The organism is Flavobacterium ardleyense (assembly GCF_033547075.1).
Classification (GTDB): Bacteria; Bacteroidota; Bacteroidia; order Flavobacteriales; family Flavobacteriaceae; genus Flavobacterium; species Flavobacterium ardleyense_A.
Genome location: NZ_CP137891.1, coordinates 2,652,887 through 2,768,229 on the forward strand (window position 1 = coordinate 2,652,887; position 115,343 = coordinate 2,768,229).

Consider the following 115,343-nt stretch of genomic DNA (forward strand, 5'->3'; position numbering starts at 1 on the left):
ATTGCAAGGTATAATCACACTCTAAATGCTGGTTATTTGATGGTAACAAATGGATTGAATCATTACTTTTGCCAAATGGATTTTGAATTAGAAAAATACCACTTTCTGGAAGACATCCCTAATTATCAAGCTCAAGTATGAAAAGAATCGCAGTAGTTATTCTAAATTGGAATGGTAAAGATTTGTTGGAAAAATTTCTTCCCTCACTAATAAAATTTTCAGACCCAGCAAATCTGTATATTATTGACAACGCCTCTTTTGATGGATCACAGAAATTTATTAAAGAAAACTTTCCTACGATTAATATTATTCAGAATGAGGGCAATTACGGCTTCGCAAAAGGATATAATCTAGGATTAAATAACATTCAGGAAGAGTATTTAGCATTGGTAAATTCTGATATTGAAGTTACAGAAAATTGGCTGCAGCCGATAATTGATTTGTTTGATAATTCAAAATCTGTCTGTATTATTCAACCTAAAATTCTTGACTACAAACAAAAAACGCATTTTGAGTATGCTGGAGCTGCTGGTGGATTTATTGACAAATACGGTTATCCTTATTGTAGGGGACGTATTTTTGAAAGCATCGAACAAGATACCGGACAATATGATGATGAGGTAGAGATATTTTGGGCTTCGGGCGCTTGCTTTTTCATTCGTAATGATACTTATAAAACTTTAAAAGGATTTGATGAAGATTTTTTTGCGCATCAAGAAGAAATTGATCTTTGCTGGCGTGCCTTTAATGCAGATTACAAAATAATGTATACTCACAAATCGGTAGTTTATCACGTAGGTGGAGCAACTCTCGGAGCAAATAATCCACACAAAACTTATCTAAATTTCCGAAATTCCCTGGCAATGCTTTTAAAAAATTTGCCCGGTACTAAAGTTGTACCAATTATAGTCTCGAGAATGCTCCTAGATGGCGTTGCATTTTTTAAATTTGTATTCGAAGGTAAATTTTTGCACGGATTCGCCATTTTAAAAGCTCATTTCTCATTTTACCTCTCAATTAAGGCTAACTATCAAAAACGTAGTAAGACCCTGAAATTCAACTATTACAATACGGATAGTATCGTATATAAATATTTTTTTAAGAAAATTTATACTTATAAAAATTTGCTTTAACAAAGGTTTATGCACAATTTGTTTTCTTTCATGGAAAGAAATGTTAAATTTGTCTTTGTAATAAAAAAACTAACCTATGAAAAAAGTACTTGTAACATTATCCTTGGTAGCATTTCTTGCTACATCTTGTGGTACGAAGAAGAAGATTACCGAGCTGGAAGGTAAAAACAAAGAGATTCAGGATCTTCTTAACACAGCAACTGTAAAGTTGAATACGTGCCTAAGTGAAAAAGAAACCCTAACTGGTCAAATTGATTTCTTAAAAAGAAATAATACCGATTTGATTAACAATATGGGTAATATGACGACACTTTCTACAAAAGGTGCTCAAAATATTGAGAAAGCTCTGGAAAGTATGAAAGAGAAAGATTTAAAAATCTCTAGAATGCAAGACGCACTTACTAAAAAAGATAGTGTAACTTTAGCTTTAGTTTCAAGTCTTAAAAGCTCTGTGGGAATAAATGATCCAGATATTCAAATCAATGTTGAAAAAGGAGTTGTATTTATTTCTATCTCAGACAAATTGTTATTTAAAAGCGGAAGTTCTGTTGTAACTGATAGAGCAAAAGAAATTTTAGGTAAAGTTGCAAAAGTAGTTAAAGACAAACCAACATTTGAATGTATGGTTGAAGGACACACAGATAATGTGCCTTTTATCAGCAATGGTGTTTTACTTGACAACTGGGATTTAAGTGTAAAACGTGCTACATCTATCGTTAGAGTACTTACTAATGATCATAATGTAAATCCAAAGCAATTAATTGCTGCAGGTCGTGGAGAATTTATTCCTTTAGTTGAGAATAATTCTGCTGAAAACAGAGCAGTGAACAGAAGAACAAGAATTGTTGTGATGCCAAAAATTGATGAATTTTACAATATGATTGAACAAGAAATGAAAAAGTTAACGAAGTAATATTCCTAATTTTATATATCAAAATGCAGCAATTTTATAATTGCTGCATTTTTTTTAGAGTTAACTTTCAGATTCAGTGCAGTTATTAACTACTTGCAATTTGTCGCATAATGAAACAGTCAACAACAATAACAATTTATACCATTGGACACTCAACCCGAGACATTAGTGAGTTTCTGGAAATGCTTTGTAATAATGAAATCCAATGTTTGGTAGATGTGCGTCGTTTTCCTTCTTCAAAGAAGTTTCCTGATTATAATCAAGATTCATTGAAAGAAACATTATCTGAAAATGAAATACTGTACATGCACATCGAGGCGCTAGGAGGCAGAAGAAAAGCTTTAAAAGATTCGCCAAATTTTGTTTGGCAGCATCCTTCTTTTCGAGGCTATGCAGATTATATGGAAACATCCGAATTTCAACTAGCTGTAAAAGAATTAGAATTAATTGCGACACAAAAAGTTACGGCAATAATGTGCTCAGAAGCTGTATTTTGGAGATGCCACCGATCAATGATTTCTGATTATCTAAAATCTGAAAATTATACTGTTTTGCATATTATGAGCACTACAAAGTTGACCGAACATCCTTATACTGCGCCCGCACAGGTGGTTGATGGAAAACTTACATACCATCAGCAACCCATATAAGCCTAAATTTTCTGCAATGCCTCTATAAGCAAATCTACTTCCTCCTTTGTGTTTTCGAAAGAAAATGAAATTCTTAAACTAGGTTTTTTTAATTCAGCTTCATCTAAGATTTCAGCCAAAACGTGAGAAGGCTTAATACTTCCAGACTGACAAGCACTTCCCCTCGATACTGCAATCCCTTTCATGTCCAGCGAAAATAGTAACATTGACGCTTTGTCTGCTGGAAATGGCAAACGAACATTTAGAATGGTAGGAAATGTTTCGAAAATTGCATTTACCGGATTGCTTTCTCCATTAATTTGCGTTCCAGGAAATTTTGCTACTAATTTTTCAAACGCATAAGTTTTTAATTCAGAAATATGTTTCATTTCTTCGGTCAAATTGTCAAAATTCATTTCTAGGGCTTTGGCCATTCCTATAATATTGTGCACAGATTCGGTGCCCGCGCGTAAGCCTTTCTCTTGAGCGCCACCATATATCATAGGATTAATTACTGTTCCTTTTCTAACAAATAAAAATCCTACCCCTTTTGGTCCGTGGAATTTGTGGGCACTTGCAGCAAAAAAGTCGATGTCAATTTCAGAAAAATTTAAATCCATTTTCCCTATAGACTGAACAGTATCCGAATGAAAATAGGCATTATACTGTTTGCAAATCTTTCCCACTAGAGCAATATCAATCATGGATCCTGTCTCGTTATTTACGTGCATCAAACTAACAAGCGTTTTCTTTGCATCTGAAAGTAATTCAGAAAGATGAGAAATATCTACTGATCCATTTTTCCTGAGTTTTACATACTCGACTTCAACACCAAATTCTTTTTCCAAATGATCTAATGTATGCAAAACAGCGTGATGTTCAGTGCGAGCGCTAATTATTCTTTTTACATTTAAAGTTTTTACCGCTTCAGTCAGGGCCCAATTATCTGCTTCTGTTCCACCTGAGCAAAAAATAATTTCTTGCGAACTTACATGCAACTTTTTTGCAATTGATTTTCGCGCAAGCTCTAACGAACTTTTTGCCTGTCTGCCAACACCATAAACAGATGAGGGGTTGCCGTAATTTGTAAGTAGAGATTCTGCGATAGCCGCAATAACTTCGGGTCTTACTGCAGTAGTTGCAGCATTATCAAGATATACTGTATTCATGTTGCAAAGGTACAATTCTTAGATAATATTCCCGACATTCATATTCTTTAGCTTGTTGCCAGAAAAATATCTTATTTTTGTTTTAAATTAAATCTTACAATGAAAAAGTTTCTGATTTTAGCGCTTATTACAATATTTGCCACAGGCTGTGACGACGGAATTATAAAGGTCGAAAATCTCGATTTTGCTGACTCAGTTACACAAAGTTGTGGGAATTTGGTTTTTAAATTAAATGATAACGAGGCGTTGCTTATTTCGCTTCCTGAAGCTGCCTACAACACTGCTTTTACTAATAAACCGACTGCAGTAGGTGTTCCGATTCTAATTCCAATTAATTCTGATAACAGAGTTTTATATCGATTTTATGATGGAACTGTAAGTTCAGAAACAGTATGCAACGTCATTCCTCCCATAAATCCGAAGGCCCAAGATGAGTGGATTGGTATTTCTGGAAACATACAAATTACCACTACGGCGATTATCGAACCAAATACCGACTTAGAAGGTGGTCAGAAAATTAGTGGATACAAGCATCAGATAACCTTCAAAAACATTACTTTCCAAAAGGAAGGTGGAAACCAATTTTATGACACGTTTGTTTTTGGAGTATTTCAGCAATCTGTACAGCCCATTTCATTTGTATTTGATGAAAATTTAGAGAAATGTACAAATAGTAATTTGATTTTTAATATTGCGGGATCATCGGCATTTACCTTAAATATCGATCCAAATTTAATTTTAAGTCAAGTTACAACTATTGACCAACCGCGCGTTGGCTACATCGAAGCAGACAAAAATATTTTAAAATACACCAAATTTGCTGCAGTTGTAACTTCTAATTACTATTGTGGAACAACTGTGCCAACGGTTCCAGCGATTCTAGAAACATACACTGGAGTGATTGGCGTTACAAATGTAAGTGGCATTATCGAAGTGACCACAACTACAAATGGTACAGGGTTTTTGCACGAAATTCACCTTAAAAAGGTCATGCTGACCAGCGATTTGGGCGTCTCGTTCCTTTTGGCTGATGATTATTTTTATGGGCAATTGATCACAAATTAGAATTTAAGTGGACTGTATAAAAAAGCGCAATAGTTTATCGACTATTGCGCTTTTTTATACAGTCAATGTCCCGTCCTGAAATAGCGATACACAAAATGTATCATTATGAAAGAAGATCAGGGAAACCGCTACATCAAGCGCACACAGAAAGACTACACTATGTCTTTTAAATTACAAATTGTTCAAGAAATAGAGAAAGGATCTCGGTCTATTTCTGAAGTAACCAAAGAATATGGGATACAAAGTCATAGTACGGTTCTTAATTGGTTGCGAAAATTCGGTAACTTTGATTGGGAGAATCAAATACCAACTACTATGACAAAGTCACCAGAACAGAAGGTAATGGAGCTTGAAGCCAAAGTAAAACTACTGGAGAAGCAGAAGTCGCTTTTGGAACACCAAGCTTTTGTTGCAGATAAAAAAGCAATCATTTTCGATATGATGATTGATCTCGCTGAGAAAGAATATAAAATTGATATACGAAAAAACTCCTCACCCGAACAATCGACAATTTTAAAGAGCAAGAACACCAAACAGTAGTGTTCGCCTGTAATTTGTTCGGGGTAGACAGACAGGTTTATTATCGAAATATTAAAAGAAAGTCCGTAAAAGAGTCTAAAGCAATTGAAGTTGTATCGATGGTTCTATATATTAGGAAATCTATGCCCAGACTTGGTACAAAGAAATCGTACCATCTTTTAAAGGATCAATTGAAACCATTAAAAATAGGCAGGGATAAATTATTTAATATATTAAGGGCTAATCACTTACTAATCCAGCCTAGACGCAGCTATCACATCACAACTAACTCACATCATCACTTTAGAAAACATAAAAATCAAGTCCTTGGTTTAGAAATAAACAGACCTGATCAAGTATGGGTCTCTGATATAACATACATAGGCAGAAGAGAAAATCCTTGTTATTTAAGCATCATTACCGATGCATATTCTAAGAAGATTATGGGACACTACGTTGCCGATAATATGAATACTGAAAGCAGCGCATTAGCATTGAGGATGGCAATTAAACAAAGGAAAAGCAAGCAAGTTCCACTAATTCATCACTCGGATAAAGGCCTACAATATTGCGCAAAGGATTATCAAAAGATCTTAAGAAAAAATGGAATAGTAGCTAGTATGACACAGAACTCAGATCCGTACGAAAACGCCGTGGCCGAAAGAATCAATGGGATATTAAAACAGGAATTTATGATTGACAAATACAATCTAAAATTGAATCTAATCAAGAGCCTGGTTAAGGAATCAATTGACACTTACAATGAACTACGACCACATTATTCTAATTATATGCTAACTCCTAACCAAATGCATTTGCAGAACATAATTAAAATGAGAACCTATAAAACAAAAAAAAACACTTGCGAAAATGATTTTGCAAGTGTTTAATTAAATATTTTTGTCTAATAATCTGTATCGCTTATTTAGGACTAGACACAAATCTTTATTTTGCATTCTTCAATTTCCATTTGGGCGAGACTCTCGCCATAATCTTTTCAGTAAAATTGACTATTTTCTTGTGGTTCAGCTCAGGCTTTCCCTTCTCAATCTTGTTGCAACGTTTGCTCCGCAAAGCCACAATAAAGGATTTTCTTCGCCAGCTCGCATAAGCTTAGGTCCACTGCGATCGCTCTCGCAAAACATCAATGGTCAGTATATTTATAGTAATCTCAGAGTGTAGTCTTATTTCGAGCTTTTCAAATTAGAGTAATGACTGATTTAGTTAATTTTAAAAGTTATTTAAAGAGCCAAAGGCAATTCGGCGAAAGCCAAAAAATACTATTTCGACTGCTTAATTATAACTTCTGTCGCACCAACACCATATTTCTGATAATTAGCATCTTTAAAATCGATATTATCATATCTGCCAAGCATAAAATCCAATTCAGATTTCAAAATACCTTCACCAACTCCGTGGATAAATATAATTTTTGGTATTCTATTTCGAATAGCAAACTCAACGTGACGCTTAGCAGTTTCAGACTGCATCGTGAGAATTTCGTAATTAGAAAGACCTCTCCAGTTTTTAACTAATTTCTCAATATGAAGATCAAATTCTGGTGGCGGAATTTCTCCCTTAGTCTTCTTCTCCTTTACAAAACTTCGAGCTTTGGGAATTTCCTTTTGCTGTAGAATTGAATCAGTATTAAACCTTCCCATTTCTTTTTGAAAATCGCTATTATCCGAAATTTTGATCAGCTCTCTTTCACTAAATGTAATGGTAAATCCATCAATAGTTTCGACCGTTATTCCATTACTATTAAAACCGGTAACTACACCATTCATATCTTCATCTAAAGCCGCAACTTTATCACCAATACTAAAGTTCTTCATCTTCTTCACTTTGATTTTTACTTGGAGTTTTTGAACTTAATCGCATCATTCCAAACATGAAAACTACAAACGCAACTATCATGATATACGGATTAGAATCTTCTTGTGACTGCTCGTAAAAAGCAATGATAATAGCCGCAATCATCAATAATGGAATTAGAAACTTCATAGATTTGGATTTGATTTGCCAAAAATAGCAAACTTTCCCGTGCCTTGTCCTATCTCGCTTAGATTAAAAAACATTTATTTTAATATTCTTTAAACCAATAATCTTTACAAATTTCGAACATAATCAAACCTTTTTTGTAATCTTGCATTAATGAAAATTGAAGCAGAAGATATTATGTTACCCTGTATGAACAAGCAGCTTTTCGGCATTGATTGTCCGGGGTGTGGCACCCAGCGAGCGGTTTCATTACTTTTGCAAGGAGATTTTTCGGCAGCGTTTTCAATGTTTCCAGCAATTTATACTACAATTGCGCTATTTCTACTGTTAGGATTACATATTGTAGACAAACGACGTTCATATCAAAAAATCCTAATTGCCGTTGCAATAATTAATGCAGTAATTATGATAATTTCATATATTTACAAAATGACTAACCTCTAAATAATAATTAAATCTACTTATGGAAAAAAGAAATTTACCCAATGCCACCGCGGTATTAGTGCTGGGAATCATGTCAATATTAACCTGCTGCTGCTACGGAATTGTGGGGCTAATATTTGGAGCTGTAGCTTTGTTCTTAGCGCAGAAAGATTTAAAACTTTACAATGCTGAACCGGAATTGTATCTAAACTACTCAAATCTTAAAATTGGTAGAACACTTGCAATTATTGGTATTAGTTTAAGTGCAATCTATCTTATCATTACAATTTATATGTACCTAGTAATTGGAGAAGCCGGAATGCTTGAAATGATGGAAAATTTGCAGTTGAAAATGGAGCAACAGCAGATGAATAATTAATATAAAAAAAAGGGATTTCAAATTTGAAATCCCTTTTTTATTATAAATGCACTCGTGTATGTAAGTAGCTTAATCTAGTTTCGTTACTGTACCCTTTTGTTTTGCGGCAGATCCTACGATATTAAATTCAAAAATATAAGAATCTTTTGTAGTAGACAGTATCTTCATCGCCACCGCTTTTTGCTCTTCCATATTCTTTGGATTAATTTTCTTCAAAATATATTCACAGTCATTTGTCCATCTTACAGAAGATGTATCCGTTTTACCGTTGTAGGTTTCGATTTCAAAATCCTCAGTGCGTTCAAACATCGTGGTTTCTACTTTACCATTAACTGTATGTTCAAATTTAAATTTACCAGTTTTGAAGTCGGCACAATTGCGGTCCCTTTCGTAGCAAGAAAAAAATAGTGGTACTAAGAATACTAAAAAAAACTTTTTCATTATTAATTTATAATTTAATAGTTAAAAAACAGCGATAACTAGACGATTTTGATGTCATACTTTTCCAAAAGTCCCGACAATCCTTCTTTTGAAAATTTTGCTTTCTTGAGCATATTTGATTCTGGATCGATACTATAATTTTGAGCCGAATATAAGTTTGCTTCTTTAAGTATGGTATTCTGAAAAATTGCACCTTGCAAATTGCTATCGTCAAAAATAGCCTTTGTAAGATCAGCCGACGTAAAATTAACTTCTCTTACAGAAGAATTTATAAACTTACTCTTCTGCATCTTCTTATTATTAAAAGAGGCGTAATCTACATTACAACTATTAAAGTCTACGGCAAACAGAAAATCATCGCACTCTTGAAACTGAATTCCCAATAATTTGCAATTTTCAAAATGAACTTGTTTTAAGCTTGTTCCTCTCAAATTTAAATTTGAAAGATTGCAATCGTAAAATTCACAATCCAAAAAAGTATTCGACGAAAAGTCTGAATTACTAAAATCGCAATTCCTAAAAATACACCCGTCAAACTCACGATTATTAACTCGTTGATCTGTAAAAATTACTTTTTCATATGTCTGATGGACATTAATAAAATCTTTCATACCTAATCTGTCATGCTATTTACGATTGTACTAATGCCTTTAAACATTAAAACCACCGCCGAAAAACAAAAGATAATTCCAACTGCCAAAACCAAATAATGCCAGTTTGTATGCGAATTCATAAACGCATTGTAAATGATAACGGGACCAGTAAAAATAAGCGGAAGTGCAAATAGCAAGTATTTAATTCCTTTGTTTAGAATATCTTTATCTGTTGGCATATTATTTTTTATTTTAATTATTATTTTGAAAATATTCTACTGCTTTCCGAACACTTCCTTGCGATTGAAGCAATTGTAAAGCTACTTCGGCAGAAACATTTATCTCGCTGATGATCATATTTACACCTCGATTTACGAGCTTTTCATTGCTAAGCTGCATATCGACCATTTTATTTCCTTTCACGCGACCAAGCTGAATCATGGCTGTGGTCGAAATCATATTTAGCACTAACTTCTGAGCCGTTCCCGCTTTCATTCTAGAACTTCCGGTTACAAATTCTGGTCCTACCACGACCACAACCGGAAATTTAGCTTCCAGCGCAATCGGACTTCCTTCGTTGCAAACGATACAACCTGTATTGATCTGCCGCATATTACTTTGGCGTAAGCCTCCCAATACATAGGGAGTTGTACCCGAAGCTGCGATTCCAATCACGAAATCGTTTTCATTGATAGTATAATTTTCTAAATCTTTCCAAGCTTGATTTTCATCATCTTCGGCATTTTCTACCGCTTGTCTGATTGCAGCATCGCCACCCGCAATTAATCCGTTAACCAGATCGGCAGGAACACCAAAAGTTGGAGGACACTCAGAAGCATCAACAACTCCCAATCTACCAGAAGTTCCCGCGCCGATATAAAACAGTCGACCACCTTTTTTCAGACATTCCACCGCTTTAGTCACAAGCTTTTCGATTGCTGGAATTTGCTTTTGTACAGAAAGTGCAACCGTTTGATCTTCTTTATTAATATTAGAAAGCAACTCGGCAATACTAGAATTTTCTAGTGAGTCAAAATTACTGCATGATTCTGTGGTTTTAATGAAGGTCATAAGGTGAATATTTTAACTGTAAAATTATTTATGTTGAATGTTTAAACTAGAACAACAAACCGCGCTTTTCTAAATTTCTAAAAAGTTATTTCGAATAAATTTCTTTAAGAAACTTCGGTAGATTTTAAACTATTTCTTCAATTGATTTGTTCAATAAATCTCCATCGTAATCCACATCTTCATTTTTAAATTGTTCTTCTGTAAACGCTTTTAACTTCTTCTCAGCCTTCAAATACTTCCCAAAAAACTTGATATCGATCAGCCCAATAAAATCTATTTTACTGCTGACAATCGTAAAATCTGTATTGGGAAACTTGCGAGAATATTGCAAGTCATCAAAATGTTGTCCCTGCAAATACAAAGTCTCGTTTTCTGAGATTTTAATATAAAAACCAGAACCTAAATCAAATGTTTCTCTTCTTTTATAAACTTTCTCGGTTTGTATTTTTAGCACTTGTGCTTTACCATTTTTTATTTCGTCCTCAACTTTGCTATTCCAGCCAATTCGTCCCTCTTTCTTCATCCAATAAAACACAATTCCTATTGAGAATAGTAATAAAGGAATTAAAATCAGCAGCTGTGTTTCAGAAGAAACTTTATCAATGAACTTGTCATATAGTAATAATGGAAACAAACATAAAAAAGCAACCCAAATAAACTTCAATATAAAGTTTTCAATTTGTTCCCAAAATGAAAACTTTTTACTTCTCAATACTTTAATTTCATCTTCGCTATATGGGCGTTCACTCTTTTCCATTTATGATTGGTTTCTAATGCGAATGCGCATCTCCAAATCCTAAAAAGTACGCTAGAATAATTCCCAAAATAATCATCGAAAGTTTGGCAAAATTAAATTTATGCCCTTCTGATGCTTCAAAGATAATTGTAGATGAGATATGGAACAGAATTCCAATTACCACTGCCGTTATCTGCGTATAGTAATCATGCAATATCGGAAGAAATTTCGAGACCATCGTCCCAAGTGGCGTCATCATCGCGAAGAACATCATAAATAGGAAAATAATATGCTTTTTAAGTTGGGCGTTGACAAAAAATAAGGTCAAAATGATTGCAATTGGCAAATGATGAATCGCTATTCCCAAAGCCAAATGCTCGTGATGACTCACCGGAAAGCCTTCTAGAAATGCGTGAATACACAAACTTATAAAAAGCAACCAAGGCATTTTGGACATGGAATGATTTCCATGAACATGTCCGTGCTCTGCTCCTTTCGAGAAGAATTCTAATATGATTTGGAACAAAATTCCCATCATAATAAAAATTCCCACACTGTCATCATGTTTTGAATAGACCTCGGGCAGCAAATGCATTACGGTAAGCGATAGCAAAAAAGATCCACTAAAAGCTAATAGTAATTTGATGTTTGTCTTATTCTGTGGTTTTAAAAATAAAGCAATGCCATATCCTAATAAGACAGAAAGTAATGGTAATAGGTAATTCATCTATTTAAAGATCATAATTAAACGTTCAGATTCTTTTTTGCTGAATTTATGAAGTTTGTAATCTCCAAAAATGTCAATTAAATCGATATCTAGTTCTTGCATCATCGTTTCAAATTTCTGCAAAGTCAGCGCTTGCACGCGTTCTGTAAAATGAAACTTCTCCCCTTTATCTTCAAAATCAATCGCCTTCTGAATAAATTCGCCATCATACCATCGTTTAATTTCAAAAGTAATTCCGTCAACGATTTTAATTTCTTCAGCAACTAGATTTTCGATCACATAATCAGCGTTCATAAAATCGATAACACCAAAACCATATTCGGTCAAACCGTCTCGAATAGATTCTAAAGTCTTCAAATTGTCAGAATCGCATTCAAAATAGCCAAAACTGGTAAAAAGATTAAAAATGGCATCAAACTTTTTATCAAATGGCTTTCGCATATCGTGCACTTTGAAATGAAGTTTATCATTTTCAAATTCTGAAGCTTCGGCAATACTTTTCTCAGACAAGTCGTAGCCAACAACGTCATACCCTATTTCGTTAAGATAAATGGCGTGACGGCCTTTGCCACAAGCAAGGTCAAGGATTGTTGAATCTTCGGGAAGGTTTAGATACTGCGTTATGGTATCCATAAAAAATTGAGCTTCGGTATCGTCGCGATCTTTGTAAAGTATGTGATAATAGGGAGTATCAAACCACGATTCGAACCAATTAGAGTGTATTTCCGAATGTTTTTCTAGGTCGTTATTAAAGGAATCTTGCATTATTCTATTAGGATGAATTCTTAACCTACAAATTTAATGTATTTTTGCACCCAATAGCTTACTTTACTATGGAAAATAATTTTAAAATGATTGCCAAAACCTTTTTTGGTTTTGAAGAAATATTAGCAAAAGAACTTATAATGCTGGGCGCACAGGATGTAGAGCCTGGTGTTCGGATGGTAAGTTTTAAGGGCGACAAAGGATTTATGTACAAAGCAAATGTCTCTTTGCGAACTGCGTTAAAAATTTTAAAACCTATCTACCACTTTCGCGCAAGCACCGAAGAGCATTTATACAAAGGAATTTCTGGAATTCATTGGTCAAAATATTTACACGCCGATCAGACATTTGTAATCGATACAACGGTTCACTCAGATCACTTCAAGCACTCACAATACGTTTCTCAAAAATCCAAAGATGCCATTGTAGATCAGTTTCGCTCGCGTTTTGGACAGCGTCCAAGCGTAGAGAAAGACCATCCAGATTTGCGCATCAATATTCACATTGACAAAGACCAAGTGTCTGTGGCGCTCGATACTTCAGGTCGTTCACTGCACCAACGTGGGTATCGAACTGCGACCAATATTGCGCCGATCAATGAGGTTTTAGGTGCTGGAATGCTCCTACTTTCTGGTTGGGACGGTCAAGGCGATTTCCTAGATCCTATGTGCGGTTCTGGAACTTTGCTGATAGAAGCTGCGATGATTGCCTGCAATATTCCTGCAAATATCAACCGACGTGAGTTTGGATTCGAAAAATGGAATGATTGGGACAACGAACTTTTTGATACCATTACCGACTCTCTGCTGAAAAAAGTTCGTGAGTTTCATTATACGATTACTGGTTATGACAAAGCGCCGTCTGCTGTGCAAAAAGCAAAAGACAACGTGATTAATGCCAATCTTCAAGAGTATATCAAAATCAGCGAGAAGAACTTTTTCGATACTCAAAAAGAGACAAAAGGCCCGCTACATATCGCGTTTAACCCACCTTATGGCGAGCGTCTTGACATTCAGATGGAGCGTTTTTACCGAGAAATTGGCGATACCCTCAAAAAAGAATATCCTGGCACAAATGCTTGGATGATTACCGCAAACCTTGAAGCATTGAAGTTTGTAGGTCTGAGACCATCGCGTAAAATCAAGCTTTTCAACGGAAGTCTTGAGGCGCGTCTAGTGAAGTACGAAATGTACGAAGGTAGCAAGCGAACAAAATTCCAAATGGATCGTGAAGATGAAGAAGCTCCAGAAGTTGAGCAAATTCAGGATACAAATGAAGAGCAAGAAAATCAAAATTAAAATATAGATTTATGTCCAAACAAATCAAAGCATTCGTATTTCAATTAGGCTGTTTCGCCATTTTATTTGTGATCGCACGTTACTTAGTTGCCGAATATACTGGCCTCACAGGCTATTGGATTCCACTTACCGCATTTGTAATTGGAACATTATTGGCACCAAAATTCCACGCCGTAAAAACACAAGAAGGCGAAAAATTGTACTGGAAATGGCTTTTTGTAAAAGGAGTTAGAGAAATAAAATAAGAATTAAGATTTGGGCGTTCCCTTCGGGCAGGCTGTCCACTATATCTTTTTCCTGTCCAAAAAAGGCCAGAAAAAAGGATGCCGCTCCCATCCTTAACGCAAACAACCTCGACCATGATTCATTTGAATTGTGGTCGAGGTTTTTTTTTGAAAATGGGGAATATTGGTAGGAAATTATGTCGGGATATTGGAAGTTGCATTTTTTTTAACAGTAATAATCTATTAAAAATTTCTTAAATGCTTAATATAATTTTCTATATTGCTGTGGAAAATAAGACTGACGTTTGTCAGACATATATACTAATATTGAGGTTAGTATAGCTGACGCTGTTAGGCATATTAATAAGTTTGGTGAAAATAAAAAAAACATTGAGAGAGGAATTTAAATACGAATTGATGGATAATCCTGTCTCATTCATTTGCTCTAAATGGATGTTGGATAGAACACCTTTCATTTTCGGAGAGGACAGAATAAAATATATTGAATGGAAAGAACAACTTGCTGAAAAACTTCAAGTGGATAGTAAATCTATGGTCTTTACTGGAAGTTCAAGTTGCGGTTTTAGCTTAAATCCAAATAAAAATTATCGTGAATTTAACGAGGGTTCGGATATTGATATTGCCATAATTTCCAGTTATCATTTTGATATAGCTTGGAAGACTTTAAGAAATTTAGGAACAAAACGTTTCGACCTAAATAGCGTTCAACAGAATTGCCTAAAAGAACACGTTAACCGTTTAATTTATTGGGGAACTATTGCAACAGACAAAATATTAGAGATACTTCCATTCGGTAAAGAATGGACATTACATTTACTTAATATGGAAAAAGTTGACCCAATAAATGATAGAACGATAAATATTAGAATTTATAAGGATTATGAGTCTCTACGAGCATATCATATAAACAACTTAACAAATTTAAGAACTCAACTCTTCGAGAATGAATAAAATGACAAATTTTTTAAATACAACAAATAGAAATGTGGCTTGGTTCAAAGGAGCTTTTGACCGTGGAGAATTGGATATGAAACCCCCTTTTCAACGAAACCCAGTTTGGGTAACGAAACAAAAAAGTTATTTGATAGATACTATATTAAATCAGTATCCAATTCCAGAAATTTATATGCAGGAAACTGTGGATGAAAAAGGCAAGGCAAAATATATTATTGTGGATGGGCAACAAAGAACACGAGCAATGTTAGAATTTCTTGAAGGTAAATATTGCATTAATGGCAAGGAAAGCCCAGATTTTGCAGATATGTATTTTGAAGATTTAACCGCAGAGCAAAAAAAGACATTTTTTCAATACAATTTTGTGATTCGAGTTTTACCTGACATTCCAGACCCTCAATTGAGAGAAATATTTCAAAGATTGAATAAAAATGTCGTTTCACTTAATAAGCAAGAATTGCGACAAGCCACATATTGGGGACCTTTTATAAAAACAATGAATACTTTATCCGATAAAGATTATTGGAGTAAAATTGATGTATTTACAGCTAACGATATTAGAAGAATGTTGGACGTGGAATATATTAGCGAATTGGCAATTTTTTATATGCACGGCTTCCAAAATAAAAAGGACAATTTGGATAAATATTATGCATTGTACGAAGAAGAGTTTGAAAACAGTAAAGAGGTAATTGAGACTTTTGACACAGTAAACGGAGAAATTCTTAAGATTCTACCAGAAATAAATAATACAAGGTGGAGTAAAAAAGCTGATTATTATACATTATTTGGCCTCTTTGCAAAACAAAAAGATGAACTTCCACTATCTAAAGATAAAAGAGAAATGGCGAGAAGTAAACTTTTGGAATTTGCAGAAGAGATTAACTATTTTGTAAAAACAGACAAAGGCGATGAAGAAGTAAGTTACAATCCAGAAACTAAAGAATACGGAAGAGGAATTAGAGCAACGACAGATTCAGGAAGTCGAAAAGTTAGAGAAAACGCACTAAATATGAAACTCGAAGGGCTTTGGGAATAATAACTAGTACTAACACCGTATATAAGTTATGGCTTGGTCTATGCCTACTTGGAAAATCCTGCGGATATACCATAGCCAGCTTTTATTTGGAGGGGTTTGCACTAAAACACGCCACGCTCATATACATCAACGTTATGCACAATAATGAAGAACCTCAAACAGAACAACAGAAAAGAAGAATATGGACAAATTTATAAGTGATGGTGGAGATTGGTTCACATTCCTTGGTTTTGTATTTTCAATACTTACATTTCTCGGAATACTATTCAACAAAAGTATTCTCAAAAAAATTAACAAAAAGAGTTTTTCTATCAATAGAATGCCGGAAAATTTAATTGATTTGAAGACTATTAGTAGAAATATTTCTATATTTAATTCTGAATTTGATAGTAAAAAACCTGAAATATTAATAGAAATAAATAAGCTTTCACCAATATTAAAATCTTTGAAAAAATCCTTAAATAAAGCAGATTTAGAACATTTTAATTCGCTCAGTGCAGAAATCAAAAAAGTAAGTAAAATTTATTATGAAGAAAGTAAAGTAAACAGAATGAGAAAATTCATTGGTAATTACATTATTTTAAATGAAGACTTTGTAGACAAAATATATCGATTTTTAACGGTTTTAATAACTGACATTGAAAACATATCAAATGATAATCAACAAAATTTAATATAATTATGAATAAAGAAAATGAATTTATTTTAAAGTTGACCAAAGAAACTTTGCGAAATAATATTAAATGGACTGATAAACAAAATAAAGGTCTTATTCTTCCGCACGAAGAAAGAGTAACAAGTAAATTATACATAACTACCATTGATGATAAAAAAATTAGAATCTACGAGTATCAGTATAAACATTATACAGATGAAGATGAGTGGCTTTGGAACCAAAGAGTACGGCTTGAAATGATAGATATTAATGAAGAAAAAATTTATGAATTTGGCTATAATTATGCTTTAAATGATCTATTTAATGCTGTTACGAAGTCAAATGCTGGTGTTGATGAATTCCTCGATAAATTTCTAAAATAACTGCGCATAACGGCAAATACTTCGTGGGGCTTGAAAAGCCAACAACCGAACTTTTGTGAACTTGCGAAGCAATGAAGCCTTGACTGAATAGCTTTTCCCAATTTTTATCGGGAGCAATGTTAAGATTCCATACCTATGAAGTAAATTTATCGAGAGTTTTTGAGTGTTTCCCTTCTTTTGGAGCAGAGCTACTCTTAGTCGTGCAACTCGGGCAGTTTTTATAGCTTTTACTAGCTTCTAAAATTTAAAACAAATGCTTATCGGTTTTTTAAAACAGGGATTTATTATTCGTTAAATAGGCTATATTTACTTCAAGAATTAATGTTGAATAGGAACATAGAAGGTTTTTATACGAAATGACGTTAAAAGTAATTATACATATGAAACTAAAAATCAGTCTCTTAATCATATTTTATCTGTCGTTTGTTGGTTGTAAAGCACAATCAAAACCTTGTCTTTTACAATATATAAATCACGTAAACACATTAGAAATTCTAACTGTTGACGATCAGTGCGGAGAATGGGGAGGAAATGAAAAATCAATAATAATTTATAGAGATAGTTTTAAAGGAGAACTTCTTGCTGATTATGTTGAGAAAACAAAAAATTGCAAAAGTGAAAAAAAATCTGAAATAACAAAATCGAAAAAAAGAATTAAACTAACGGAAACAGAAACTGAATTAATTCTTGAAAGTGTAAATGAACTTTGCGAAAAAAAATTGAACCGTGAAGACTTTCCAAGTCATAGTGGAATATTTAATCGAATTATGCTTAAAGACTCTTCAATGATAGTAAGTGATTTTCCATCAGTTAAATTGAAAAGTTTAAGTAAATTAATAACCGAACTGGAAACAAAATAACCACCGCTAACACCTAAGGCTCCATTGTCCTTAAATGGCCAGCACCCAAACTTAAGTGAACTGGTGAAGCAATGAAGCCTTGGTTGAACAGCCTGTCCCGATTTTATCGGGAGAACCGGTTGAGATTCCATCCCTATGGAGTAAATTGATCGAGAGTTTTTGAGTATTTTCTATCACTTGGAGCAGAACCACTCTTAGTAGAATAACTCCGCAGTTTTTAGAGGTTTCTACCAGCTCCTTAAATTTAAGAAAATCCTTATCGTTTTTTTACAGCATCAATCTATTATTCGGTAAATAGGCTATATTTACTATAATGTTTGAATAGGAATTCGGAAGGGTTTTTAGACGAACTGACGTTACCTGCAAGCATAAAAAAACAGAAATTATGAACACAATATATTTACAAGACGGAGCAACCCATTTATTAGGAGAAACCTGCCAACTTTTGAACGAACAGAAAATCGAATATTTAATTGTTGGAGGATGGTCACCTTACCTACTTAATCAAGCAAAATATCCTCATCCAGGAACAAAAGATGTTGACGTATTATTTAAATCTGGGACAGAAAAAGGACAACTAAAAGAAGTAATTCAATCATTTATTAATGAAGGTTTTATACAAAGCGCAAAACATCCTTTTCAACTATTAAAAACGTATAAACTAAATGGACATAATTTTATGTTCAATGTTGATTTACTTCATCCTGACAATCAAGCAGAGAAACCTGAGAAATATGTGGACCATATTGATTTTCCAGTAAAGGAATCAAAATATATGAGGATTGATTATAGTGGAAAAACTATAATCCTACCTCAATCTGATTTATTCTTTGATGAGTTTTCATTTTTACATACACAAAATATTCAATTTTTAGACGGTTCAAAAAATGATGTTTCTTTTAATTTGCTTGATGAGGCTGGATTAATTCTTTCTAAAACCAAAAGTGTTTATAATGCAAAAAGAACAAGAGATGCATATGATATATTTCTTGCTTTTTATCAAGGTAGAAATCCTGAAAAGACAATTCAACAATTAAAATCAGTTTCAGAAAAATATCCTGACGTTAAAACATCGCTTCAAAAAATGTACACTGAAAAGAATTTAGAATTGTTTAATACAAATTGCTATGAATGGTTTAGCAACTTGAACGTTAGCGAAGGTGAACGTGAAATAGTAGTTAATGAGTATGAAAAATTCTTTAAGAGTATAGATCTCCAAATTCTAACAGAAAAAGATAATTAGAATGCCAGCAAGTAACAGCAAAGGATTCGTTGCGCTTGAAAAGCCAACACCCGAGCGATAGCGAACTTGCAAAGCAATGAAGCCTTTGTTGAACAGCCTGTCCCGATTATTATCGGGGGAACCAGTTTGAGATTCCATTCCTATAGAGTTAGCGTAAAAGAATTAGGAAGATATAAAGAGGATTAGTAATCCTCTTTTTTAATGGTGTCAAATGTTCGAAGGTTTTGGACTGTTTTCCTTCAATTGCCGCAGACTTATCCTACTAGTACAAATCCGCAGTTATTAAAGCTCCTAAAATTAGAAGGAGATTCTTATCGGATTTTTGAAACAGCAATTTATTATTCGGTAAATAGGTTATATTTACTGTAAAAATAAGTTTAAATAGGAACTTGGAAAGGTTTTTAGACGAATTGACATTAGGGGAAATTTCTGAAAATATGAACATAGAAGAAACTATAGAATTTGCAAATAATAAAAAACCGTATGTTTTTAGGTATAGACAAAACTGTGAAAATACTCTTTCCGAAATAGCCGAAAGTTATATATATTTCCCGACAAATGAGAAATTGAATGATCCATTTGACGCGAATCATAAGTTGATAAATATTCCAAATAATAGTATGGCCATTTCAAATTGGGCAAATTCACTTTCGAATAATTTTGATAATCAAGTTGCTAAAAAGTACTTCGAAACATTCTACATAAACAATCCGAAGGAGCTTTATAATTTTATAAATCAGAATATTAAAGCCTTTTTTTCACAATTTGGAATAGCATGCTTCACAATCTCACCAGTAAATTTGCTTTTGTGGGCGAGCTATGCGAATAATCACCAAGGAATTTGTATACAATATAATACAGACTTAGATAAGAACTTTTTTGATGATATTCGCTTAATGGAATATGTCAAGGAATTTCAGAAAATTGAATATTTACCTGAAACTGAGCATGAATCTTTACTAAACTTATTTTATAAAAAACTTGAGGTTTGGCGTTATGAATATGAATTACGTATAATAAAACAACAGTACGGTAAACACAATGTTAATCCTATGTCTATACGAAGTATTGCGTTTGGACTTAGATCTACGACTGATTTTAAAGATAAAATTATTGATATTGTAAAATCAAAGCATACACATATCAAATTATATGAATCAGAGGTTTTAGAAAATACTTATGGCCTAAGTTTTACTCAAATGGAAATAAGATGAAACAGCTCCTAACAGAAAAGGATTCTTTGGGCTTGAAAAACGCAAACCTGTGCTTTTGCAAACTGGCGAATCAATGAAGTTTTTGTAAAACAGCCTGTCCCCGACTTCTATTTGGAGAGCTGGTTGTGATGCCAACCTTAAGAAGTTATCGTTGACGACATTTTAGAATATCAAGTGGATTAGTAGTCCTAATTTTGATAGGGTATATTTACTTGAAAATTAAGTTTGAATAGGAATTTGCAAAGGTTTCTAGACGAACTATCTTCCAAAAAACAAACGTGCAGAAAATGAAGCAATCTAAATTTCTTATTTTAATCATAATAATATGCATTCAACTGTTCGTAGGATGTAAAAATATTCAGAAAGAAACGATAACGGGAAAAGATTCGTCAAAAAATAATTTGATGTACAAGAATGATATTGTTAGTTATCAATTTATTTTTCCTGACACTGCGTATGTTGGTAAATCATACGACGGTAAAATAAAATATCAAGGGATTTTAGATTCAATAACAACTAAGTTTGAATTTGATGAAAATAAAACAAGTCGATACGTCAATTTTCTTTCAACTATTACTGAAAAAGATGTGAAAAATATGGAGCAGTTAACAATGCAAAAGATTGACACTATTGGCGCACTTGATAATAACACAATTTTATTATCAGACATAAAATTTAAAAAAACTGGAACATTCTATATTGACGGAATTATTAGTGATGTCGTGTATATTCCAACTAATAAAAAAGACAAAGACGATGACAGCTTATTCAGAAAAATTGCAAATGACTCCCGAGCAACCCACAAGGTAGTTGTTATTGAAAAGCCTAATTGACAATATGGCCTACTGCCAACAATAATGGCTACGTTGGATTTGAAGAACCAACACCCGGGCAGTAGCGAACTAGCTAATCAATATAGCCTTTGTTTTATAGGCTTTCCCGACTTTTATTGGGAGAACTGGTTATGATTCCACCCTATGGAGTTAACATGTACAAGTTGTGACGATTTCAATGCGATTAGTAATGTTCTTTCTTGACAGGCTACATTTACTTCAAGATTCAATTTGAATAGGAACTTAGTAGGTATTTTAGACGAACTGAATTTGCTGGTAAAGCGAGGAAAATCGTTTTACAATTAATCATTTAAGTAAAAAATTGTATTTTTGAATAAATATTCGAATTATGGATTTATCAACTAGAAAGCTAAATTTAATAACATACTTGGCTCAAATTAAGGATGAAATTTTTTTTGACAAATTGGAGAATTATATCCTAAAAAGAGAAGCTGAACTTAACCCAGAATTAAAGCCATTTACGGTTGAAGAACTAATCAATAGAATTGAAATGTCCGAACTGGATTTTGAAAACGGGAAATTTAAAAGCCAAGAAGATCTAGAGAAAATATCTGCAAATTGGTAGGAATGAAAATAGTATGGACTGATTTCGAAATCAGAAATTTAAAGGACGTTTTTGACTATTATTCTACTCTAGCTGATAAAAAAGTTGCTCTTTAAATTCCAACCAAATGCTTATCGGTTTTATAAAACAGCGATTTATTATTCAGTAATTAAGCTATATTTACTTCAAAATACAGTTTGAACAGGAACTTGGAAGGTCTTTTAGACTAGCTGAATTTGCCAACTCTATCTGCCTTGGAAACAGAAATATCTACTTATGGAAAATTTTAATAATTTGCAATTTAATACTAAATCTTTTGTTGTTCTTCTTGCAATCATAACATTATATATTTTATACTATTTAATTAAGAATTACACAAAACTCAACGTTCAGTTAAAATTAATACTGATTATTATTGTAATAGGTCTTCCTTTTAAAATTTACGACACAATTGGAGCTGACAATCAAATACAAGCTTTAGTAGAAAATTTTGATGTAACTAATGGGAAGGTTATAAACTACGTTATAGGAAAAGGAAAAGCAACTAGTTATATTGAGTTTAAATATTATGTGAATAATATTGAATTAATTAAAAAATATGACAATACTTCTTACAGTAGTTTCCCTGTTGAAAAGCCAAATCTTAATTCTGAATATTTAGTAATTTATGAAAATGGAAATCCAAATAATAGTTTAATTTTATTTAATTATGAGTTGAAGAGTAAAGACGATTTGGAGAAATACAAAATCGAATTCCAAAAAGAAATCCCGGAAAACGCATTCAATCATTGAATCAAAAAATTTGAAAAGAAAATTTGTGCTACAACGACTATTCTGCGATAAATCTTCAACTGAAAATGTCACTAAAAATTACGCGTCCAGCATAAATTCGGCGAAAGCCACAGTTTAATCGAAAAGAAAATCGTTGATACAACGACTATTCTGCGATAAAACTTCAGCCGAAGATGTCATTAAAATTTACGCGTCCAGCATAAATTCGGCGAAAGCCAAAGAAAAATTGAAAAGATAATAGTTGATACAACTTCTATTCTGCGATAAACCTTCAACTGAAAATGTTACTAAAAATTACGCGTCCAGCATAAATTCGGCGAAAGCCTAAATAAGATTAAGAATCGCATAAAGAGAGCCAACAGAAATGGCAATCCAAAGCACAACGCCCTGCACCAAAGGCTTCACACCAACTGACATCAAGACTTTTTTGGACAAACCAGCACCAATTAAGAACAAAGTAAGCGTAAGACCCGCTTTGGCAATCGCGACTATAGTTGGACTTACCAGCGACACCACAGGAAGATACGAATTGGCGATCATTGCAAGCACGAAAAGTCCAATGAAATAAGGAATTTTGACCTTTCCACCGTTGTTTTTAAAGAGCATTGTCGATACAAAAGCAAGAGGAATAATCCAGAGCGCACGAGCCAATTTGATGGTCGTCGCCACCTGCAAAGCCTCGGGACCATAGACATCTGCCGCGCCCACAACCGAACTTGTATCGTGAATGGCAATCGCGCACCACATTCCGAATTGATGCTGCGACATATCGAGATAATGCCCTACAAATGGGAATACGAAAAGTGCAATGGAATTTAGAATAAAAACTGTTCCTAAAGCGACCGAAATTTGCTTTTCGTCAGCCTTGATAACTGGCGCAACTGCAGCTATAGCACTACCTCCGCAGATCGCAGTACCGCTGGAAATAAGATAAGAAGTCTTTTTTTCGATTTTTAAAAATTTCCCTAAAAGATACCCTAAAATCAAGGTTGTGAAGATGGAAACGATGGTAAATATTAGTCCGTCCTTACCTGCTTTTAAGGCCGAATCAACGTTCATCCCGAAGCCTAAACCAACCACCGAAATTTTGAGCAGCCAGTTAATCGACTTCGAATTCCATTCAATATATGGATGACCGATGAGCTGCGCAAGAATTAATCCAAGCAATAAAGCTAGTGGTGTGGACATTATCGGCGTCAAACACAGAATAGCGGCGACGATAAAAATGATTTTTCGAGCAAGAATGTTGTTCGGAAATAAATAGATATCCGACTTTTCTTTTTTGACTTCTGTATGGTTAGATTCTGACATTGTCTAGTACTTTAGAGTGCAAACTTCCGACTTTCTCAGCGGTAAAGGAAATTCAAAATAGTGATGAACCATTACTTCAGGTTATACTTGTAAGCAAAGTCATTAAAAAGTTTAATTAAATCTGTATTATTTCCGTGTTGTTCTACAAAAAGAAAATAGCGATTTATAGAAAGTCCGTGTACATCGATGATGCTAAGTTGCTTATCTCTAAGCTCTTTCATAACCGAATAAACGCTTAGGAAAGCCATACAACTAGAGTTGCTCAGGTAGTTTTTTATTCCTTCGGTACTTCCTAACTGCATTTCGATTTTTAGATCTTCTACTTTATATCCAGCATCTTTTAAAGCTTTTCCAATTACTTGAAGTGTTCCTGAGCCACTTTCGCGCATCAACAACGGAATCTTCTTTAACTGATTGCTGTCAATTTTATCGAGTTTTGCCAAAGGATGATTTGCATTTGCGGTCAAGACAATTTCATCTTCGAGAAACTCCGAATATTTTAGATTCCGATTTCTCGTACTTCCTTCGACAATTGCACAATCAAGCTGATTTTCTTCCAGTGCATTTTCGATTTTTTCCGTATTTTCAACCATCAGCGAAATACCCACATCAGGGTATTTAGTCTTGAAAGCGGCAATAATCGCAGGTAAAACATAATTTGCAATTGTAGTACTAGCGCCAATTCTCAGATTTCCTTCTGCACGTTCGTTGAGCGTACTGAATTTAAAAGAAAGTTGTCGGTAGGTTTCAAAAATCTGCTCGGCATATTCGACCATTATGATTCCCGCAGGAGTCAGTCGGATTTTCGAACCTGCACGATCAAAAAGTTTGATTTTATAGTAGCGTTCAATTTCTTGTATATGCTTGCTCACCGCAGGTTGCGTGATGCCCAACTCCTCTGCTGCCTTTGTAAAATTAAGTCTTTTGGCAACCGATAAAAATACCTTTAATCGAAAATCAAACATAGAAATTGCAATTATTTAACGTACAGAGTAAAGTAGAAATTCTACTTCTTATATAAAGGTATAAAATACGAAATACTATAATTGAAACCAACTCCAAAATTACCGTCATACGTACGATTAAATCCTGGAATATAAAGATTGCTGAAGTTTTCTGGCTTCTTGTCGTTAATCAGATAATTGAGTCGCAGACTAAAACCTGCGTATAAATTCTTGACAACTTCAACTTTGACACCTGCAACCACTTCGATCCAACTTGCCGTGAGTCCATCAAACTTTTCGCCCGAAATAATCTCCGCCTCTTCGCCAAAATAAGGATTGGCGTTGTAGATTGTAAAGCTTTCTAATTGCTGCGTAAAAGTACTTGCGCCATATCTTCCTCCTATATATATAAGGTTGCTCATTCCAAGCCAATTTTCATAAGCATTGTAATCTGCACCAACTTTGATATAGGTGCCTTCTGTAACAAAAGTGAGTCGATCTTCGAGAACTTTCTTGCTTTCACTTCCAAGTTCGGCAGCCAAATATATTTTTTTGGTCAAGCGGTAATCGCCAACAAGCTCCAGCCCTTTATAATCGTCTTCGTAAAATGAACGAGCTAATTTGGATATATCTGCTCCTACTCTTATACCGTATCGCTGAACTTTTTTGGGTACAACTTTAGCCGCAACAGTATCTTGAACTTTCTCTTGAGAAAAAGAATTAGAAACCAACAGCAAGAAGGAAATACTAGAAATATACTTTAATATGTGTTTCATTTTCACTCAGTATTGTACGATTTGTTACTAGTATTGATTTCATCCAAATACCATCTTCGGGAGTAGTGTCGGTTCTTTCGATAGCTCCCACGGGATTTAGATTAAAGACTGATTTGTAACCACAAGCGCGAGAAACAAAAACATTGTCAAGCGTATAATTTACGGTCAGAAAATCTGTATTTACGGCATTTGCGATGGTGCTATTAAGGACAAATTTGTACGTAGTGCTAGTTTGAGTTGTCTGCAATGGAAGTTTAATAACATTGGTGCCATTATAATACCCAATCGAATCAGTCCTTCCTTCCGCGAAAACGGTCAAATTTGTGAGGTTTTTTGGAATCGTTGGATCTGTTTCATAAAAAAATTCTATCACCAGCCTAGAAGTTGTAGGAGTTGCTGCATCGCATAAATCATCCTTTTCGCAATTTGCAAATGTGAATGTCAGGCAAATTAAGACAAATAAGAGAAGAAACCTTTTCATATAAACTTTTTTAGTTTACTCTTTTTTCTAACAAAACTACATTTTCTACGTGGTGCGTCTGTGGAAACATATCTACTGGACGAACTCTTGTAACTTGGTACATCTCATCCATCAATGCTAAATCTCTGGCTTGAGTAGCAGAATTACAACTAACGTACACAATTTTTTCTGGAGCAATGCTCAAAATTTGTTCGATGACATCTTTGTGCATTCCGTCGCGAGGTGGATCAGTAATAATCACATCAGGTTTTCCGTGAGTGTTGATGAAATCTTGATTAAAGACAACTTTCATGTCACCAACGTAGAATTCGCAATTTGTAATTGAATTGCGCTCTGCATTTGCTTTTGCATCAACAATTGCCTCTGGAACAGATTCTACTCCAATTACTTTCCTCGCACCTTTTGATACGAATTGCGCAATTGTTCCAGTTCCTGTATATAAATCATACACTAGCTCGTTTCCTGTAAGTCCAGCAAAGTCTCTAGTAATTTTATACAATTCATAAGCTTGTTCTGAATTGGTTTGGTAGAAAGATTTAGCGTTTATACTAAATTTCAAGCCTTCCATTTCTTCAAGGATAAAATCTCTTCCTTTATACAGTTCAATTTTTTGATCGTATAAAGTATCGTTGGCTTTTTCATTTACAACATATTGTAAAGAAGTAATTTCAGGGAAAGTATTGGCAAGAAATTCCATCAAAAGATTTCTTTTCTCCATATCATTTTCGAAAAACTGAACCAATACCATTAGTTCGCCAGTTGAAGCAGTACGAATCATTAGAGTACGTAAAAGTCCAGTGTGATTTCTCGCATTAAAGAAAGTAAGTCCATTTTCTATAGCAAAATTCTTAACTGAATTTCTGATTGCATTTGAGGGATCTTCTTGCAAATGGCATTTTCTAATATCCAGAATTTTGTCCCACATTTTTGGAATGTGAAAACCTAAAGCATTTCTCTCAGTTAGAGTTTCGGCAGATTCTATTTCATCTTCGGTCAACCAACGTGAGTCAGAGAACGAGAATTCCATTTTATTGCGGTAGAAGAATTGTTTCTCTGAACCTAAAATCGGCTCAAAGTCAGGAAGTTCTACTTTTCCAATGCGTTTTAAGTTATTAAAAACTTCATTGTTTTTGTAGAAAAGCTGTTGCGAATAAGCCATATTTTGCCATTTGCAACCACCGCAAACACCAAAGTGCTCACAAACTGGCTCCACACGATGCTCAGAAAATTCGTGAAAACGAACCGCCTTGCCTTCGTAGTATGCTTTACGCTTTTTAAAAGTCTGAACGTCGACCACATCTCCTGGTACAACATTGCTAACAAAAATAACTTTGCCATCTGCTGCTTTTGCAACAGAAACACCTTTTGCTCCAGCGTCTAATATTTTGATATGACTAAAAACTGCTTTTTCTGTATTTTTCCTTCCCATTCGGCAAAAATAAGGATTATGTAAATGGGAATCTTAAAAATGTCAAATAATTTATAGTCAGAAGTTGATTAAAATTAAGCAACTATTTTTCAAGTTTAATTTACTAAATATCTAGGAATTACTAGAGTAAATTATTCCGAGTTGTATAGAGTCTATTTGGAAGTTAGAAATAAAATATAAATTATATCAAGCGATAAAAAAAATGAAATACTCTACTGGAACTATGTAAAGTTCCCAATTCTTTTGAGCATAACATTTTGCAATTATATTCATCGATTATTTGAGGTCAAGCTATTTCCTACACGCTTCATAATCAACTGTTAATTTCTGCGCGAGCCTGCGCCATTATTTATCATTTTATGTAACTTAGGGATTGAAAAAAAATATACTATGAAAAGATATGCAACAGCCGCCTGGCAAGGCACAGTTAAAGAAGGAAAAGGAAATATTACCACTCAGAGCAAAGTTTTAGATTCTACCCAATATTCATTTGGATCTAGATTTGAGGAAGGCATCGGAACAAATCCAGAAGAGTTAATTGCAGCGGCTCACGCCGGTTGCTTTACAATGCAGCTTTCAGCATATCTCTCTGAGGCAGGTTTTGATGTGGAATCGTTAGAAACTAAATGCGATGTTGACTTTCAAGATAAGTCAGTTGTGGGATCTCACCTTACTGTAAAAGGAAAAGTAAATGGTATTGACGAGGCAAAGTTTCAAGAATTCGTTAAGAAAGCAGAAACGACTTGTCCAATTTCCCGCCTTTTGGATACAAAAATAAGTAGCTCCGCTACATTACTTTAGATTTGGTTTTTTAGTTTTTTTGGTTGTTAATTATGCCCCAGACAGAAATGTTTGGGGCATTTTTACTATAAAAGAGTAATAATTTCTTTAAATTTGCACTTCGGTCAAAAGTGGCCATCTAATACTAAATATTTTACAATGATAACTTTAAGCAACGTCAGTTCTGCAGAAATTATAGAGAAAGAAAACAAATATGGTGCGCATAATTATCATCCATTACCAGTTGTTTTAGCAAAAGGTAAAGGCGTTTATGTTTGGGATGTAGAAGGTAAAAAATACTTTGACTTCCTATCTGCATATTCTGCAGTAAATCAAGGGCACTGCCATCCGCGAATTGTTGATGCAATGATGGAGCAAGCGCAGACTTTGGCCCTGACATCCAGAGCATTCTATAACGATAAGCTAGCACCTTACGAAGAATATATTACAAAATACTTTAACTACGACAAAGTACTTCCAATGAATACGGGTGCTGAAGCGGTTGAAACAGCTATCAAAATCTGTCGTAAATGGGCGTATGAGGTAAAGAAAGTTCCAACAAACACTGCCGAGATCATCGTATGTAACGGAAATTTCCACGGTAGAACAACCACTATCATATCATTTTCTGATGACGCTAATGCAAAAGACAATTTTGGACCTTACACTGATGGTTTTATTACTATTGACTATGACAATTTAGATGCGTTAGAAAGAGCATTAGAAAACAATCCAACAACAGCAGGATTCTTAGTAGAACCAATACAAGGTGAAGCTGGAGTTTTTGTTCCTTCTGAAGGATATCTTTCAAAAGCAAAAGCACTTTGCGAAAAACACAATGTTTTATTTATAGCCGATGAAGTTCAGACGGGAATTGCACGTACTGGAAAATTACTTGCGGTACACCACGAAAATGTTCATCCAGATATTCTTATCTTAGGAAAAGCACTTTCTGGAGGAAATTATCCTGTGTCGGCTGTGTTGGCAGACAATCATATTATGAATGTAATAGGACCTGGACAACACGGATCTACATTTGGTGGAAACCCAATTGCTGCAGCAGTTGCTATCGCTTCACTTGAAGTTGTAAAAGATGAAAAACTTGCGGAGAATGCTGCCGAAATGGGAGACCTTTTCAGAGCAAAAATGAATGAGTATATTCAGACTTCAAATATCTGTACTTTAGTGCGTGGTAAAGGATTGCTGAATGCAATTGTTATCAATGATACAGAGGATAGCTCTACAGCTTGGGACATTTGTTTGAAGTTAAGAGACAACGGATTATTGGCAAAACCAACTCACGGAAACATTATACGTTTTGCACCACCTTTGGTAATGAACGAAGAACAATTATTAGAGTGTGTTTCAATAATTACGAAAACACTTAAGGAATTTGAAAAATAGTAAATCAATAAAAAACGCTCCAATCGGAGCGTTTTTTTATTTAGTCAAGTGACAACGTTATCTGTCCATCATCTTCTAGATTTATATCATCATCAGAAACAGAAGTACTTCCCTCCACTTCTAATTCTTCGGGAATTACCTCTTCAGGAACTTCATATTCTAAAGGTTCCAGCATATTTATTTGTCGAACTTTGTCCGAAGTCAATTGATTTCCTTGGGCTTTCAAACCTTTTACAGCGATAAAAGCTTCAATATCGACAGTAAGCGGGTCTTTCTGAACTCCTTTAACTTTAGAGAATATAACTTCGGCAACAGGACGATAATCTGTAGAAACAATTTCTAAATTAGATCCGGAATGCTCTGAAATAAATGTCTCTTCTCTATTTTCAACTTCAATTATAAAACGTTTTACATAGTAACGCTCTTTCTCTCCATCAAAATAAATTGCCGAAATAGGCTTTTTAGGAATCCATTTTTCCAAGACAATCATATCATCTTCAAAATGTGAATTTAGTTCAGGAATAATAGTTCGTAGTTTCCCTGATTGATTTATAATAAGAAGTTTGTCGTTAGGTCTAAATTCTCCCAACAGCTCTCCTCTTCCATCAACATTTAGTTTCTTGACAATATCATCAAACCAGATTTTACGTGGAAGTAATGTTGAAATTCCTTTCTCCTTGAGTTCGATCTTCTTAATTGGATATTTGCTGACAATATTTCCTTTGGATCCTCTACCTTTTATAGCAAGCGACGCAAAATCTACATCAAATTTCAGTTTTTTGATACTTCCAACCTGACGCAGAATTATTGTAATAACCTCAGCTTCTCCATTTGGATTGCAAGAAAAGTACAAGATTTGAGAAGCGGCAGTTCCGTTGGTCAAATCATACGCTTTGTCTCTAGTTACTCCAGAAACATTAAACCTTTTGATATACGCTGGCCCTGATTTTCCATCTCTATAAATTAAGTTGTAGATAGTGCGCTTGTCGTTTCTATCGAAAATTGCAAGATGAATAATATCTTTACCAACAAATGTTTTTGCATCTACTTTGGTAATCATCATAGTTCCATCTCTCAAAAAGACGATAACGTCGTCAATTTCTGAACAATCGCATAAATATTCGTCCTTTTTTAAACTTGTACCTATAAATCCTTCTTCACGATTTACGTAAAGCTTGGTATTTCGAAGAATAACTTTAGTCGCTTCGATATCATCAAAAATTCGCAGTTCGGTTTGACGCTCACGACCTTTGCCATATTTTTCTTTTAGCTTCGCAAAGAACGCTATTGCAAAATCGATAATATGTTCAAGATCGTGCTTTACTTGTTCCATTTCGGCTTCAAGTTTGGCTATCGCATCATCCGCTTTATCCGAGTCGAAACGGGTAATACGAATCATCGGAATTTGCGTAAGCTTCTGCAAATCTTCATCGTTGATGTCTCGAACAAGCAAATGTCGATATTCTTCAAAGCGATGGTACATATAAGTATATAAAGACTCTTTATCTGAATAGAGTTTAAAGTCGATATACATTTCTTCTCTAATAAATATTTTTTCTAAAGTAGAAAAATGCCATTTATTCTGAAGTTCTTCTAATTGAATTTCGAGTTCACTTTTCAAAAGATCAACTGTTCTATGAGTCGAAATTTTCAGCATTTCGCTCACTCCGATAAATAGCGGCTTATTATTTTCGATAACACAACCTAATGGAGCAATTGAAGTTTCGCAAGCTGTAAATGCGAACAATGCATCAATAGTTTTATCTGGAGAAACTCCTGGAAACAGGTGAATTAAAATTTCCACCTCAGCAGCAGTATTGTCCTCAATTTTCTTGATTTTGATTTTGCCTTTTTCATTGGCTTTCAAAATACTTTCAATCAAAGTCACCGTATTTGTAGAAAACGGAATTTGAGTAATCACCAAAGTCTGCTTGTCGAGCTGCGCAATTTTTGCACGTACTCGAACTCGACCACCTCGTAAACCGTCGTTGTAATTGGTAACATCTGCAATACCGGCAGTAATAAAATCAGGGTATAATGTAAAAGGTTTTCCTTTTAATATTTTGATTGACGAATCAATTAATTCATTAAAGTTATGCGGAAGAATTTTAGTCGAAAGACCAACGGCAATACCTTCGGCACCTTGAGCTAGAAGCAGCGGAAATTTTACCGGAAGGTTGATCGGCTCGGCTCTACGACCGTCATAGGACATTCCCCAATCGGTAATTTTCGGAGAATATAAGATGTCGTGTCCAAGTTTAGAAATACGCGCTTCGATATAACGAGAAGCTGCAGCACTATCTCCAGTGAGGATATTTCCCCAGTTTCCCTGCATATCAATAATTAGATCCTTTTGACCAATTTGCACCATAGCATCACCAATACTCGCATCTCCGTGTGGGTGATACTGCATTGTATGTCCTACAATATTCGCAACTTTGTTGTAACGTCCGTCATCAAGCTCCTTCATCGAGTGCATAATACGACGCTGAACTGGCTTAAAACCATCTTCAATTGCAGGTACAGCACGCTCTAGAATTACGTAGGAAGCGTAATCCAAAAACCAATCCTTGTACATTCCTGTAACCTTGGTAATGGTACTCTCAGGATTCTCATTATTCTCATAGAAATTATGTCCTGATGTTTGTATATCATCAAAACCTTGAGATTCTTGATTTGAATCTAAAGGTTGGTTATTATCGTCAGTAGGTAATTTATTTTCGTCGTCTTCGTTCATTTAATTTAGTCCGAAATTAATTTTATTAAATCTTCTTTGCTTGGTAAGACAGTTTTATATTTACTAGCAAAAATCTGCTCATTTGCTTCTGGCAATGTGTATTCTACAACCAAATCGCTTTTATTTTGACACAATACAATTCCGATGGTTTTATTTTCATCTTCTAATCGCATTTTCCTGTCATAATAGTTTACGTACATCTGCATTTGACCAAGGTCTTGATGCTTTAGTTCACCTATTTTTAAATCGATAAGCACAAAACTTTTCAGAATTCTGTTGTAGAAAACCAAATCTATTCTGAAATGTTTATCATCAAATGTTATCCTTTTTTGTCTTGCTATAAAGGCAAAACCTTGACCCAACTATAATAAGAAATTTTCAAGTTTATTAATAATTTCTCCTTCCAATTCACTTTCAGAATATTGATATAATTCTGGTAATCCTAAAAATTCCAAGATATAAGGATCTTTGATGATATCCTTGGGCTTTTCGATTATTTGCCCTACTTCCGAAAGTTTTAGCACACCTTCCTTATCTCGGCTTAATGATAATCTTGTATATAATGCCGAATTAAATTGGCGCTTTAATTCTCGTACGCTCCAATTATTCTTGATAGACTCGATTTCGTAGAATTTTCTTTCGTACTTGTCATCGACTCTTATTAGAGTAATGTAATGTGACCAAGATAATTTAAAATTTGTTGGAGAATCTTCCAAGTGCTTAGTGAGAGATTTCAGATTCTCGCTAGTGGATGCATCATCAACAGAAATACTAGACAGCGTCTCGTAATTTGAATACAAATAATAGAATTTTCGCATATTCTGTAAATTGTCTACCGAAAAACCTTTACCGAATTCCGCAATCAATCGTTCCGAAAGTCCCTTAAGCAACTGCTTCCCATAATCTGCACGTTCATTGCCACTTTGTTCTTCTTCGACTATTATTCTACCAATTTCAAAATAAGTTAACACCATAGTCGAATTTACTGTCCGCAAAACTTGCTGTTTTGCCTGCTGTAATAGATCAACTACTCGCTGGAGTATTACCTTATTTTGAAAATCTTTAGCCATTATTGTCTTACAGTGTTACATCAAAATCATTGTATTAAATATATAAAATGTGGTTTTCCAATTCCCCAGTCATTGACTGCGATTTTTCTTCGACCGAATCGGAGATATCTAAAAATCTATTTAACAATGATGAGTTAGAATAAATAATATAGAATTTCCGCATACTTTCTAAGTTAACGACAGAAAATCCCTTTCCAAATTCAGAATTTAATTGTTCCGAAAGACCTTTAAGCAAATGCTTTCCATATTCTGCACGCTCTTTACCTTCTTGCTCTTCTTCTACAATGATTCTACCAATTTCAAAATAAGTCAACACCATAGTCGAATTTACGGTCCGCAAAACTTGCTGTCTTGCCTGCTGTAATAAATCAACAACTTGCTGGAGAATTACGTTATTTTGAAAATCTTTACTCATTTAAATTATTAGCTATCTAAATCAATTAATCAACAAGCATAAAATGTAACTGTGTTGATCTTTCTTTACTCCTTCTCTATAACATCTAGTTCAACTTTCAAATTATTGATAATAAACTTCTGTCTGTCTGGTGTATTTTTTCCCATATAAAATTCCAAAAGCTGCTCAATCGAAGTCGCTTTGTCCAACATTACAGGATCCAATCGAATGTCTGCGCCAATAAAATGTTTAAACTCATCAGGAGAAATCTCTCCTAAACCTTTAAATCGGGTTATCTCTGGCTTAGGCTTTAGCTTTTCGATTGCATCAATCCGTTCTTGCTCTGTATAACAATAAATTGTTTCTTTTTTATTTCGAACTCTAAACAACGGCGTTTGCAAAATATAAAGATGTCCTTCTTTGATTAATTCAGGGAAGAACTGAAGGAAAAAAGTAATTAACAATAATCTAATGTGCATACCATCGACATCGGCATCAGTTGCAATTACAATATTGTTATATCTCAAATCGCCCATATCCTCTTCGATATTTAACGCTGCTTGCAAGAGATTAAATTCTTCATTTTCATAAACAATCTTCTTGCTCATTCCGTAAGAATTTAAAGGTTTCCCTCGAAGACTAAAAACGGCTTGAGTATTTACATCACGTGATTTTGTAATTGATCCAGAAGCAGAATCCCCCTCTGTGATAAAGAGAGTACTTTCAAGATATCTAGGATTTTTAATATCTCCCAAATGCACTCTACAATCTCTCAATTTTTTATTGTGAAGATTTGCTTTCTTCGCTCTATCCTTTGCTAACTTTCTAATACCTGACAATTCCTTACGTTCGCGCTCTGCCTGCAAAATTTTACGCAAAAGCAAATCGGCAATCTCAGGATTTTTGTGCAAATAATTATCGAGTTTTGTTTTCAGAAAATCATTTACAAATGTTCGAACCGATGGCAATTCAGGCCCCATATCAGTCGATCCAAGTTTGGTTTTAGTTTGCGATTCAAAAACTGGTTCCATCACCTTCACACTTACTGCACTCACAATAGATTTTCGAATGTCTGAAGGATCAAAGTTTTTATTGTAAAACTCACGAATCGTTTTTACAACTGCTTCCTTAAAGGCAACAAGATGCGTTCCACCTTGAGTGGTATTCTGCCCATTTACAAATGAATGATATTCTTCTGAATATTGTGTCTTACTGTGGGTAATGGCAACTTCGATATCTTCGCCCAATAGATGAATTACGGGATAAACCATATCATCTTCATTGATATTTTCTTCTAATAAATCTTTAAGTCCATTTTCCGAAAAGTATTTTTCACCATTAAAAATTATCGTCAATCCCGTATTCAGGTAACAATAATTCTTTAGCATTTTAATTATATATTCATTTCTGAACTTATAATTTTTAAAAATAGCTTCGTCCGGGATAAAAATTACTTTCGTTCCTTTACGCTTAGTAGTTTCGATGATATCCTCGTCAAGAACAAGATTTCCAGCACTAAATTCGGCCGATTTTTGTTTTTCGTCTCGAACAGATTCAACACGGAAATAATTCGACAAAGCATTTACTGCCTTTGTACCAACACCATTTAGACCCACCGATTTTTTAAAAGCTAATGAATCGTATTTTCCACCAGTATTCATTTTCGACACAACATCTACAACTTTCCCCAACGGAATTCCACGACCATAATCTCTTACAGTAACTGTTTTATCTCTGATTGTAACCTCGATGGTTTTACCAGCGCCCATCACAAATTCATCGATACAGTTATCTAGAACTTCTTTAAGAAGAATATAAATACCATCATCGGGAGAAGATCCATCGCCCAATTTTCCAATATACATTCCAGGTCGCATACGGATATGCTCTTTCCAGTCTAATGAACGAATATTATCTTCTGTGTACTTAGTAGTTTCTGACATTTTATAAAAAGGGGAATTTGCGCTAATATACTATTTCTAAAGAAAGTAAAAAAGTATTGAAGTCGAAAAAACACCAACTACAGTCTAGTTTTCTATTAGAAAAATTCTTTGCAAAGGTACTTGATTTTGCGTCTAATTTTAAATTCTAAAATAAGATACTTTTTAACGAAAAAAAAGCCCGAAAGAACGGATTCTGTCGGGCTTTAAATATTTATAAGAATAAACCTTATACGTTAAATCTGAAATGCATTACATCTCCGTCTTTTACGATATATTCTTTTCCTTCGACTTTAAATTTACCCGCTTCTTTGCATTTCGCTTCAGATCCGTAATGTACAAAATCTTCGTATGCGATAACTTCTGCACGAATAAAACCTTTTTCAAAATCTGTATGTATAACTCCTGCAGCTTGAGGCGCAGTAGCTCCAATATCAATTGTCCAAGCTCTAACCTCTTTTACTCCTGCTGTAAAGTAGGTTTGTTGTTTTAGTAATTTGTATGCAGACCTAATCAAAACTGAAGCACCTGCTTCTGTCAAGCCCATGTCTTCCAGAAAAACTTGACGCTCCTCATAACTCTCCAGTTCGGTAATATCTGCTTCAGCACCCACTGATAAAATAATAACTTCAGCATTTTCATCTTTTACCAATTCTTTTATTTCATCTACGTATTTATTTCCGTTAACTGCCGAATTCTCATCAACATTACAAACGTATAAAACTGGCTTAGCTGTAATCAATTGGAAACTTTCCATCAATATTTCCTCATCATTTGATTGCGGAGTAACAGTCCTAGCAGACTTTGCTTGCAACAAAGCTTCGCGAATTCGATCAAGTAAGGCTTTTTCTGTCTGTGCTTCCTTATTTCCTGTTTTTGCTGCTCTATTCACTTTCTCTAAACGCTTCTCTACATTTTCAAGATCTTTAAGCTGCAACTCTATATCAATTGTCTCTTTGTCACGAGTTGGATTTACATTTCCATCAACATGTACAATGTTATCATTGTCAAAACATCGTATAACGTGAATAATTGCATTACACTCTCTAATATTTGCAAGAAACTGATTTCCTAATCCTTCGCCTTTACTAGCTCCTCTAACAAGTCCTGCAATATCAACTATCTCAACAGTTGCCATTTGCACTCTTTCGGGCTTAACTAATTCTTCCAATTTCTCAATTCTTGGATCTGGAACGTTTACTACACCAATATTAGGTTCGATGGTACAAAATGGAAAGTTTGCACTCTGCGCTTTTGCATTAGATAAACAATTAAATAATGTTGACTTTCCAACGTTTGGCAACCCTACAATTCCTGCTTTCATACTTATTATTTTTTCCAGCCCTTACGGACAGTATATATTTTTGATAAAGTTTGCAAATATACGATTTGAAAGTGAGATTTTAGCAATTAATGCCAATCTTCAAATTATATAAGTTATGAAATAATTATTGTAAGTATTTTAGTAAGTTTAGAAGCTACCTTTGGGTAACAAAATTTAAAAAATAAATTATGAAATCAATAGCAATTACCCTCGGAGCTTTATTGTTTACCTTCGGTATTCAGGCTCAAAATAAGAATGTTACAGAGGTAAGTAAAACAACAACTAGAACTGTAAAAACTTCTGAAGGCGAAAAGAAACTAATTAAGAAGGAAGATATTTCTGCTACTCAAACTATTGATTTTGAAGATGCAGATTCAAAAAAATTAAACAAAGATGTTAAAAGTACTCCAATTGAAGTTACCGCAACAACTCAAATTATTGATGGTGATGGAAATGTAAGAAGTATAGATGTAGACAGATCGGCAATATACAACTATGGCGGGAATAGCTATCAACTATCGCTTGACAACAGCGGTTACACTGTTATTAATAACAGCAGCAGAGAGCCGGCAATGCTGAGAAAAACTAGCAATGGTAACTATATTTACTCTACGAAAGATAGAGTTTCTTTTGGCCACTTTGATAAGGCTGGGAACTTGATTCTTGAAACTTATGACGCAAAGAGCGACCGAATTATTTATGAGAGATATGATCTTTCTAAATAAGATTTAGAAATATCATTTTATAAAAAAATCCTGAGCATATAATGTTCAGGATTTTTTTTTATAGTCTATTCGAAAATTATTCGTTGTGCAAGAATGCTTTACGATCTAATAAAACTTCGTCACTTTCTACGTGATTATCATCAGGAACACAGCAATCTACTGGACATACTGCAGCGCATTGAGGTTCGTCGTGAAAACCTTTACATTCTGTACATTTTCCTGGAACGATATAATAAATATCATCAGATATAGGCGTCTGCGCATCGTCAGAATCTACAGTTTCGCCAGAAGGAAGAACAATTTTGCCTTTTAGTGCTGTACCATCTTTGTATCTCCAGTCATCCGCTCCTTCGTATATTGCTGTATTTGGACATTCGGGCTCGCAGGCACCGCAGTTAATGCATTCGTCTGTTATTATAATTGCCATAATGCTACTTTGAATTTTTAAAAATTAGAGGCTGAAAAACCTACAATATAATAGTTATAATAATAAGGCTGCTCTATTACTAAAGCCAACTCTTTCTACTTTGAGTATTATACCTTATTTTTGTACAAAATTACACCCAAAACAATTACCACGCAAATCATTATGACATTAGAAAATAAAATAGATGCCTTTGTATCCTTAGGAGATTTTTTGCGACAATTTAAAGAACATGGTAACGTCCAATCAGTTGACATTGCTCAGAATAGTACTTTTTTTGAAGCTTTTTCCGAACTTATAAAATTATCACAATCTCATAACGGATGGTACACGCCAGAGCAGGTTTATTTTTCAATAAATTCTTGGGCCGAAGCGTTGACGGAGGAGAATTTAAGAATATGGCTGTCTCGATATAGTTTTGTTGAAAAAGAAGCAAAAACTGTGGCTATCATCTTAGCCGGAAATATACCGCTAGTTGGTTTTCACGATTTTCTTAGTGTTTTGATTTCCGGAAATAAAGTTCTGGTTAAGACTTCTTCAAATGATCAGCATTTATTGCCATTTCTGGCAAAATATCTAATTGCAGTTGAACCGAAATTTGAAAACTATATTGAATTTACCGAAGGCAAGCTAGAAAATTACGACGCTGTAATTGCAACAGGAAGTGATAATACCGCGCGCTATTTTGAATTTTATTTTAAAGACAAACCTTCGATTATCAGACGTAATAGAAATTCGGTAGCAGTTTTGACTGGAAATGAAACCGAAGCGCAAATACAAGCTCTGGGCGAAGATATCTTTAGATATTTTGGTTTAGGTTGTCGAAATGTTTCGAAATTATTTGTGCCAAGAGGATATAATTTTGATAAATTCTTTGAAGGTATTTACAGTTTTCAAGATATTGTTCAATATGAGCGTTACGCAAATAATTATGATTATAATAAAGCAGTTTTCCTGATGAGTAATTTTAAATTACTTGACAATGGATTCTTGACCATCAAAGAAGATGAAAGTTACTCCTCTCCTATTTCCAGTGTTTTTTATGAATACTATGATAGCTTAAATGAATTAAATTCGAAATTAAAAGAGGACGATTTAAAAATTCAATGCATAGTTTCTGACGGAATTATCGAAAATGGCATTCCCTTTGGCGAAACACAAAAACCAAAACTTTGGGATTATGCAGACAATGTAGATACGATTGAATTCTTGAATACTCTCTAAAATTATTAGATTCTAAATTCAAATCTGAAAAATGAAAATTCATAATTTTAATGCAGGTCCCGCGAGTCTTCCCGACGTAGTTTTAAAGGAAGCTGCAAATGCTGTGATAAACTTTGATAATTCGGGACTTTCGATATTAGAAATAGCTCATAGAAGTCCAGAATTTAAAGCGGTTTTAGCCGAAGCTAAAGATTTGACCCTTGATATTTTAGGATTAAAAGATAAAGGCTATCAGGTTTTATTTTTGCAGGGCGGCGCTCGAATGGAATTTTTGCGAATTCCTGTGAATTTGATGAGAGTTAATGGAAAGGCAGCTTTTTTAGATACTGGAATCTGGTCAAGTGGCGCAATGAAAGAAGCGGAATCTTTTGGATTGTGCATTGAAGTTGCTTCCTCCAAGGACAGAAAATACTGTTATCTTCCAAAAGAATATAGTATTCCTGAAGATGCAGATTATTTTTACTGTACTTCTAACAATACCATTTCGGGAACACAAATAACACATTTTCCTGAGACCGAGGTTTCGATAGTCTGCGATATGACTTCGGATATTTTTTCGAGAAATATGGATTTTTCAAGATTCGATTTGATATTTGCTGCGGCTCAAAAAAACATTGGAATTGCCGGCGTGACACTTTTGGTAATTAAAGAATCCATTCTAGGAAAAACGAACAGAAATATTGCTTCTATTCTAGATTTTCAAGAACATATAAAAGCCGATAATATGTACAATACTCCGCCAGTTTTTGCAATTTATACGGCTATGCTTACACTGAGGTGGATAAAAGCAGAAGGCGGAATTGCTATAATTGAAAAAAGAAATCAAGAGAAAGCTCGATTGTTGTACGCGGAAATAGATCGAAATGAATTGTTTGAAGGTACTGCAGATCGCTTAGATAGATCCAAGATGAATGCTACTTTTATATTGAAGGATGAAAGTCATAAAAAAGCATTTGACCAATTTTTAAAAGAACGGGGAATTTACGGCTTGGAAGGACATCGCTTTGTTGGAGGTTATCGTGCTTCCCTATATAATGCTGTCACTAGCAAAAGTGTCAATTTTCTTGTAAGTGTACTTCAAGAATTTGAAAAACAAAATATCAATTAAAATCTAAAGCCCTAGCCCCGATTACAGCGGCATCCTCTCAAGGTTTTTTCCTTAAAGAAAAACCTTGAGAGATACAGCGGAAAGCGGGATAAAGCTCCAAAAAAATATTATGAAAATACTTGCAAACGACGGCCTCTCGAATGAAGCCATTTCAATGTTGAATCAGAATAATATCGAAATTATTACAACGAAGGTTGCTCAAGAACAGCTGATACCATTTATAAATACCAATAATATTGATGTTTTGATTGTTCGAAACGCTACCAAAATTCGACTAAATCTCCTTTTGGAATGTCCCACTCTAAAAGTGATTTGCAAAGGCGGAAATAAGTTGGAAAAAGAGATTGAATTGCAGATTTCAGCATCAGGAAAAGAGCTAATTTACGCCGAAGAATCGACTGCAATCGCAGTAGCCGAAATGGTTTTTGCACACCTATTTTCGGGTGCAAGAATGTTGTACGACGCCAATAGATTAATGCCGCTTGAAGGCGATACAAACTTTGAATCTCTGCAAAAAGGTTTTGCCTCTGGACAAGAACTTCGCGGTAGAACCCTTGGTATCATTGGTTTTAATAGCAGTGGAAAAGAAGTTGCGAAGTATGCAACAGCTCTGGGAATACGAGTACTAATCAGTGATTCTGCCGAAGAAAACCTAGAAATTACAGTTGATTTTTATTCTGGTCAAAGCGTTTCTGTAACTCTTGAAAATGTGGAGCGGAATGTACTTTTGGCAAAAGCAGATTATATTAGTTTGCACATTGATGAGCAGGAAGATTATGTGATATCCAAGGCAGATTTTGATGCGATGAAGGATGGAGTTGGAATTGTTAATTGCGCATTTGGTCGTGCTTTGAATGAGGTAGATTTAATTGCAGCTTTGGAAGAGGAAAAAGTGCTTTTTGCGGGAATTGACCGCTTTGAAGAGGAGCCAAATCCTGCCATTCAAGTATTGATGCATCCGCAAATTTCACTATCGCCAAATATAGCTCGAAGCAGTATTGATGTTCAAGAAAGAGCAGACTTGGAATTTATAAATAGCTTATTATCAAAAATTTAAGACAATACATAGCGATATTTTCATCATATTCTCTATTTTTATAAAAAGATAATCCAGATGAAAAATTTTATTATCCTATGCTTTTTTGCACTGCTTTTCGCTTCGTGTAATTCGACCATGCAAACCGCAAATAAAACAGCTGTTTCCGATTCTGATAAAGTTGTTATCGCAAATGACTCTTTAGAATATGAAGTAATAATTATCGATTCAGGTTTTAGCACCTACCTTGCTACAACCGCTTATCCGCGTAATTACTACACGCAATCATACTTGGAAAACAAGAATAGTTTTTGGCTTCGGGAATACAATGCTCGAGCACGTCAGGGGAAGTCTTTGTATGAAGTTCCCGTAGATTATGAATCAAATATTGATTATGGGTACGAGGTGAATTACCTTTTGTACAATTATCTAGTCTACTTTCAAAATAAATACAATCAAAAACTCGGTGGTTATGTTCCTTTGCGTTAAGTTACTATCTTTGCTGCTGATCCAAATTATTTAGGCATGCAAAGATTAAAAGAGCGTTGGCAAATTACTTCAAACTTTCAACTAGGTGTTATTTTTTTAGTTTTCGCAATCACAGGCTCAGCGGCAGCCTTCCTGTCCAAACCCGTTTGTGATTTGCTAGGAATTACAAAAGACCACTTAGGAATTTTCTTTCTACCTTTTAGACTTCTTATAATTTTCCCTATTTATCAGCTAATGCTGGTGTTTAACGGCTTTATCTTCGGGCAGTTTGAGTTTTTCTGGGACTTCGAAAAGAAAATGCTTCGACGTATGAGATTGGGTTTCCTGCTTCCGAAAGAGGACTAAATTTTTTAATTATTATCTAAAAACTTATCTTTTACTTTTGTTATATGAGAAATTCTACACTTCTTATCAGCTTTATATTTGTTGCTTTTACACTCACTTCTTACGGTCAAAAACCTTTAAGTTCTAAAGAAATTGATGCTCTTGTTGAGAAAACTTTAAGCACTTTTGACGTACCTGGAATTGCAGTTGCGATTGTAAAAGACGGAAAAATCATTCACGAAAAGGGATATGGCTTAAGTTCTCTAAATAATAAACAAAAAGTTAACCAATATACACGCTTCGGAATTGCTTCCAATAGTAAAGCCTTTACTGCAACAGCTTTGGCGATGCTTGTGGATGAAGGAAAGTTAAAATGGGATGATAGAGTTCGAAAATTTATTCCGGAATTCACTTTATATGATTCGTATGTAAGTGATCAATTTACGGTTCGCGACTTGCTCACGCACAGAAGTGGACTTGGTCTTGGTGCAGGCGATTTGATGCTTTGGCCAGACAGCAGCTCCTACTCTACCCAGGATATAATTCATAATTTACGCTATTTAAAACCTGTGTCAGACTTTAGATCGAAATACGATTATGACAATTTACTGTATATTGTTGCTGGCGAGGTGATCGAAAAAGCTTCGGGAATGAGTTGGAATGAATTTATCCAAAAACGAATATTGAATCCGCTTGAAATGACCGAAAGTGCTCCAAATTTTGGACTACTTACTTCTAAGCAAAACATCACAGATCCGCACGCCGAAGTTGAAGGAAAAGTTATGGTTGTTCGCCGCGATTGGCGCGATGTTGCAGGTGCAGCAGCTGGAATATACAGCAGCGTTCACGATATGACAAAGTGGGCAAAAATGCAATTGAATGATGGGAAATACGGAGCAAATTTAGAGAAGAGACTTTTTTCTGAAGAAGCTCATAACGAAATGTGGACTCCACAAACGATAATACCTGTAAAAGGCAAAACTCCGTACGATACAAACTTTAAAAGCTACGGATTAGGTTGGTTTTTAAGTGACGAAAGAGGATACAAAGTAGTGACGCATACGGGAGGACTGTTTGGAATAGTTACGCAGTTTACTTTAATTCCTGAACTTGATTTGGCAATTATTGTATTTACAAATCAGCAATCAGGAGCGGCATTTACTTCTATTACAAATTCTATCAAAGATGGATATTATGGAATAAAAGGTCAAGACAGAATCAAGCAATACGGTGATAATGTTAAGAAAGGTCGTGAAAATGCTGAGAAAATTACATCGAAGATTTTCGCTGAAATCGAAGCACAGAAAGGTAATGCCGAGTGCAATCTAAAAAACATTGAAGGCACTTACCACGATTTATGGTTTGGTGACGCTGTGATTTCTACTAAGAATGGGCAATTGAGATTTGAAGCAATAAATTCTCCGAGACTTATTGGCAATTTACTTCCTTACAAAGGAAATACCTATATCGTAAAATGGGACGATCGCAGTTATGATGCAGATGCTTTCGTGAAATTTGAATTAGATTTCGAAGGAAACATTTCTGGAATGACGATGAAGGCAATTTCACCTTTGACCGATTTTAGTTTTGATTTTCACGATTTGTCATTTACAAAGAAAACAGAAAAATAGGTTGAAGTTAGTTATCTGAAATACGCTACTTTAGCGACGTTATTTATTTGCTTTCAAATGAAAAATTTCCTGCTAGGTTTATTGTTATCGATAGGATTTATTGCAAATATGTCCGCCCAAAGCGACGAGTTCGATAAACTAAATTATGTCACTTTAGATATTCTTTCGCCTATAGCAAGTTATGCTCCTCGGTATGAAATTGGTTATTATAGACATCTAGATGATCAATGGATTGTAGGCGCTGAAGTTGGTTATGGTAATTATGCAACCACGATAAATTTTGCTGCGGATGGAAAATGGATTGAGAAAGATTACAAAAGTTTTTCCATCGCTCCAGAGATTAAGTATATTTTAAATCCCGCTAGAAAGACACGTAAATTTATTTCAGCGGAGTTGTTTTACATTTACCATTCAGATAAATTTTCCAATAGAAGTTACACCAATACTAACTTTACCACAACTTCTAGTTATGATCGCGCTGACTACCAAAGAGATAAATTTGGATTAAACTTTAATTACGGAATGATTATCAACTTTAGCAATAGTGTTGGTTTAATCCCGAAAATTGGCGCAGGTGTAAAAGTTAGAAATGTTCAATTTAGCAATGCTGAAAATTTAAACGTCACTAATCTTAATGATTATCAGGTTTCCACTCCCCATTTTAATTCTAGGCATCTTGAAGTTGAAGGAGTAATTACAAGGTTTAACTTCAATTTTGAGATACAATTTTTCTATAAATTTTAGCAAAAATTTAGTCTTTGAAACCTTGCGAATTTTCGATAACGATGTGATTTTTATTATCTTTAATCTTATATAAATAGCTTTCGCTAAAAGAAGAGAGTCAAAATAAATAGTGATGACAGATAGAGAACTTGATCGAATTATAGAAATGGCTTGGGAAGATAAAACTCCTTTTGAAGCCATAAAGTTTCAATTTGGATTAGCTGAAGCTGATGTTATAAAATTGATGCGTACTGAACTTAAAGAAAACTCTTTTAAACTCTGGCGCAGACGCGTAAATAGTGGCGTGAGTCAAAAACATTTGATGAAAAGAAATTCCGAAATCGATAGATTCAAATGTACGCGTCAAAGAAGCATTTCTAATAATAAAATTTCTAAGAGGTAAGTGCTAAATTTTGTCTGCTAATTATTTCAAAAGTTATGAGAAATGGTTATTTTTAGATTTCATAAAAATAATTCCTTTTCAATGCAGTTAGACAGAAATCAAATTGAAGATTTAGAACGTAAATTCAAGCTTAACTTAATTAATTCTGTTTCAGGCATAAAACCTGCAAATCTCATTGGCACCATTTCCACTGACGGCAAAGAGAATGTTGCGATTTTCTCCTCTATAATTCATATTGGGTCAAGTCCAGCACAGCTAGGATTTATTTTACGTCCGCAGGAAGAAATTCCTAGAGATACGTACTTGAATATCCAAACCGCTGGATATTACACAATAAATCACGTAAATTCAGCATTTTTAGAAAAGGCTCACTATACTTCGGCTAAGTTAGATCGAGGTGATTCGGAGTTTGAAAGAATGAAAATTGAAAGTGAATATATTAGTAAATTCCCAGCGCCCTTTGTTAGAGAAAGCCATATCAAGATTGGAATGAAGCACTCTGAAAGTATATCAATTTCCAATGGTTGTACACTTGTAATTGGCACGGTCGAATTAATTTCGATTCCTGAAAATACTATTAATGAGTTAGGTCAAATTGATTTAGAGAAAAGCTTTTCTATGGGAGTTTCTGGTTTGAATACTTACTATGATTTGGTCAAAAGAGATTCGTTCCCTTATGTGCGAACTTCTGAAATCCCTAGCTTTGAATGAAAAAGTCAGATCTGCCAAGAAAAATCTGCGAAACTTGCGAATTGCCTTTCACGTGGCGTAAGAAATGGGAAAAAGTTTGGGACGAAGTAAAATATTGCAGTGAAAAATGCAGGAAAAATAAAAAATCTAAAACAGAATGAAAACTAAAATAGGAATTATCACCATAGGAATTTTGGCTTTGCTTTCATCTTGTCAAGATAAAGTTGCAACGCTTGCACCCACAAACGCCCAAGTAAATCACAATACCACCAATAATAGTCCGGAGGTGCAATCACGAAATGCGGCTACAATAATCAGTCAATCTGTAAATGATCCGCTTGCGCTAAAAATAAAAAAATATCTAGCGGAAGAATTCCTCACCGAGGCAGATTTAAGAGCAATTGAAGAGAAAGATCGATTGTTTCAGCTGTACACAATAGACCTTAATAATGACGGTCAAGACGAGGTCTTCGTAAATTTTTTAACACCTTATTTTTGTGGAAGTGGCGGCTGCACCTTATTGCTTCTAAATACAGAATTAAAGTTAATAACTAAGTTTACCGTTACAAACATTCCGATTTATGCTGAAAAGGATATTAAAAATGGATACAAAAAGTTACTAATTAATTCTGAAGGAGAGTGGAAAGAACTTATTTACGATGGAAAAAAGTATCCTTCAAACCCGACACTTTTAGAGATATCAAAAATAGAACAACCGACTTACGAAGCAGAGATTATTTTTGATGAAAAATACCTAAAAGCGAAGACATATACTTTTTAAATCTTAAAAAATGAAATCATAAAATAACCGTCAATCTATCGGTTTATTATGATTTCAAGTTTCGAATGAAATTGTCAAGACTAAATCGCACTTTTAAACTGTCTTATATAATTGTTCTAACCCCACCTTAAAAAATGGAATTCTTAAATGATGTTTAATTGCGCGAAGGATGGGAGCGACCCGAGCGAAGCGAACTGGCGAAGCACATCCTTTGCTGCCAAAAGATTTATCAAATTTACTAAAAAAATTGTGGCAACAACGGTACAGTAGACAGCAGGACCAAAGCCTTACGAAATTTTCAATGTTAGAGCATTTCGTAGTGGCGATGGTCGCGCCCCAAAAAAAAACTTCAAACCTGAAATGAATCTCTGTAAAAAAGACGCTTTCAAATTTGAAGTCAGATTAATTGTATTTAAAACTTAGCTCTTTCTGATGATGTGCGTGTAAATCCAAGTGAGGGTAAAAGTTGGTATTATATCTGTAAAAGGCAATAATTCTTCTACAAATGAGATAAATCCGCCTACTTTCCCGACAGTTCCTTTGTACATTCTTGCCAAAATTAATCCAGATAATGGCGCCCATATTACGTCTGAAAACTCTCCTAAGAATGGAATACTAAATGATAACATTCCGACCGCATCAAATACAATTCCTAAGATAAGTTGTTGTATAGCTGTTGCTGAAAGACCTTTTGTTGCTACTTTATTGATCATATTCTAATTTTTTTATCCAATATGCAAATCAAGTGCCAAACTATTTCTTTAACTTATCCTTAAAAAGTTTGCGAACCTTCTCAACCTTAGGAGTTACAACATACACACAGTACGACTGCCCACGGTTGTCAGCATAATAATTCTTGTGATAATCCTCGGCAAAATAAAATGTTGGCGCGGCAGAAACTTTTGTGACAAAAGGTTTACCGTAGGTATTTTCTTTATCTAGCAAAGCAATATAACCTTCAGCAATCTTTTTCTGCTCATCGTTATGGTAAAAAATTTCACTTCTATATTGAGTCCCGACGTCATTTCCTTGTCTATTAAGAGTAGTTGGATCGTGGGTTGCGAAGAAAACTTCTAAAATTTCTCCGTAGCTGATTATTTTTGGATCGAAAGTAATTTCGATAGCTTCAGCGTGACCGCTAGCTCCCGCAGAAACTTGCTGATAGGTTGGATTTGCTCTGGCACCGCCTATATATCCAGGAACTACCTTTGAGATTCCGTCTAATTCTAAAAATACTGCCTCTGTACACCAGAAACATCCGCCAGCTAAAGTTGCAACCTCTTTCCCTTTTTCTACTTCCATTTTTACAGGTGTTGTTTGTGTTTTAATATTTGAAATTTTCTCTTTTGATTGACAAGATAATGCCAAAAATAAGAATGATAAACTAAATAAGTGTTTCATCTTTTCGCATTTAAGTTCAACAAAATTAACGAATTGCCTTGGCAGTAGTATTGTACTTAACGTAATTTTATAGAGTTCTAACTTAAAAGAATGGTCAATTGTATTTTGAAATCTGCATTTTGGTTGTTACTTTGTGCGAAACAATTTCATCTATGATACAGGCGCAGAAAATTCATAAATTTTACGATAAACTTGAGGTTTTAAAGGGAGTTGACCTACATATTCAGAGTGGTGAAATTGTCTCGATTGTGGGTGCTTCGGGAGCGGGCAAAACGACCTTGCTTCAGATTTTAGGAACTTTGGATAAACCATCTGCGGACAAAGAGAGCAAGCTCATTATTAATGGAAAAGATATTTTGGGGATGAAAGATAAGGAGTTGTCAAAATTTCGCAATCTCAACTTGGGCTTTATATTTCAGTTTCATCAGCTTTTACCGGAGTTTAGTGCTTTAGAAAATGTTTGTATTCCTGCTTTTATTGCAGGAAAAACAAAAGCCGAAACTGAACCTGAAGCAAGGCGCCTATTAGACTATTTAGGGCTTTCGCACAGATACAGTCATAAACCTTCTGAACTCTCTGGAGGAGAGCAGCAACGCGTTGCAGTGGCTAGAGCTTTGATAAATAAACCCGCGGTGATCTTTGCCGATGAGCCTTCTGGAAACCTTGATACGGTGTCTGCAGAAAATTTACATAAATTATTCTTCGAGCTTCGTGATGAGTTTAAACAAACATTCGTGATTGTGACGCACAACGAAGAACTGGCAAATATGGCAGATAGAAAATTGACGATGATTGATGGATTAATTTCAGTTTAGAACTATGATTTTAATAATTCTATCTTGGATATACATCCTCTTTACAACTATCAATTTTGGTTTTGTATTTGATAGAATTCTTGTTTTAAAAAATAAAGATTTTGTTATTACATCGTTTCTGGGATTGTTTTCTGTAACTATCTTGGCGAGTATTTGGGCGATTTTCGGGAGAATAAATGTGGAATTTCATATTTTTTTGTTGGTATCTAATCTGTTGATTTACTGGAAATTTAAAATAAACATTGGAGATATTTATAAAAATCTTTTCTTAGTAATAGGTGATCTCGGCAAATTTCTAAAGTATTATTTGGCCATAGTTACTATATTAATTTTGGCGCAATGCAGTACGGCACCTTATGTAATTGATAATGAAACGTATTATATTCAGACCATAAAATGGTTGAATGAATATGGTTTTGTAAAAGGATTAGTAAATTTACACCTGTTTTTAGGTCAAACAAGTGGCTGGCACATAACTCAAAGTGTATTCAACTTTTCATTTTTGTATGGCAATTTTAATGACTTAAGTGGTTTCTGCTTAATGCTCGGAATGTTATTTTCGATTACGAAATTCAACAGCTACTTCGTTGAAAAGAAAAGTTTTAATTTTCTGCTAGTTGGTTTACTTCCTTTTGCCAGCATATTTTATTTTCAGTTTATAAGTGCTCCTTCACCCGACATGCCAGTTTATGTGCTGACATTTTTTATTTTACTTTTATTTTTAGAAAATTTTAAAAACTGTAGTCAGGGGAAATTTACAATAATAACAACTCTAGTTTTATACCTACTCTATATTAAATACTCAACTCTTCCGTTCGTGTTAATTCCCGTAATATTATTGATAGAAAATTTCAAAGTATTATCTACAGCTCTATGGAAGGCTTCAATTCTTTCAGTTACAATCCTATTATTATTTATTGTAAAAAATTTAATCATTACTGGACATCCTCTTTTTCCCTTGAAGATTTTTCGTTTTATATCATTAGATTACGCATTTCCAAGTGCGATAGAGGATTATTACTTTAATTATTTACGTCACTATGGATACCTCTTAAATAGCGAAGATTATAACTTGTTAAGTAATTTTGAGTTATTTGAGCATTGGTTGAATCTCCCGAAACTACGAGGATTGATACATAAGTTTATAATATTGTTGATTCTTATAGTTCCTGCATTTATATTCAAATTCCAGAATAGTAAAAAATATTGGCTGCTTTATGGGTTGATGGTAATACAACTAATCCTTTTATTTATCACCTCGCCACAATTTCGATTCTTTATGAATTTTATGATCTTTTTCTCTACATTTTGCTTTATCTGCATGGTTCGAAATGAGAAGATTATTAATTTAATATTGATTATTTCTATACTCCCTGTTTTTTTAATGTTATTTATTCCTTTAAATCTCATCAGATTTACTGACAATAAGTTAATGATGAAAACGCATACTTTATCCTTCAGAAATATCATAATACCCAGTGAAATTACAGACCGTTCGACGCATTTCAAAATTATTAGATTAGGAAATCTGCTATATTACTCGCCCGTAAATAAGGATCTGCTTTGGATTACTGGGGACGGAGCACTTCCGTGCGTAAGTGAAGAGCAAGTAAACATGCACAGAAGAATGTTCAAAATTACTCCACAGATGAGAACTGAGGATTTGAAGGATGGATTTTACTCCAAAAGCGTGTCACTTGATAACTAAGCTTTCCACATTTAATTTGAGGTAAAAGTGTTGAAGGATTTCAAAGCTACAGAATTTAACACCTACTCAGATGTATAAAGTATCTCATTATAATTCTTAAATAGAATCATCGCGGCTTACAGATTTCGCGAACTTCGTTACCAAGATTTTCGGCTAAGACAAAATTTCTTGCGAAAGACAACCGTGAATTTACCACATATTTCGCCATTATATAAACTACGGTCAGTGGCAACCAAATTTATTAATCTAAATCATCTGGAATATTTCCGTCTCTCCATTCATTAGCCTGTTCTTCGCCACCTGAAAATGTTAATGATTTTTTACTGTCAATATCAACAAACGAAAAAAGCAAAATATGGTAACCTTGATCATTGTAATTTTTTGAAATTTTATCGTCGTTCATTACGTTACTGAAAACTCCCAACATTCTAAGAATAGCACCTTTTTTTTGATAGTCACTTTTAATAAATGATGCAATCCATATTTTATTTCCATCAGCAAATTCTGCCAAATAATATGGCTTTCCATTATATGCTTCATACAATTCTATAATTTTTGCATCGAATGCGTAAAATTTGCCTTCAAGAAATTTAAGTTTATCTTTCTCTTGATATACTTTGATTGTGTCGACTAAACTTCCATTTGTATTGATTGGAAAATTTTTTTGACAAAATGATTTTAATGAGGTTGTCATTAATAAAATGTAAAATAATAATTTAATTCTGGTTTTCATTTTTTATTTAGTTATTAGGTCGGTTTATATTGCTTGCCACGAACTTATAAACTGGATTTAAAACCCCTCAAAAATCCCCAAGCCAAAAAGCGCAAAGTCATACTTCACAGGATCTTCCTTGTCCAATAACCTCAGCGAAGTATCTAACTCAGTTAACGCTTTAGTATCGTTTTGTTTTCTGTTTAGAATACCTAATTTTCTAGCAACATTGCCCGAATGTACGTCAAGCGGACAAGATAATTTAGCTGGAGAAATCGATTTCCAAAGTCCGAAGTCAACGCCTTCATTATCGTTTCGGATCATCCAACGTAAATACATATTTATTCTTTTTGACACTGAACCTTTGCTTGGATTTGCAACGTGTTTCTTGGTTCGGTCAAGATGTGGAATTTCGAAGAACGTATTGTGAAGTTGTTGAATTGCGGGCTGCAAAGAATCTTCTGTTTGGTGTTTTGTGAAAATTGATTCTAACCCGTCGTGGTTTGTATAAATGTGTTTTAGAGCAATTATGAAATGTTTGAAGTCTTCTGAATTAAATGTTCTGTGTACAAAGCTTTCTAATCTTTCGAGTTGATATTCGTCGTGGTTCATCACGAAATCATAAGGAGAATCTCCCATTAGATCCATCATTCGATGTCCGTTTTTGGTAATCATTGTTCTATTTCCCCAAGCGATGGTAGCGGCGAGAAAGCCAGCTATTTCAATATCTTCTTTTAATTTATATCTATGAGGAACGCTGATGGGATCTGGCTCGATAAAGTCGAATGTGTTGTATTGAATTACTTTCGCTTCAAGGAAATCTTTAAGCTGTTCTTTATTCATCATAGGTGATTATTCAATTGGAAGTGCAAAGATAGTAATTCTAAATTTTTGGGATTCTCCACAAATGCTTCTGGAAGATATAAATTAGATAGGCACAGAATAAAGAACAAAGTAGAAATTAGCTCGATTTTCGTAACTTTCGAAGTTACTAAAAATCAGCACAATGATTACAATTTTGTTGAAAATTAACGAATGTATCATAAAAAGCAGCGAGTTTCTTGCAACCTTGTAAAATTGCCTGATGAATAAAATCACTCAAGAAGTACTTGATGATGCAAAGAAAGAGATTGATTAGAATTAAAGTAGAGATAATGAGGATCTAATGGAAAAATTGCTGTCTTCAATTATTTCAATGGCAGAGATTTTAGCAACAGCACTTAATTACGATAAAATATGAAAATAGTCATTACAATCTTCCTCTTGCTAGTTTCTGCATTTTCATACTCACAAAAAGTATTCTCAGTCAATAATACCAATCAGGCAGATGTCAAAGTATTTGTAGTTGCGTACGAAAATGAAGCTGATTTGAAAGTCTTTAAAGTAAAATATCCGAATGAGGCCGGAAAAAACGATGGGAACTGGTTTTTTACAGAATACAAAAATCAAGCAGCAAAAAGTATCTATTTTGTAGATTATAAAAATCAGGCTGATTTAAAAATATTCTTTGTAAAGTATAAAAATGAAGCGGGTTGGAAAAATAAAGAGAAATCTCATTTGTTGTATTAGTTTTGGCAAGTTGGCGAAAATGAAATCCGACTTGGAAGAGTACGTGATTTAGAAAATATTTTCTATTTAAAGACCTTTTAAGAGCAGAATTTCTTAGAGAAATATTAGTTCTTACATTGCAGAGTTTGCGAGAGGGATAGAAGAGAAAATCCTTTGTTGTGGCTTTGCGGAGCAAAAGCTACAACAAAGATTGGGAACGAATAGCCCGACCAGAGGCACCTAAAGATACCTATTTTACCGAAATCATTCTGCCGAAAGGTCTCGCCCAAAAAAAAATCGTGAATAGTATGAAAATGTTTGTAGCGATGGACATTTCTCCTAAAATTAAGGCACAAAAAAAGGAGAACTCTTATTATGAATTCTCCTTCTTCTATATATTTCTATCTATAAAATTACTTTATAAACTCTATCTTCTGTGCTTCTTCAAGATTCTTGCTATCAAAAAATCCTTGCTCATTCATCCAGTCATCGCTGAAAACTTTGCTCATATATCGAGATCCATGGTCAGGAAAAATTGCTACAACATTGCTGTCTGCGGTAAATTCTCCCTCTTCGCCATACTGCTTGATCGCTTGCATAACCGCGCCGGAAGTATATCCTACAAAAAGACCTTCGGTTTTGGCGATTGCACGAGCCATATGCGCGCTATCCTCGTCAGAAACCTTCATAAAATGATCGATTATATCGAAATCTGTCGCAGATGGAATAAGATTTTTCCCTAGACCTTCGATGCGGTAAGGATAAATCTCATCATTGTCAAATTCTTTTGTTTCGTGGTATTTTTTAAGAACTGATCCAAAAGCATCCACTCCTAAAATACGGATATTTGGATTCTGCTCTTTTAGATATTTTGCAGTACCCGAAATTGTTCCACCAGTTCCACTACAAGCAATTAGATGCGTGATTTTCCCTTGTGTTTGCTTCCAAATTTCAGGACCTGTGCTGTGGTAGTGCGCATCAACATTAAGTTGATTAAAATATTGATTAATATATACCGAGCCTTTCGTCTCTTCGTGTAATCTTTTAGCTACATTATAATAAGAACGCTCATCATCAGCAGATACATTTGCCGGGCAAACATAGACTTTTGCACCCATTGTGCGCAACATATCAATTTTGTCTTTGGATGATTTTGAACTTACAGCAAGAATACAATTATAGCCTTTAATGATGCTTACCATCGCAAGGCTAAATCCTGTATTGCCCGAAGTAGTTTCAATTATCGTATCGCCGGGAGTTAAGATTCCAGCTTTTTCGGCTTGTTCTATAATATAAAGTGCAATTCTGTCTTTGGTAGAGTGTCCTGGATTGAATGCTTCTACTTTGGCGAAGAAATTTCCGTCAATGTTGTCAGTAATTTTATTCAGCCTAATTAGGGGTGTATTTCCTATTAATTCCAGAACATTATTGTACACATTTATGTCTTCTTTCATAAAAAAAATAGTTGATGAGGAACAAAAAGAAAAATTTCTAAACCTCAAATCAATGCAAATTTAAGAAAAATATTCTAATTACATTTTATTAATTTCCAAATTCAGTAAAAAACTGAATTCCTTGGCGAGTTCTTTCAATGCTTCAAATCGTCCTGAAGCACCTCCGTGGCCGGCATCCATATTCGTATCTAAAAATAATACATTTTCGTCTGTTTTAAATTCTCGAAGCTTTGCAACCCACTTTGCAGGCTCCCAATACTGTACTTGCGAATCGTGTAAACCTGTAGAAATGTACATATTAGGATATTTCTGAGCTTTAACATTGTCGTAAGGTGAATAGGACAACATATAATTATAGAATTTCTTTTTATTTGGATTTCCCCATTCGTCGTACTCGCCAGTTGTTAGCGGAATACTGTCGTCGAGCATAGTAGTAACTACATCTACAAAAGGAACTTGTGCAATTACACCACTGTAAAGTTCTGGTGCCATATTGACAATGACCCCCATCAACATTCCTCCGGCAGATCCGCCTTCGGCATAAAGGTGTTCGGCCGAGGTGTATTTATTTTCGATAAGATATTTAGAACAGTCGATAAAATCGGTAAAAGTGTTTTTCTTGGTCAGCAATTTTCCAGTTTCATACCAATTTCGACCCAAATCTTCTCCCCCACGTACGTGTGTAATTGCATATATAAATCCACGATCGAGAAGTGATAATCTTGTAGAAGAAAAATGAGCATCCATAGAAGCGCCGTAAGAGCCATAAGCATATTGAAGAAGTGGATTTTCGCCATTCATTTTAATTCCTTTCCTGTAAACTAAAGAAACGGGAACTTTCACACCGTCAGTTGCAGTTACCCAAATTCGCTCTTCGATATAATTATTTTTATCGAATTTTCCGCCAAGGATTTCCTGCTCTTTGAGAACAGTTTTTTCTTTGGTTTCCATATTAAAGTCGATTATCGAGGATGGCGTACTAAGCGACTGATAGCTATATCTTAAAATATTTGTATCAAAATCCACATTCGCAAAAGTAAAAGCGGTGTAGGTTTCACTTTCGAAAGGAAGGTAATATTCAGCACCATTTTCCCAAGGCATAATTCTAATTCTCGTAAGTCCGTTTGTGCGTTCTTCCAAAACTAGATAATCATTGAAAATTTCGCAGTCTTCAAATAAAACTTCTTCTCGGTGCGGAATCACATCTTCCCAAAATTCTCTTTTGGTTGTAGCTTCGGGAGTTTTCATTAATTTGAAATTCTCAGCGTCGTCAGCATTTGTTCGGATATAAAAATGATCTTTATAATGTAGGATGCTGTATTCAATACCTCTTTTTCTGCGTTGAAAAACTGTGAATTTCCCCAAAGGTTTATCCGCATTTAAAATACGAGATTCGGTAGTAAGTGTACTTTCTGAATCAATAACAATATACTTGCGAGATTTCGTCTTGTGAACATCGACATTAAAAGTATCATCTTTTTCGAAATAAACCATTTTATCAGAAACTTGAATGTCGCCCATCTGATGTCTATACACCTTGTCCGCTCTCAAAGTTTCTTCGTCTTGTGAAGTGTAGAAAATCGTTTTGTTGTCATTTGCCCAAACACAGCTTCCAGTAGTATTTTGCAAATGATCGTAAAGAACTTCCCCAGTTTCTAGGTTTTTTATTTTAATGCTATAAATTCTTCTTCCTACAGTATCGGTGCTAAAAGTTGCAAATTTATTATCTGGACTTACCGAAAACGCAGCAAGATTAAAGAATGATTCGCCAATCGCCATCTCATTACAATCAAACATAATTTCTTCGGGAGCGTCGAGGCTACCCTTTTTTCTTGAAAATATTGGATAATTTTTTCCGGTTTCAAAACGAGTGATATAGTGATAACCATTAAAGAAATATGGAACAGAAGTATCATCTTCCTTAATTCGAGCTTTCATTTCCTCATAAAGTTCCTTCTGAAAATCCTTGGTATTTTCGGTCATCTTATTGTAATACTCGTTTTCGGCGTTTAGATAAGAGATTGTTTCAGGGTTTTCGCGTTCGTTCATCCAATAATAATCATCGGTACGCGTGTGTCTGTGACGAGTGATTGATTTTGGAAATTTTGAAGCTATAGGAGGAATTATTTTTGAAGTCATTTATTGGAGAATTTTGAGCAAAAATAAGGTTTAAAATGAAGACAGAGTCAGAATAAAATTCTAAAAAAAATTAACGAAGGTTTATCATCATCTCGGTGGGGAAAAACAAATTGACAAATTTATTTGAAAATTGTTATCCTTTAAGATAACTTTGATTGATGAGTAGAAAAATAATCTTTTACGGAAACTACTTTATTTAATTCTATCAAAAACAGGATTTGAAAGTCAAAAGTAAAATTCAATATGTTTTCTAATTGATTAGAGAAGTTGAGCGTGTTCCAGAAAAATTCCTAAAACACCTTGCAGGAACTAACGGTTTATATGAAGTACGAGTTGAGTACGAATCAAATATCTATCGAATTTTCTGCTGCTTTGATGGAGGAAAAGTAGTGGTTCTTTTCAACGGCTTTCAAAAGAAGGCACAAAAAACACCTCAGAATGAAATAGAAAAAGCGGAACAATTAATGAAAGAATACTTTTTAAATAAAAAATAGAAATTATGGAGAAATACAAAGAAATCAAAACCTTTGACGATTTAATCGAATTAGAACACGGACAAATAGGAACTGAAAGTCGAAATAAATATGAAGAATCTGCTCAAATGTTTATCGTCAGCGAGATGCTTAAATCCGCTAGAAAAGAGGCGAATCTTACACAAGAACAGCTCGCAGATAAAGCTGGAACTAAGAAAAGCTATATTTCAAAACTTGAAAATGGAAAAGGAAACATTCAGCTTTCTACTTTGATACGAATATTTGAACAGGGGCTGAATAAAAAGATTGGCTTGACATTTCTCTAATTGAAAACAAAAGCTCGATCATTTTTAAAAAGTTAAACACTGCATTTTTAGCTTAATAATTTATCCATAATTTTCAATGATTAAATTAAATATGTACTTTTAAAGAATTAACTAAAAAACCTTTACAATGGAAGATTTAATAAAATTAGTAGCAGACAAAACCGGAATTACTACATCTCAAGCAACGATGGCAGTTGAAACCGTTGCAGGATTTATAAAAACAAAATTACCAGCAGGAATGCAAGGAACTGTAGATTCTATGCTGCAAGGCGGAGGCTCTGGAGATTCTGGAGATATGCTAGGAGGCCTAAAGGACAAAATGGGCGGAATGTTTGGAAAATAATAAAAGTAAAAGAGCAACTGATTAGGTTGCTCTTTTGCTTTTTAATAAAACCTGAATTGAACTACAAAATCATCTTCGTCAACGTATCTAACACATAATTATGCATCACTTCCTTATAATCCAAGTGGGTCACGATTCTCAACTTCCCTTTCCCCATCGCACTAATATAAATTCCTTTCTGCTTCAATGTTTCAATAATCGAAAGTTCATCAATGTTTTTATTGACACTAAAAATTACAATATTCGTTTCAACAGGTTCAATCGAATAAATCCAACTTTTCTTCTGAAGTACTACCGCAATTTCCTTTGCTCTACGGTGATCTTCATTCAATCGCTCAATATTATTTTCTAAAGCATAAATACCTGCAGCAGCTAGATATCCTGACTGACGCATTCCGCCACCAAGAATCTTCCGAACTCGCAAAGCTTTATCAATTGTAGCCTGATCCGAAAGTAGCAACGATCCAACTGGCGCGCCTAGACCTTTGGACAAACAAACCGAAATTGTGTCGAAAATCCCACCAAAACTCTGCGGATGTTGATTTTTTGCTACAATTGCATTCCACAATCTTGCGCCATCAAGGTGAAACTTTAAGTTATTAGCTACACAAACATCTTTTATCTTCTGAAGTTCCTCAATTTCATAACAGGCTCCTCCGCCTTTATTGGTAGTATTTTCTACACAAACAAGACTGGTTAGTGGACTGTGGTAAAATGCTGGCGGATTAATTACCTCGGCAACCTGATCGGCGGTTATCATTCCGCGATCTCCATCAATTAGACTACAAGAAACGCCACTATTAAAAGAAACGCCTCCACCTTCGTAATTATAAACGTGTGCCCACTTGTCCGCAATAAGCTGCTCTCCTGGCTGAGTTAGAACTTTTATCGCGGTCTGATTTGCCATTGTTCCCGACGGAAAGAAAAGCGCGGCTTCCATTCCAAAGGTTTTCGCAACGCGAGTCTCAAGTTCAATCACCGTTGGATCTTGCTTATAGACATCATCTCCGACCTTTGCGTTAAACATATATTGAAGCATTTCGTTTGAAGGCTTAGTAACTGTATCGCTTATTAAATTTATTTCCATACTATTAAAATGAAATGCTATTTTTGTGAAAAACAAAATTACATTATTTATGACAAATACCGAACAAATCAAAGGTATTGTAGAGCGTCTTGGTGCGTTGAGGAGGTATCTTTGACATTGATGCCAAGCTTGTAGAAATTACCAATGAAGAGGAAAAGACCTTTGCGCCAGACTTTTGGAACAATGCCAAAGAGGCAGAAATCCTCGTTAGAAATCTTCGAACAAAAAAACAATGGGTCGAAGGATATGAAAAAGGCGTCGAATTATCGGACGAACTTCAGCTTGCTTATGAGTTTTATAAGGAAGGTGAACTTTCTGCCGAAGAACTTGACGAGCAATACGACCGCGTAAATACACATCTCGAGAATATCGAATTCAAAAATATGCTTAGCGATGAAGGCGATAGCTTAAGTGCTGTTATCCAAATTACTGCTGGAGCCGGAGGAACAGAAAGTTGCGATTGGGCCGAAATGCTGATGCGTATGTATATGATGTGGGGCGAAAAAGAAGGATACAAAATCAAAGAACTTAACTTCCAAGGCGGCGAGGTTGCGGGAATCAAAACCGTCACTCTCGAATTTGAAGGTGATTATTCTTTCGGATATCTAAAAGGCGAAAACGGCGTTCATCGTCTTGTTCGAATCTCTCCTTTTGACAGCAATGCTAAGCGTCACACCTCTTTTGCCTCGGTTTACGTCTATCCACTTGCCGATGACACCATCGAAATTGACATTAATCCTTCAGATATTTCTTGGGAAACGATGCGCTCGAGCGGTGCGGGTGGTCAGAACGTAAATAAGGTCGAAACGGCAGTGCGTCTGCGCCACCATCCGACTGGAATTATCATCGAAAACTCCGAAACGCGTTCGCAATTGGACAATAAAAATAAAGCAATGCAATTGCTAAAATCGCAGTTGTATGAAATTGAGCTGAAAAAGAAACAAGCCTTGCGAGATGAAATCGAAGCCAATAAGATGAAAATCGAATGGGGTTCGCAAATCCGAAACTACGTTTTGCATCCTTACAAATTAGTCAAAGATGTGCGTACAGGCCACGAAACAAGCGATTCCGAAGCAGTCTTAAACGGAAATATTGATGGTTTCCTTAAAGCATATTTGATGATGATGGGACAGAAAAATGAAAATGACTAGTGTTCGAAAAAGAGCAGAATTTTCCAACAATTGCAATTAATAGTGCAAGTTTCTATTCGATAGTTTAGAAAAATTCTATATTTGGCTGTTGCAAAAAAAATTACGATTACTTATTCCCTAAATAATACGCATTTATGAAATCATATTCGATAGAAGAAATTAACCAAGCCGTTGCTGGCGAAATTGTTGGTACAACCACAAACGAAATTAATTCGGCAGAGCAGTTAGAATTAGCGACTGTCAATCAGATCTCTTTTATAGGACACAAAAAATACGAAAAATTGTGGGCTACAGCCAAAGCTTCGGCGGCGATTGTAAACCACGATATTTCGATCGAACCTGGCGACAATAGATTTTTCATCAAGGTAAAGAATGCCGAAATTGCGATGGCAAAACTTCTCAAACTCTTTGCTCCTGCTCCACCGCTTTTTGACGAATTGATTCATCCCACGGCGGTCGTGCATCCTTCGGCGAGCATTGGCGAAGGCACGCGGATTGGCGCAAATTCTTATATTGGCCCAAAAACCACGATTGGCAAAAACGCGATTATTTATCCAAATGTCACTATCCTTGACGACTGTACAATTGGCGATGGCACCACAATTTGGCCTGGCGCGGTTGTGCGTGAGCGCTGTCACGTGGGCAAATATTGCATTCTTCATCCCAACTCGACCATTGGTGCGGACGGTTTTGGCTTTGTGCCTTGTCCCGAAACTGGCCTAATGAAAGTTCCTCAAATTGGGAATGTAGTTTTGGGAAATAATGTCGAAATCGGTGCGAATTCAAGCGTTGATAGAGGAAAGTTTAGTTCGACAATTTTGGGAGACGGTTGTAAGATTGACAATTTGGTTCAGATTGGGCACAACAGTATTTTGGGCAAATTTTGCATTATGGCGGGCCACAGCGGTCTTGCGGGCTCGGTTACACTCGGCAATGGCGTGATTATTGGGGGTAGCGCGTCTATCAAAGATCACACGACTATTGGCGATGCCGCTATTATTGGCGCTGGCTCAGGCGTTACAGGGGATGTCGAAGCAGGCAAAACAATGCTGGGTTATCCAGCGGTTGAGGCGAGATCTGCTTTGAAACAATGGGCTTTTCTTAAAAATGCAGTTAAATAACTCACCAAGAATTTGAATCTTTTCACATAAAATCCCAATTCAGCATCGTCTGAATTGGGATTTTCGTTTTTATTTCAGCTATCATTTTTTTGATTTGGGCGAGCCCTTTCGCCAGAACGTTTTCGTAAAAGTAGAACTTTTAATGTGGCTCAAGGTCAGGCTATTCGTTCCCAATCTTTCTTGTAGCTTTTGCTCCGCAAAGCCACAAGAAAGGATTTGCTTCGCCAGTTCGCAAAAGCTCGGGTCCACTGCTATCCTTCTCGCAGACTTGTGGTGAGATTGATTTGAGGTGCTTGAATGAAATCACAAAGTGCTCTTTGACAATTAATAACACATTTATTGAATCCTCAAACTTGCCATTTAGACGAAGGAAATCTGAACTTCTAAGAACTAGTAAAGTAAATCAAATAAAATTAATTTTCGTATTTTGTTTGCATGTGGAATAATTGTATGATGTTTTGGTACTCATATAATGTTATTTTTTCATTAAGATCTAAAGTTGAGTCTGATTATGTGATATGCTTCGCCTGTTCGCTTTGCTCGGGTTTCGCTATGCTCGAAATAACAAGGTAAGTAGATAAATTGTATGGGGACAATTTTTCAAATAATCTTCTAACAAAAATTTGAGTAGCAAGAAAACTTAGACTTTTTTGACCTAATTCTGAGCCTCCAATGAGAACCTTCCTTCGTCAGGATGACAAGTTTGTGGACTTAGCGCTCGGGCACGGATTACAAATTAGTAAATTTTATCGCAAAACAGCTCTACTCGCATACTTGTCATTTCGACGAAGGAGAAATCACATAATATTGGATTATAGGTTTTTTGCTATCTAATACTAATTGTCCAAATTTAGATTTTTTAATGTCCTTAATTTATTTTGAGATGACTTCAAGTCTGATTATGTGATGTGCTATGCCTGTCCACTTTGCTCGGGTCTCGCTCTGCTCGAAATGACAAGTTTGTGTGTTATATTGGTTGATAAAACTTTTAAAAATTTTCTAACAAAACTTTGAGTAGCAAGAAAACTTAGACTTTTTTGACCTAATTCTGAGCCTCCAATGAGATCCTTCCTTCGTCAGGACCTACTACTTTTGGAACAACTCGATTTCTGTAGAAGTAAAAACTGTGGATGTAAGGCAGCAGCAATTGGAAATTTCGGGTCAGGAGTTATTGACCAAAGACAAAGCGGGATTGCGAATCAACTTTTTTGTGAGGTATCAAGTAACCGATATTTTCAAAGCCTTGACCGAAAACAAAGATTTTGAAAAACAGTTATACGTCGTGATGCAATTGGCTTTAAGAGCTTTTGTGGGAGGATTGACCTTGGATGAATTGTTGAACAGAAAAGATGCGATTTCTCAAGAAATTTTGGAACATGCCGCGGCAAAAATCAATGCATTAGGTTTGGTCGTTTCCGATGCGGGAATTAGGGACATCATTTTGCCTGGCGATATGAAAGAGATTATGAACCAAGTTTTGGTAGCCGAAAAAAAGGCACAAGCCAACAGCATTATGCGAAGAGAAGAAACCCCTTCTACCCGAAGTTTGTTGAACACCGCCAAATTAATGGAAGAAAACGAGATGTTGTGGAAATTGAAAGAGATGGAATATGTGGAGAAAATCGCAGATAAAATTGGAGAGATCACCATTTCAGGTAGCGGAAACGTCATCAGTCAATTAAAAGAGATTTTCGTTAAATAAGAAAACCACGGACTTTTTGAGTTCGTGGTTTTTTGGGTTTTTCTATTTTTTAATATCGACCTGAACTTCTTATTTCGTTTTGATGTAATTCCTAGAAAAATTAGGCGTTTTGGCGAAGCAAACACAAAGTGTTTTTGCATTGTCTTGCAGAACCAAAACCCCAACCCCACCGCCCTACTTCAACCGAAGACAAATCAAAACCCTGCGCCATCCAAATCTTGAGCGGCCTGAATATATTCGGCGAAAGCCAAAAAACATTTATCACAGTTATAATGCTAAGTCAACAAAAAAATCCCAATTCTAACATTCTAGAATTGGGATTTTAATATTTTTAATTTAGATAAATAAAGCTAAGAAATAATAGATTCCTGCGGCTAATAATCCCGAAATGGGAATCGTTAAGACCCACGCCCAGAGCAAGCTGACCGTAACGCCCCAGCGTACTGCCGAAACTCTTTTGGTAAGTCCGGTTCCGATGATAGATCCAGTAATAGTGTGGGTTGTACTTACAGGAATATGCAAATGCTCTGTGAAATAAAGGGTTAAAGCACCAGCAGTTTCGGCAGTTACACCTTCAAATGAAGTTACTTTTGTGATTTTGGAGCCCATTGTTTTTACAATTTTCCAACCACCACTAAGTGTACCCAACGCGATTACGGTATAACAAACTAGCGGAATCCATTCTGGCATGTGGTATGGCGAATTGGCATCGCCCAACTTTACGTCAAGCCACGCAGGCATTGCTTCTTGCGACAATCCACTTGTGTGAATATAAACCGCAACCGCCGCCGCGATGATTCCCATTACTTTTTGAGAGTCGTTTCCACCGTGTCCTAAACTGAACGCGGCAGAGGACAAAAGTTGCATTTTCTTGAGCCAGTAATTCGATTGATAGTGATTCATCATACTAAAAACCAAGCAAAACATACTTACCGATAGAATTATAAAACCAACAATGAAGAACTTTATATTGTGATTTTCGAAGACAACGCTCCAAAAATGACTGTCAAAACGAGGGTCTTTAATGTCAGAATATGGCACCATTTGATCGGCGATAAACCAAATCACGGCGATCATCAGCGAAAGTGTAAACAGCTTGGGCAATAAGGTTTTTTTGGAGGAATATAACAACCAAAGCGATATAAAATAGGACGCGACCGCACCCATAATTGGGGCAATAACGATAAAAGCTATAATAATAAAAACACCATTTGGAAGCGTGTCGGTACCGCCTGCAGTGTACCAATTTACAACGTCAAAACCAGCGTGAGCAATGGCTGCTCCAGCAAAACCTCCAATTAATGTGTGCGATGAACTCGACGGAATTCCCTGCCACCACGTAAAAAGATTCCACACGATTGCCGCGAGAATTCCCGCGAGTATGACGGTGAGATTTATTTCTAAAGTCTTAGCGGTTTTCGCGACGGTATCGGCTACTCCAAGCCCAAAAACCCAATAGGCCAAAAAGTTGAAAAACGCTGCCCACAAAACGGCCTGAAAAGGACTTAATACTTTGGTGGCTACAACCGTAGCAATAGCATTTGCAGCGTCGTGAAAACCATTGATATAGTCAAACACAAGTGCCAAAGCGATAATGACGAGCAGTAATCCGAAATTAAATTCCATAAATTTGATTCAAATATTAGTACTTAATTACGACGCCTTTACTACGATCGACTCTAAAACATTTGCCACGCTTTTGCATTTGTCCGAAGCTGCTTCTAGTGAAGACAGTACTTCTTTGTATTTGATAATATTTTTGGCATCGGTTTCATTTTCAAAAATATCCGCAACCGCCTTGTCAAAAACAGTATCTGCCTTGCTTTCCAATTTATTGATTCGCTTGCAAGCCGTGGTTATCTCTTTAAGGTTTTTCAAGTTCTTAAGTTCGCGAATTGCAATTCCGATTTGCTGACAAGCTTCAAGATTGATTTCGGTCAATTTTCGAATGGATTTTGTGATTTTTTCCACTTGATACAGACGCATTCTAGAGGCCGCACCGTGCATAAAATCGGCAACATCATCCATCGATTTTACCAGAGAGTGAATATCCTCACGGTCAAAAGGTGTGATGAAATTTCGGCTTAATTCCAAATGCGTTTTGTGGGTAATCTCTTCAATTACAGACTCAAGCTCTTCAATTTTAATGAAATAACTCTCACGCGCATCCTTTGGCTGATTCACCAATTCGTGTACTGTTTCCGCTAGCAAAGTCAAATTGTCTGATGCTTCTTCAAATAGAGGAAAGAATTTTTTATCCTTCGGAACTAAAAATTGGAAGATGTTGTTAAGTGTCATAATTAATCGATTAGATTTGAAACAAATGTAGTAGTCCAATGTTAAGCTACTATTAAGTTTTGAGGTAATTTGTTATTATTTATGAACCGAATTTGGCTTCGACAAGCTCAGCCACCGCGACAAGGTCAGCGACCAAACGTCGTTGTATGAAATTTCGTTTATGGTTAAGTGTCTTTGCTAGGTTTTGGCTTTCGCCGAATATATACAGAGCGAGTAAGACTTTGTTTGCGCAGGGTTTTGATTTGTCTTCGGTTGAAGGTTGAATGGAAAAATTGAAATTATCGATTTAATCACTATGTAGGTCTAATAAAGTTTGACTTCAAAATTTATTTTGGCTTTCGCCGAATATATACATTGTGCTTTAAATATCGTTTTCGAACGGTTTACGATTCGTCTTCCACAGATAATTAAGGTCTTTTTTTAATTCTAAAATATTCTTGGACAATAATGCTACCGTTAAATCTACTTAGCACTAATTTTACTTCTAGAAAAAAAAACAATCAATCTAAATAATTGATATATTGGACCTGAAATATCATTAATTGCCACTATAACTATGTGAGAGTATGAAATAGCATAATTATTTTAAATTACACATAAAAACTAGCTTGAGGAACTTATGAGAAACCTAATTCAGATTTTAATATTAATTTTTACAATATCTTCTTGTAAATCACAAGAAATCAAAGTGAATTATAGAAATATTGAAATTAATATTCCCGGAGATCCAGGACCTTGGATTATGCACAACAATAATTTTTACTGTTACTTCAAAACTGATAATGACAGATTTAGTTCTGGTTCACATCATCAGTTTTATATTCTAGGCACAGATGGACAAGTAAAATCTCAAATTGAGGTTCCAAAAAAACTTCAAACTTTCTACTACGATTTATATATTAAAAACGATACCATTTTCACAACAGAATATTATGATAAAAACACATTCTATTTAGACCAAATATCTAATGCTTGGATAGAAACTAAGAAAGGTGTTGACTTATATTACGATGATGTAGAATATTCAGTTTTTTCACGAGACTTTGGAGAATGGGGCGCTGTAACTTGGTTTAAAGACAAAAGCACGAATCAACAGTACGAGATTTCGGCCGCAGCACCAATTGTCAACAAACTTAAAAACTCCTATTATATAACAACTGGAAAATCAATACTGAAAATAGATGATCCTAAAAAGCTTGATTTGAGCATTGCTCCATATAATTATAAAAAAGCAGTTCTTGATGGCAAGTTTTTTAGGGAAGGAAGTAATTCGACAAATCGAGCAGAAATTTTACTGAAATCTAAAAACGAATATGATCCCAATCCAATATTTTCTTTTACAACATCATTCGTTGCTAATGATAAACTCTACCATTTATACGAAGACAGCCTTTACAATACTATTGGCGAAATAAAAATTGATAAATTAGTCCCGATTTATACTTTAAAATCGAAAATTAAACCTTTTCATTGGTATTATGATACAAGAAATCCAATTCAAAGTAATGCATATCAAACAGTGCAATTTAGAACAGACAAAGATAATATCTACGGAATCCTAGAAATTAATCGTGCCAATGTCAGCGTGATATATTTCAATAATCTTTATCACGAACCAGTTTTTAGCGAGAAGGAGATGAACGATTGGGTTAAAAATATATTCGAATATTACTATTCTAATTTCAAAGAATTGACGTTAGAGCAAATTGAGAAGGTTGAGAAAGAACTCAATGCCACAGACCTTACGCAAAAGCACAAAATTTCAAATTATCTAATCGAAGATAAAGATGTTGAAACCCCGAGAATTTATCGAAAAGTTGAAGCAGATAAATTGCGATTGATAACAATGTATTACTATTCAGAAAGTGATAAGAAAATAGAACTTATTGAATTTGAATGGATGGAGAATAGAAACAAAAAATTAAGTATTAATGATTTAGATGCGTCAGATATCAGCAATGAAAGAAGAAATATGATTTATAAATCAAAATTTAATTGGCTGTCGAAATATCTAAGAGAAAAAATAGGTAAACCCGCGAGTACTAAAGCCAACAAAAATGGTGTAGAAATAATTTGGCAAAAGGACAACCTTAGTATTATTCTGGAATACAGTAAAAACGACCTTGATCTTACCATTTTCCGACATTGACAATAAACACAGCATATATTTTAAAAATAGTCGATATAATGAATAAAGTTTCTTTAAATGCGGTATAAATTATTAACAGACATTGGTGGATTCTTGTGGTGGCTTGTAGTTAAATTTTGTTCCACTAAACTTGAAGATGAACAAGTAAAAGAGAAATGGTCACGGAATATTATTGTTTTTATTCTTGCTACTTATTTAGTTGGATTTTTAATTGTTCAATTTTTTTGAAAAATCTGTTGCAGCTTTTTATAAATTATGACAAAGATCTAATTTGTACCATCAATTGTAGTGTTGCTCCCATATAATAGTGCGGATTTATTTCATCAACTCCCCCCAATTCTCGGGTCCAATCTGTGCTCGAAGGCTAATTCAGGAGGACAACTATCCGCAAACTTGTCATCCTGACGAAGGGAGACCCGAGCAAAGCGAACGGGCAAAGCAATCGCATTTGAGACTCAATCTTATTTATTACAGTGACTTCGGAAATATCAAGATAGAATGAAGCCAGCTTTATGTGATTTCTCCTTCGTCGAAATGACAAGTTTGATAGAAGATTATCAGAAAAATTTAATTGTGAATACTTGCGATTATTATTGTATATAATCACTGAGTCGTATATCATACCTTTCCATAAACTACATCCACAAACTTGTCATCCTGACGAAGGAAGGATCTCATCTTAGACTCAATATTATTTCTAGAAAGTCTAGTTTTCCTGCTAATTTAATTTGACCTAGAAAAACTACGCACCAACTTGTCATCCTGACGAAGGAAGACCCAAGCTGTAGCGAACTTGCGAAGCAATCGCCTTTGAGACTCAATATTATTTCTTTAAAGTCTAGTTTTTCATGCTAATTCAATTTGACTTAGAACAGCTATCCGCAAACTTGTCATCCTGACAAAGGAAGACTCGAGCAAAGCGAACAGGCGAAGCAATCTCATTTGAGACTCAATATTATTTCTAGAAAGTCTAGTTTACCTGCTAATTCAATTTGACTTAGGACAACTACCCGCAAACTTGTCGTCCTGACGAAGGAAGACCGAGCAAAGCGAACGGGCGAAGCGATCTCATCTGAGACTCAATATTATTTCTAAAAAGTCTGGTTTTCCTGCTAATTCAATTTGACTTAGGACAACTACCCGCAAACTTGTCATCCTGACGAAGGAAGACCCGAGCAAAGCGAACGGGCGAAGTATTCGCATTTGAGACTCAATATTATTTCTAGAAAGTTTAATTTTCATACTAATTTAATTTGACTTAGAACAAAAAACCGCAAAATTATCATCCTGACGAAGGAATACCGAGGGATATCGAATGTGCGAAGCAATCGCATCTGAGATTAAAATACAAAATGATATATTAGAGATGTTTCCCAAATCTCTAGATGTACTGTTACAACGCATTTTAGTTTTACGATGTTTTATCATTATATAGTGCAGTTTACGTAAGTTTTACATCAGGGGTGTTGCACTTGCAAGTTGCTTCCATTACAATTTACTCCACTCGCAACATATTATATCACAGTAGTTTGTACCTAAGATTTATTTTGTCGGAGGTGTTGCACTTACAATAGTTTATCATCCTACAGCTTTTCTATTTATAGAATAGTTGTTGCAAGGTGTTGCACTTGCAAGGTTTTTTAACCAGCGAAGACTCTTTTACCACTACAGCACGGATTTACTTAGCTTGTTGTGCTAAACGCTCGGATGCAATCCTTACAAAATTATAAAATCAGCATTTGAAGATTCTGTAGCGTAATTATATAATTAAAATTTCTCTTACAAATAATTATATTTGGTGCACGGCTTATTCATTAATAACTCATTATAAAATATTTATGATTTTATCGAACTTAAATACCCAAAAATTATGATAACAAATTATTGCTTCTTTTGTTACATATAAAGTTTATTCTTGTAACAAATTTTTGCTATATTTGTTACAAGAATGAAATAAATGAGCATAGAAGATCAAATACTAAAACGCATAATAGCGATTCCAAAAGGAGAACTGTTGCTTCCAACTGATTTTAGTGAATTAGGATCATCAGAAGCAGTTAGGCTATCATTGTTTAGATTAGAAAAAGAAGGAGTAATTAGAAGAGTAGCTCAAGGTATTTATGTCCGCCCAAAAGTCAGTAGTTTTATAGGAATATTAATTCCTACAGCAGAAGAAATAGTTAAAGCAATTGCTAAGCGCGACCGAATAAAAACGGTGCCTACAGGAAGTTATGCTTTGAATGCTTTAGGTCTAAGTACTCAAGTACCATTGAATCTTGTATTTTTGACTGATGGCTCTCCGCGAGTAATAAACATTGGTAAGCGAAAAATAAGATTAAAAAAAACTACTCCGAAGAACCTATTAGCAAAGGGTCAAATTAGCAGTTTGGCAATACAGGCACTTAAAGAAATTGGAAATGGAAAAGTAAAACCTGAGGAGGAAAATAAAATAATAGGTTTACTAAAAGAAGAAGATGTAAAAGACCTAAAACACGACATAGCTTTGGCTCCGGTTTGGATTCAAAAAATAATGAAGAAAGCACTCGAAGATGGCAAAAATTAATTTCTATCACCTTGAAAATGCAGAGAAAATAGCAATTTTCAATTCTGTAGCTACCGAAAGAGGAATGACGCCTTTTTTCGGTAGAAAAAGATTGGTGGGTTAGTAGAACCTTAGAAATCATCTTTCAAATGGAAATTGCAAAACATCTAGTTTTCAAAGGTGGTACGTCTTTAAGCAAAGCTTGGAACTTAATTAATAGATTTTCTGAAGATATAGATCTAGCCATAAATAAGGAGTTTTTCGAAGGATACCAAAACGAACTTTCAAAAACTCAAATTAATAAGTTGAGAAAAGAAGCGGGAACCTATACCTCAGAAACATTTTTTCAAGAACTTAAAGAAGAGTTTCATAAAAAAGGTTTTACAGATCTTAAGTTCTTAGCGATAGATTCGAAAGAAAGTGACCAAGATCCACGAATTATTGAGATTTTTTACCCTAATATCATTTATCAATCTTCACAATACCTAAAACCACGTGTCCAAATAGAAATTAGCTGTAGATCATTGAGAGAACCATTTACAGTCAAATCATTTGGCTCGTTGGTCGATGAAATGTATGCTGACAAAGAATTTACAATTCCTCTATTTGATGTGCCAACGGTAAATCCAGAACGAACGTTTTTAGAAAAATTATTTCTCTTACACGAAGAGTTTCATCGACCAATAGAAAAAGCACGCGTCGATAGATTAAGTCGCCATCTTTACGACATATATTATTTAACTAAAGCAGGAATTGCAGAAATTGCCATAAATGACAAAGAACTATATGAAACCATTGTAGCGCATAGATACAAATTTACTAGTGTCGCAAAGGTAGATTACAATCTTCATAATCCTACTACAGTTAATCCTATTCCAACTGACGAACAAATGTTGGAGTGGAAAGCTGATTATGCCAAAATGATGTCAGATATGATTTATGAAGATGAAAAGCCATCTTTTGAAAATCTGATTGATAACTTAATTGAATTGAGAAGTAGACTGCAAGGGTTAGATTGGCATTTTGAGTTAAAATTTTAATCTTTAATTGTAAATTTATAATCTAAATTCTAATAAGATTCTTTTTTAAGCAAAAATATATGTCGCCTCTTAATTTTTTGCTTTGCGCAAATTTCTACCGTAAATAAATAATTTTTAAACGGCTGATATTCTTTAAATAAAATTCAATTAGAATTTTTCGTCACTTCAAACAACTTCCCATCAATTTGAAAAATAAATATCTTTCAAAGACCAATCCCCTAGCCCGGATAGGAACGGCATCCTTTTTCTTTTTTTCTTAGAAAAAAGAAAAAGATATAGTGGATAGCCGGAAAAAGCTCCAAAAAAAAATTATCATCCTTATATAAACACTTATTTTGAAAACAATTTTGATTAGGACTCGGACTTGTGAAATAAACGGCTAAATGTTTCAAAGGATTTTGTAATTTAGCCACGCGCAAAAAAAAGTGCTTTAGAAATTAATAAATCGACATTTTTACTACTATAATATGGACATCAACTTCAACAAAAACGAAGATCACAACAAATTGCTACTGTCAGACCTTAAGCGAAATATTGCTCGAGTGAGTCTAGGTGGCGGCGAAAAAAGAATTGCTAAACTGCATAGTCAAGGAAAAATGACTGCTCGTGAACGCATCGATTATTTACTGGATCCGAAGTCGAAAAGCATCGAAATTGGGACTTTTGTGGGTGAAGGAATGTACAAAGAACACGGCGGATGCCCTTCTGGTGGTGTTGTGATTAAAATAGGATATGTAAAAGGCCGTCAGGTAATTGTGGTGGCGAATGATGCGACGGTGAAAGCGGGCGCGTGGTTTCCGATTACTGGAAAGAAGAATCTTCGTGCGCAAGAAATTGCAATGGAAAACCGACTTCCGATTATTTATCTTGTAGATAGCGCGGGTGTTTACCTACCGATGCAGGACGAAATTTTCCCTGATAAAGAACATTTTGGACGAATTTTCCGTAATAATGCGATTATGAGCAGTATGGGAATTACTCAGATTTCGGCAGTTATGGGAAGTTGTGTTGCCGGTGGCGCGTACCTTCCTATTATGAGTGACGAAGCGTTAATTGTGCAAGATACTGGTAGTATTTTCCTTGCGGGAAGTTACCTTGTAAAAGCTGCAATTGGCGAAACTATTGATAACGAAACTCTTGGTGGCGCGGTGACTCACTGCGAAATCTCTGGAGTTACAGATTATAAAGCACTAAATGACAAGGATGCTCTGGACAAAATCAGAAATATCGTTGACAAAATGGGCGACTACACAAAAGCTGGTTTTAGCCGAATTAAAGCTGAAAAACCTGCGTTGAAAGAAGAAGATATCTACGGAATTCTTCCGAAAGCTCGTAATGAGCAGTATGATATGATGGAAATTATTAATCGCTTGGTTGATAATTCGGAATTTGAAGCCTACAAAGAAGGATACGGACAGACGATTATTACTGGCTATGCTAGAATTGACGGTTGGGCTGTTGGAATTGTTGCAAATCAGCGAAAAGTTGTAAAAACTAAAAATGGTGAAATGCAGTTTGGTGGCGTAATTTATTCGGATAGCGCGGATAAAGCAACTCGTTTTATTGCAAACTGTAATCAGAAGAAAATTCCTCTTGTTTTCGTTCAGGACGTGACTGGTTTTATGGTTGGGTCTAAATCTGAACACGGTGGAATCATTAAAGATGGTGCAAAAATGGTGAATGCTGTAAGTAATTCGGTTGTTCCGAAATTTACGGTAATCGTTGGAAATTCTTATGGAGCAGGAAATTATGCAATGTGTGGAAAAGCCTACGATCCTCGTTTGATTTTTGCGTGGCCTAGTGCTGAACTTGCAGTTATGGGTGGAACTCAGGCGGCAAAAGTATTGGCTCAAATTGAAGCTTCGTCGCTTAAAGCGAAAGGTGAAGTAATTGATGAGGCAAAAGAAAAAGAACTTTTTGACAAAATTAAAGCTAGATACGACGAGCAAGTTTCTCCTTATTATGCTGCATCAAGAATTTGGACCGATAATATCATCGATCCTCTTGATACTCGTAAATGGATTTCGATGGGAATCGAAGCTGCAGACCACGCTCCTATTGAGAAGAAATTTAACCTAGGGGTTATTCAAGTATAATTTTTAAGATTTAGCAAAATGGTTAAATTCCTGCTCTGCGCGATTGGTTTGTTTTCTGTAGGTTCAATTTCTGCACAAGAAAATTTTAGCCGAAAAGACAGTCTAATTGGTGGATTGCGCGCTGAGCGTACTTCCTACGATGTGATGCATTATGATGTGAATCTGAAAGTAATTCCATCGGAGAAGAGCATTGCAGGATTTAACGAAATATCTTTTAAAGTTTTAAAACCAACTTCAAAAATTCAAGTAGATTTATTTGAAAATATGAAAGTTGACAGTATTACCTATAATAATAAACCGCTTCGTTATCGTCGAGATTTCGGAGCGGTTTTTATTTATTTTCCTGAACAGCTTGTTGCCAATTCAGAAATTCAGAAAATAAAATTCTACTATTCAGGAAAACCGATTGAAGCGGTTCGTGCTCCTTGGGACGGCGGTTTTGTTTGGAAAAAAGACAATAACGGCAATCCGTGGATGGGCGTTGCGGTGCAAGGAACTGGAGGAAGTCTTTGGCTACCGGTGAAAGATTCTCAGAGTGACGAGCCTGACTTTGGCGTAAGCCTAAAAATTGCAGTTCCTGATGGATTAATGAATGTTTCGAATGGGAAATTTGCAGGAAGCACTAAACTTTCTGACGGATATACAAGATGGGATTGGGAAGTTAAAAATCCAATCAACGCTTACAATATTACTTTGAATGTGGGCGACTACGTTCATATTCACGATCAACTTGATGATCTTTCTTTGGATTATTATGTACTTCGCGACAACGAGTTTATTGCAAAACAACATTTTAAAGAAGATGTAATTCCGATGATGGAATGCTTTCAATCGAAGTTTGGAAAATACCCTTTTCCTGAAGATGGTTATAAATTAGTAGAAAGTAGCTATTTGGGAATGGAGCATCAAAGCGCTGTGGCGTACGGAAATAAGTTTGAAAAAGGTTATTTGGGTGGCGATATTTCGCAAACTGGAATTGGACTTTTATTCGACTTCATAATCATTCACGAGACTGGCCACGAGTGGTTTGGAAATAGCATTACTAGTAAGGATATTGCGGATATGTGGATTCACGAGTCATTTACAACTTACAGCGAATCAGTTTTTGTGGAATGTCAATATGGTTACGAAAAAGGTCAGGAGTATATAAATGGACAGAAAAGAAATATTGTAAATGACAAACCAATTATTTCGGCTTTTGGCGTAAATACTAAAGGTTCTGGCGATATGTATTATAAAGGTGCGTTGATGCTAAATACTCTGAGACACGTTGTAAACAATGATGTGAAATGGTGGGCAATGCTCAAGAAATATTCTGAAACATACCGACACAAAATCATTGAAACCAAAGATGTTGTCGATTTCTTTAATGCCGAAATTGGGATGAATCTCACTCCTGTTTTTGATCACTATTTACGAACTACAAAAATTCCGTATCTGTCTTTGAAAGAGGAAAGAAATAAACTTGTTTACAATTGGGAAAATGTGGAAGATGACTTTAATCTTCCAATCGACATAACGATTAAAAAGAAGAAAATCAGAATTTATCCAACTTCAAAAGAGCAAACTTTGAAAGTTGGAAAGTTTGAGATTGAAGATGTATCGGTAAATACGAATGACTTTTTGATTTTGTTGAAGTAGCTGATTGAGATTGAGGCATAGGAATGATATTGAGGTTTGCAGCAAATACACGAGCTAGTAAATAACTTAGAATAACTAATAAATATATGCTAAAATCGGTTAGTTTCAATTAGCCAAAAATAAAAATGCAAAACACAATACAAACACTTGACCAATTATCTGAATTAATTGAAAATGATTCCAATACTCATAAGTTACGAGATATTGCAAAGTTATTTGTGGGTAGTATGATCGATTGGCCAACTTACAATCAAACTAGAATTTTTGATTTTATTTCAGAACTAAAAGATTTCTATGGTTCTGATTTATCTCCAGACATGATTGCTGCTAAGACGATTGATTTTAAGACTGACGGCAATGTTTGGAAAAACGAATCAGGCAGCTCTATCGCCGATATGATTGATTTATCAACTATTTAATATGGAGAATCTAGTTTTGATAAAATAATCCAGACTATTTTAAACTACTATTCAGATTTAGATTTGCAAGCAAAAAACCTTTATTAAACTATTTTTTACTGTATAGATATCGCTTTAGACCAGAATTTAATTCTGATAAACTTCTAATCAAAATTTTACTGGCGTAGAAAATGAGGAATTCATTTCTGATTTTTTTGAAACAATTAAAGAAATCACTCTAAAATAACTGATCTTAAAGATTTGTGGATGAATGACGAAGTCCTTTTAGTCGTAAATTCTGAAATGGGTAAATTTATTTTTTTAAAGGATATTTGGGACCTATCCTTATTGATGGCTGCTTACAATCAAGAATGTCTTTATAAAATAAATTCATAACTAGAAAATTCAAAAAATTTGAAAAACAAGAATTTGATCTTGAGGATTATAAACAAAAATAGAATTAAACGTTGACAAGATTCCATTTAATACAAACCAAATTCTCAAAGTTGGAAACCCTGAAATTGAAGTTGTCTAGGAATAACTATATTATTTTACTTCTGCTCCAAAACCTCCGCCAGAGTCTCTCTTCTTCTAATTTTCCCCGATCCAGTCTCCAAAAAGTGTGGATGGAAAAAGATCTCCCTCGGCTTTTGATATTTGTCCAAATTTTCAAAATCATTTGCATCGATTTCATAGCGATCCCCTTCAATAACAAGCCCTAACTTTTCGCCCAATAATTCATCTTCAATTCCGATAACAAAAAATCTAGCTTTAATCTGATCGGCAAGTTTGGCTTCGATAGTTTCAGGAATGAGTTTTATTCCCCCACTATTTACAATATTATCAAGACGTCCTAGAAATATAAATTCGCTTTCGCTTATAATTTCAACAACATCATTAGTGCAAAATATCTCAGCGCTAATTCTAGCAGCACTAATGCAAAGGCAATTATTTTCATCTTTTGACACCGTAACATTTGGAAGTACTTTAAAACTCTCCTCTCCCACTCTTTTTGCTGCAATATGCGTGATAGTCTCTGTCATACCGTAGGTTTCGTATGCGTGAATGGGTAATTTCAGCAAAATATCTTCAAGAGGTTTACTAATTTTTTGACCTCCGATAATAATTTTCTTAATGTTGCAAAGTTTGTCTATAGAGCCCATTACTTGAAGAGGTACCATCGCGGCAAAATCATATTTGGTATCGTTATTTTGTAATGGATGCGAACTTGGCGCTACAAAATCCATATCAAGACCTAAAATAAAACCTCGTACCAACTGCATTTTTCCAGCTATAAATCTGACAGGGAGGCAGTGTAACACTTTATCACCTGGACGCAAATCAAAGAAATCGCCAGTTGCAAGAGCCGAATTAACCATCGCCTGCTTATCAAGTCTTACTATTTTTGGATCTCCTGTGGTGCCTGAAGTCTGTAATTCAATATAATCATTGGCATCAAACCATTCGTAAATAAAATCTCCCACGGCTTTCTCAAAATCGTCACCTTCTTTGATAAAAATACATGCCTCTCTAATAAGGTCAGCTTTACTAAGTGCAAACCCGTTTAATTTAAATGCTCGATGTACTTGGGTGTAGGTAACTTCAGCTTTAGTAGTTGTCATCATCATTTTTCAATTTTATTTTACCAAAAAGCTTTTCAGACCAAGATGTCCAACCATACTTTTTACTAAAGATAAATAAAAGTATCGGAAAAATGACAAAGACGGGAAGTATCACATCAAATCCTGCTGTAGGAGTTGATAGATCTCGCAATATAGAATTTGTTTGAAACGCTGACCAATCTGATGTTATCAGCAATGCACTGACTAAATTATTGGCAGCATGAAATCCTAAACTTAGCTCGATACCTTCGTCCATAAGCGTTAGAATCCCTAAAAACAAACCTGTCCCAATATAGTAAATCATAATAATGTAGCCCATTTTGCTTACCTCAGGATTTGCAATATGCATAAGTCCAAATATTAAGGAAGTCATCAATAATGGAAACCATTTATTTCCTGATAAAATTCCGAACCCTTGCATCAGATATCCGCGGAAAATATATTCTTCACTACTTGTTTGAATTGGTATCATAATAATAGCAATTACTGCTAAAATTAGAAAAGGTACAAGTTGAAAATTAACTTGATAATTTTCTGGCTCCATAAGATAGTCGGCTGCGGTGACAATTAGTAAGAAAGCTGCCCACACTAAGAATGCAAAAAATATCCTTGACCAATCAATTTTTTTTCTACTTGTGGTAAGATTAATAATACTCTGCTTATGAATTACTCTCTGCCAACCAAATAATGCTACAAGCGCAAAAACGAATGACAACAGCAACAAAAATAAAGTTAAATTTGAATCTAAATACTTTGTTACTTGTTCATTGGAGGTTGGAAAAGCATCTCCCGTTGAAAAACTTTTAAAAAGTAACGCCACAATCAGTGGAAGCTGCCCTATAAAAGATGCAGCAATTACTACCACAGAACCTAGTAAATACTTCCAAAATTTATTTTCTCCGTTAACCGCTTGTTGTATAAACATGTATAAAAAATTAACTATTAGTAACTAATTAGATTTAAATGGCCAAAGCCAAAATGGTAAAAAGGTAAAAGTATTCAAAATTGCTTTAATTTGTAACCCAATAATATCCTAAAACTATGATTCAAATTTTCCACAATCCTCGTTGCTCAAAATCACGCGCCTGTGACAGCTTTCTATTAGACTTAAATCAGCCCTACGAAATAATTCGATATTTAGACAATCCACTAAACTTTGAAGAATTAAAAGCTCTTCTCAAAAAACTTGAGATTCCAGCAGAAGAATTAATTCGCAAAAGCGAAAAGATCTGGATAGAAAATTATAAAAATCAAGTTCTGAGCGAAGATGAAATAATTACTGCAATGGCAAATTGTCCAATTCTCATTGAACGTCCAATCATTGTCAATGGAAACCGCGCTGTAATTGGGAGACCCCTTGAAAATATTGACAAGATCCTCTAAAAACTTGGAGTTTTAACTTCTATTTGGGACAGCTAAAGTACTGTAATGGCTATTTTTGGCGCTCTCAATTATTATAAAAACTTTATTAATGAATCTAACAAAATTCACATTCTTAGCTGCTCTCCTTCTGCTCAGCTTTCAGCTATTTGCTCAAAGGCCAGACGTTGCTAAAGTAAATGTAACCGGCAAAGTTGTGGAGCAAACCACAAAACAACCACTCGGATATGCAACTGTAACCCTCTTTAATGTGGGTAGTAAAACTCCCGTTACTGGTGGTCTTACTAATGATCAGGGAGAGTTTGAACTCCAGGTAGCAAAAGGTACTTACGACATAAGCGTCGAATTTATTTCTTTTCAAATCGTTGATTTCAAAGCGCGCAAAATTGACGGAAACACAAACTTAGGTACAATCAGCCTTCGCGATGATGTTACCCAATTAAGTGAAGTCGTTATTAGAAACGAGACCACTGCCATAGACATTAAACTTGACAAAAAAGTATATAGTATTGGGAATGATTTGATGGTAAAAGGTGGCACAGTGAGTGATGTCTTGGATAATATTCCGTCTGTCACTGTAGATTCTGATGGAGCCATCAGCCTTCGTGGAAATGAAAGTGTAAGAATTCTGATTGATGGGCGACCATCCACTGCAATAAATGTAGCTGAGGCGCTAAAGATGCTGCCTGCAGATGCTATTGACAAAGTGGAAGTAATTACCAATCCATCTGCTCGTTACGACTCCGAAGGTGGAGCTGGACTTCTGAACATCATTTTGAAAAAAGGAAAAAGAGATGGATTTAATGGAACTGTGATTGGAACTGTAGGTGATCCAGAAAATTACGGGCTTTCGGCGAATCTTAACTTTAGAGATACTGAATTCAACCTTTTCACTAGTACCGGTTATAGTTATAGAACAAGTAAAGGAAACAGCCGTACTGAGACAGAATATCTAAATCCAGACGGAAGCGTTAGAAACTACATCACAGATAGACGTACAAATGAACGCCTAAACAAAGGGTACAATTCAACAATTGGTCTTGAGTGGTTTCTCGCCGATAAAACAATTTGGACAAACTCATTAAACGTTCGTGAAAGCAAAGGTTCAAATCCCGATGATGTCTTTTATGACAATTACGACGCTGCCAAGAATTTTCAATTTACAACAGCTCGATTCAACGATTCTTATAATGATGATTATAATTTGGAGTACGCTACCAATTTCGAAAAGAAATTTAGCAAAGAAGGACACATTTTCACACTTGATGGATCATTTTCCAAAGAAGGTGACAAAGATAATTCCGAAATAAATTTTGGCTCCGAAACTACTTTTAATCATCAGACTGAAAGCAGAAATTCTATTAAGGCCGACTATGTTTTGCCAATAGGAGAAGACAGCAAGTTTGAGGCAGGCTATAAAGGTGATTTTAATAAGCTATATACTATCTACAAGGTTGATACACTTGATATTTCAAACAACACCTATAGCAGCGACAATCGGTACAGCAATACTTTGGAGTACAAGGAGAACATTAATGCTCTGTACACTCAATTTGGAACTAAATTCAATAAATTTTCAGTCCTTCTAGGTCTAAGATATGAAGATACAAAGGTAAATATCAATCAGATTACAAGTTCAGATTATAATACAAAAACGTACCGTGACTTTTTCCCGAGCGCGTTTTTAACCTATGAAATTTCAGAAAAATCAAGTACATCTCTTAGTTATAGCCGTAGAATTTCTAGACCGCGAGGACGTTTGATCAATCCATTCTCAAACTATTCAAGTAATATTAATTTATTTAAAGGAAATCCGGATCTCAATGCTTCTTATACAGATGCCATAGATCTTGGATATTTGCACCGTTGGGACAAAGTTACCTTTAGCACTTCGGTCTATGTCAATAAAACTGATCAATCTGTGCAGTTTATCCGTACAGAATCGGGCGACTTTGTAAGTACTGATTCAGAAAACAGCGGAATCTTGACGCCAGTAATTATCACCACTCCTATAAACCTTGCAACAAGTTTGCGTTATGGATTTGAATTTTCGTTAAACTATACACCTTTCAAATGGTGGAGACTTAATTCAAATTTCAATTTATATGGCAATGATACCAAAGGTGATTATACGTACACCGACTTTAATGGTCTAGAAGTAACACAAAATTTTGACAATGAAGCCATTTCTTGGTTTACCAGAATGAGTTCAAAAGTTACTCTACCTTATAAGGTCGATTGGCAAACAACATTTAATTATTACGGGCCATCAACTACTGCTCAAGGTAAAAGTTACGGAATTGCTGTTCTCAATTTAGCTTTTTCTAAAGATTTCTTAAACGAGAAAGCAACAGTTTCCTTAAATGTAAGTGATTTGCTCAACACTCGTAAAAGAAGGTATGACACCAATATATTGAATGTATTGAACTCAGAATCAGAGATGCAGTGGCGCACCAGAACAATTATGATGTCATTGACATACAGATTTAATCAGAAAAAGACAGATCGTCAAAAAGTTAAACCACAGTCAAATGATAATGGTGGAGAGGAATTTCAAGGATAATAAGCATAAAAAAAGGAAACCAATTAGGTTTCCTTTTTTTTTATCAGATTAAATTTAATTAAAGCTGATTTTCCTGTTCTAGTTTTTTCTTCGCTCTTTTCTCTTTGTAAAGTTCATAGCTAGCACCGCCAACCCAGTAGGTTACGAAACCAACCACAAAGAACATTACCCAGAATCCCATCGTTAAGACGGTAAGGAATACTAAAAAACCTAAGTACTGTTGAAATTCAAACATGTTTTCCGGAGTTTTTGAATTATAGGCAAATGTAAGCGTTATATTATTTCTTAGCAATTAAAAAGCACAATCATTTTTATAGATTCTTAATTATATGTAAATTTGAACAAGCATTTTTTGGAGCTATTTCCTGCTATCCGCTGTATCTTTTTCTTTTTTCTAAGAAAAAAAGAAAAAGGATGCCGCTGCTAGCAGGGCTAGGGCTTTACGTTATAACACAAAATTTTGAAATTAATATAAAATCTATCTAATAATGGAATACAGAATTGAAAAAGACACCATGGGTGAAGTGCAGGTACCAGCAGTTAAATATTGGGGTGCACAAACAGAACGTTCACGCAATAATTTCAAAATAGGACCATCGGGCTCCATGCCTCGCGAAATCATCCAAGGATTTGCCTATCTAAAAAAAGCTGCAGCTTATGCAAATCATGATTTAGGTGTACTTTCTATCGAAAAAAGAGATGCTATCGCAGCCGTATGCGATGAAATCTTAGCAGGAAAACTTGATGATCAGTTCCCATTAGTTATTTGGCAGACTGGCTCAGGTACACAAAGTAATATGAACGTTAATGAAGTGATCGCAAACCGCGCACAAGTACTAGCAGGTTTCAAAATTGGCGAAGGCGAAGCAGTTGTAAAAGCAAATGACGACGCTAACAAATCTCAATCTTCCAATGATACTTTCCCAACAGGAATGCACATCGCAGCCTACAAAGCAGCGGTCGAAATCACAATTCCAGGAGTAAAACAACTTCAAAAAACACTAGAACAAAAAGCTGAAGAGTTTAAAAACATAGTAAAAATTGGCCGTACGCACCTGATGGATGCAACACCATTAACACTTGGACAAGAAATTTCTGGATATGCAGCTCAATTAAAATACGGAATCAAAGCACTTGAGAATACCCTTCCTCACCTATCCGAACTTGCTCTTGGTGGTACAGCGGTAGGAACTGGATTGAATACTCCAGAAGGCTATGACGTAAAAGTTGCTGCGTACATTGCTGAATTTACGGGACTTCCTTTTATTACAGCTCCAAACAAATTTGAAGCACTAGCAGCTCACGATGCAATTGTTGAATCTCACGGTGCCCTAAAACAACTAGCAGTTTCATTAAATAAAATTGCAAATGATGTTCGTATGCTTGCTTCAGGACCACGTTCTGGAATTGGCGAAATCATTATTCCAGCAAATGAGCCAGGATCTTCTATTATGCCAGGAAAAGTAAATCCTACGCAATGTGAAGCCCTAACCATGGTTTGTGCGCAAGTTATCGGAAATGATATGGCAATCGCCGTTGGAGGAATGCAAGGTCAGTATGAATTGAACGTTTTCAAACCAGTAATGGCGGCAAACTTCTTACAGTCGGCTGAATTACTTGGTGATGCTTGTGTATCTTTTGATATCCACTGTGCACAGGGAATCGAACCAAACCACAAACGTATCAAAGAATTGGTAGACAACTCATTGATGCTTGTTACAGCTCTTAACACAAAAATCGGTTATTACAAATCAGCAGAAATCGCTCAAACAGCACATGCCAACGGAACAACTCTTAAAGAAGAAGCAGTTCGCCTTGGATATGTTACAGCAGAAGATTTTGACGCTTGGGTAAAACCAGAAGATATGGTTGGAAAGATTCAGTAAAACCCCTAATATGTTATAATTCCTCAGCCGAAATAATTCAGTTTATTTCGGCTGAGTGTTTTTTAGGGAAGATAGGAAGATTGGAAGATAAGATGATTGGGAGATTGGAAGATATGATGATAAGAAGATTGAACGACTCTTTAGAGTTTTTTACGAAAACGAAATGCAGATAATGTACAAAAAAAGTGTGTAATTTAAAATTACGACAAAAGAACTTAAAGATTTATGAACTTTGCATTAGAGCAAATTGCAGAATTATTGTTAACTATAGCAAATTTTCATAATATTCTATGCCTCTTTGTACCGACAGCAGAAAAACTATTTTTATCCTATCGAACAATCAAATAAAAATTAAACGACTTTTAAAGATGGGAGGGACGATGCCAAGTACTAAATCAGTTTTATTTTTAATGGGAGCTGTGGTGATGAGGAAAATTTTTATGTCCTATATTTTTCAAGTAACGGTTTTTAGAGCTGTTAAAAAATAAAGAAGGATATTCACAATTCACTACCGCTACAAAAAATCAATATTACCGGTACAGACAAGGCATGCCTTGTCTCAACCAACAATCACTATTTTTTTATCAAAATAGATTAAAAACAAAAAACCCCGTTCGTTAGAACGGGGTTTTTAAAAAGAAAGGCGACGACATACTCTCCCACATAACTGCAGTACCATCTGCGCAGGCGGGCTTAACTACTCTGTTCGGGATGGGAAGAGGTGAGCCCCGCCGCAATAACCACCTTAAGTCGTTAGTTGCTTTGGACAACTTGCTTACATATAACAGTCAACTGTGGACTGATAGCTGTAAACTAATATTATTAACACACTGGGATAAAGAAATATACTATTTTGTAGAAGAAAGTCGCCCCTTGCCTATCCGAAGACCGGCAAGGAGGAGTATACAAGCTTACGGGTTATTAGTACTACTCGACTATGACATTACTGCCTTTACATCTATAGCCTATCAACGTGGTCATCTCCCACGACCCTTAAAAGAAATCTCATCTTGTGGTGGGTTTCGCGCTTATATGCTTTCAGCGCTTATCCCTGCCAAACGTAGCTACTCTGCGGTGCCCCTGGCGGGACAACAGATACACCAGCGGTTTGTCCAACTCGGTCCTCTCGTACTAGAGTCAGATCCACTCAAATTTCTTGCGCCCGCAGTAGATAGAGACCGAACTGTCTCACGACGTTCTGAACCCAGCTCGCGTGCCACTTTAATGGGCGAACAGCCCAACCCTTGGGACCTTCTCCAGCCCCAGGATGTGACGAGCCGACATCGAGGTGCCAAACCCCCCCGTCGATATGAGCTCTTGGGGGAGATCAGCCTGTTATCCCCGGCGTACCTTTTATCCTTTGAGCGATGGCCCTTCCATGCGGAACCACCGGATCACTATGCTCTACTTTCGTACCTGATCGACCTGTATGTCTCTCAGTCAAGCTCCCTTATGCCATTGCACTCTACGCACGGTTACCAAGCGTACTGAGGGAACCTTTAGAAGCCTCCGTTACTCTTTTGGAGGCGACCACCCCAGTCAAACTACCCACCAAGCAATGTCCCCCGGATTCCGGGGTTAGATCCTAGATAAGCAAAGGGTGGTATTTCAACAATGACTAACCAACGCCTAGCGACGCTGGATCGAAGTCTCCCACCTATCCTACACATCACTTATCCAAGACCAATACTAAGCTATAGTAAAGGTGCACAGGGTCTTTTCGTCCCACTGCGGGTAAACGGCATCTTCACCGTTACTACAATTTCACCGAGCTCATGGCTGAGACAGTGTCCAGATCGTTACACCATTCGTGCAGGTCGGAACTTACCCGACAAGGAATTTCGCTACCTTAGGACCGTTATAGTTACGGCCGCCGTTTACTGGGGCTTCAATTCAATGCTTCTGAGTTACCTCATGACATCTCCTCTTAACCTTCCAGCACCGGGCAGGTGTCAGGCCCTATACTTCATCTTACGATTTTGCAGAGCCCTGTGTTTTTGATAAACAGTCGCCTGGACCTCTTCACTGCGGCCAGCATTGCTGCTGGCGACCTTTCTCCCGAAGTTACAGGTCTATTTTGCCTAATTCCTTAGCCATGAATCTCTCGAGCACCTTAGGATTCTCTCCTCGACTACCTGTGTCGGTTTACGGTACGGGTACTAATAACCTGAAGTTTAGAGGTTTTTCTTGGAAGCCCTTAGGCGCACTATCTCGTTGTCCGAAGACTCTGAGTACTATCGTATTTCCCCAAGCCGCGTGGATTTGCCTGCGCAGCTTATAGGTAGGTACTTCAACGAACTATTCCGTCAGTTCGCGGCGCTTTCATCACTCCGTCACCCCATCACAGTTATCAGTAGTACGGGAATATTAACCCGTTGGCCATCGACTGTCCCTTTCGGGTTCGCCTTAGGTCCCGACTAACCCACAGCTGATTAGCATAGCTGTGGAAACCTTAGTCTTTCGGTGAGGGGGTTTCTCGCCCCCTTTATCGTTACTTATGCCTACATTTTCTTTTCTAACCGGTCCAGCATGTCTCAAGACACACCTTCAACCCTGTTAGAATGCTCCCCTACCACTTACGAAATAAATCGTAAATCCATAGCTTCGGTAATATACTTATGCCCGATTATTATCCATGCTCGTCCGCTCGACTAGTGAGCTGTTACGCACTCTTTAAATGAATGGCTGCTTCCAAGCCAACATCCTAGCTGTCTGGGCAGACAAACCGCGTTCTTTCAACTTAGTATATATTTGGGGACCTTAGCTGATGGTCTGGGTTCTTTCCCTCTCGGACTTGGACCTTAGCACCCAAGCCCTCACTGTTAGTGAACATTATATAGCATTCGGAGTTTGTCAGGAATTGGTAGGCGGTGAAGCCCCCGCATCCAATCAGTAGCTCTACCTCTATATAACTTTATAACTAACGCTGCACCTAAATGCATTTCGGGGAGTACGAGCTATTTCCGAGTTTGATTGGCCTTTCACCCCTACCCACAGATCATCCCAAGACTTTTCAACGTCAACGGGTTCGGTCCTCCATTTAGTGTTACCTAAACTTCAACCTGTCCATGGGTAGATCACACGGTTTCGCGTCTAACACTACTGACTAAAGCGCCCTATTCAGACTCGCTTTCGCTACGGATCCGTGGCTTAACCACTTATCCTTGCCAGCAACGTTAACTCGTAGGCTCATTATGCAAAAGGCACGCCGTCACCCCACGAAAGGGCTCCGACCGCTTGTAGGCGTATGGTTTCAGGATCTATTTCACTCCGTTATTCACGGTTCTTTTCACCTTTCCCTCACGGTACTGGTTCACTATCGGTCTCTCAGGAGTATTTAGCCTTAGCGGATGGTCCCGCCAAATTCAGACAGGGTTTCACGTGCCCCGCCCTACTCAGGATACCACTATTCATTACATTTATTACCCATACGGGACTATCACCCTCTATGGTGTCACTTTCCAGTAACTTCCGGTTCTGCATGCATAAAATGTCGTGGTCCTACAACCCCAATATTGCCGTAACAACATTGGTTTGGGCTAATCCGCGTTCGCTCGCCACTACTTACGGAATCACTTTTGTTTTCTTCTCCTCCGCCTACTTAGATGTTTCAGTTCAGCGGGTTTGCTCTCCATTCGGAGTGACATGTCTTCAACATGCCGGGTTGCCCCATTCAGGTATTTACGGATCAATCGATGTGTGCTCGTCCCCGTAACTTTTCGCAGCTTATCACGCCTTTCATCGCCTCTGAGAGCCAAGGCATCCCCCATACGCCCTTATTTTGCTTGTATAATGTACATCAAGATAAATCTTGTGTACAAATAACTACAATTAACTTGTAGTATATTTTTCTTTCTACTTATTTTGTATTTCTTATCCCAATATGTCAATGAACTTTGATCCGTATGAAGATGTCTGTATTAAGTAGCAAGACTTACGTCTTAATACTTGATACTACCATCTTGATACTATCTTGTGGAGAATAACGGAGTCGAACCGTTGACCTCCTGCGTGCAAGGCAGGCGCTCTAGCCAGCTGAGCTAATTCCCCTTTTTTAGTATTTTAGTTAACAGTTTACAGTTAACAGTCTCTAAAAACGGTTAGCTTAACCTCTAAAATTTCCTTTTTTTTCTTTAAGCATAACAGTATCTTCAATCGCGCTTGCTTTTGAAAAAGTAGTCCCGGGCAGACTCGAACTGCCGACCCCAACATTATCAGTGTTGTACTCTAACCAGCTGAGCTACGAGACTCTGTTTTATTTTTGCTTAAAAAATGTAATAATATGAACCAACAGCGAGAGTAAGTGATTAAACACTTCGATATATAAGACTTTGTGTCTTTTTGTATTCTCTAGAAAGGAGGTGTTCCAGCCGCACCTTCCGGTACGGCTACCTTGTTACGACTTAGCCCTAGTTACCAGTTTTACCCTAGGCAGCTCCTTGCGGTCACCGACTTCAGGCACCCCCAGCTTCCATGGCTTGACGGGCGGTGTGTACAAGGCCCGGGAACGTATTCACCGGATCATGGCTGATATCCGATTACTAGCGATTCCAGCTTCACGGAGTCGAGTTGCAGACTCCGATCCGAACTGTGACCGGTTTTGTAGATTCGCTCCTGGTCGCCCAGTGGCTGCTCTCTGTACCGGCCATTGTAGCACGTGTGTAGCCCAAGGCGTAAGGGCCGTGATGATTTGACGTCATCCCCACCTTCCTCACAGTTTGCACTGGCAGTCTTGTTAGAGTTCCCGACATGACTCGCTGGCAACTAACAACAGGGGTTGCGCTCGTTATAGGACTTAACCTGACACCTCACGGCACGAGCTGACGACAACCATGCAGCACCTTGTAAATTGTCTTGCGAAAAGTCTGTTTCCAAACCGGTCAATCTACATTTAAGCCTTGGTAAGGTTCCTCGCGTATCATCGAATTAAACCACATGCTCCACCGCTTGTGCGGGCCCCCGTCAATTCCTTTGAGTTTCAAACTTGCGTTCGTACTCCCCAGGTGGGATACTTATCACTTTCGCTTAGCCACTGAGTCTTGCAACCCAACAGCTAGTATCCATCGTTTACGGCGTGGACTACCAGGGTATCTAATCCTGTTCGCTACCCACGCTTTCGTCCCTCAGCGTCAATATAGTAGTAGTAACCTGCCTTCGCAATTGGTATTCCATGTAATCTCTAAGCATTTCACCGCTACACTACATATTCTAATTACTTCCTACTAATTCAAGCCCTGCAGTATCAACGGCCATTTCCCGGTTGAGCCGGGAGATTTCACCGCTGACTTACAGGGCCGCCTACGGACCCTTTAAACCCAATGATTCCGGATAACGCTTGGATCCTCCGTATTACCGCGGCTGCTGGCACGGAGTTAGCCGATCCTTATTCTTACGGTACCGTCAGTCTGGCTCACGAGCCAGGGTTTCTTCCCGTATAAAAGCAGTTTACAATCCATAGGACCGTCATCCTGCACGCGGCATGGCTGGTTCAGACTTGCGTCCATTGACCAATATTCCTCACTGCTGCCTCCCGTAGGAGTCTGGTCCGTGTCTCAGTACCAGTGTGGGGGATCTCCCTCTCAGGACCCCTACCCATCGAAGTCTTGGTAAGCCGTTACCTTACCAACTAACTAATGGGACGCATGCTCATCTTTTACCGATAAATCTTTAATTAAATCTTGATGCCAAAACTTAATACTATAAGGTATTAATCCAAATTTCTCTGGGCTATCCCTTTGTAAAAGGTAGATTGCATACGCGTTACGCACCCGTGCGCCGGTCTCAAAAAAGCAAGCTTCTTCTACCCCTCGACTTGCATGTGTTAAGCCTGCCGCTAGCGTTCATCCTGAGCCAGGATCAAACTCTTCATCGTATAATTTTAATAACTTGTACAATAAAAACTCAAAGCTCGTTCTTATATTCTAACGTATTCTCTTCTTACTCTCTCTTAAATCACTCTGAAAATTGCTTCTCAAAATGTTGCTGTCAATTCAATATGTCTATGAACGTGTCTTCTTGTTTTTCCGCTTGTCGCTTGCGCGCTTAGCGGGGTGCAAAAGTACAACCTCTTTTCGTCTCTCGCAAGTGTTTGGTGAAAATAATTTGAAAATAAATTTTCAACGCTTTTTAAACCTCATAACTCACTCAAAATGTCTCAAAGAACTTGCTCCCTTTCGGGCCTGCAAATGTAAATAGAAAATTAGAATCTCACAACTTTATTTTTACTAAATTTCTCTAGTCATATAAAGGATAATCTTCTAATATTTCAAATAACTTACCGCTGATTGCGGGTGCAAAACTACTACTTCTTTCTAGATAAACAAGCAGAATTTTGTAATAAAATGTAAATATTTTGTAAGACCTTGATTTAAAGATTCAAAGATTTAAAAATTGAAAGATTAAAAAGTCAAAAAGAGCTAAATGAAGCGAATTTGCGGACTTTCAGACTTGGATTCATACAAAGCACGGCTGGTGAAATTTATAAACCTTCGGAAATTGGTTTGAAAATCATTTGAATCGTTGGGATTCGGCAAATTGTGTGTTTGCCTTCCCGATGAAACCCAGGGTTGAAACCCTGGGCTACAATAAAGCCGTCCCTCTGGGACTGAGGAGTGAATGTGGCTATGGGATTTTAATAATAATTATGGTCCTTATATATAGGAAACAAAAATCATCTTGAATTTAGCGGCGTGGTAAATAATGCGTTTTATAATGCCGTCCCGATTCCCAGGGTTTAAATCCTGAGCTATGATACCGGTCGTCCCAATGGGACTGAGGGATGAATGTACCTGAGCGATTTTAATAATAATTCTAGTCCTTTATATATAAGCACTGTTGGAAAAATCATATTAATTGCAGAAATCCCTCAAAACTTGCGGTTTATAACATCGTCCCGATGGGGCTGGGATGACTTTTCATCTATTATTAAACCCAGGGTTGAAACCGAGGCTGCTGAAAAAGTATCTGTTTCTCAGAACATATTAAGAAGGTCGAGTAAATAAACTTCGTTTTATTTACTTGACCTTCTTTTTTGGTGTTTATTTTTTCAAAAAAGTTCAAGCTTTATAAGGCGTTTATACACTTTTATAGGATCGTTATGGAGTCTGTGATGAAGATTTTTGATCTTGTAGATTTTCTACACATTTAATTTAAGTATTCTTTTCAAATTCACGGTGAAAATTGCTAATGCACCCTGCATTTGCATATTTTCTATTCCGTAAGCATTTGCTCGACCATAACCGTGCACATTTTTTAGCTCACTGTTTTTAGCTTCTATTTTATATCTGTGTTTTGCCTTCTCTTTGTAAAGTTCCGATTCTTGAAAATCCATTTGTGCCTTATGTAAATCTGATTTTATAGACACTGAATAACTTTTACTTTTCGCGCCAGGTTTGTAACATCCATCTCTTAATGGACAAGTTTTACATTTCTCCACATCAAAGTAAAAGGTGAGTATTTGATTTGTTCCGACATTCTTTTTTCCTTGCTTTGATTTCTGTATCGCCATATGACCCGCTGGACAAACAAACATATCAGCATCTTTATTGTAGTCAAATTTATCTTCTTCTTTTCTACATCCTTGGGTTATTGAAGGATTTAATCTTGCTACCACTTTTATTTCTTGTCCAGAAGTTAATTCAAGATTTTCTTTTCCAGAGTATGCACCATCGCCAATGATAGTGTCTACTTTTATTCCATTGTTTTGACTGATCTTTAAAAGAGTTGGTAATTCAGGACCATCTCCTCTTTCTCCCGAAGTAACTACTGCCGCTGTAATTATACGTTCTTCGGTCATTGCAATATGAGTCTTATAACCAAAGAAGGAGCTATCGGCTGATTTGTGTCCTATTTTGGCATCTTTATCTTTTGACAAGTTTAAGTTCTCTTGAGTGTCTTCAATTGTTTCTTTCAATAGATTCAATTTTTCTTTCACTACAGGGACTAAGCTCAATGTAGTATCCGATTCAATTGCTTTTATAAGTTCTTTAGAATAGGCGATTTCTTTCTGTAAATCGTTATTCTCATTTTTCTTGGGCATTCGTTCTTTCCAATCTGGATCTAAATTATAGACAGCTTTACGTAAAAGTTTTGAACGTTCTTTCAAAACTTGAAGAGCAGAAAATGGATTTGATTTTGATAAGGTGTGAGTAGCGTCAACGATAATTGATTTTGAATTTACAATTCCTTTTTCAATAGCAATAGCAACCGTTTTCCCAATTAAAAGATTCAACAAATCAGAATCCTTTAATCGTAACTTTCTAAAATTTGTTAATGAACTCGAGTTTATTACGCCATCTTCTGGAGCCATTTCAAGAAAGTATTTAAACGACATATCGAAACGAGAACGCTCCACAACATCAGCATCCGAAATAGAATAGATTGTTTTCAATAGTAAATACTTAAACATACGGACAGGACATTCTGCAGTGCGTCCATTATTGAGGCAGTATTTGCTAACCAATTCATCGTAAATAAAAGAAAAATCAATTAGGTCATTGATTTTTCTAAGAAGATTTTCTTTAGGTATAACTAAGTCATACAAATCGGAATACGCACTTAACTGAATTTTTTGCTGCTGTAATAACATAGTAAAAGCCTTAATAATCAGTACTAAAAATACGAAAAAAGGAGCGTAAACACTACAGTTCACACTCCTTTTAATTGAAAAATATGTCACATTTTTGAAGGGACTTTTTCAGCAGCCTCGTTGAAACCCTGGGATATGATAGTGGCCGTCCCTCTAGGACTGAGGAATGAAGGTCGATGTGGGATTGTAATGCTTGGGTGATTATAGTCTCTATATATAGGAAACAAAAATCTTACGAATACTATTTTAAATCTGGCCGTGTGTAACGTTGTGGTTTATAACATCGTCCCGATGGAACTTGGATGAACCTTTAATTGTTATTGACCCAGGGTTGAAACCCTAGGCTACATTAATGCCGTCCCTCTGGGAATGAGGATTGAATGTGGGCTGTGGGATTTTAATAATAATTCCGTCCCTTATATATAAGCATTGTTGGAAAAATCACATTAATTGTCGCATCCAACAAAACTTGTGGTTTATAAAGTCGTCCCGATGGGACTTGGATGTATTTCATCCATTATTAAACCCAGGGTTAAAACCCTGGGCTACAATAAAGTCGTCCCTCTGGGACTAAGGAATTAATATGGATATGGATATGGAATTTTATTAGTAATTATGGTCTTATATATAGGAAACAAAAATCATCTTGAATTTAGCGGCGTGGTAAACTGTGCGTTTTATAAAATCTTCACTAGACCCACGGTTGAAACCCTATTATACAATATTGCCATCGCGATTCCCGGGCTTTAAATCATGGGCTACAATAAAGCCGTCCCTCTGGGACTGAAGAATGAAGGTGGATGTGGGATTGTAATTCTTGGGTAATTATAGTCTCTATATATAGGAAACAAAAATCTTACGAATATTATTTTAAATCTGGCCGTGTGAAACATTGTGGTTTATAACATCGTCCCGATGGGACTTGGATGTCTTTTTATTTTTTTAAACCCATTGTTAAAACCCTGGGCTACAATTATTCCGTCCCTCTGGGACTAAGGAATGAATGTGGCTGTGGGATTTTAGTGGCGGTAATTCTAGCCCTTATATATAGGAAACAAAAATCTCATGAAAATCATTCTAAATCTAGCGGCGTGGTAAACTGTGCGTTTTATAATGCCATCCCAATTCCCAGGGTTAAAACCCTGGGCTATGATGTCGGTCGTCCCGATGGGACTGGGGAATGAAAATGGATATGGAATTTTAATAATAATTCTAGTCCTTAAATATCAGCATTGTTGGAAAAATCATATTAATTGCCGAAATCTTATAAAACTTGTGGTTCATAAAATCGTCCCCATGGGACTTGGATGTATTTCATCTATTATTAAACCCAGGGTTGAAACCCTGGGCTACAATAAAGCCGTCCCTTATATATAAGCATTGTTGGAAAAATCAAATTAATTACCGAGATATTACAAAACTTGTGGTTTATAAAATCGTCCCGATGGGACTTGGATGGCTTTTCATTTTTTTTAAACCCAGGGTTAAAACCCTGGGCTACAATAACGCCGTCCCTCTGGGACTGAGGAATGAATATGGATATGGAATTTTAATAGTGATTTTGTCCCTTATATATAGGAAACAAAAATCATCTTGAATTTAGCGGCTTGGCAAATAATGCGTTTTATAAAATCGTCACGAATTCCAGGTTGAAACCCTGGGGTACAGTAAAGCCTTCCCTCTGGGACTGAGGATTGAATATGGATACTGAATTTTAAGGTGGTAATTCTACACCTTATATATAGGAGAGAAATATGTATTGAAACTATATTGGTTGACCTCAGGTGCAAGCGAAAAAATATGCAATTGCTTTACGGCAGTTTTAATCGTGTGACTGAATTTCAAAACTTAATGTTGTTGGAATATGATCGTTTCAGCCCCGATAGGAACGGAAATCCCGGCGTGGGGATTTGCCTTTTGGTAGCAGCGGCGGGAAAGAGCGACCAACGGAAGCTCCTTGCCCGACGACTGCTACGGCAAATGCCCAGGCCGGATTGGAGAGTATAGCGGGAATAGCTGCCAAAAAAAAACTGCCCAAATTGAGCAGCTTAATAATTCTAAGTAAATTTATCTTTATCCAACAATAAATAAACTCGCAATTGCAAGAACGGCATCCTTACTTAAGGGTTCGTCGTAAGCTTCAGTAGATGCTGCAACGCTATAGATTGGTCCTGTACCTAAGGTTGTGACATTTACGCCGCCTTGGGTAATATTTTCCTCTCCATTATAAGTTGCTTGGGTTTGCATTGGCATTCCAATTCCACGTTCATTTCCTGTGATCCAACCTTTTTCTCCCCTCATTCTTCGAATTTCTGAAGCGTGGCGCGCTTCTACTGAGTGAATTTGCAATGCAGCAGTAAGATAAGGTGATCCTTGCAAATTGGTTGCCTGACCTTTGTATGCTCTAACTCCTGTGTCTTCAAAAGCTTGTGCTAGTGCAAATAGTTGCGCTTTTGCACTTGGATTTGCAGTATTAAAAGGGTCAAAAAGTCCCCCTGCAGTAAAGTCAAAAGTTGGTTTTGAAACTGGTGTAATTCCAGCGGCATTCAAACCTGTTTGCAAATAAGTCACGTGGGATTGCTCATGTTGCGAGATTTTCATAAAAACAGCTTGATCTCTATTATCTGTGATAACCCCTGATTGAAGTGCCAGGTCATAAAATTCGTCTTCCAGATATTCTAGCGTAAGTGCAAATTGTAATGCTCCAACCGGATCGGCAGCTGCAGCGGCTGCGGCTCCATAGGTTTTAGTAGTAGCAGTGGCTAAACCAAAAGGTACTGCGGCTATAGCGAGTTTTTTTGACAGAGAGCCAAAAGTTCCAAAAACATCGCGTCGGGAGGAAACTTCTGACATCATATTGTCATTTGTAAATTCCTCTAAAAATTTTAAAATATTCATATCGTTTATTTTTTAAGGTGAGTAGTGATTACGGCAAAAAGTTTGCTGTAAATTTGGTTGTAATAAATCCTGTATCGCCTACTGCGGCTAGGATTTGTGAGGGATTTAGTGCGCGGTCTAATCCTGTTACTGGATCAACAACATCATCTCCTGCAAAATCTACAGAGGTAGGATTAATTAGAGTTCGGATTGCAGAAGCATGACGCGCTTCTACCGAAACAATTTTACCTGCAATTACCAAATAATCCGGATTTGTAAGTAGTCGACCTGCACCATTATAAGCAGCAACTCCTGTGTCTTCTAAAACCTTTGCGGTCCCAAGAACTGAATCTCTATCATTAAAATTAACGCCTGAATAGTCAAATGTGAGGATTGGAAGCTTTGCTCCTGTGTTAGAGCCTACTGCTGCAGAGATTGCGGCACTAAAAAAATCGCGGTGATTAACTTCGTGGTAATACAAATCTTGTAATACTTCTTTTTCTTTTTGCGTTGCTGTAGACCAATAAGATCCATTTACAACTTTAGTGTAAAAATCAGCTTCTAGTTGTTCTAATGCGTAAGCATAATTTAGAACCCCTAAATCTCCTTTGCCAAGATCAAATAATCCTTGGTTTTGTGGATTGTTGTCATCATCATCGCTACAAGCGAAGAGTAAGCCAGAACTTACAACAGCTAGACCACTCAATTTGAGAAATTGTCGTCTGTTGTTTGCGAAAGGCTGTTGTGGCGCATGCACTTTTAAAACATTGCTTTTCATAATAGTAATTTTTTAGGTTAGACAAAGTCAAATTCCTTAATAGTATAGAAACTCGATAGTAACAATTACGAAAGAGATTCCGTATTGGATTTACAAAAATGCATTTATTTTGAACTTTTTCTAAATAATTAGAACAACTAGTTCATGTTCACTGCATTATTATCACTCTGTGTACTTAATGCGTGCTGAAGGAAAGTAACTGTTGTTCTCGCTTTTGGATGGCATTTTTTGAGTTGGTATATTCCTAAAAAGAATGCCGCTCAAAAATGAGCGGCATTCTAACCAAAAAAAACCACTATGAATTACGGTATTAGAACTGTATCAATCACGTGGATTACTCCATTAGATTGATTAACATATGCAATAGTTACTTGAGCATTATTTCCATTTGCATCAATTATATCAATTAATTACGACAATATATGTGCTGTGGTTTTAATTTCTTGCGTTAATATTAATATAAATAAAAATCCGATTTAATACTCATGCTAATATATAGAAGCAAATTATATTGTATTGAGTACTAACTTGATTGCTGATTGAGTGCTACTCGATATCAGAACAAAATACTTTATTAATTAAATCTATCTTGAAGATTAATATCGTACATATAAATGTTATTTTGTAATACTTTTCTATTATATTTGTTAGTAGATGATCTTTGAATTATTGTGAGGACAAGTGTTTAAAAAGAAATCACATAACCTTTTACTCTAAATGTTTTTATGTCGTCGATATATTAAGTAACTATTTAAACAAATGATATAAGAAAGGTGTTGGGTAATAATATTATTTTTGATACCAATTCCTTTTTTAAAAATAATTTTGTATAAAGAAACTATTACACAAGAAAAACTCATTAGTCTTTTGAAAGATAAGAATGTGAACGGTTTTAATTATCTCTACGATAATTATTCTGCATCATTATATGGGGTTATCTTACGTATAGTTATTTTTAAAGATGATGCTGACGAGGTGTTACAGGATGTTTTTGTAAAAATTTGGAATTCTTCTGCACAATATGATGTTTCAAAAGGCACTCTATACACTTGGATGCTTAATATTGCGCGCAATAGTGCTATTGATAAATTAAAATCCAAAAATTTTCAGAATAATTTAAAAAACCAAAGCATTCCAGATTTCGTAAGTAATCACAGTTCACTCGCAGTGAATCAAACGGATCATTTTAATGAAATTCAAAATATTGTAAACAAAATGAAGGATGATTATAAGGATATTATAATCAAATCATATTTTGAAGGATATACACAACAAGAGATATCAGACAATATGAATATTCCGTTGGGTACTGTAAAAACAAGAACTAGATCAGCTTTTGTTGAACTTAGAAAATTATTAAAGGAATTTAAATTATAGTAGAATTGGATATTAAGGCTTACATATCGTCAGGAATTATAGAGCAATACGCTTTGGGAATTGCTACTCCCGAAGAAGCTTCTATTTTAGAATGTGTAATGAAACACAATTCTGAAGTAGAAAAAGCTATTTTAGAAGCTCAAGAAACTTTGGGTGATCTTGCTTTAGCACACAGTGTCGCACCCTCTATAGAATTAAAAGACAAAATCGCTAGTAAATTAAATTTTGATATTCCGGAGGAAATTGGTTCCTTAGGTAATTCAAGTATTAAGATGGACAGCGCAAATTATAATATAAATGACAGCAAATCCAAAAGCTCAAATTTTTGGATGATTGCCGCATCTATCATATTGCTGGTGAGTTTAGGTTGGAATGTATTGAATACTACATCAAAAAATACCGAAATTGAAACTCTTGCCCAAAATAATGAAGCGCTTAAAGTGCAAATTGATGCCGTAGAGCAGCAAAATAATCTTCTACTTAATTCGGAAAAAATTAAATTACTCGGAGTCGAAACACATCCCGAACTTCTTGCAACAATCCTATATTCTGCAGATCAGCAAGTTTTTTTAGAGGTAGGCAATCTTCCACCCACACCTGCGGGTAAAGAATATCAACTTTGGGCAATTGTGGACGGTACGCCTGTTGATTTGGGAATGTACAATGATAACAATTCGCAGAAACTTCAAGCAATGAAAGCGGTCCAGAATCCGCAAGCTTTTGCAATAACGCTCGAGAATAAAGGTGGTAGTCCTACACCAACAATGGATCAAATGTATGTTTTGGGAAAGGTGGGTTAAATTATTTTTTTAAAATCTCTGACAGCCCTGATAGGATTAATAAAAGCAAATCGCTCTGACAAGTAAAATCTAATTATAAATCTCTTTGTGCTTTTTTAGCAATTAAAAAGTAAAATTACTGGATTTTCTGCATGAAAAAAGCGCTTAAGTAAGCGCTTTTTAAATTAATCTTTACATCCCTAATTGTAGACACTTTCTTTCTTAAAATGAACTGTAAGCAAATAGTATACTACTGCTCGATGCTTTGATCTATTAGATTTTCCATACTTTTCCATAACCGCTTCAATTCCTTCATCAAGTTTGTCTGCATCGGTAAGGCCAAGTTTCTTAATTAAAAAATTCTTTTTTACAGTTTCTAACTCTTTTGGTTGACTAGCTGCAATTGTCGAGGCGTCTGCATTGTAAATTGAAGGTCCACATCCTATTGTGACTTTTGTCAATAAGTCCATATCTGCAGTTATTCCACATTTGTCTTTAAGATCTGCTGCATATTTTTGAATTAATTCTTCTCTTGCACTCATATATAAGATTTAAAATAATTAGGTTACTATTTGAAATGACTCAAATTTAAGAAATAATTAGCGATAAACCGCCTACAAATTTAAAAGATTTTGTCATAAAGTACCTTATAATGTTAGTTCGTTGGCGCAGGACTGGTGTTTTGACCCCTATAAAACAAGAGTATTATTCTAAATTTCGATTATTAATTATGCGGTTAATTTTTTCATTAAAATTAGATGTTTATCAGCGCTCCATTTCTCCATAGGAGTTATTCTTCCTAAAAGTCCGTGAAGCCTTTGATTGTTGTAAAATGGTACAAATCGTTTTAATATTTGCTCGATTTCTCCAAACGTGCGATAGTCGAACCTGGCGAATACTTCTTTCTTTAGAATACCATGATAAGCTTCTATATGAGCGTTTTCTTCTGGTGTTGCAACGTGGGTGAATTCCTGCTGGACACCTATCAAACCTAAATACTCGCGCACACTTTTAGCTATAAACTGACTTCCATTATCGCTTCTAATAACGACACTTTCAGGATATTGATAGTCTTCAAAGAGTTGTGAAAGCAATTCTATAACATGATTTTGTTTTATAGTGAAAGAAAAATAATCTATTAAAATTCTTCTAGTATGAACATCAATTATAGATAGTAAATAAGCATTTTTACCAACATTTGGCACCCACACCATTTTAATATCCATCTCTAGACATTGCAAAGGTCTCGAGGTATAAACCTTTCTAAACTTCACGAATTTACGACCAGAACCACTTCTACTAATTCTATTCTCGAGTTTTAATAGACCTTCCTCTTTCATAATTCGGTATAGTTTTTTATGATTTATCTTGTAGCCATCTCTTTTTAAGTAGCTAGTCATCAGTCGATAACCACAGTCTATAAATTCGTGTTTTAATATCTTTTTAATAGACTTTACAACCACGCACTGGCTTACAAAACCTTTAGTTTGATGAAAAGTGGTTGTTGTGGCAGTATTTCCTTTTCGACCAAGGCTAGGCTTCCTATAATAGCTACTGGCAACTATGCCTACCATCTTTATGATTTTAGCTTTACTACATTTATACTTCGCATAGATAATGTCTACTAAATCTTTCTTGGATCGGATGTCCCAAACTTTTTTTTTAAAAGCTCTCTTTGTACTTCCAACTCAATTTCCCGATCGCTTAAGAGCTTACGCAGAATACGATTTTCCTCAACCACTTCTTTATGCTCCTTCGTTTTAGTATCGTATGTCACTTTTAAGCCAGCCTCTCCTTTATGCTCATGCTTTTTCTTCCAATTATATAAAGTACCTGTACTAACGCCATATTTGCGGCAAGCCTCCACAATACCTATTTCTTCTGAACTAGCTAATATTTCTAGCTTCTGATCTAAAGTCCATTTCTTGTATTTCATATCTCAAATATATAAGTTTGAAATTTAAAATAACACTCCGAACTTATCGGGGGCTAAACTAACTGGCAATCATTTTATTTTTGATATTACCACGTCTAGTTTTGTAACTCAGAAATTAAACATGACTGGGTGCATATTTTAGACAGTTATCACAAATTCGATTATTGTTAGCAATTTTGTTGCTACGTATTTCAATATATGTTTTTCTGTTATCAGAAGAGGCCAATACCCATTATTTCTGCTCCAATTGGGTTCGCAAACGCGTAAAGAACTTCAATGAAAATTGAAAAATCGGACTCAGAATTAACGTATATACAAAAGTGACCCAAAAGATAGGCCCGCCAAGCAGAAATCCGATCGCTAGTACAATACTTTCAACCAGAATTCTAGCTTTGACCACAGAAAGTCCTGTACGTTCGGAAATAGAAAGCATAAATCCGTCACGCGGTCCAGCACCTACTCCACCAGCAACATACATTCCGCCACCTATTCCAATCAATAAAATACCTATAAGCAACAACAAATAATCTGTCCAATTGTTTGTAGCATCGGGCAAAATATCTAGCCAAAGAAATAAATCCATAATTGGACCAATGAGTAAAGCATTTAGAAAAGTGCCAATATTTACATATTTTTTGCGAACTAGCAATGAAACTCCAATCAGTATTAATCCGATAACAATACTCCAAGTGCCAATACTAAAACCAAAATGTTCAAATAGTGCCACGTTCAGCACATCCCAGGGATGTAGTCCCAAATATTTAACCTTGACCGAGAAGGCCACTCCAAGTCCAAAAAATATAAGACCACTAAAGAAAAATGAATAACGAATAAATGCTGAATGTGAAGATTTTTGGGCTTGAACTTCCATATGTGAGTTTGGGAAAATTTAAAGTGCAAATTACGAAAAATGCCTCAGATTTCTAAAGTCAATTGGTTGATTTAAAATATCGAATAATGATATATTATTTTATAAAAGCATGAAAATCAGTTTTAGAAATTTGAGTAGTTTTCGTCACCTCATTATAATAAAATTTCCCGGCTTTATTTACTGAGACGATTTGTTCCGCTGGCTTTTCTGAGAAATATTTGAAAGTGTTATTTTGAAAATCATAAGTGGACCAGACAACATTATCCAAATCTGAACCATCTTTGTAATAATCTGTTTCGGAAATACTGTCAGAATAGTTGTACTCAATTACTTTTTTAAAATGTTTTTCCTCAGCCTTTGGATTGAGGTACACTTTTGTAAACTGACTTGAAGTTTGTTTTTCAAAATTCCAGTCTTTATCTAATGGTGGAATATTTTTTGCCTTGCGTTCAGCATTAAATTCCACTCCATGTTTCTGATTTAAGGGAACTGCATATTCCCACAAAATACCTAGCAGAAATACGACAAGCATAATTGTGGCAAATTGAAAAATTTTTGATGCAACTTTTTTTGGTGAAAAACGAAACTCTTTGGGGTTCGATTTATAATCGTAATAATATGCAGTTGCAATAGGAACGAATATGAGCAAGCCTATAATAATCATTATTGGATAGAACATATAGTGCAGTTTTATTAAAGTCTTTTAAGCAATTTACCTAGTTAATTCAAAAGATATTTGGCATGCAGATAAAAAATAGTAAAGCTTTCTTCATAATAATCGGAGATTTAAGTTTGAGTAGAAGTTAAAAAATAATTATTTTCTACTTAATCGTCCAATCCAAATATAGGCATAAATTCTTCTGATTTTTTCTCTGCATTTTAACTTTTATATAAAACGAAGTTTATGCAAATGGCCTTTAATAACATATTCCGGAGACATGATTAAAGATTATTAAGCGTTATTCCTCAATTTGCTTTAAACAAAAAAATCCTGCTTGAAAATTCAAGCAGGATTTTAATGTTTATAAAGTTGAAAAATTTTAAGACAATCTCTTCAATAATATTTCAGCAACTGCTTCTGATGAAGCTGGATTTTGACCTGTAATTAATAAACCATCTTCAACAGCATACGATTCCCAATCGCCTTTTTTGCTGTAAATTCCGCCATTGGCTTTTAGCATATCTTCAACTAAAAACGGAACGACATCCGTTAATTGAACAGCTTCCTCTTCAGTATTTGTAAAGCCTGTAACTTTTTTGCCATCAACTAATGGCTTACCATTTTCATTTTTAGTGTGTCTAAAAACTGCTGGTGCGTGGCAAACTGCAGCTACGGTTTTATTATTTTTGATAAAGCTCTCAATCAAAGCAATCGAATCTTTGTCTTCTGCCAAATCCCAAAGTGGCCCGTGACCTCCTGGATAGAAAACAGCATCGTAATCTGCTTGATTTACTACTGATAACATGTGCGTTTGAGACAATACTTTTTGAGTTTCAACATCGCTTTTAAAACGGATTGTTGCTGGAGTTTGAGCATCGGGTGCATCACTTTTTGGATCTATCGGCGGTTGTCCACCTTTTGGTGAAGCTAAAGTAACATAGATTCCTTTATCTTTTAATAGATAATAAGGAGCTGCAAATTCTTCAATCCAAAATCCTGTTTTCTCGCCAGTATTTCCTAAATCTTCGTGGCTGGTCAATACAAATAATACCTTCTTCATCGTTATTTTTTTTAATTTTTTAAATCTATCTTCTATCCAAAAGACTTTTAAAACTACAACAATAATCTAAATTTCAATTGATTATATTCTAAATTTAAAATTTCAGAATTTTATAAGAACAAAATTACAAGATATAAATCTCTAAAAAATTGATCTAGGATAAGAAATCTAATTCTCAAATAATTCCTTGCGAATTCTGCTGAGACTTTCGGTGGTAATACCCAAATAAGAAGCAATGTGATAGTTTTTGACTTGCTGTTCTATGTTTGGATAACTCTCTATAAAATGACTGTATCGCTCAGACGCCGATTGTGACAAATTTGCCAATATCCGTTTCTGAAATCCTGCAAAAGCGCCTTCCATCTTCTTACGGAAGAAAGTTTCTAAAGCAGGAATTTGTCCTAACAGCGAATCCATATCAATTTTCGACATTCGGAAAAGTAGGCTATCTTGAATTGTTTCGATATTTAAAATCGCAATTCCATCTGCGAAAAAAGCTGTATAATCACTAATCCACCAATCGTGAACTGCAAATTGAACAGTGTGCTCCTTGCCCGAGTCATCGATAAAAAATGTTCGAAGGCAACCGCTAACCACATAATATTGATCGGTAACTTTATCGCCTTCCTTTAGTAATGACAAGCCTTTTTTAAGCTCAATTCTCTCTAATTTTGAAGCGATCAAGTCCAAATCCTCTTCCGACAACGGCACATTTTTAAATATTGCAGCTATCATATTCGTGGCATCTTTACTTCCTGAAAGTGAGTATTCTTTTTCTTGATTTTCGGAAAATTGCATTGACTTGGGCATTTAAATAAGATTTATCTAAAGGTCAGAAAAACATTCGAATTTCTGCGGGGTGAATTACCTTTTAAATTTTTTTAATCTATAAATCTCCTACGATCGCCCCACCAAAACTTCCTCAATATCTTTCAATTTAAAATTTTTCGCTTTTAGCAAAATTAAAAAGTGGTATAATAAATCGGCTGCTTCATTTTTAAATAAGTCGGCATTGTCATCTTTTGCTTCGATCACCAATTCAACCGCTTCTTCACCAACTTTCTGCGCGACTTTATTAATTCCGCGTTTGAACAATTCATTAGTGTAGGATTTCGGATCGTTTTGATCAATTCGATCGTGAATGGTTTGCTCTAGTTTATAAAGGAAGTTTGTCGAAACTTCAGTATTAAAACAAGATGTAGAACCGGTATGGCAGGCTGGACCTTCAGCTTTTACGGTGATTAAAATCGTATCGTTGTCACAATCTAAACTTATACTTTCTACATTCAGAAAATTTCCTGAAGTTTCGCCTTTGGTCCAAAGACGATTTTTGCTTCTGCTAAAGAAAGTAACTCTTTGGTCCGTATTGGTTTTGGCGAAAGCTTCTTCATTCATATAGCCGAGCATCAAAACTTGCAAAGTACTTGAATCTTGAATAATTACAGGAATTAATCCGTTGGTTTTTGTAAAATCTGGTTTCATAATCTGACTGGGATATTTTGGGTATCTAAAAATTGTTTGAGGTCGGGAATGGCTATTTCTCCAAAATGAAAAACACTTGCCGCCAAAGCTCCGGTTGCTTTAGTCTGCTGGAAAACATCTGCAAAATGCTGCATAGTTCCAGCACCACCCGAAGCAATCACGGGAATTGAAACCGCTTCTGAAATCTGTTTTGTAATATCGCAAGCAAATCCATCTTTTGTTCCGTCGTTATTCATTGAGGTTAATAGGATCTCTCCCGCGCCGAGCTCTGCCGCAGTTTTTGCCCATTCAACCGCTTTCTGATTAGTGGCGATTTTTCCGCCATTGCGAAAAACCATCCATTCACCATCGACGAATTTTGTATCGATCGCCACCACCACGCATTGATTTCCGTAGTTTTTTGCGATTTCCGAAATTAAATGCGGATCCAGAACTGCGGCGGAGTTAATACTAATCTTATCCGCACCTGCCTCAATGATTTCCTTCGCGTCTTGAATACTATTTATTCCGCCACCAACTGTAAACGGAATATTGATTTCTGCAGCGATTCGCGTCACTAGTTCAGTCAGCGTTTTTCGCTTCTCTAAAGTCGCGGTAATGTCTAGGAATACCAATTCATCTGCACCTTCAATCACATACCGCTTTGCAAGTTCGATTGGATCGCCAGCATCGATTATATTTTCGAAATTGATCCCCTTTACAGTTCGGCCATCTCTAATATCAAGACAAGGAATTATTCTTTTCTTTAGCATAGTGTTTTCAGTAAAATGTTGAGATTGATTGTTCCCTCGTAAATCGCCTTTCCGATAATTGCTCCTTCGCAACCCAATTCGATTAACTTTAAAACATCGTCGATTGTGGTTATACCGCCACTGGCAATCAGTTTTGTCTTCTCCGTCGATTCCAAAATTTCTTTATATAATTCAAATGCTGGCCCTGCAAGCATTCCGTCTTTTTCAATATCGGTCACAATACTATAAATTGTACCGCGCTTTTCATATTCCTGAATGAACGCAATTACATCCTGATTACTAGATTCTAACCAACCATTGGTGGCGATTTTTCGATCTTTACAATCTGCGCCTAAAATAATTTTTTTCGAGCCATATTTCTGCAACCATTCCAACATTAATTCTGGTTTTTGTGCCGCAATACTTCCAACGGTGATTTGTTCTGCACCTGAATTAAAAGCGATTTGAACATCAGCTTCAGATTTAATTCCGCCACCAAAATCAACGATCAAATTGGTTTTTGAAGCTATTTGTTCCAAAGTTTTGTAGTTGATAATTTGCTTGGCTTTGGCGCCATCTAAATCAACCACGTGCAAATATTGAATTCCCAAATCTTCAAAACTCTTAGCCATTTCTAATGGATTGTCGCTGTAAGTTTTTTGGGTGGAATAGTCGCCTTTGCTGAGTCGGACGCATTTTCCGTCTATAATATCAATTGCGGGTATGATTCTCATAATTCTAAAAAGTTTTTTAAGATTCGCTGTCCGATTTCTCCCGATTTTTCTGGATGAAATTGTGTCGCATAAAAATTATCTCTGTTTAAAGCTACGCTAAAGGGCAGGATATAGTCGTTGACCGCAATGGTTTCTGGACAAATTTCGGCGTAATAACTGTGCACAAAGTAGCAATTGTCATCTGAAGCTATTCCTTTGAATAATTTACCTTTTATTGAAGTAAAATTATTCCAACCCATTTGAGGAACTAATCCTTGAGGCGGAAATTTCAACACCTTGGTATTAAAAATTCCTAAGGCTTGAGTTGCGCCTTCTTCAGAAGAATTGCACATCAACTGCATTCCCAAACAGATTCCTAAAACTGGTTGCTTTAATTCTCGAATCACTTGATCCAATCCTTTTTCTCTCAAGTATTTCATCGCCGAACTTGCTTCTCCAACGCCTGGGAAAATTACTTTGTCTGCAGTTTTTAGAATTTCAACATCGTCCGTAATCACAACTTTATAACCAAGTTTTTTAACCGCATTTTCAACCGAAGTCACATTGCCTGCATTGTATTTTAAAATCACTATCATAATGTTCCTTTTGTACTTGGAATGTTGAAATTCTCCGTTTTTGCAACGGCCATTTTTAGCGCTTTCGCGAAAGCCTTAAAGATTGATTCAATTTTGTGGTGTTCATTTTCACCTTCAACTTTGATGTTTAAATTGCATCGCGCCTGATCGCTAAAAGATTTAAAAAAATGCGAAAATAATTCGGTTGGCATATCTCCAACTTTTTCTCTTTTGAATTCTGCATCCCAAACCAGCCAAGGCCTACCGCCGAAATCAATTGCAACCTGAGCCAAACAATCGTCCATTGGCAACAGAAAACCATATCTATCAATCGCCTTTTTTGTCCCTAAAGCTTGCAGAAAAGCATCACCTAAAGCAATTGCAGTATCTTCGATTGTGTGGTGCTCATCAATTTGTAAATCGCCATAAACTTTGATTTTTAAATCTAAATTTCCGTGTTTCGAAATTTGTTCAAGCATATGATCAAAAAATGGCAAACCTGTATCAATTGACGATTTCCCGCTTCCATCCAAATTCACTTCTACTAAAATATCCGTTTCCAAAGTTTTGCGATTCACTTTTCCAATTCTCGGAACTCCTTTTAGATATCGATAGATTTCATTCCAATCCATCGTGGTCAAAGTCGCATTTTGTGATTTATCAGCACTGATAAAAATTGACTGGCACGCAAGATTTTCCGCAAGTTTCACGTCGGTCAATCTATCTCCAATTACAAAGGAATTTGCAAGATCATAATTCCCATAAATGTACTTTCCGAGCAATCCTGTTTCGGGTTTGCGAGTTGGCTTATTTTCGTATTCAAATGATGGATCGATATAAATATCAGCGAATTTTACTCCTTCGTTTTCCAAGGTTTTCAGAATCATATTCTGAACTGGCCAAAATGTATCTTCGGGGAAAGAATCCGTTCCCAAACCATCTTGATTACTCACCATTACTAATTCGTAATCAAGTTCTTTAGCGATGCGAGCGAGATTCGAAATAGCATTTGGCAAAAATTCTAATTTCTCAAAACTATCAATCTGAAAATCTTCGGGCTCTATAATAATTGTCCCGTCGCGGTCTATAAATAATACTTTTTTAGTCATTTGAAATTAGTTTTAGGGCATTGAACAATTTTTGATTTTCTTCAGCAGATCCGACGGTGATTCGGATGCAGTTTTTGATTACCGAATCTCGATTGCGAATAATGATTTGTTTCGAAATTAATTTGGAATAAACTTCGTTGGCATTATTTACTTCCACTAAAATGAAATTCGCATCTGAAGGATATATTTTTCGAACTATTTTTAAGGATTGAAGCTCTTTAATCAGCTTAGATTTCTCTCGTAAAATAATAGTCACATTATTCTGAAATTCCTTTTCATTAGAAAGTGCTTGCAAAGCAACCTTTTGGTTGACTGAACTGATATTATAAGGTGATTTTACTTTTTTATAATAGGACAAAATTTCCTCGTTCATTACGGCAATTCCCAATCTAAGTCCTGCTAATCCCCACGCTTTGCTGAGAGTTTGGGATATTATCAAGTTGGGATGGTTTTCTAATTCCTTTATAAAAGATTCTTGTTCAGCAAAATCAATATACGCTTCGTCGATGATTACAATTCCCCCGAAGTTGTCTAAAATAAATTTGATGTCGTCAGTTTTGATTAAATTTCCAGTTGGATTATTTGGCGAGCAAATAAAAATCAACTTTAAATTTTCATCTAAAAGATACGGTTCAATAGTTTTTCTGTCGATTTGAAATTCTGGATTTAGCGGAAGCTTAATCAGTTCGACCGAATTAATATTTGCCGAAACTTCATACATCCCGTAGGTTGGCGTAAAAGTCAGCGCTTTATCTTGATTGGGTTCGCAGAAGATTCGGAAAGCCAAATCAATAACTTCGTCACTTCCATTTCCTAGAAAAATCTTTTTCGCATCAACCTTTTTGATTTCAGCCAAACGCTGTTTTAATTCGGTTTGATCTGGGTCTGGATAGCGATTGTAATCGCCAAAGGGGTTTTCGTTTGCATCCAGAAAAACACCTTCTTTTCCAGTATATTCGTCCCTAGCGCTCGAATATGGAGCAAGATTTAGGATGTTATTCCGAACTAGTTTTTGAATATTACTTTTCATTTATAATCTTTTTAAGTCTAATGCTTACGGCATTTTTGTGAGCGAATAATTCCTCTGCTTTGGCCATTACTTCGATGGTTTTTCCAATATTTTGAAGTCCTTTCTTAGTGATTTTTTGGAAGGTGATTTTCTTCACAAAACTATCTAAAGACACTCCGCTGTAACTTTTGGCATAACCACTTGTTGGCAAAGTATGATTAGTTCCGCTGGCGTAATCGCCTGCACTTTCACAGCTGTAATTCCCGAGAAATACCGATCCTGCATTTAGAATTTGAGTGGTATAACTTTCAGGATAATCAATAGCCAAAATTAAGTGCTCGGGCGCGTAAACATTAGAAAAATCAATACAATCTGCAATCGAATTAAAAACTACTAAAAAGCTATTTCCCAACGATTTCTTGATAAATTCAGCTCTAGGTAAATCTTGAAGTTGTCGCTCAATCGCTTCACTAACTTTTTGCGGCAAAGATTTATCGTTGGTAAGCAAAACCACTTGACTATCCGCGCCGTGCTCGGCCTGACTCAGTAAATCAGAAGCTACAAATTCTGGATCTGCATTAGAATCTGCAATGACCAAAACTTCACTTGGACCAGCGGGTAAATCGATGGCAACGCCACTTTGCTGAACCAGTTCTTTCGCTTTCATCACATATTGGTTTCCAGGGCCGAAAATCTTATTCACTTTCTTGATGCTTTCAGTTCCAAAAGCCATTGCGGCAATTGCTTGAGCACCGCCGATTTTATAAATTTCAGTTATACCAAGGGATGAAGCAGTGTATAAAATAGCTGAATTAATTTTCCCGTTTTTATCGGAAGGTGTGCATAAAATAATTCGGCCACAACCTGCTAACTTCGCAGGAATTCCTAGCATCAATATGGTAGAAAATAAAGGAGCGGTTCCGCCAGGAATGTATAGTCCTACATTTTCGATGGCGACATTTTCTCTCCAACAAAGAACTCCAGGCATTGTTTCGACCTTTGCTTCGGATGATTTTTGAGAACTGTGAAATTTTCGAATATTATCGGAGGCAATCGAAATCGCTTCTTTTAATTCGGAAGAAACTTCATTTTTTGCAGTTTCAATTTCTGAAGGATTAACTTTCAAATCTTCAAGATTTACTCCATCAAATTTCAGCGAAAAATCTCTTAACGCTTGGTCGCCGTTCTTCTTAACTTCATTGATAATTCCTTGAACTTTTTTCCCCAAATCTTCAGATTTAAAACTTGGTCGTTGGCTTAAAGCTTCCCAATCTTCTTGTGCTGGATTTTTATATATTTTCATAACTGACATTTATTAGAGAATCATTTTTTCAATTGGAACAACCAAAATTCCTTCGGCACCGGCGCCTTTTAATTCTTCGATTATATCCCAAAACTTATCTTCGGAAATTACCGAATGCAAGCTGCTCCAGCCTTCTTGAGCCAAAGGCAAAATCGTCGGGCTGTTCATTCCAGGTAGAATTTTGATGATTCTTTCTAAATTTTGATTGGGCGCATTTAGCAAAATGTACTTGCTTTCTTTTGCTTTTTGAACGGATCTGATTCGGAATAAAAGCTTATCTAGAATTTGCTGTTTCTCAGAATCTAATTTCTCTGCAGCAACTAAAACAGCTTGACTGCTTAGCACTTTCTCAACCTCTTTTAATCCATTCGAAAACAACGTACTTCCGCTACTAACAATATCACAAATTCCATCAGCCAGACCAATTCCTGTGGCTATTTCGACACTTCCGGAGATGAATTCGATCGTCGCTTTGATATTATTTTCTTGGAAATAGTCCTCTAAGATACTTGGATAGGAAGTCGCGACTTTTTTACCGTTAAAGTAGCTTAAGTCTTTATAATCAACTTCTTTGGCAACCGCCAAACTTAAACGGCAAGCAGAAAATCCTAATTTCTGAATTACAACTAGGTTCTTTCTAGTTTCTATTAAAACATTCTCGCCAATAATTCCAATATCCGCGACTTTTTGCTCGACATATTGCGGAATATCATCGTCTCTTAGAAATAAGATTTCGACAGGAAAATTTGTTGATTCGGTTATTAATTTACCACCGCCGTTTGGAATTTTGATTCCGCATTCTTGAATAAGACGAAGAGAATTTTCGCTTAATCGACCACTTTTTTGAATTGCAATTTTTAATTTACTCATTTTTTTTTGTTGAATGCTTGAGTAAATCGGTGCGCGGAAAATGGCAGAAAAGAAAAATCCCGTTTGATTTACTCAAACGGGATTAGATTGTATAGTTAACTACATATCACGATCACCTCGCCTGAGTGCAAGAATGATGATGATGATGTACTTGATTGAACATAGTTGTTATTTTGAATTGTCAAAAGTAGAACTAAATCTTTATAAATCTAGAATTCGAAAATTATTTATGATTTATTTTGGAAAAGATGGATTTCAATCGAAGACGATTTTGCACGAGGGGTGGGAACGGCATCCTTTGCTGCCACTGAGATATTTGAATATTTAGATAATTGTTCTGGCAGCAAAGATACAGTGGACGACCCGACCCCCGCCACCTCTTGGTTGTATTTAAAGAGAAATATTATGGCGGGGGACGTGCCCAAAAAATCGTTATTATTGAAATTATGGCACTATTATTATTGACGGATCTTATTGGCTTTATATATTATGTTTAAGTATTTTCGCTAATAATTGTTAAAAAAAACTATCTTTAATCTGATATAAAATACTTTATAATCCCATAATTTGGTAAAAATACAGTTAAATCCAGAACATTTTACAGGCGCTAATGCAGCTCACTATCAATTATTTGAGTCTGCGTTATATGATGGTTTTTGCTACTGTGAAAAGTTTCATTTTAACGAATTTCATTTTAGTGAAAAATTTAAAATTCGACTTGGTTACGAGGCAACTTCCGCACTTGAACTGGGAGATATTTTCACGTTTGATGATATTGCAATTTTTCTTGATATGCTTTCGGTCAAGGATGAAAACGCAGAAATAGCACAGACAAAGGACTTGAAGGTTTTAATTAAATCTGGCGCTTTTGTTTGGATGCAGTGTCAGGTATATTCAGCACCGAGCAATGATGAAAATTTGCACTTACTATTCGCAGGTTTTAGAGACATTCAGCGCTCAAAAGTTTCTGAAATTGATGAAATTATTAGATACCAAAGGACTGATGAAATTCTAAATGCAGCCTCGGTGGGAACTTGGCAATATCATTTAAAGACCGGTGAAAAAATTTGGAGCAACCACTTATCTGAAATAATTGGCTACACCGTTTCAGAAATCGAAGATCCAAAAAGTGATTTTTGGCTAGCCTTTTCAAGCAAGGGAGAGGGCGCTAAATTGCAGCAACTTTTTGACGATCATATTGATAATAAACTACCAGATGTCCGATACGAGATTCGGTTAAAACATAAATTTGGCCATTATATTTGGATAATTATTGTTGGAAAAGTTATTAGTTTTTCTCAGGAGCAAGAAGCAGAATGGTTGGGCGGAATAGTTTATGACATTACTCAGAGGAAAAATAGAGAAGAAAACTCTCTAAAATATGAAGATTTGATTCCGCAGGTGAACAAAGCTGCTCAAATTGGAATTTGGGAGGTAGATTTGGCAACCAATGAAGTTTATTTTAGCGACGAATTAAAGAAAATTTATGGCATTCCACTTTCTTTTGAACCTTCTTACGAGTACAGCATTGAATTTATAAATGAGGGTGAAAACCGGCAGAAAATGCTTGATGCAGTATCTGGTGCAATTGAGCGTGGTATTAATTATGACATTGAAGTTGAAGCTACTAACAGAAAAGGTGAGAATGTTTGGATACGCGCTAGAGGATTTTCGGAATTTATTGCAGGTAAGTGCACTCGATTTTATGGTTTTTTACAAGATATAACTGAGAGAAAAATCGCAAATAGAGAACTTGCGCTAAAGGATGAATTATTTAAGAAGACATTTTTTTATGCACCTTTCGGCATGGCAATCACAGATTTAGAGGGAAAAATCTCCCAATCAAATAGTGATCTATGTACAATTTTTGGCTATAATAAACTTGAAATGATCGGTAGGCGACTTAGGGAATTTTCGTTTCCTGAGGATAAAAATGTTACAAATGGACTGATTGCGTCATTACTGAATCGAAAATGCGAAAGTTTTAAGGTAGATAAACGATATATCCATAAAAGTGGTTCGATAATTTGGGCACAAGTATCGGTGTCTGCAATAAAAAATGAGGTAGGAAAGATTACCAATTTTGTTGCACAGATACAAGATATTTCAGAAAGGAAAAGAGACGAGCTGCTTTTAATAAACTATAAAGCTCTCTTGGAACGCTCTAATTACGTAGCAAAAATTGGTTCATGGGAGATTGATGTTGAGGACGGTACTGTAAGTTGGAGTGCGTCTCTGCGTAGTATTATAAACACTCGAGAAGACAGTGCACCTACGTTTGAAAATTCTGTTGAGCATCTAATTGCGGATGAGGATAAAGAGCTCATTAATCATACAATTAAAAATGCGCTAGCATTAGGTAAAAACTTCGACATTCAAGTAAGAGTAAAGGATTTTCACGGAGTCTATAAGTGGGTTCGTATGGTTGGAATTTCAGAATATTATGATGGCAAATGTCAACGGTTGTACGGATTAATACAGGATATCAATGACCTAAAGCAAGCTCAACATGATAGTGCTGCTAAAGAAGAGTTATGGCGGACCACTTTTAATTACGCAAATGCTGGTATAGCTTTAATAAATTTTGATGGACAACCCTATAAAGTAAATCAGAGTATTTGCGAAATTTTTGGATATACAATTCAAGAAATGCAGAATGTGAGAATTAAAGATCTATCTCTGCCCGAAGACCTCCAAGATAACATTATTAGAATGAAGGAGCTTATAAGTGGTACTACCACACATTTTAATACAGAAATGCGCTTTTTTCATAAAGATAAACATATCATTTGGACAAATGTTACAGTATCTGCTGTACGAAACGATTATGACCATTTTACACATATGGTAGCTCAAGTGATAGATATCACCAAATCAAAAACCAATGAATTACTTTTAAAGAAATATAAAGAAATTCTTGATCGATCCAATGAGGTCGCAAAAATTGGATCTTGGGAATATAACCCTAGAACCCTACTGCTACTTTTGAGCAAAAATCTTCATTCTCTATTAGGTACAAATGAGAATGGTACCTCATATGGGTGCGGACTTTTGAATGATTTTATTTTTGAAGATGATCAAAAACATATAAATAAGTTAATTGGTGAAGCCCTAAAAGAAGGCAATAATTTTGATATTGAGCTCGAACTAAAAACATCTTCTGGTCTGCGATGGATGCGGATAATCGCAATCTCTAATTTTGAAAATGGTAGTTGTAATTTATTGCATGGACTAGTGCAGGATATACATGAAATTAAACTTGCTCAGATGGAAATTCAGCTTAGAGAGCAAGAATTTCGTCAGAGTTTTTGGTATGCTTCCACGGGTATGGCTTTAGTAGATCTCGAAGGTCGGATAGTTCGAGCAAATCCATCTCTATGCGAAACATTGGGTTATACAATGCAGGAGCTAATAGAAATCGACAAAGTGTTCCTTTCAAATTCCGACGATGCCGAGATTACGACTCTTTTGATTGAAGAGCTCGCAAGTGGCAAACGCGATAGTTTTGAGCAGGAAAAAAGATATTATCATAAGAATAAAAATATAATTTGGGCAATTTTGTCGATGTCTGCTGTTAAAAGTGACAAAGGCGAAACCACGCATTATGTAGTCTTAGTGACTGATATAACAGACAAGAAAATGTTAACAGAAAGTTTAAAGGAACATAACAATCGGCTGCAAAATTATGCGCATATTGTGTCGCACAATTTAAGATCTCACACAGGAAATTTGATGATGTTATTAGAATTAAGTGAAATTGACAACGAACAGAAGATCAATCAGGAATTATTTGAACATATGAAGTCAGCGGCAACTAATATGAGTGAAACTGTCTCTCATTTGAGTGAAATTGTTGAAATTCAAAATTTAATAAAAAACACTCTTGTAGCACAAAATTTACAAAAACGGGTTAAGAGGGCCTTAGAGAATGTACAAGCTACAATCAGTCAGATAAATGGTAAAATTATAATCAACGTCAGTGAAGATTTGATGGTTTATGCTATTCCGTCTTATCTTGATAGCATTTTATTAAATATATTAACGAATGCAATTAAATACCGATCAAATGAGCGACCTTTAATTATTAAAATAGTGGCGGAACGAATAAATGGTCGTACTAATCTGAATTTTATTGATAATGGTTTAGGAATTGACCTTGAAAAATGTGGTTCGAAGATTTTTGGAATGTATAAAACTTTTCACGAGCATAAAGACGCTCGGGGAATTGGTTTGTTTATGACGAAAAATCAGTTAGAAGCTATGGACGGCGGTATATCCGTTCAAAGTAAACCCGATGTGGGAAGTACATTCACAATTTATTTCAAAAATGAAAACAATTAATACAATTTGCATTATTGATGATGATCCAATCTTTAGATTCGGGACAAAAAAGTTAATGGAAAAAGTGCAGGCATCTCTCAATTTTCTAATTTATAAAAATGGAAAAGAAGCATTTGAAGACATAATTTATAAATTAAAGTCAAATACGAATATTCCGGATGTAATTTTACTCGATTTGAATATGCCAATTATGGATGGATGGCAGTTTCTGGATGAATTTGCAACTATTGCAAATACCGAGAGAATTCCGATCTATATCGTCAGCTCTTCAGTGGATAGTCGCGATATTGAGAAAGCTAAGAATTATGAAATTGTAAATGATTATATCATAAAACCATTTTCATTGTCGGTCATACATGATCTTTTACTTGAATTGCAGCGCAATATTGACTAATCCATTATAAAAATGAAATCCTTTTAATCCTATTGCATTAAAAAATAAACAGATTTAAGCAGTGCAAAATTTCTTGGCCACATTGAAATACCACTTCCCATCACATTTTTAGTGATTTGTAGCGATAGATTTATCAATTTTTAAAAAAAAATGCTGTTCGGAATATTAACTCAGAGATTGCTATTCTCCTGATTTTAAATTTTCTAAAATTACGCGCATTTAGATGCATAAAAAGACTAGAAATTCTAGTCTTTTAAATTTTCCTCTTACCATCGAAGTTTAAAGATTAGGAGCCACTTCCATTATAGCTTCCGGATCGTGTTTGTGCTTAAACATTATCGCAAATGCTATAGCTATTATTAGTGAGTAGATGGCGAAAGAAAGCCAAATAGAGTGCCAATCCTTCATCAAAATAGGATTGTCAAATGCGCCATTTGCTGCGATTTGAGTTCCTTGTTCTTTGATAAAGTTCAATAAAGTTGAATTGGTTGCTTCGGTTTCCAAAAAGCCCGCAATTTCTGAAGTATTTGTAAAGGTTTTGGTGAAATATTTATCAATTGCCCATCCAGAGGTAAAACTTCCTAGGACAGCACCAAAACCATTAGTCATCATCATAAACAATCCTTGAGCAGAGGAACGATTCTTTGCATCGGTTGTAGTTTCGATAAATAATGAACCTGAAATATTAAAAAAGTCAAAAGCCATCCCGTACACTATGCAAGACATAACAATCATCCATAATCCATCGGTTGGATTTCCATAGGCAAAGAAGCCAAATCTCAAAACCCAGGCCAGCATACTAATTAGCATTACCTGTTTAATTCCAAAGCGCTTTAGAAAAAAGGGAATCGCTAATATAAAAAGCGTTTCAGAAATTTGAGAAATCGACATGATTATGGTCGAATATTCTACCACAAATGAAGATGCATATTTTGGAAAAAATTTAAATTCGTCAAGAAAAACATCGCCGTAAGCATTCGTTAATTGCAAAGCTCCACCCAAAAACATAGAGAAAATAAAGAAAAGCAGCATTTTATAATCTGCAAAAAGCTTGAATGCGCCAAGACCAAGAGTTTCTGACCATGAAGAATCTTCTTTGGTCAGATTTTGCGGTTTGCAGGCTGGAAGAGTTAGTGAATAGAGACCTAAAAGTAAAGCAGAAACTCCTGCAATATAAAATTGAAATTCCGTCGCTTTACTGCCTGTTAAGTTTGTAAGCCACATTGCTGCTATAAATCCTATGGTACCCCAAACCCGTATTGGGGGGAAATTTTTTACAACATCTTTCCCACTATTTTTTAAAACCGTGTAAGATATTGAGTTACTTAACGCAATGGTTGGCATATAAAAGCACATTGCCAACAGCATAATATATACAAAGTCTGTAGGGTTATCTACTTGTGGAATATAAAATAAAACTGCTGCATATAAAATATGTAGTCCTGCATAAAGTTTTTCGGCATTAACCCATCTATCGGCAATAATTCCGGTGATTGTCGGCA

At 35.6% G+C, this 115,343-nt stretch carries 109 protein-coding genes, 2 tRNA genes, 3 rRNA genes and 2 pseudogenes (2 of these 116 running past the window's edge); 57 read left to right on the forward strand and 59 right to left on the reverse strand.

The genetic code is table 11. The features are described from left to right. The 4 genes from SBO79_RS11495 to SBO79_RS11510 all read left to right on the forward strand — a co-directional run. Positions 1–141: the 3' end of a type I restriction enzyme HsdR N-terminal domain-containing protein gene (locus SBO79_RS11495; protein ID WP_318640543.1), read on the forward strand. It extends 312 nt beyond the left edge of the window; the window shows 141 of its 453 coding nt (coding positions 313–453); the start codon falls outside the window, past its left edge; it ends in the stop codon at positions 139–141. Next, positions 138–1,133 (forward strand): glycosyltransferase family 2 protein, encoded by a 996-nt coding sequence (locus SBO79_RS11500; RefSeq protein WP_318640544.1) that lies wholly within the window; start codon positions 138–140, stop codon positions 1,131–1,133. The genes SBO79_RS11495 and SBO79_RS11500 overlap by 4 nt, the downstream gene beginning before the upstream one ends. A 76-nt stretch (positions 1,134–1,209) precedes the next feature. Further along, a complete protein-coding gene (locus SBO79_RS11505) occupies positions 1,210–2,046 on the forward strand; it encodes an OmpA/MotB family protein (RefSeq protein ID WP_318640545.1) in 837 nt (278 codons plus the stop codon). 110 nt (positions 2,047–2,156) lie between these two features. Continuing rightward, a complete protein-coding gene (locus tag SBO79_RS11510) occupies positions 2,157–2,696 on the forward strand; it encodes a DUF488 domain-containing protein (RefSeq protein WP_318640546.1) in 540 nt (179 codons plus the stop codon). Positions 2,697–2,698: 2 nt separating this feature from the next. Here the strand turns inward: SBO79_RS11510 and SBO79_RS11515 are convergent, their stop codons facing one another. Continuing rightward, complete coding sequence (locus tag SBO79_RS11515) at positions 2,699–3,844, reverse strand: cysteine desulfurase family protein (protein WP_318640547.1); 1,146 nt, start codon at positions 3,842–3,844, stop codon at positions 2,699–2,701. 99 nt (positions 3,845–3,943) lie between these two features. Between SBO79_RS11515 and SBO79_RS11520 the strand changes: the two genes are divergently transcribed. The 3 genes from SBO79_RS11520 (at position 3,944) to SBO79_RS11530 (ending at position 6,318) form a co-directional block, all read left to right on the forward strand. After that, positions 3,944–4,909 (forward strand): hypothetical protein, encoded by a 966-nt coding sequence (locus tag SBO79_RS11520; RefSeq protein ID WP_318640548.1) that lies wholly within the window; start codon positions 3,944–3,946, stop codon positions 4,907–4,909. A gap of 105 nt (positions 4,910–5,014) precedes the next feature. After that, a complete protein-coding gene (locus SBO79_RS11525; RefSeq protein ID WP_318640142.1) occupies positions 5,015–5,449 on the forward strand; it encodes a transposase in 435 nt (144 codons plus the stop codon). Then, positions 5,449–6,318: an IS3 family transposase gene (locus SBO79_RS11530; protein ID WP_318640549.1), complete on the forward strand. Its 870-nt coding sequence runs from the start codon at positions 5,449–5,451 to the stop codon at positions 6,316–6,318. The genes SBO79_RS11525 and SBO79_RS11530 overlap by 1 nt, the downstream gene beginning before the upstream one ends. A gap of 390 nt (positions 6,319–6,708) precedes the next feature. Here the strand turns inward: SBO79_RS11530 and SBO79_RS11535 are convergent, their stop codons facing one another. Further along, entirely contained in the window at positions 6,709–7,263 is a 555-nt protein-coding gene (locus SBO79_RS11535; RefSeq protein ID WP_318640550.1) for a DUF8465 domain-containing protein, read from the reverse strand. Then, positions 7,250–7,432, reverse strand: a complete 183-nt coding sequence (locus SBO79_RS11540) for a hypothetical protein (protein WP_318640551.1) — start codon at positions 7,430–7,432, stop codon at positions 7,250–7,252. The genes SBO79_RS11535 and SBO79_RS11540 overlap by 14 nt, the downstream gene beginning before the upstream one ends. Positions 7,433–7,582: 150 nt before the next feature. Between SBO79_RS11540 and SBO79_RS11545 the strand changes: the two genes are divergently transcribed. Both SBO79_RS11545 and SBO79_RS11550 read left to right on the forward strand, forming a co-directional pair. Then, positions 7,583–7,873 (forward strand): DUF2752 domain-containing protein, encoded by a 291-nt coding sequence (locus tag SBO79_RS11545; RefSeq protein ID WP_318640552.1) that lies wholly within the window; start codon positions 7,583–7,585, stop codon positions 7,871–7,873. Positions 7,874–7,892: 19 nt separating this feature from the next. Next, on the forward strand, positions 7,893–8,231 hold the full coding sequence (locus tag SBO79_RS11550; RefSeq protein ID WP_318640553.1) for a CCC motif membrane protein: 339 nt from the start codon (positions 7,893–7,895) through the stop codon (positions 8,229–8,231). A 69-nt stretch (positions 8,232–8,300) separates the two neighbouring features. Here SBO79_RS11550 and SBO79_RS11555 read toward each other — a convergent pair whose 3' ends face one another. The 7 genes from SBO79_RS11555 to SBO79_RS11585 all read right to left on the reverse strand — a co-directional run bounded on the left by SBO79_RS11555 (position 8,301) and on the right by SBO79_RS11585 (position 12,564). Further along, positions 8,301–8,672: a DNA topoisomerase IV gene (locus tag SBO79_RS11555; protein WP_318640554.1), complete on the reverse strand. Its 372-nt coding sequence runs from the start codon at positions 8,670–8,672 to the stop codon at positions 8,301–8,303. Between the two features lie 38 nt (positions 8,673–8,710). Beyond that, entirely contained in the window at positions 8,711–9,283 is a 573-nt protein-coding gene (locus SBO79_RS11560; RefSeq protein WP_318640555.1) for a pentapeptide repeat-containing protein, read from the reverse strand. A gap of 2 nt (positions 9,284–9,285) precedes the next feature. After that, positions 9,286–9,504: a DUF6095 family protein gene (locus SBO79_RS11565; protein WP_318640556.1), complete on the reverse strand. Its 219-nt coding sequence runs from the start codon at positions 9,502–9,504 to the stop codon at positions 9,286–9,288. 13 nt (positions 9,505–9,517) lie between these two features. Further along, positions 9,518–10,336: an N-acetylmuramic acid 6-phosphate etherase gene (gene murQ, locus SBO79_RS11570; protein ID WP_318640557.1), complete on the reverse strand. Its 819-nt coding sequence runs from the start codon at positions 10,334–10,336 to the stop codon at positions 9,518–9,520. A 124-nt stretch (positions 10,337–10,460) separates the two neighbouring features. Further along, positions 10,461–11,093, reverse strand: coding sequence for a hypothetical protein (locus tag SBO79_RS11575; RefSeq protein ID WP_318640558.1), 633 nt, complete (start codon positions 11,091–11,093; stop codon positions 10,461–10,463). Positions 11,094–11,106: 13 nt separating this feature from the next. Then, positions 11,107–11,799: a ZIP family metal transporter gene (locus SBO79_RS11580; protein WP_318640559.1), complete on the reverse strand. Its 693-nt coding sequence runs from the start codon at positions 11,797–11,799 to the stop codon at positions 11,107–11,109. Next, on the reverse strand, positions 11,800–12,564 hold the full coding sequence (locus SBO79_RS11585) for an SAM-dependent methyltransferase (protein WP_318640560.1): 765 nt from the start codon (positions 12,562–12,564) through the stop codon (positions 11,800–11,802). A 68-nt stretch (positions 12,565–12,632) separates the two neighbouring features. On the opposite strand from SBO79_RS11585, the gene SBO79_RS11590 reads away from it, so the two are divergent. The 12 genes from SBO79_RS11590 to SBO79_RS11645 all read left to right on the forward strand — a co-directional run bounded on the left by SBO79_RS11590 (position 12,633) and on the right by SBO79_RS11645 (position 22,645). Continuing rightward, positions 12,633–13,862, forward strand: a complete 1,230-nt coding sequence (locus SBO79_RS11590; RefSeq protein WP_318640561.1) for a THUMP domain-containing class I SAM-dependent RNA methyltransferase — start codon at positions 12,633–12,635, stop codon at positions 13,860–13,862. Positions 13,863–13,873: 11 nt separating this feature from the next. Beyond that, positions 13,874–14,107 carry a hypothetical protein gene (locus SBO79_RS11595; RefSeq protein WP_318640562.1) on the forward strand — a complete coding sequence of 78 codons (234 nt, stop codon included), beginning with the start codon at positions 13,874–13,876 and terminating at the stop codon, positions 14,105–14,107. Positions 14,108–14,503: 396 nt separating this feature from the next. Beyond that, on the forward strand, positions 14,504–15,058 hold the full coding sequence (locus SBO79_RS11600) for a hypothetical protein (protein ID WP_318640563.1): 555 nt from the start codon (positions 14,504–14,506) through the stop codon (positions 15,056–15,058). Between the two features lies 1 nt (position 15,059). Then, positions 15,060–16,100: a DUF262 domain-containing protein gene (locus SBO79_RS11605; RefSeq protein ID WP_318640564.1), complete on the forward strand. Its 1,041-nt coding sequence runs from the start codon at positions 15,060–15,062 to the stop codon at positions 16,098–16,100. Positions 16,101–16,281: 181 nt separating this feature from the next. Beyond that, positions 16,282–16,779 (forward strand): hypothetical protein, encoded by a 498-nt coding sequence (locus SBO79_RS11610; protein WP_318640565.1) that lies wholly within the window; start codon positions 16,282–16,284, stop codon positions 16,777–16,779. A 2-nt stretch (positions 16,780–16,781) separates the two neighbouring features. Further along, positions 16,782–17,138, forward strand: a complete 357-nt coding sequence (locus SBO79_RS11615) for a hypothetical protein (RefSeq protein ID WP_318640566.1) — start codon at positions 16,782–16,784, stop codon at positions 17,136–17,138. A 380-nt stretch (positions 17,139–17,518) separates the two neighbouring features. After that, a complete protein-coding gene (locus SBO79_RS11620; RefSeq protein ID WP_318640567.1) occupies positions 17,519–17,998 on the forward strand; it encodes a hypothetical protein in 480 nt (159 codons plus the stop codon). A 385-nt stretch (positions 17,999–18,383) separates the two neighbouring features. Then, a complete protein-coding gene (locus SBO79_RS11625) occupies positions 18,384–19,241 on the forward strand; it encodes a hypothetical protein (RefSeq protein WP_318640568.1) in 858 nt (285 codons plus the stop codon). A gap of 437 nt (positions 19,242–19,678) precedes the next feature. After that, on the forward strand, positions 19,679–20,455 hold the full coding sequence (locus SBO79_RS11630) for a DUF2971 domain-containing protein (protein ID WP_318640569.1): 777 nt from the start codon (positions 19,679–19,681) through the stop codon (positions 20,453–20,455). Positions 20,456–20,742: 287 nt separating this feature from the next. Next, positions 20,743–21,288 carry a hypothetical protein gene (locus SBO79_RS11635; RefSeq protein WP_318640570.1) on the forward strand — a complete coding sequence of 182 codons (546 nt, stop codon included), beginning with the start codon at positions 20,743–20,745 and terminating at the stop codon, positions 21,286–21,288. A gap of 349 nt (positions 21,289–21,637) precedes the next feature. Next, the gene (locus SBO79_RS11640) at positions 21,638–21,874 is read left to right on the forward strand and encodes a hypothetical protein (RefSeq protein WP_318640571.1); all 237 of its coding nucleotides are present in this window, start codon (positions 21,638–21,640) and stop codon (positions 21,872–21,874) included. 255 nt (positions 21,875–22,129) lie between these two features. Continuing rightward, positions 22,130–22,645, forward strand: a complete 516-nt coding sequence (locus SBO79_RS11645; protein ID WP_318640572.1) for a hypothetical protein — start codon at positions 22,130–22,132, stop codon at positions 22,643–22,645. A 324-nt stretch (positions 22,646–22,969) separates the two neighbouring features. Here the strand turns inward: SBO79_RS11645 and SBO79_RS11650 are convergent, their stop codons facing one another. The 5 genes from SBO79_RS11650 to rlmD form a co-directional block, all read right to left on the reverse strand. Beyond that, positions 22,970–23,956 carry a YeiH family protein gene (locus SBO79_RS11650; protein WP_318640573.1) on the reverse strand — a complete coding sequence of 329 codons (987 nt, stop codon included), beginning with the start codon at positions 23,954–23,956 and terminating at the stop codon, positions 22,970–22,972. A 71-nt stretch (positions 23,957–24,027) separates the two neighbouring features. Continuing rightward, the gene (locus SBO79_RS11655; protein ID WP_318640574.1) at positions 24,028–24,921 is read right to left on the reverse strand and encodes a LysR family transcriptional regulator; all 894 of its coding nucleotides are present in this window, start codon (positions 24,919–24,921) and stop codon (positions 24,028–24,030) included. 41 nt (positions 24,922–24,962) lie between these two features. Continuing rightward, positions 24,963–25,676 (reverse strand): DUF6048 family protein, encoded by a 714-nt coding sequence (locus SBO79_RS11660; protein ID WP_318640575.1) that lies wholly within the window; start codon positions 25,674–25,676, stop codon positions 24,963–24,965. After that, on the reverse strand, positions 25,648–26,157 hold the full coding sequence (locus SBO79_RS11665; protein ID WP_318640576.1) for a DUF6452 family protein: 510 nt from the start codon (positions 26,155–26,157) through the stop codon (positions 25,648–25,650). Before SBO79_RS11665 ends, SBO79_RS11660 begins: the two co-directional genes overlap by 29 nt. A 10-nt stretch (positions 26,158–26,167) precedes the next feature. Beyond that, positions 26,168–27,586, reverse strand: a complete 1,419-nt coding sequence (rlmD, locus tag SBO79_RS11670; RefSeq protein WP_318640577.1) for a 23S rRNA (uracil(1939)-C(5))-methyltransferase RlmD — start codon at positions 27,584–27,586, stop codon at positions 26,168–26,170. A 390-nt stretch (positions 27,587–27,976) separates the two neighbouring features. On the opposite strand from rlmD, the gene SBO79_RS11675 reads away from it, so the two are divergent. Continuing rightward, on the forward strand, positions 27,977–28,387 hold the full coding sequence (locus tag SBO79_RS11675; protein ID WP_318640578.1) for an OsmC family protein: 411 nt from the start codon (positions 27,977–27,979) through the stop codon (positions 28,385–28,387). A 138-nt stretch (positions 28,388–28,525) separates the two neighbouring features. After that, positions 28,526–29,770 (forward strand): ornithine--oxo-acid transaminase, encoded by a 1,245-nt coding sequence (rocD, locus tag SBO79_RS11680; protein ID WP_318640579.1) that lies wholly within the window; start codon positions 28,526–28,528, stop codon positions 29,768–29,770. 40 nt (positions 29,771–29,810) lie between these two features. Here the strand turns inward: rocD and SBO79_RS11685 are convergent, their stop codons facing one another. The 6 genes from SBO79_RS11685 to ychF all read right to left on the reverse strand — a co-directional run bounded on the left by SBO79_RS11685 (position 29,811) and on the right by ychF (position 37,235). Further along, a complete protein-coding gene (locus tag SBO79_RS11685; RefSeq protein WP_318640580.1) occupies positions 29,811–32,507 on the reverse strand; it encodes a DNA gyrase/topoisomerase IV subunit A in 2,697 nt (898 codons plus the stop codon). Positions 32,508–32,512: 5 nt separating this feature from the next. Further along, entirely contained in the window at positions 32,513–32,869 is a 357-nt protein-coding gene (locus SBO79_RS13985) for a PDDEXK nuclease domain-containing protein (protein WP_318640581.1), read from the reverse strand. Further along, the gene (locus SBO79_RS11695; protein ID WP_318640582.1) at positions 32,870–33,577 is read right to left on the reverse strand and encodes a DUF1016 N-terminal domain-containing protein; all 708 of its coding nucleotides are present in this window, start codon (positions 33,575–33,577) and stop codon (positions 32,870–32,872) included. Positions 33,578–33,611: 34 nt separating this feature from the next. Beyond that, positions 33,612–33,992: a DUF1016 N-terminal domain-containing protein gene (locus SBO79_RS11700; protein WP_318640583.1), complete on the reverse strand. Its 381-nt coding sequence runs from the start codon at positions 33,990–33,992 to the stop codon at positions 33,612–33,614. A 65-nt stretch (positions 33,993–34,057) separates the two neighbouring features. After that, the gene (locus SBO79_RS11705; protein WP_318640584.1) at positions 34,058–35,914 is read right to left on the reverse strand and encodes a DNA topoisomerase IV subunit B; all 1,857 of its coding nucleotides are present in this window, start codon (positions 35,912–35,914) and stop codon (positions 34,058–34,060) included. Between the two features lie 226 nt (positions 35,915–36,140). Then, a complete protein-coding gene (ychF, locus tag SBO79_RS11710) occupies positions 36,141–37,235 on the reverse strand; it encodes a redox-regulated ATPase YchF (protein WP_318640585.1) in 1,095 nt (364 codons plus the stop codon). A 188-nt stretch (positions 37,236–37,423) separates the two neighbouring features. On the opposite strand from ychF, the gene SBO79_RS11715 reads away from it, so the two are divergent. Further along, on the forward strand, positions 37,424–37,960 hold the full coding sequence (locus tag SBO79_RS11715; RefSeq protein ID WP_318640586.1) for a hypothetical protein: 537 nt from the start codon (positions 37,424–37,426) through the stop codon (positions 37,958–37,960). A 76-nt stretch (positions 37,961–38,036) separates the two neighbouring features. Here SBO79_RS11715 and SBO79_RS11720 read toward each other — a convergent pair whose 3' ends face one another. Then, on the reverse strand, positions 38,037–38,387 hold the full coding sequence (locus SBO79_RS11720; RefSeq protein ID WP_318640587.1) for a 4Fe-4S dicluster domain-containing protein: 351 nt from the start codon (positions 38,385–38,387) through the stop codon (positions 38,037–38,039). A gap of 162 nt (positions 38,388–38,549) precedes the next feature. Here SBO79_RS11720 and SBO79_RS11725 point away from each other — a divergent pair, with 162 nt between their 5' ends. The 11 genes from SBO79_RS11725 (at position 38,550) to SBO79_RS11775 (ending at position 46,793) form a co-directional block, all read left to right on the forward strand. Continuing rightward, a complete protein-coding gene (locus tag SBO79_RS11725; protein WP_318640588.1) occupies positions 38,550–39,608 on the forward strand; it encodes an acyl-CoA reductase in 1,059 nt (352 codons plus the stop codon). Positions 39,609–39,639: 31 nt separating this feature from the next. Beyond that, positions 39,640–40,716, forward strand: coding sequence for a 3-phosphoserine/phosphohydroxythreonine transaminase (gene serC / locus SBO79_RS11730; protein WP_318640589.1), 1,077 nt, complete (start codon positions 39,640–39,642; stop codon positions 40,714–40,716). Between the two features lie 109 nt (positions 40,717–40,825). Then, complete coding sequence (locus SBO79_RS11735) at positions 40,826–41,773, forward strand: NAD(P)-dependent oxidoreductase (RefSeq protein WP_318640590.1); 948 nt, start codon at positions 40,826–40,828, stop codon at positions 41,771–41,773. 57 nt (positions 41,774–41,830) lie between these two features. Beyond that, complete coding sequence (locus tag SBO79_RS11740) at positions 41,831–42,241, forward strand: DUF6146 family protein (protein WP_318640591.1); 411 nt, start codon at positions 41,831–41,833, stop codon at positions 42,239–42,241. A 36-nt stretch (positions 42,242–42,277) separates the two neighbouring features. Next, on the forward strand, positions 42,278–42,586 hold the full coding sequence (locus SBO79_RS11745) for a DUF6787 family protein (RefSeq protein WP_318640592.1): 309 nt from the start codon (positions 42,278–42,280) through the stop codon (positions 42,584–42,586). A 44-nt stretch (positions 42,587–42,630) separates the two neighbouring features. After that, complete coding sequence (locus SBO79_RS11750; protein WP_318640593.1) at positions 42,631–44,196, forward strand: serine hydrolase; 1,566 nt, start codon at positions 42,631–42,633, stop codon at positions 44,194–44,196. Positions 44,197–44,253: 57 nt separating this feature from the next. Beyond that, entirely contained in the window at positions 44,254–44,940 is a 687-nt protein-coding gene (locus SBO79_RS11755; protein ID WP_318640594.1) for a hypothetical protein, read from the forward strand. A 112-nt stretch (positions 44,941–45,052) separates the two neighbouring features. After that, positions 45,053–45,322 (forward strand): TIGR03643 family protein, encoded by a 270-nt coding sequence (locus SBO79_RS11760; protein ID WP_318640595.1) that lies wholly within the window; start codon positions 45,053–45,055, stop codon positions 45,320–45,322. Between the two features lie 81 nt (positions 45,323–45,403). After that, positions 45,404–46,033: a flavin reductase family protein gene (locus SBO79_RS11765; RefSeq protein WP_318640596.1), complete on the forward strand. Its 630-nt coding sequence runs from the start codon at positions 45,404–45,406 to the stop codon at positions 46,031–46,033. Continuing rightward, positions 46,030–46,173: a DUF2256 domain-containing protein gene (locus tag SBO79_RS11770; RefSeq protein ID WP_318640597.1), complete on the forward strand. Its 144-nt coding sequence runs from the start codon at positions 46,030–46,032 to the stop codon at positions 46,171–46,173. Before SBO79_RS11765 ends, SBO79_RS11770 begins: the two co-directional genes overlap by 4 nt. Beyond that, on the forward strand, positions 46,170–46,793 hold the full coding sequence (locus SBO79_RS11775; RefSeq protein ID WP_318640598.1) for a COG3650 family protein: 624 nt from the start codon (positions 46,170–46,172) through the stop codon (positions 46,791–46,793). The genes SBO79_RS11770 and SBO79_RS11775 overlap by 4 nt, the downstream gene beginning before the upstream one ends. Positions 46,794–47,212: 419 nt before the next feature. Here the strand turns inward: SBO79_RS11775 and SBO79_RS11780 are convergent, their stop codons facing one another. Both SBO79_RS11780 and msrA read right to left on the reverse strand, forming a co-directional pair. Further along, entirely contained in the window at positions 47,213–47,506 is a 294-nt protein-coding gene (locus tag SBO79_RS11780) for a hypothetical protein (RefSeq protein WP_318640599.1), read from the reverse strand. A gap of 40 nt (positions 47,507–47,546) precedes the next feature. Then, a complete protein-coding gene (gene msrA, locus SBO79_RS11785) occupies positions 47,547–48,194 on the reverse strand; it encodes a peptide-methionine (S)-S-oxide reductase MsrA (protein WP_318640600.1) in 648 nt (215 codons plus the stop codon). 152 nt (positions 48,195–48,346) lie between these two features. Between msrA and SBO79_RS11790 the strand changes: the two genes are divergently transcribed. Beyond that, positions 48,347–49,009 (forward strand): ABC transporter ATP-binding protein, encoded by a 663-nt coding sequence (locus SBO79_RS11790; RefSeq protein ID WP_318640601.1) that lies wholly within the window; start codon positions 48,347–48,349, stop codon positions 49,007–49,009. Positions 49,010–49,013: 4 nt separating this feature from the next. Next, entirely contained in the window at positions 49,014–50,717 is a 1,704-nt protein-coding gene (locus tag SBO79_RS11795) for an LIC_10190 family membrane protein (RefSeq protein WP_318640602.1), read from the forward strand. A 241-nt stretch (positions 50,718–50,958) separates the two neighbouring features. Here the strand turns inward: SBO79_RS11795 and SBO79_RS11800 are convergent, their stop codons facing one another. Both SBO79_RS11800 and SBO79_RS11805 read right to left on the reverse strand, forming a co-directional pair. Beyond that, the gene (locus SBO79_RS11800; protein WP_318640603.1) at positions 50,959–51,450 is read right to left on the reverse strand and encodes a hypothetical protein; all 492 of its coding nucleotides are present in this window, start codon (positions 51,448–51,450) and stop codon (positions 50,959–50,961) included. Between the two features lie 57 nt (positions 51,451–51,507). Further along, the gene (locus SBO79_RS11805; protein ID WP_318643505.1) at positions 51,508–52,272 is read right to left on the reverse strand and encodes a TIGR02757 family protein; all 765 of its coding nucleotides are present in this window, start codon (positions 52,270–52,272) and stop codon (positions 51,508–51,510) included. Positions 52,273–52,665: 393 nt separating this feature from the next. Between SBO79_RS11805 and SBO79_RS11810 the strand changes: the two genes are divergently transcribed. After that, the gene (locus SBO79_RS11810) at positions 52,666–52,998 is read left to right on the forward strand and encodes a 7(1) septoil knot domain-containing protein (RefSeq protein WP_318640604.1); all 333 of its coding nucleotides are present in this window, start codon (positions 52,666–52,668) and stop codon (positions 52,996–52,998) included. Positions 52,999–53,390: 392 nt separating this feature from the next. On the opposite strand, the gene SBO79_RS11815 is transcribed toward SBO79_RS11810, so the two are convergent. Both SBO79_RS11815 and SBO79_RS11820 read right to left on the reverse strand, forming a co-directional pair. Continuing rightward, the gene (locus SBO79_RS11815) at positions 53,391–54,431 is read right to left on the reverse strand and encodes a cysteate synthase (RefSeq protein ID WP_318640605.1); all 1,041 of its coding nucleotides are present in this window, start codon (positions 54,429–54,431) and stop codon (positions 53,391–53,393) included. A gap of 78 nt (positions 54,432–54,509) precedes the next feature. Continuing rightward, entirely contained in the window at positions 54,510–56,570 is a 2,061-nt protein-coding gene (locus SBO79_RS11820) for a S9 family peptidase (protein WP_318640606.1), read from the reverse strand. 254 nt (positions 56,571–56,824) lie between these two features. Between SBO79_RS11820 and SBO79_RS11825 the strand changes: the two genes are divergently transcribed. From SBO79_RS11825 to SBO79_RS11835, 3 genes are all read left to right on the forward strand, one after another. Next, positions 56,825–57,064: a type II toxin-antitoxin system RelE/ParE family toxin gene (locus SBO79_RS11825; protein WP_318640607.1), complete on the forward strand. Its 240-nt coding sequence runs from the start codon at positions 56,825–56,827 to the stop codon at positions 57,062–57,064. A gap of 5 nt (positions 57,065–57,069) precedes the next feature. After that, positions 57,070–57,369, forward strand: coding sequence for a helix-turn-helix domain-containing protein (locus SBO79_RS11830; RefSeq protein WP_318640608.1), 300 nt, complete (start codon positions 57,070–57,072; stop codon positions 57,367–57,369). A 127-nt stretch (positions 57,370–57,496) separates the two neighbouring features. After that, positions 57,497–57,712 carry a hypothetical protein gene (locus SBO79_RS11835; protein WP_318640609.1) on the forward strand — a complete coding sequence of 72 codons (216 nt, stop codon included), beginning with the start codon at positions 57,497–57,499 and terminating at the stop codon, positions 57,710–57,712. Positions 57,713–57,773: 61 nt separating this feature from the next. Here the strand turns inward: SBO79_RS11835 and SBO79_RS11840 are convergent, their stop codons facing one another. Beyond that, a complete protein-coding gene (locus SBO79_RS11840; RefSeq protein ID WP_318640610.1) occupies positions 57,774–58,799 on the reverse strand; it encodes a threonine aldolase family protein in 1,026 nt (341 codons plus the stop codon). Between the two features lie 49 nt (positions 58,800–58,848). On the opposite strand from SBO79_RS11840, the gene prfB reads away from it, so the two are divergent. The 3 genes and pseudogenes from prfB to SBO79_RS11855 form a co-directional block, all read left to right on the forward strand. Then, positions 58,849–59,950 (forward strand): peptide chain release factor 2 gene (gene prfB, locus SBO79_RS11845; protein WP_406600233.1). Its coding sequence is split into 2 segments (ribosomal slippage): positions 58,849–58,908 and positions 58,910–59,950, totalling 1,101 coding nucleotides; the frame shifts between segments, so codons are not numbered across the junction. A gap of 134 nt (positions 59,951–60,084) precedes the next feature. After that, positions 60,085–61,071 carry a UDP-3-O-(3-hydroxymyristoyl)glucosamine N-acyltransferase gene (lpxD, locus tag SBO79_RS11850; RefSeq protein WP_318640612.1) on the forward strand — a complete coding sequence of 329 codons (987 nt, stop codon included), beginning with the start codon at positions 60,085–60,087 and terminating at the stop codon, positions 61,069–61,071. 1,084 nt (positions 61,072–62,155) lie between these two features. Next, positions 62,156–62,773, forward strand: a pseudogene (locus SBO79_RS11855) (slipin family protein); the annotation flags it as partial. Between the two features lie 336 nt (positions 62,774–63,109). Here the strand turns inward: SBO79_RS11855 and SBO79_RS11860 are convergent. Together SBO79_RS11860 and SBO79_RS11865 are read right to left on the reverse strand one after the other, a co-directional pair. Continuing rightward, complete coding sequence (locus tag SBO79_RS11860) at positions 63,110–64,399, reverse strand: inorganic phosphate transporter (RefSeq protein WP_318640613.1); 1,290 nt, start codon at positions 64,397–64,399, stop codon at positions 63,110–63,112. A gap of 27 nt (positions 64,400–64,426) precedes the next feature. Continuing rightward, complete coding sequence (locus SBO79_RS11865; protein ID WP_318640614.1) at positions 64,427–65,071, reverse strand: DUF47 domain-containing protein; 645 nt, start codon at positions 65,069–65,071, stop codon at positions 64,427–64,429. A gap of 619 nt (positions 65,072–65,690) precedes the next feature. On the opposite strand from SBO79_RS11865, the gene SBO79_RS11870 reads away from it, so the two are divergent. The 6 genes from SBO79_RS11870 (at position 65,691) to SBO79_RS11895 (ending at position 74,958) form a co-directional block, all read left to right on the forward strand. Then, positions 65,691–67,220 carry a hypothetical protein gene (locus tag SBO79_RS11870; RefSeq protein ID WP_318640615.1) on the forward strand — a complete coding sequence of 510 codons (1,530 nt, stop codon included), beginning with the start codon at positions 65,691–65,693 and terminating at the stop codon, positions 67,218–67,220. A gap of 1,957 nt (positions 67,221–69,177) precedes the next feature. Beyond that, the gene (locus SBO79_RS11875) at positions 69,178–69,783 is read left to right on the forward strand and encodes a DUF6088 family protein (RefSeq protein WP_318640616.1); all 606 of its coding nucleotides are present in this window, start codon (positions 69,178–69,180) and stop codon (positions 69,781–69,783) included. A gap of 128 nt (positions 69,784–69,911) precedes the next feature. Continuing rightward, positions 69,912–70,802: a nucleotidyl transferase AbiEii/AbiGii toxin family protein gene (locus SBO79_RS11880; protein WP_318640617.1), complete on the forward strand. Its 891-nt coding sequence runs from the start codon at positions 69,912–69,914 to the stop codon at positions 70,800–70,802. A gap of 467 nt (positions 70,803–71,269) precedes the next feature. Next, positions 71,270–72,898: an acyl-CoA carboxylase subunit beta gene (locus tag SBO79_RS11885; protein WP_318640618.1), complete on the forward strand. Its 1,629-nt coding sequence runs from the start codon at positions 71,270–71,272 to the stop codon at positions 72,896–72,898. A gap of 18 nt (positions 72,899–72,916) precedes the next feature. Then, positions 72,917–74,539, forward strand: a complete 1,623-nt coding sequence (locus tag SBO79_RS11890; RefSeq protein ID WP_318640619.1) for a M1 family metallopeptidase — start codon at positions 72,917–72,919, stop codon at positions 74,537–74,539. A 125-nt stretch (positions 74,540–74,664) separates the two neighbouring features. After that, positions 74,665–74,958, forward strand: a complete 294-nt coding sequence (locus tag SBO79_RS11895) for a hypothetical protein (RefSeq protein ID WP_318640620.1) — start codon at positions 74,665–74,667, stop codon at positions 74,956–74,958. Between the two features lie 530 nt (positions 74,959–75,488). On the opposite strand, the gene SBO79_RS11900 is transcribed toward SBO79_RS11895, so the two are convergent. Then, positions 75,489–76,565 carry an AMP-binding protein gene (locus tag SBO79_RS11900; RefSeq protein ID WP_318640621.1) on the reverse strand — a complete coding sequence of 359 codons (1,077 nt, stop codon included), beginning with the start codon at positions 76,563–76,565 and terminating at the stop codon, positions 75,489–75,491. Beyond that, on the reverse strand, positions 76,546–77,484 hold the full coding sequence (locus SBO79_RS11905) for a CPBP family intramembrane glutamic endopeptidase (protein WP_318640622.1): 939 nt from the start codon (positions 77,482–77,484) through the stop codon (positions 76,546–76,548). Before SBO79_RS11905 ends, SBO79_RS11900 begins: the two co-directional genes overlap by 20 nt. Before the next feature lie 116 nt (positions 77,485–77,600). Here SBO79_RS11905 and arsC point away from each other — a divergent pair, with 116 nt between their 5' ends. After that, a complete protein-coding gene (arsC, locus tag SBO79_RS11910; RefSeq protein WP_318640623.1) occupies positions 77,601–77,942 on the forward strand; it encodes an arsenate reductase (glutaredoxin) in 342 nt (113 codons plus the stop codon). An 88-nt stretch (positions 77,943–78,030) separates the two neighbouring features. Beyond that, on the forward strand, positions 78,031–80,502 hold the full coding sequence (locus SBO79_RS11915; protein ID WP_318640624.1) for a TonB-dependent receptor: 2,472 nt from the start codon (positions 78,031–78,033) through the stop codon (positions 80,500–80,502). Between the two features lie 58 nt (positions 80,503–80,560). Here the strand turns inward: SBO79_RS11915 and SBO79_RS11920 are convergent, their stop codons facing one another. Next, positions 80,561–80,737 carry a hypothetical protein gene (locus tag SBO79_RS11920; protein ID WP_318640625.1) on the reverse strand — a complete coding sequence of 59 codons (177 nt, stop codon included), beginning with the start codon at positions 80,735–80,737 and terminating at the stop codon, positions 80,561–80,563. Between the two features lie 253 nt (positions 80,738–80,990). On the opposite strand from SBO79_RS11920, the gene fumC reads away from it, so the two are divergent. After that, positions 80,991–82,388 carry a class II fumarate hydratase gene (gene fumC / locus SBO79_RS11925; protein WP_318640626.1) on the forward strand — a complete coding sequence of 466 codons (1,398 nt, stop codon included), beginning with the start codon at positions 80,991–80,993 and terminating at the stop codon, positions 82,386–82,388. A 638-nt stretch (positions 82,389–83,026) separates the two neighbouring features. On the opposite strand, the gene rrf is transcribed toward fumC, so the two are convergent. The 9 genes and pseudogenes from rrf to SBO79_RS11970 form a co-directional block, all read right to left on the reverse strand. Further along, positions 83,027–83,136: ribosomal RNA gene (gene rrf / locus SBO79_RS11930) — 5S ribosomal RNA — on the reverse strand. 153 nt (positions 83,137–83,289) lie between these two features. Next, positions 83,290–86,179, reverse strand: a 23S ribosomal RNA gene (locus tag SBO79_RS11935). 185 nt (positions 86,180–86,364) lie between these two features. Next, positions 86,365–86,438 (reverse strand) — tRNA-Ala (locus SBO79_RS11940). A 126-nt stretch (positions 86,439–86,564) separates the two neighbouring features. Beyond that, positions 86,565–86,638, reverse strand: a tRNA-Ile gene (locus SBO79_RS11945). A 104-nt stretch (positions 86,639–86,742) separates the two neighbouring features. After that, positions 86,743–88,260: ribosomal RNA gene (locus tag SBO79_RS11950) — 16S ribosomal RNA — on the reverse strand. The 16S, 23S and 5S rRNA genes sit together here with 2 tRNA genes alongside, the layout of an rRNA operon. Before the next feature lie 1,263 nt (positions 88,261–89,523). After that, positions 89,524–90,975, reverse strand: a complete 1,452-nt coding sequence (locus SBO79_RS11955) for an IS1182 family transposase (RefSeq protein ID WP_318640627.1) — start codon at positions 90,973–90,975, stop codon at positions 89,524–89,526. A 2,073-nt stretch (positions 90,976–93,048) separates the two neighbouring features. Then, positions 93,049–93,873: a ferritin-like domain-containing protein gene (locus tag SBO79_RS11960; RefSeq protein ID WP_318640628.1), complete on the reverse strand. Its 825-nt coding sequence runs from the start codon at positions 93,871–93,873 to the stop codon at positions 93,049–93,051. 28 nt (positions 93,874–93,901) lie between these two features. Beyond that, complete coding sequence (locus SBO79_RS11965) at positions 93,902–94,630, reverse strand: ferritin-like domain-containing protein (protein ID WP_318640629.1); 729 nt, start codon at positions 94,628–94,630, stop codon at positions 93,902–93,904. Positions 94,631–94,932: 302 nt separating this feature from the next. Further along, positions 94,933–95,031, reverse strand: a pseudogene (locus SBO79_RS11970) (fasciclin domain-containing protein); the annotation flags it as partial. A gap of 466 nt (positions 95,032–95,497) precedes the next feature. On the opposite strand from SBO79_RS11970, the gene SBO79_RS11975 reads away from it, so the two are divergent. Together SBO79_RS11975 and SBO79_RS11980 are read left to right on the forward strand one after the other, a co-directional pair. After that, on the forward strand, positions 95,498–96,007 hold the full coding sequence (locus SBO79_RS11975) for an RNA polymerase sigma factor (protein ID WP_318640630.1): 510 nt from the start codon (positions 95,498–95,500) through the stop codon (positions 96,005–96,007). 5 nt (positions 96,008–96,012) lie between these two features. Next, positions 96,013–96,807 carry an anti-sigma factor gene (locus tag SBO79_RS11980; RefSeq protein WP_318640631.1) on the forward strand — a complete coding sequence of 265 codons (795 nt, stop codon included), beginning with the start codon at positions 96,013–96,015 and terminating at the stop codon, positions 96,805–96,807. Between the two features lie 179 nt (positions 96,808–96,986). Here SBO79_RS11980 and SBO79_RS11985 read toward each other — a convergent pair whose 3' ends face one another. From SBO79_RS11985 to hisG, 15 genes are all read right to left on the reverse strand, one after another. Beyond that, complete coding sequence (locus tag SBO79_RS11985) at positions 96,987–97,328, reverse strand: DUF2853 family protein (RefSeq protein WP_318640632.1); 342 nt, start codon at positions 97,326–97,328, stop codon at positions 96,987–96,989. Between the two features lie 186 nt (positions 97,329–97,514). Further along, positions 97,515–98,432: an IS3 family transposase gene (locus SBO79_RS11990; protein WP_318643507.1), complete on the reverse strand. Its 918-nt coding sequence runs from the start codon at positions 98,430–98,432 to the stop codon at positions 97,515–97,517. Next, the gene (locus SBO79_RS11995; protein WP_318640102.1) at positions 98,411–98,722 is read right to left on the reverse strand and encodes a transposase; all 312 of its coding nucleotides are present in this window, start codon (positions 98,720–98,722) and stop codon (positions 98,411–98,413) included. The genes SBO79_RS11990 and SBO79_RS11995 overlap by 22 nt, the downstream gene beginning before the upstream one ends. Before the next feature lie 232 nt (positions 98,723–98,954). Then, positions 98,955–99,593: a YczE/YyaS/YitT family protein gene (locus SBO79_RS12000; protein ID WP_318640633.1), complete on the reverse strand. Its 639-nt coding sequence runs from the start codon at positions 99,591–99,593 to the stop codon at positions 98,955–98,957. Positions 99,594–99,687: 94 nt separating this feature from the next. After that, complete coding sequence (locus SBO79_RS12005; protein ID WP_318640634.1) at positions 99,688–100,272, reverse strand: hypothetical protein; 585 nt, start codon at positions 100,270–100,272, stop codon at positions 99,688–99,690. A 361-nt stretch (positions 100,273–100,633) separates the two neighbouring features. Then, positions 100,634–101,314 carry a type 1 glutamine amidotransferase domain-containing protein gene (locus SBO79_RS12010; RefSeq protein ID WP_318640635.1) on the reverse strand — a complete coding sequence of 227 codons (681 nt, stop codon included), beginning with the start codon at positions 101,312–101,314 and terminating at the stop codon, positions 100,634–100,636. A 168-nt stretch (positions 101,315–101,482) separates the two neighbouring features. After that, positions 101,483–102,112 (reverse strand): Crp/Fnr family transcriptional regulator, encoded by a 630-nt coding sequence (locus SBO79_RS12015; RefSeq protein ID WP_318640636.1) that lies wholly within the window; start codon positions 102,110–102,112, stop codon positions 101,483–101,485. A 99-nt stretch (positions 102,113–102,211) separates the two neighbouring features. Beyond that, positions 102,212–102,796, reverse strand: coding sequence for a bifunctional phosphoribosyl-AMP cyclohydrolase/phosphoribosyl-ATP diphosphatase HisIE (gene hisIE / locus SBO79_RS12020; RefSeq protein WP_318640637.1), 585 nt, complete (start codon positions 102,794–102,796; stop codon positions 102,212–102,214). Continuing rightward, on the reverse strand, positions 102,793–103,548 hold the full coding sequence (hisF, locus tag SBO79_RS12025) for an imidazole glycerol phosphate synthase subunit HisF (RefSeq protein WP_318640638.1): 756 nt from the start codon (positions 103,546–103,548) through the stop codon (positions 102,793–102,795). Before hisF ends, hisIE begins: the two co-directional genes overlap by 4 nt. After that, positions 103,542–104,261 (reverse strand): 1-(5-phosphoribosyl)-5-[(5-phosphoribosylamino)methylideneamino]imidazole-4-carboxamide isomerase, encoded by a 720-nt coding sequence (gene hisA, locus SBO79_RS12030; RefSeq protein WP_318640639.1) that lies wholly within the window; start codon positions 104,259–104,261, stop codon positions 103,542–103,544. Before hisA ends, hisF begins: the two co-directional genes overlap by 7 nt. Beyond that, entirely contained in the window at positions 104,258–104,836 is a 579-nt protein-coding gene (gene hisH, locus SBO79_RS12035; RefSeq protein WP_318640640.1) for an imidazole glycerol phosphate synthase subunit HisH, read from the reverse strand. The genes hisA and hisH overlap by 4 nt, the downstream gene beginning before the upstream one ends. Continuing rightward, entirely contained in the window at positions 104,833–105,924 is a 1,092-nt protein-coding gene (gene hisB / locus SBO79_RS12040; protein ID WP_318640641.1) for a bifunctional histidinol-phosphatase/imidazoleglycerol-phosphate dehydratase HisB, read from the reverse strand. Before hisB ends, hisH begins: the two co-directional genes overlap by 4 nt. Beyond that, positions 105,917–106,954: a histidinol-phosphate transaminase gene (gene hisC, locus SBO79_RS12045; protein ID WP_318640642.1), complete on the reverse strand. Its 1,038-nt coding sequence runs from the start codon at positions 106,952–106,954 to the stop codon at positions 105,917–105,919. The genes hisB and hisC overlap by 8 nt, the downstream gene beginning before the upstream one ends. Next, on the reverse strand, positions 106,944–108,236 hold the full coding sequence (hisD, locus tag SBO79_RS12050) for a histidinol dehydrogenase (protein ID WP_318640643.1): 1,293 nt from the start codon (positions 108,234–108,236) through the stop codon (positions 106,944–106,946). Before hisD ends, hisC begins: the two co-directional genes overlap by 11 nt. Positions 108,237–108,248: 12 nt before the next feature. After that, positions 108,249–109,106: an ATP phosphoribosyltransferase gene (gene hisG, locus SBO79_RS12055; protein ID WP_318640644.1), complete on the reverse strand. Its 858-nt coding sequence runs from the start codon at positions 109,104–109,106 to the stop codon at positions 108,249–108,251. 567 nt (positions 109,107–109,673) lie between these two features. On the opposite strand from hisG, the gene SBO79_RS12060 reads away from it, so the two are divergent. Then, the gene (locus tag SBO79_RS12060) at positions 109,674–113,447 is read left to right on the forward strand and encodes a PAS domain S-box protein (RefSeq protein WP_318640645.1); all 3,774 of its coding nucleotides are present in this window, start codon (positions 109,674–109,676) and stop codon (positions 113,445–113,447) included. Continuing rightward, positions 113,434–113,841, forward strand: coding sequence for a response regulator (locus SBO79_RS12065; protein ID WP_318640646.1), 408 nt, complete (start codon positions 113,434–113,436; stop codon positions 113,839–113,841). Before SBO79_RS12060 ends, SBO79_RS12065 begins: the two co-directional genes overlap by 14 nt. A 279-nt stretch (positions 113,842–114,120) precedes the next feature. Here SBO79_RS12065 and SBO79_RS12070 read toward each other — a convergent pair whose 3' ends face one another. Further along, positions 114,121–115,343, reverse strand: partial view of a nucleoside permease gene (locus tag SBO79_RS12070; protein WP_318640647.1) — the 3' portion only. Its footprint extends 160 nt past the window's final position; 1,223 of the gene's 1,383 nt are visible here — the last part of the coding sequence; its start codon lies off the right edge, out of view — the gene reads right to left on this strand; it ends in the stop codon at positions 114,121–114,123.

What these genes read in the sequence shown, in the direction of transcription:
- SBO79_RS11740 (WP_318640591.1), top strand. Translation starts at nt 41,831, where the DNA reads ATGAAAAATTTTATTATCCTATGCTTTTTTGCACTGCTTTTCGCTTCG.
- murQ (WP_318640557.1), bottom strand. Translation starts at nt 10,336, where the DNA reads ATGACCTTCATTAAAACCACAGAATCATGCAGTAATTTTGACTCACTA.
- SBO79_RS11545 (WP_318640552.1), top strand. Translation starts at nt 7,583, where the DNA reads ATGAAAATTGAAGCAGAAGATATTATGTTACCCTGTATGAACAAGCAG.
- SBO79_RS11600 (WP_318640563.1), top strand. Translation starts at nt 14,504, where the DNA reads ATGGATAATCCTGTCTCATTCATTTGCTCTAAATGGATGTTGGATAGA.
- SBO79_RS11615 (WP_318640566.1), top strand. Translation starts at nt 16,782, where the DNA reads ATGAATAAAGAAAATGAATTTATTTTAAAGTTGACCAAAGAAACTTTG.
- SBO79_RS11870 (WP_318640615.1), top strand. Translation starts at nt 65,691, where the DNA reads ATGAGAAACCTAATTCAGATTTTAATATTAATTTTTACAATATCTTCT.
- SBO79_RS11605 (WP_318640564.1), top strand. Translation starts at nt 15,060, where the DNA reads ATGACAAATTTTTTAAATACAACAAATAGAAATGTGGCTTGGTTCAAA.
- SBO79_RS11565 (WP_318640556.1), bottom strand. Translation starts at nt 9,504, where the DNA reads ATGCCAACAGATAAAGATATTCTAAACAAAGGAATTAAATACTTGCTA.
- SBO79_RS11725 (WP_318640588.1), top strand. Translation starts at nt 38,550, where the DNA reads ATGACATTAGAAAATAAAATAGATGCCTTTGTATCCTTAGGAGATTTT.
- SBO79_RS11620 (WP_318640567.1), top strand. Translation starts at nt 17,519, where the DNA reads ATGAAACTAAAAATCAGTCTCTTAATCATATTTTATCTGTCGTTTGTT.
- SBO79_RS11875 (WP_318640616.1), top strand. Translation starts at nt 69,178, where the DNA reads ATGAGCATAGAAGATCAAATACTAAAACGCATAATAGCGATTCCAAAA.
- SBO79_RS11835 (WP_318640609.1), top strand. Translation starts at nt 57,497, where the DNA reads ATGGAAGATTTAATAAAATTAGTAGCAGACAAAACCGGAATTACTACA.
- SBO79_RS11885 (WP_318640618.1), top strand. Translation starts at nt 71,270, where the DNA reads ATGGACATCAACTTCAACAAAAACGAAGATCACAACAAATTGCTACTG.
- SBO79_RS11900 (WP_318640621.1), bottom strand. Translation starts at nt 76,565, where the DNA reads ATGATGATGACAACTACTAAAGCTGAAGTTACCTACACCCAAGTACAT.
- SBO79_RS11590 (WP_318640561.1), top strand. Translation starts at nt 12,633, where the DNA reads ATGGAAAATAATTTTAAAATGATTGCCAAAACCTTTTTTGGTTTTGAA.
- SBO79_RS11790 (WP_318640601.1), top strand. Translation starts at nt 48,347, where the DNA reads ATGATACAGGCGCAGAAAATTCATAAATTTTACGATAAACTTGAGGTT.
- SBO79_RS11880 (WP_318640617.1), top strand. Translation starts at nt 69,912, where the DNA reads ATGGAAATTGCAAAACATCTAGTTTTCAAAGGTGGTACGTCTTTAAGC.
- SBO79_RS11705 (WP_318640584.1), bottom strand. Translation starts at nt 35,914, where the DNA reads ATGTCAGAAACTACTAAGTACACAGAAGATAATATTCGTTCATTAGAC.
- SBO79_RS11770 (WP_318640597.1), top strand. Translation starts at nt 46,030, where the DNA reads ATGAAAAAGTCAGATCTGCCAAGAAAAATCTGCGAAACTTGCGAATTG.
- SBO79_RS11675 (WP_318640578.1), top strand. Translation starts at nt 27,977, where the DNA reads ATGAAAAGATATGCAACAGCCGCCTGGCAAGGCACAGTTAAAGAAGGA.
- serC (WP_318640589.1), top strand. Translation starts at nt 39,640, where the DNA reads ATGAAAATTCATAATTTTAATGCAGGTCCCGCGAGTCTTCCCGACGTA.
- SBO79_RS11640 (WP_318640571.1), top strand. Translation starts at nt 21,638, where the DNA reads ATGGATTTATCAACTAGAAAGCTAAATTTAATAACATACTTGGCTCAA.
- fumC (WP_318640626.1), top strand. Translation starts at nt 80,991, where the DNA reads ATGGAATACAGAATTGAAAAAGACACCATGGGTGAAGTGCAGGTACCA.
- hisH (WP_318640640.1), bottom strand. Translation starts at nt 104,836, where the DNA reads ATGATAGTGATTTTAAAATACAATGCAGGCAATGTGACTTCGGTTGAA.
- SBO79_RS11815 (WP_318640605.1), bottom strand. Translation starts at nt 54,431, where the DNA reads ATGAAAGAAGACATAAATGTGTACAATAATGTTCTGGAATTAATAGGA.
- SBO79_RS11560 (WP_318640555.1), bottom strand. Translation starts at nt 9,283, where the DNA reads ATGAAAGATTTTATTAATGTCCATCAGACATATGAAAAAGTAATTTTT.
- SBO79_RS11800 (WP_318640603.1), bottom strand. Translation starts at nt 51,450, where the DNA reads ATGAAAACCAGAATTAAATTATTATTTTACATTTTATTAATGACAACC.
- SBO79_RS12015 (WP_318640636.1), bottom strand. Translation starts at nt 102,112, where the DNA reads ATGCAATTTTCCGAAAATCAAGAAAAAGAATACTCACTTTCAGGAAGT.
- SBO79_RS11905 (WP_318640622.1), bottom strand. Translation starts at nt 77,484, where the DNA reads ATGTTTATACAACAAGCGGTTAACGGAGAAAATAAATTTTGGAAGTAT.
- SBO79_RS11805 (WP_318643505.1), bottom strand. Translation starts at nt 52,272, where the DNA reads ATGAATAAAGAACAGCTTAAAGATTTCCTTGAAGCGAAAGTAATTCAA.
- SBO79_RS11920 (WP_318640625.1), bottom strand. Translation starts at nt 80,737, where the DNA reads ATGTTTGAATTTCAACAGTACTTAGGTTTTTTAGTATTCCTTACCGTC.
- SBO79_RS11685 (WP_318640580.1), bottom strand. Translation starts at nt 32,507, where the DNA reads ATGAACGAAGACGACGAAAATAAATTACCTACTGACGATAATAACCAA.
- SBO79_RS11820 (WP_318640606.1), bottom strand. Translation starts at nt 56,570, where the DNA reads ATGACTTCAAAAATAATTCCTCCTATAGCTTCAAAATTTCCAAAATCA.
- SBO79_RS11965 (WP_318640629.1), bottom strand. Translation starts at nt 94,630, where the DNA reads ATGAAAAGCAATGTTTTAAAAGTGCATGCGCCACAACAGCCTTTCGCA.
- SBO79_RS11520 (WP_318640548.1), top strand. Translation starts at nt 3,944, where the DNA reads ATGAAAAAGTTTCTGATTTTAGCGCTTATTACAATATTTGCCACAGGC.
- SBO79_RS11655 (WP_318640574.1), bottom strand. Translation starts at nt 24,921, where the DNA reads ATGTTTGATTTTCGATTAAAGGTATTTTTATCGGTTGCCAAAAGACTT.
- SBO79_RS11525 (WP_318640142.1), top strand. Translation starts at nt 5,015, where the DNA reads ATGAAAGAAGATCAGGGAAACCGCTACATCAAGCGCACACAGAAAGAC.
- SBO79_RS11630 (WP_318640569.1), top strand. Translation starts at nt 19,679, where the DNA reads ATGAACATAGAAGAAACTATAGAATTTGCAAATAATAAAAAACCGTAT.
- SBO79_RS11580 (WP_318640559.1), bottom strand. Translation starts at nt 11,799, where the DNA reads ATGAATTACCTATTACCATTACTTTCTGTCTTATTAGGATATGGCATT.
- SBO79_RS11660 (WP_318640575.1), bottom strand. Translation starts at nt 25,676, where the DNA reads ATGAAACACATATTAAAGTATATTTCTAGTATTTCCTTCTTGCTGTTG.
- SBO79_RS11510 (WP_318640546.1), top strand. Translation starts at nt 2,157, where the DNA reads ATGAAACAGTCAACAACAATAACAATTTATACCATTGGACACTCAACC.
- SBO79_RS11715 (WP_318640586.1), top strand. Translation starts at nt 37,424, where the DNA reads ATGAAATCAATAGCAATTACCCTCGGAGCTTTATTGTTTACCTTCGGT.
- SBO79_RS11555 (WP_318640554.1), bottom strand. Translation starts at nt 8,672, where the DNA reads ATGAAAAAGTTTTTTTTAGTATTCTTAGTACCACTATTTTTTTCTTGC.
- SBO79_RS11895 (WP_318640620.1), top strand. Translation starts at nt 74,665, where the DNA reads ATGCAAAACACAATACAAACACTTGACCAATTATCTGAATTAATTGAA.
- SBO79_RS11775 (WP_318640598.1), top strand. Translation starts at nt 46,170, where the DNA reads ATGAAAACTAAAATAGGAATTATCACCATAGGAATTTTGGCTTTGCTT.
- SBO79_RS11750 (WP_318640593.1), top strand. Translation starts at nt 42,631, where the DNA reads ATGAGAAATTCTACACTTCTTATCAGCTTTATATTTGTTGCTTTTACA.
- SBO79_RS11780 (WP_318640599.1), bottom strand. Translation starts at nt 47,506, where the DNA reads ATGATCAATAAAGTAGCAACAAAAGGTCTTTCAGCAACAGCTATACAA.
- SBO79_RS11515 (WP_318640547.1), bottom strand. Translation starts at nt 3,844, where the DNA reads ATGAATACAGTATATCTTGATAATGCTGCAACTACTGCAGTAAGACCC.
- SBO79_RS11795 (WP_318640602.1), top strand. Translation starts at nt 49,014, where the DNA reads ATGATTTTAATAATTCTATCTTGGATATACATCCTCTTTACAACTATC.
- SBO79_RS11760 (WP_318640595.1), top strand. Translation starts at nt 45,053, where the DNA reads ATGACAGATAGAGAACTTGATCGAATTATAGAAATGGCTTGGGAAGAT.
- SBO79_RS11535 (WP_318640550.1), bottom strand. Translation starts at nt 7,263, where the DNA reads ATGAAGAACTTTAGTATTGGTGATAAAGTTGCGGCTTTAGATGAAGAT.
- hisB (WP_318640641.1), bottom strand. Translation starts at nt 105,924, where the DNA reads ATGACTAAAAAAGTATTATTTATAGACCGCGACGGGACAATTATTATA.
- SBO79_RS11840 (WP_318640610.1), bottom strand. Translation starts at nt 58,799, where the DNA reads ATGGAAATAAATTTAATAAGCGATACAGTTACTAAGCCTTCAAACGAA.
- SBO79_RS11665 (WP_318640576.1), bottom strand. Translation starts at nt 26,157, where the DNA reads ATGAAAAGGTTTCTTCTCTTATTTGTCTTAATTTGCCTGACATTCACA.
- SBO79_RS11650 (WP_318640573.1), bottom strand. Translation starts at nt 23,956, where the DNA reads ATGTCAGAATCTAACCATACAGAAGTCAAAAAAGAAAAGTCGGATATC.
- SBO79_RS11755 (WP_318640594.1), top strand. Translation starts at nt 44,254, where the DNA reads ATGAAAAATTTCCTGCTAGGTTTATTGTTATCGATAGGATTTATTGCA.
- SBO79_RS12010 (WP_318640635.1), bottom strand. Translation starts at nt 101,314, where the DNA reads ATGAAGAAGGTATTATTTGTATTGACCAGCCACGAAGATTTAGGAAAT.
- SBO79_RS11810 (WP_318640604.1), top strand. Translation starts at nt 52,666, where the DNA reads ATGAAAATAGTCATTACAATCTTCCTCTTGCTAGTTTCTGCATTTTCA.
- SBO79_RS11995 (WP_318640102.1), bottom strand. Translation starts at nt 98,722, where the DNA reads ATGAAATACAAGAAATGGACTTTAGATCAGAAGCTAGAAATATTAGCT.
- SBO79_RS11595 (WP_318640562.1), top strand. Translation starts at nt 13,874, where the DNA reads ATGTCCAAACAAATCAAAGCATTCGTATTTCAATTAGGCTGTTTCGCC.
- SBO79_RS11960 (WP_318640628.1), bottom strand. Translation starts at nt 93,873, where the DNA reads ATGAATATTTTAAAATTTTTAGAGGAATTTACAAATGACAATATGATG.
- hisC (WP_318640642.1), bottom strand. Translation starts at nt 106,954, where the DNA reads ATGAAAAGTAATATTCAAAAACTAGTTCGGAATAACATCCTAAATCTT.
- SBO79_RS11550 (WP_318640553.1), top strand. Translation starts at nt 7,893, where the DNA reads ATGGAAAAAAGAAATTTACCCAATGCCACCGCGGTATTAGTGCTGGGA.
- SBO79_RS11915 (WP_318640624.1), top strand. Translation starts at nt 78,031, where the DNA reads ATGAATCTAACAAAATTCACATTCTTAGCTGCTCTCCTTCTGCTCAGC.
- SBO79_RS11890 (WP_318640619.1), top strand. Translation starts at nt 72,917, where the DNA reads ATGGTTAAATTCCTGCTCTGCGCGATTGGTTTGTTTTCTGTAGGTTCA.
- SBO79_RS11865 (WP_318640614.1), bottom strand. Translation starts at nt 65,071, where the DNA reads ATGACACTTAACAACATCTTCCAATTTTTAGTTCCGAAGGATAAAAAA.
- SBO79_RS11720 (WP_318640587.1), bottom strand. Translation starts at nt 38,387, where the DNA reads ATGGCAATTATAATAACAGACGAATGCATTAACTGCGGTGCCTGCGAG.
- arsC (WP_318640623.1), top strand. Translation starts at nt 77,601, where the DNA reads ATGATTCAAATTTTCCACAATCCTCGTTGCTCAAAATCACGCGCCTGT.
- SBO79_RS11860 (WP_318640613.1), bottom strand. Translation starts at nt 64,399, where the DNA reads ATGGAATTTAATTTCGGATTACTGCTCGTCATTATCGCTTTGGCACTT.
- hisD (WP_318640643.1), bottom strand. Translation starts at nt 108,236, where the DNA reads ATGAAAATATATAAAAATCCAGCACAAGAAGATTGGGAAGCTTTAAGC.
- SBO79_RS12065 (WP_318640646.1), top strand. Translation starts at nt 113,434, where the DNA reads ATGAAAACAATTAATACAATTTGCATTATTGATGATGATCCAATCTTT.
- hisA (WP_318640639.1), bottom strand. Translation starts at nt 104,261, where the DNA reads ATGAGAATCATACCCGCAATTGATATTATAGACGGAAAATGCGTCCGA.
- SBO79_RS11645 (WP_318640572.1), top strand. Translation starts at nt 22,130, where the DNA reads ATGGAAAATTTTAATAATTTGCAATTTAATACTAAATCTTTTGTTGTT.
- rlmD (WP_318640577.1), bottom strand. Translation starts at nt 27,586, where the DNA reads ATGGGAAGGAAAAATACAGAAAAAGCAGTTTTTAGTCATATCAAAATA.
- SBO79_RS12000 (WP_318640633.1), bottom strand. Translation starts at nt 99,593, where the DNA reads ATGGAAGTTCAAGCCCAAAAATCTTCACATTCAGCATTTATTCGTTAT.
- rocD (WP_318640579.1), top strand. Translation starts at nt 28,526, where the DNA reads ATGATAACTTTAAGCAACGTCAGTTCTGCAGAAATTATAGAGAAAGAA.
- SBO79_RS11985 (WP_318640632.1), bottom strand. Translation starts at nt 97,328, where the DNA reads ATGAGTGCAAGAGAAGAATTAATTCAAAAATATGCAGCAGATCTTAAA.
- lpxD (WP_318640612.1), top strand. Translation starts at nt 60,085, where the DNA reads ATGAAATCATATTCGATAGAAGAAATTAACCAAGCCGTTGCTGGCGAA.
- SBO79_RS11505 (WP_318640545.1), top strand. Translation starts at nt 1,210, where the DNA reads ATGAAAAAAGTACTTGTAACATTATCCTTGGTAGCATTTCTTGCTACA.
- ychF (WP_318640585.1), bottom strand. Translation starts at nt 37,235, where the DNA reads ATGAAAGCAGGAATTGTAGGGTTGCCAAACGTTGGAAAGTCAACATTA.
- SBO79_RS11585 (WP_318640560.1), bottom strand. Translation starts at nt 12,564, where the DNA reads ATGCAAGATTCCTTTAATAACGACCTAGAAAAACATTCGGAAATACAC.
- msrA (WP_318640600.1), bottom strand. Translation starts at nt 48,194, where the DNA reads ATGAAACACTTATTTAGTTTATCATTCTTATTTTTGGCATTATCTTGT.
- SBO79_RS11625 (WP_318640568.1), top strand. Translation starts at nt 18,384, where the DNA reads ATGAACACAATATATTTACAAGACGGAGCAACCCATTTATTAGGAGAA.
- SBO79_RS11830 (WP_318640608.1), top strand. Translation starts at nt 57,070, where the DNA reads ATGGAGAAATACAAAGAAATCAAAACCTTTGACGATTTAATCGAATTA.
- SBO79_RS12005 (WP_318640634.1), bottom strand. Translation starts at nt 100,272, where the DNA reads ATGTTCTATCCAATAATGATTATTATAGGCTTGCTCATATTCGTTCCT.
- SBO79_RS11540 (WP_318640551.1), bottom strand. Translation starts at nt 7,432, where the DNA reads ATGAAGTTTCTAATTCCATTATTGATGATTGCGGCTATTATCATTGCT.
- hisIE (WP_318640637.1), bottom strand. Translation starts at nt 102,796, where the DNA reads ATGAAACCAGATTTTACAAAAACCAACGGATTAATTCCTGTAATTATT.
- SBO79_RS11745 (WP_318640592.1), top strand. Translation starts at nt 42,278, where the DNA reads ATGCAAAGATTAAAAGAGCGTTGGCAAATTACTTCAAACTTTCAACTA.
- SBO79_RS11955 (WP_318640627.1), bottom strand. Translation starts at nt 90,975, where the DNA reads ATGTTATTACAGCAGCAAAAAATTCAGTTAAGTGCGTATTCCGATTTG.
- hisG (WP_318640644.1), bottom strand. Translation starts at nt 109,106, where the DNA reads ATGAGTAAATTAAAAATTGCAATTCAAAAAAGTGGTCGATTAAGCGAA.
- SBO79_RS11735 (WP_318640590.1), top strand. Translation starts at nt 40,826, where the DNA reads ATGAAAATACTTGCAAACGACGGCCTCTCGAATGAAGCCATTTCAATG.
- SBO79_RS11635 (WP_318640570.1), top strand. Translation starts at nt 20,743, where the DNA reads ATGAAGCAATCTAAATTTCTTATTTTAATCATAATAATATGCATTCAA.
- hisF (WP_318640638.1), bottom strand. Translation starts at nt 103,548, where the DNA reads ATGCTAAAGAAAAGAATAATTCCTTGTCTTGATATTAGAGATGGCCGA.
- SBO79_RS11765 (WP_318640596.1), top strand. Translation starts at nt 45,404, where the DNA reads ATGCAGTTAGACAGAAATCAAATTGAAGATTTAGAACGTAAATTCAAG.
- SBO79_RS11500 (WP_318640544.1), top strand. Translation starts at nt 138, where the DNA reads ATGAAAAGAATCGCAGTAGTTATTCTAAATTGGAATGGTAAAGATTTG.
- SBO79_RS11700 (WP_318640583.1), bottom strand. Translation starts at nt 33,992, where the DNA reads ATGAGTAAAGATTTTCAAAATAACGTAATTCTCCAGCAAGTTGTTGAT.
- SBO79_RS11575 (WP_318640558.1), bottom strand. Translation starts at nt 11,093, where the DNA reads ATGGAAAAGAGTGAACGCCCATATAGCGAAGATGAAATTAAAGTATTG.
- SBO79_RS11610 (WP_318640565.1), top strand. Translation starts at nt 16,282, where the DNA reads ATGGACAAATTTATAAGTGATGGTGGAGATTGGTTCACATTCCTTGGT.
- SBO79_RS11695 (WP_318640582.1), bottom strand. Translation starts at nt 33,577, where the DNA reads ATGGCTAAAGATTTTCAAAATAAGGTAATACTCCAGCGAGTAGTTGAT.